Annotated in this window: 102 protein-coding genes (2 of these 102 running past the window's edge); 47 read left to right on the plus strand and 55 right to left on the minus strand. The window is 59.6% G+C overall.

Annotated elements, in window-relative coordinates; genetic code table 11:
- The 25 genes from mnxG to HU718_RS11520 form a co-directional block, all read left to right on the plus strand.
- Positions 1-5,796, plus strand: the 3' portion of a protein-coding gene (mnxG, locus tag HU718_RS11400; protein WP_186613489.1) for a manganese-oxidizing multicopper oxidase MnxG. 39 nt of this gene lie to the left of the window's left edge; the window shows 5,796 of its 5,835 coding nt (coding positions 40-5,835); its start codon lies off the left edge, out of view; it ends in the stop codon at positions 5,794-5,796.
- 342 nt (positions 5,797-6,138) lie between these two features.
- Positions 6,139-8,061 (plus strand): YncE family protein, encoded by a 1,923-nt coding sequence (locus HU718_RS11405; RefSeq protein ID WP_186613487.1) that lies wholly within the window; start codon positions 6,139-6,141, stop codon positions 8,059-8,061.
- A gap of 14 nt (positions 8,062-8,075) precedes the next feature.
- Complete coding sequence (locus HU718_RS11410; RefSeq protein WP_095120160.1) at positions 8,076-8,726, plus strand: SCO family protein; 651 nt, start codon at positions 8,076-8,078, stop codon at positions 8,724-8,726.
- Positions 8,723-9,343: an SCO family protein gene (locus HU718_RS11415; RefSeq protein WP_150731373.1), complete on the plus strand. Its 621-nt coding sequence runs from the start codon at positions 8,723-8,725 to the stop codon at positions 9,341-9,343. Before HU718_RS11410 ends, HU718_RS11415 begins: the two co-directional genes overlap by 4 nt.
- 9 nt (positions 9,344-9,352) lie before the next feature.
- Positions 9,353-10,903, plus strand: a complete 1,551-nt coding sequence (locus HU718_RS11420; protein ID WP_150731374.1) for an ABC transporter substrate-binding protein — start codon at positions 9,353-9,355, stop codon at positions 10,901-10,903.
- Positions 10,904-10,918: 15 nt separating this feature from the next.
- On the plus strand, positions 10,919-11,680 hold the full coding sequence (locus HU718_RS11425; protein ID WP_150731375.1) for a peptidylprolyl isomerase: 762 nt from the start codon (positions 10,919-10,921) through the stop codon (positions 11,678-11,680).
- 219 nt (positions 11,681-11,899) lie between these two features.
- A complete protein-coding gene (locus HU718_RS11430) occupies positions 11,900-12,430 on the plus strand; it encodes a response regulator (RefSeq protein ID WP_007919379.1) in 531 nt (176 codons plus the stop codon).
- A gap of 81 nt (positions 12,431-12,511) precedes the next feature.
- Positions 12,512-14,218, plus strand: coding sequence for a GspE/PulE family protein (locus HU718_RS11435; RefSeq protein ID WP_150731376.1), 1,707 nt, complete (start codon positions 12,512-12,514; stop codon positions 14,216-14,218).
- On the plus strand, positions 14,199-15,002 hold the full coding sequence (locus tag HU718_RS11440) for a hypothetical protein (RefSeq protein WP_186613485.1): 804 nt from the start codon (positions 14,199-14,201) through the stop codon (positions 15,000-15,002). Before HU718_RS11435 ends, HU718_RS11440 begins: the two co-directional genes overlap by 20 nt.
- Position 15,003: 1 nt before the next feature.
- Positions 15,004-15,549: a PilN domain-containing protein gene (locus HU718_RS11445; RefSeq protein WP_038364874.1), complete on the plus strand. Its 546-nt coding sequence runs from the start codon at positions 15,004-15,006 to the stop codon at positions 15,547-15,549.
- On the plus strand, positions 15,536-16,084 hold the full coding sequence (locus HU718_RS11450) for a GspMb/PilO family protein (protein ID WP_186613483.1): 549 nt from the start codon (positions 15,536-15,538) through the stop codon (positions 16,082-16,084). Before HU718_RS11445 ends, HU718_RS11450 begins: the two co-directional genes overlap by 14 nt.
- Positions 16,084-16,596 carry a hypothetical protein gene (locus tag HU718_RS11455; protein WP_186613481.1) on the plus strand — a complete coding sequence of 171 codons (513 nt, stop codon included), beginning with the start codon at positions 16,084-16,086 and terminating at the stop codon, positions 16,594-16,596. Before HU718_RS11450 ends, HU718_RS11455 begins: the two co-directional genes overlap by 1 nt.
- Complete coding sequence (locus HU718_RS11460; RefSeq protein WP_186613479.1) at positions 16,593-18,440, plus strand: secretin GspD/PilQ domain-containing protein; 1,848 nt, start codon at positions 16,593-16,595, stop codon at positions 18,438-18,440. Before HU718_RS11455 ends, HU718_RS11460 begins: the two co-directional genes overlap by 4 nt.
- A 2-nt stretch (positions 18,441-18,442) precedes the next feature.
- On the plus strand, positions 18,443-18,916 hold the full coding sequence (locus HU718_RS11465; RefSeq protein WP_150707378.1) for a type II secretion system protein: 474 nt from the start codon (positions 18,443-18,445) through the stop codon (positions 18,914-18,916).
- 5 nt (positions 18,917-18,921) lie between these two features.
- A complete protein-coding gene (locus HU718_RS11470) occupies positions 18,922-19,296 on the plus strand; it encodes a type II secretion system protein (RefSeq protein ID WP_095124774.1) in 375 nt (124 codons plus the stop codon).
- Positions 19,271-19,810: a type II secretion system protein gene (locus HU718_RS11475; RefSeq protein WP_122597819.1), complete on the plus strand. Its 540-nt coding sequence runs from the start codon at positions 19,271-19,273 to the stop codon at positions 19,808-19,810. The genes HU718_RS11470 and HU718_RS11475 overlap by 26 nt, the downstream gene beginning before the upstream one ends.
- Positions 19,807-20,199: a curli production assembly/transport protein CsgE gene (gene csgE / locus HU718_RS11480; protein WP_102902831.1), complete on the plus strand. Its 393-nt coding sequence runs from the start codon at positions 19,807-19,809 to the stop codon at positions 20,197-20,199. The genes HU718_RS11475 and csgE overlap by 4 nt, the downstream gene beginning before the upstream one ends.
- Complete coding sequence (locus HU718_RS11485) at positions 20,196-20,627, plus strand: curli assembly protein CsgF (protein WP_016987875.1); 432 nt, start codon at positions 20,196-20,198, stop codon at positions 20,625-20,627. Before csgE ends, HU718_RS11485 begins: the two co-directional genes overlap by 4 nt.
- Before the next feature lie 29 nt (positions 20,628-20,656).
- Positions 20,657-21,517 carry a CsgG/HfaB family protein gene (locus HU718_RS11490; RefSeq protein ID WP_007919403.1) on the plus strand — a complete coding sequence of 287 codons (861 nt, stop codon included), beginning with the start codon at positions 20,657-20,659 and terminating at the stop codon, positions 21,515-21,517.
- A gap of 1,207 nt (positions 21,518-22,724) precedes the next feature.
- Entirely contained in the window at positions 22,725-23,096 is a 372-nt protein-coding gene (locus HU718_RS11495; protein ID WP_186613477.1) for a DUF6124 family protein, read from the plus strand.
- A 155-nt stretch (positions 23,097-23,251) separates the two neighbouring features.
- Entirely contained in the window at positions 23,252-23,479 is a 228-nt protein-coding gene (gene relB, locus HU718_RS11500) for a type II toxin-antitoxin system RelB family antitoxin (protein ID WP_122610256.1), read from the plus strand.
- 152 nt (positions 23,480-23,631) lie between these two features.
- Positions 23,632-23,877 carry a type II toxin-antitoxin system RelB family antitoxin gene (relB, locus tag HU718_RS11505; protein ID WP_122610255.1) on the plus strand — a complete coding sequence of 82 codons (246 nt, stop codon included), beginning with the start codon at positions 23,632-23,634 and terminating at the stop codon, positions 23,875-23,877.
- A 35-nt stretch (positions 23,878-23,912) separates the two neighbouring features.
- Positions 23,913-24,419 (plus strand): PAAR domain-containing protein, encoded by a 507-nt coding sequence (locus HU718_RS11510; protein ID WP_186613475.1) that lies wholly within the window; start codon positions 23,913-23,915, stop codon positions 24,417-24,419.
- The gene (locus HU718_RS11515; RefSeq protein ID WP_134667717.1) at positions 24,419-25,117 is read left to right on the plus strand and encodes a hypothetical protein; all 699 of its coding nucleotides are present in this window, start codon (positions 24,419-24,421) and stop codon (positions 25,115-25,117) included. Before HU718_RS11510 ends, HU718_RS11515 begins: the two co-directional genes overlap by 1 nt.
- Positions 25,118-25,208: 91 nt before the next feature.
- Positions 25,209-25,568, plus strand: coding sequence for a hypothetical protein (locus HU718_RS11520; RefSeq protein ID WP_224795170.1), 360 nt, complete (start codon positions 25,209-25,211; stop codon positions 25,566-25,568).
- 142 nt (positions 25,569-25,710) lie between these two features.
- Here HU718_RS11520 and HU718_RS11525 read toward each other — a convergent pair whose 3' ends face one another.
- The 4 genes from HU718_RS11525 to HU718_RS11540 all read right to left on the minus strand — a co-directional run bounded on the left by HU718_RS11525 (position 25,711) and on the right by HU718_RS11540 (position 31,338).
- Entirely contained in the window at positions 25,711-27,162 is a 1,452-nt protein-coding gene (locus HU718_RS11525; protein ID WP_186613473.1) for a curlin, read from the minus strand.
- A gap of 27 nt (positions 27,163-27,189) precedes the next feature.
- The gene (locus HU718_RS11530) at positions 27,190-27,654 is read right to left on the minus strand and encodes a curlin (protein ID WP_053119098.1); all 465 of its coding nucleotides are present in this window, start codon (positions 27,652-27,654) and stop codon (positions 27,190-27,192) included.
- A gap of 73 nt (positions 27,655-27,727) precedes the next feature.
- Positions 27,728-29,956, minus strand: a complete 2,229-nt coding sequence (locus HU718_RS11535) for an Ig-like domain-containing protein (RefSeq protein ID WP_186613471.1) — start codon at positions 29,954-29,956, stop codon at positions 27,728-27,730.
- A gap of 35 nt (positions 29,957-29,991) precedes the next feature.
- Positions 29,992-31,338, minus strand: a complete 1,347-nt coding sequence (locus HU718_RS11540; protein ID WP_150794777.1) for a hypothetical protein — start codon at positions 31,336-31,338, stop codon at positions 29,992-29,994.
- Between the two features lie 680 nt (positions 31,339-32,018).
- Between HU718_RS11540 and HU718_RS11545 the strand changes: the two genes are divergently transcribed.
- The 5 genes from HU718_RS11545 (at position 32,019) to HU718_RS11565 (ending at position 40,726) form a co-directional block, all read left to right on the plus strand.
- A complete protein-coding gene (locus HU718_RS11545) occupies positions 32,019-33,467 on the plus strand; it encodes an ATP-binding protein (RefSeq protein WP_186613469.1) in 1,449 nt (482 codons plus the stop codon).
- 355 nt (positions 33,468-33,822) lie between these two features.
- On the plus strand, positions 33,823-36,630 hold the full coding sequence (locus tag HU718_RS11550) for a multicopper oxidase domain-containing protein (RefSeq protein ID WP_186613467.1): 2,808 nt from the start codon (positions 33,823-33,825) through the stop codon (positions 36,628-36,630).
- Complete coding sequence (locus HU718_RS11555) at positions 36,627-37,730, plus strand: SCO family protein (protein ID WP_186613465.1); 1,104 nt, start codon at positions 36,627-36,629, stop codon at positions 37,728-37,730. Before HU718_RS11550 ends, HU718_RS11555 begins: the two co-directional genes overlap by 4 nt.
- Before the next feature lie 94 nt (positions 37,731-37,824).
- Positions 37,825-39,315, plus strand: a complete 1,491-nt coding sequence (locus HU718_RS11560; protein WP_150707392.1) for a sensor histidine kinase — start codon at positions 37,825-37,827, stop codon at positions 39,313-39,315.
- On the plus strand, positions 39,284-40,726 hold the full coding sequence (locus HU718_RS11565) for a sigma-54-dependent transcriptional regulator (protein ID WP_150707393.1): 1,443 nt from the start codon (positions 39,284-39,286) through the stop codon (positions 40,724-40,726). The genes HU718_RS11560 and HU718_RS11565 overlap by 32 nt, the downstream gene beginning before the upstream one ends.
- Positions 40,727-40,870: 144 nt before the next feature.
- On the opposite strand, the gene HU718_RS11570 is transcribed toward HU718_RS11565, so the two are convergent.
- On the minus strand, positions 40,871-41,218 hold the full coding sequence (locus tag HU718_RS11570) for a hypothetical protein (protein WP_186613463.1): 348 nt from the start codon (positions 41,216-41,218) through the stop codon (positions 40,871-40,873).
- A gap of 56 nt (positions 41,219-41,274) precedes the next feature.
- Positions 41,275-41,454, minus strand: a complete 180-nt coding sequence (locus HU718_RS11575) for a helix-turn-helix domain-containing transcriptional regulator (protein WP_186613461.1) — start codon at positions 41,452-41,454, stop codon at positions 41,275-41,277.
- Between the two features lie 319 nt (positions 41,455-41,773).
- Here HU718_RS11575 and HU718_RS11580 point away from each other — a divergent pair, with 319 nt between their 5' ends.
- Positions 41,774-42,571, plus strand: a complete 798-nt coding sequence (locus HU718_RS11580; RefSeq protein WP_186613459.1) for a class I SAM-dependent methyltransferase — start codon at positions 41,774-41,776, stop codon at positions 42,569-42,571.
- 137 nt (positions 42,572-42,708) lie between these two features.
- Here the strand turns inward: HU718_RS11580 and HU718_RS11585 are convergent, their stop codons facing one another.
- The 16 genes from HU718_RS11585 to HU718_RS11660 form a co-directional block, all read right to left on the minus strand.
- Entirely contained in the window at positions 42,709-43,401 is a 693-nt protein-coding gene (locus HU718_RS11585) for a GNAT family N-acetyltransferase (protein WP_186613457.1), read from the minus strand.
- Complete coding sequence (locus HU718_RS11590) at positions 43,398-44,588, minus strand: GNAT family N-acetyltransferase (RefSeq protein WP_186613455.1); 1,191 nt, start codon at positions 44,586-44,588, stop codon at positions 43,398-43,400. The genes HU718_RS11585 and HU718_RS11590 overlap by 4 nt, the downstream gene beginning before the upstream one ends.
- A 4-nt stretch (positions 44,589-44,592) precedes the next feature.
- Positions 44,593-45,282: a GNAT family N-acetyltransferase gene (locus tag HU718_RS11595; RefSeq protein ID WP_186613453.1), complete on the minus strand. Its 690-nt coding sequence runs from the start codon at positions 45,280-45,282 to the stop codon at positions 44,593-44,595.
- A gap of 68 nt (positions 45,283-45,350) precedes the next feature.
- Positions 45,351-47,270, minus strand: a complete 1,920-nt coding sequence (locus HU718_RS11600) for a hypothetical protein (protein WP_186613451.1) — start codon at positions 47,268-47,270, stop codon at positions 45,351-45,353.
- Positions 47,267-48,574, minus strand: coding sequence for an oligosaccharide flippase family protein (locus tag HU718_RS11605; RefSeq protein ID WP_038369606.1), 1,308 nt, complete (start codon positions 48,572-48,574; stop codon positions 47,267-47,269). Before HU718_RS11605 ends, HU718_RS11600 begins: the two co-directional genes overlap by 4 nt.
- Positions 48,571-49,572: a polysaccharide deacetylase family protein gene (locus HU718_RS11610; RefSeq protein ID WP_038369605.1), complete on the minus strand. Its 1,002-nt coding sequence runs from the start codon at positions 49,570-49,572 to the stop codon at positions 48,571-48,573. The genes HU718_RS11605 and HU718_RS11610 overlap by 4 nt, the downstream gene beginning before the upstream one ends.
- Positions 49,573-49,585: 13 nt before the next feature.
- The gene (locus tag HU718_RS11615; protein ID WP_064392926.1) at positions 49,586-50,722 is read right to left on the minus strand and encodes a glycosyltransferase; all 1,137 of its coding nucleotides are present in this window, start codon (positions 50,720-50,722) and stop codon (positions 49,586-49,588) included.
- Entirely contained in the window at positions 50,715-51,683 is a 969-nt protein-coding gene (locus HU718_RS11620) for a glycosyltransferase (RefSeq protein ID WP_150730590.1), read from the minus strand. The genes HU718_RS11615 and HU718_RS11620 overlap by 8 nt, the downstream gene beginning before the upstream one ends.
- Positions 51,680-53,047, minus strand: a complete 1,368-nt coding sequence (locus tag HU718_RS11625) for an O-antigen ligase family protein (RefSeq protein ID WP_102902809.1) — start codon at positions 53,045-53,047, stop codon at positions 51,680-51,682. The genes HU718_RS11620 and HU718_RS11625 overlap by 4 nt, the downstream gene beginning before the upstream one ends.
- Positions 53,044-54,135 (minus strand): glycosyltransferase family 4 protein, encoded by a 1,092-nt coding sequence (locus HU718_RS11630; protein WP_186613449.1) that lies wholly within the window; start codon positions 54,133-54,135, stop codon positions 53,044-53,046. Before HU718_RS11630 ends, HU718_RS11625 begins: the two co-directional genes overlap by 4 nt.
- A complete protein-coding gene (locus HU718_RS11635) occupies positions 54,132-55,721 on the minus strand; it encodes a GumC family protein (RefSeq protein WP_186613447.1) in 1,590 nt (529 codons plus the stop codon). The genes HU718_RS11630 and HU718_RS11635 overlap by 4 nt, the downstream gene beginning before the upstream one ends.
- A gap of 16 nt (positions 55,722-55,737) precedes the next feature.
- The gene (locus HU718_RS11640; RefSeq protein WP_038369600.1) at positions 55,738-56,760 is read right to left on the minus strand and encodes a polysaccharide biosynthesis/export family protein; all 1,023 of its coding nucleotides are present in this window, start codon (positions 56,758-56,760) and stop codon (positions 55,738-55,740) included.
- Positions 56,761-56,781: 21 nt separating this feature from the next.
- Positions 56,782-57,429, minus strand: a complete 648-nt coding sequence (locus HU718_RS11645; RefSeq protein WP_038369597.1) for a CpsD/CapB family tyrosine-protein kinase — start codon at positions 57,427-57,429, stop codon at positions 56,782-56,784.
- Positions 57,429-58,175, minus strand: a complete 747-nt coding sequence (locus HU718_RS11650) for a sugar transferase (protein ID WP_186613445.1) — start codon at positions 58,173-58,175, stop codon at positions 57,429-57,431. Before HU718_RS11650 ends, HU718_RS11645 begins: the two co-directional genes overlap by 1 nt.
- A gap of 18 nt (positions 58,176-58,193) precedes the next feature.
- Positions 58,194-59,231, minus strand: a complete 1,038-nt coding sequence (locus HU718_RS11655; protein ID WP_150730586.1) for an NAD-dependent epimerase — start codon at positions 59,229-59,231, stop codon at positions 58,194-58,196.
- Positions 59,228-60,580, minus strand: a complete 1,353-nt coding sequence (locus tag HU718_RS11660) for a UDP-glucose dehydrogenase family protein (RefSeq protein WP_150707405.1) — start codon at positions 60,578-60,580, stop codon at positions 59,228-59,230. Before HU718_RS11660 ends, HU718_RS11655 begins: the two co-directional genes overlap by 4 nt.
- Before the next feature lie 387 nt (positions 60,581-60,967).
- On the opposite strand from HU718_RS11660, the gene HU718_RS11665 reads away from it, so the two are divergent.
- From HU718_RS11665 to HU718_RS11695, 7 genes are all read left to right on the plus strand, one after another.
- Positions 60,968-62,665 (plus strand): sulfatase-like hydrolase/transferase, encoded by a 1,698-nt coding sequence (locus HU718_RS11665; protein ID WP_186613443.1) that lies wholly within the window; start codon positions 60,968-60,970, stop codon positions 62,663-62,665.
- A 174-nt stretch (positions 62,666-62,839) separates the two neighbouring features.
- Positions 62,840-63,493 carry an ABC transporter ATP-binding protein gene (locus HU718_RS11670; protein WP_186613441.1) on the plus strand — a complete coding sequence of 218 codons (654 nt, stop codon included), beginning with the start codon at positions 62,840-62,842 and terminating at the stop codon, positions 63,491-63,493.
- On the plus strand, positions 63,490-65,961 hold the full coding sequence (locus tag HU718_RS11675) for an ABC transporter permease (RefSeq protein WP_186613439.1): 2,472 nt from the start codon (positions 63,490-63,492) through the stop codon (positions 65,959-65,961). Before HU718_RS11670 ends, HU718_RS11675 begins: the two co-directional genes overlap by 4 nt.
- Positions 65,951-67,018 carry a lipocalin-like domain-containing protein gene (locus HU718_RS11680; RefSeq protein WP_186613437.1) on the plus strand — a complete coding sequence of 356 codons (1,068 nt, stop codon included), beginning with the start codon at positions 65,951-65,953 and terminating at the stop codon, positions 67,016-67,018. The genes HU718_RS11675 and HU718_RS11680 overlap by 11 nt, the downstream gene beginning before the upstream one ends.
- Before the next feature lie 167 nt (positions 67,019-67,185).
- The gene (locus HU718_RS11685) at positions 67,186-67,428 is read left to right on the plus strand and encodes a hypothetical protein (protein WP_110721071.1); all 243 of its coding nucleotides are present in this window, start codon (positions 67,186-67,188) and stop codon (positions 67,426-67,428) included.
- Between the two features lie 10 nt (positions 67,429-67,438).
- On the plus strand, positions 67,439-67,621 hold the full coding sequence (locus HU718_RS11690; protein ID WP_186613435.1) for a hypothetical protein: 183 nt from the start codon (positions 67,439-67,441) through the stop codon (positions 67,619-67,621).
- 85 nt (positions 67,622-67,706) lie between these two features.
- Positions 67,707-68,291, plus strand: coding sequence for a hypothetical protein (locus HU718_RS11695; protein ID WP_016983329.1), 585 nt, complete (start codon positions 67,707-67,709; stop codon positions 68,289-68,291).
- Positions 68,292-68,632: 341 nt separating this feature from the next.
- Here the strand turns inward: HU718_RS11695 and HU718_RS11700 are convergent, their stop codons facing one another.
- On the minus strand, positions 68,633-69,436 hold the full coding sequence (locus HU718_RS11700; protein ID WP_186613433.1) for a glycosyltransferase family 2 protein: 804 nt from the start codon (positions 69,434-69,436) through the stop codon (positions 68,633-68,635).
- Positions 69,437-69,660: 224 nt separating this feature from the next.
- On the opposite strand from HU718_RS11700, the gene HU718_RS11705 reads away from it, so the two are divergent.
- Positions 69,661-70,452, plus strand: coding sequence for a VanW family protein (locus HU718_RS11705; protein ID WP_217868281.1), 792 nt, complete (start codon positions 69,661-69,663; stop codon positions 70,450-70,452).
- A gap of 14 nt (positions 70,453-70,466) precedes the next feature.
- Here the strand turns inward: HU718_RS11705 and HU718_RS11710 are convergent.
- From HU718_RS11710 to HU718_RS11790, 17 genes are all read right to left on the minus strand, one after another.
- A protein-coding gene (locus HU718_RS11710) for an IS3 family transposase (RefSeq protein ID WP_437180867.1) occupies positions 70,467-71,608 on the minus strand; the annotation gives its coding sequence in 2 pieces (ribosomal slippage) (positions 70,467-71,347 and positions 71,347-71,608; 1,143 coding nt in all).
- 188 nt (positions 71,609-71,796) lie between these two features.
- A complete protein-coding gene (locus HU718_RS11715; protein ID WP_186616731.1) occupies positions 71,797-72,129 on the minus strand; it encodes a hypothetical protein in 333 nt (110 codons plus the stop codon).
- Positions 72,130-72,615: 486 nt separating this feature from the next.
- Complete coding sequence (locus HU718_RS11720; protein WP_186616730.1) at positions 72,616-72,897, minus strand: hypothetical protein; 282 nt, start codon at positions 72,895-72,897, stop codon at positions 72,616-72,618.
- A gap of 313 nt (positions 72,898-73,210) precedes the next feature.
- The gene (locus HU718_RS11725; RefSeq protein ID WP_186616729.1) at positions 73,211-73,564 is read right to left on the minus strand and encodes a hypothetical protein; all 354 of its coding nucleotides are present in this window, start codon (positions 73,562-73,564) and stop codon (positions 73,211-73,213) included.
- A gap of 313 nt (positions 73,565-73,877) precedes the next feature.
- Positions 73,878-74,273 carry a hypothetical protein gene (locus HU718_RS11730; RefSeq protein ID WP_110721078.1) on the minus strand — a complete coding sequence of 132 codons (396 nt, stop codon included), beginning with the start codon at positions 74,271-74,273 and terminating at the stop codon, positions 73,878-73,880.
- A gap of 357 nt (positions 74,274-74,630) precedes the next feature.
- Positions 74,631-74,918, minus strand: coding sequence for a barstar family protein (locus tag HU718_RS11735; RefSeq protein WP_102902782.1), 288 nt, complete (start codon positions 74,916-74,918; stop codon positions 74,631-74,633).
- A gap of 700 nt (positions 74,919-75,618) precedes the next feature.
- A complete protein-coding gene (locus HU718_RS11740) occupies positions 75,619-75,909 on the minus strand; it encodes a hypothetical protein (protein WP_102902781.1) in 291 nt (96 codons plus the stop codon).
- The gene (locus HU718_RS11745; protein WP_186616728.1) at positions 75,909-80,567 is read right to left on the minus strand and encodes an RHS repeat-associated core domain-containing protein; all 4,659 of its coding nucleotides are present in this window, start codon (positions 80,565-80,567) and stop codon (positions 75,909-75,911) included. Before HU718_RS11745 ends, HU718_RS11740 begins: the two co-directional genes overlap by 1 nt.
- Positions 80,567-81,304, minus strand: coding sequence for a DUF4123 domain-containing protein (locus HU718_RS11750; RefSeq protein WP_186616727.1), 738 nt, complete (start codon positions 81,302-81,304; stop codon positions 80,567-80,569). The genes HU718_RS11745 and HU718_RS11750 overlap by 1 nt, the downstream gene beginning before the upstream one ends.
- Positions 81,294-83,336, minus strand: a complete 2,043-nt coding sequence (locus tag HU718_RS11755; protein ID WP_186616726.1) for a type VI secretion system Vgr family protein — start codon at positions 83,334-83,336, stop codon at positions 81,294-81,296. Before HU718_RS11755 ends, HU718_RS11750 begins: the two co-directional genes overlap by 11 nt.
- A gap of 130 nt (positions 83,337-83,466) precedes the next feature.
- The gene (locus tag HU718_RS11760; RefSeq protein ID WP_007919523.1) at positions 83,467-83,982 is read right to left on the minus strand and encodes an Hcp family type VI secretion system effector; all 516 of its coding nucleotides are present in this window, start codon (positions 83,980-83,982) and stop codon (positions 83,467-83,469) included.
- Positions 83,983-84,412: 430 nt separating this feature from the next.
- Complete coding sequence (gene hglS, locus HU718_RS11765; protein WP_186614171.1) at positions 84,413-85,792, minus strand: 2-oxoadipate dioxygenase/decarboxylase HglS; 1,380 nt, start codon at positions 85,790-85,792, stop codon at positions 84,413-84,415.
- Between the two features lie 88 nt (positions 85,793-85,880).
- Positions 85,881-87,101, minus strand: coding sequence for a glycolate oxidase subunit GlcF (gene glcF / locus HU718_RS11770; RefSeq protein WP_186614174.1), 1,221 nt, complete (start codon positions 87,099-87,101; stop codon positions 85,881-85,883).
- A gap of 2 nt (positions 87,102-87,103) precedes the next feature.
- Positions 87,104-88,153 (minus strand): glycolate oxidase subunit GlcE, encoded by a 1,050-nt coding sequence (glcE, locus tag HU718_RS11775; RefSeq protein WP_150730576.1) that lies wholly within the window; start codon positions 88,151-88,153, stop codon positions 87,104-87,106.
- Complete coding sequence (glcD, locus tag HU718_RS11780; RefSeq protein WP_186614176.1) at positions 88,153-89,652, minus strand: glycolate oxidase subunit GlcD; 1,500 nt, start codon at positions 89,650-89,652, stop codon at positions 88,153-88,155. Before glcD ends, glcE begins: the two co-directional genes overlap by 1 nt.
- A 138-nt stretch (positions 89,653-89,790) precedes the next feature.
- Complete coding sequence (locus tag HU718_RS11785; RefSeq protein ID WP_186614178.1) at positions 89,791-90,717, minus strand: alpha/beta fold hydrolase; 927 nt, start codon at positions 90,715-90,717, stop codon at positions 89,791-89,793.
- Positions 90,718-90,738: 21 nt separating this feature from the next.
- A complete protein-coding gene (locus HU718_RS11790; protein WP_186614180.1) occupies positions 90,739-92,193 on the minus strand; it encodes a flavin-containing monooxygenase in 1,455 nt (484 codons plus the stop codon).
- A 177-nt stretch (positions 92,194-92,370) separates the two neighbouring features.
- Here HU718_RS11790 and HU718_RS11795 point away from each other — a divergent pair, with 177 nt between their 5' ends.
- From HU718_RS11795 to HU718_RS11805, 3 genes are all read left to right on the plus strand, one after another.
- Positions 92,371-93,444: a diguanylate cyclase gene (locus HU718_RS11795; protein ID WP_186614182.1), complete on the plus strand. Its 1,074-nt coding sequence runs from the start codon at positions 92,371-92,373 to the stop codon at positions 93,442-93,444.
- Between the two features lie 213 nt (positions 93,445-93,657).
- Positions 93,658-94,896 carry a M20/M25/M40 family metallo-hydrolase gene (locus HU718_RS11800; RefSeq protein ID WP_186614184.1) on the plus strand — a complete coding sequence of 413 codons (1,239 nt, stop codon included), beginning with the start codon at positions 93,658-93,660 and terminating at the stop codon, positions 94,894-94,896.
- Positions 94,897-95,434: 538 nt separating this feature from the next.
- Entirely contained in the window at positions 95,435-95,737 is a 303-nt protein-coding gene (locus HU718_RS11805) for a hypothetical protein (protein WP_186614186.1), read from the plus strand.
- Positions 95,738-95,870: 133 nt separating this feature from the next.
- Here HU718_RS11805 and HU718_RS11810 read toward each other — a convergent pair whose 3' ends face one another.
- From HU718_RS11810 to HU718_RS11845, 8 genes are all read right to left on the minus strand, one after another.
- Positions 95,871-96,740, minus strand: a complete 870-nt coding sequence (locus HU718_RS11810; protein WP_007919546.1) for an isocitrate lyase/PEP mutase family protein — start codon at positions 96,738-96,740, stop codon at positions 95,871-95,873.
- A 167-nt stretch (positions 96,741-96,907) separates the two neighbouring features.
- Positions 96,908-97,942, minus strand: coding sequence for an arginine N-succinyltransferase (astA, locus tag HU718_RS11815; RefSeq protein ID WP_150707428.1), 1,035 nt, complete (start codon positions 97,940-97,942; stop codon positions 96,908-96,910).
- A 61-nt stretch (positions 97,943-98,003) separates the two neighbouring features.
- Positions 98,004-99,020: an arginine N-succinyltransferase gene (locus HU718_RS11820; protein WP_186614188.1), complete on the minus strand. Its 1,017-nt coding sequence runs from the start codon at positions 99,018-99,020 to the stop codon at positions 98,004-98,006.
- Positions 99,021-99,138: 118 nt separating this feature from the next.
- Positions 99,139-100,488 (minus strand): APC family permease, encoded by a 1,350-nt coding sequence (locus HU718_RS11825; protein ID WP_123593956.1) that lies wholly within the window; start codon positions 100,486-100,488, stop codon positions 99,139-99,141.
- Positions 100,489-100,569: 81 nt separating this feature from the next.
- On the minus strand, positions 100,570-101,322 hold the full coding sequence (locus HU718_RS11830) for an N-formylglutamate amidohydrolase (RefSeq protein ID WP_150811731.1): 753 nt from the start codon (positions 101,320-101,322) through the stop codon (positions 100,570-100,572).
- Complete coding sequence (locus HU718_RS11835; RefSeq protein ID WP_186614190.1) at positions 101,306-102,637, minus strand: type I glutamate--ammonia ligase; 1,332 nt, start codon at positions 102,635-102,637, stop codon at positions 101,306-101,308. The genes HU718_RS11830 and HU718_RS11835 overlap by 17 nt, the downstream gene beginning before the upstream one ends.
- Positions 102,634-103,278, minus strand: coding sequence for a cysteine hydrolase family protein (locus HU718_RS11840; RefSeq protein ID WP_102902766.1), 645 nt, complete (start codon positions 103,276-103,278; stop codon positions 102,634-102,636). Before HU718_RS11840 ends, HU718_RS11835 begins: the two co-directional genes overlap by 4 nt.
- Before the next feature lie 2 nt (positions 103,279-103,280).
- The gene (locus HU718_RS11845) at positions 103,281-104,135 is read right to left on the minus strand and encodes a MurR/RpiR family transcriptional regulator (RefSeq protein WP_016983252.1); all 855 of its coding nucleotides are present in this window, start codon (positions 104,133-104,135) and stop codon (positions 103,281-103,283) included.
- A gap of 331 nt (positions 104,136-104,466) precedes the next feature.
- Between HU718_RS11845 and HU718_RS11850 the strand changes: the two genes are divergently transcribed.
- Positions 104,467-105,021, plus strand: coding sequence for a histidine phosphatase family protein (locus HU718_RS11850; protein WP_186614192.1), 555 nt, complete (start codon positions 104,467-104,469; stop codon positions 105,019-105,021).
- On the plus strand, positions 105,021-105,776 hold the full coding sequence (cobF, locus tag HU718_RS11855; RefSeq protein WP_186614194.1) for a precorrin-6A synthase (deacetylating): 756 nt from the start codon (positions 105,021-105,023) through the stop codon (positions 105,774-105,776). The genes HU718_RS11850 and cobF overlap by 1 nt, the downstream gene beginning before the upstream one ends.
- 211 nt (positions 105,777-105,987) lie before the next feature.
- Here cobF and HU718_RS11860 read toward each other — a convergent pair whose 3' ends face one another.
- Genes HU718_RS11860 through HU718_RS11870 form a run of 3 tightly spaced genes read right to left on the minus strand, consistent with a single transcriptional unit; the run spans position 105,988 to position 108,569 of the window.
- Positions 105,988-107,169 (minus strand): acetyl-CoA C-acetyltransferase, encoded by a 1,182-nt coding sequence (locus HU718_RS11860; RefSeq protein ID WP_186614196.1) that lies wholly within the window; start codon positions 107,167-107,169, stop codon positions 105,988-105,990.
- Positions 107,170-107,180: 11 nt separating this feature from the next.
- The gene (locus HU718_RS11865; protein ID WP_122599988.1) at positions 107,181-107,846 is read right to left on the minus strand and encodes a CoA transferase subunit B; all 666 of its coding nucleotides are present in this window, start codon (positions 107,844-107,846) and stop codon (positions 107,181-107,183) included.
- A 24-nt stretch (positions 107,847-107,870) separates the two neighbouring features.
- The gene (locus HU718_RS11870) at positions 107,871-108,569 is read right to left on the minus strand and encodes a CoA transferase subunit A (RefSeq protein ID WP_007919568.1); all 699 of its coding nucleotides are present in this window, start codon (positions 108,567-108,569) and stop codon (positions 107,871-107,873) included.
- Between the two features lie 292 nt (positions 108,570-108,861).
- Here HU718_RS11870 and HU718_RS11875 point away from each other — a divergent pair, with 292 nt between their 5' ends.
- Positions 108,862-109,749 carry a LysR family transcriptional regulator gene (locus HU718_RS11875; protein ID WP_102902761.1) on the plus strand — a complete coding sequence of 296 codons (888 nt, stop codon included), beginning with the start codon at positions 108,862-108,864 and terminating at the stop codon, positions 109,747-109,749.
- Positions 109,750-109,948: 199 nt separating this feature from the next.
- Here HU718_RS11875 and HU718_RS11880 read toward each other — a convergent pair whose 3' ends face one another.
- The gene (locus tag HU718_RS11880) at positions 109,949-110,791 is read right to left on the minus strand and encodes an NAD-dependent protein deacetylase (protein ID WP_186614199.1); all 843 of its coding nucleotides are present in this window, start codon (positions 110,789-110,791) and stop codon (positions 109,949-109,951) included.
- A gap of 54 nt (positions 110,792-110,845) precedes the next feature.
- Complete coding sequence (locus HU718_RS11885; protein ID WP_186614476.1) at positions 110,846-111,892, minus strand: class I SAM-dependent methyltransferase; 1,047 nt, start codon at positions 111,890-111,892, stop codon at positions 110,846-110,848.
- A gap of 412 nt (positions 111,893-112,304) precedes the next feature.
- On the opposite strand from HU718_RS11885, the gene HU718_RS11890 reads away from it, so the two are divergent.
- Both HU718_RS11890 and HU718_RS11895 read left to right on the plus strand, forming a co-directional pair.
- Positions 112,305-113,144, plus strand: a complete 840-nt coding sequence (locus HU718_RS11890; protein ID WP_186614201.1) for an HvfB family MNIO-type RiPP peptide maturase — start codon at positions 112,305-112,307, stop codon at positions 113,142-113,144.
- The gene (locus tag HU718_RS11895) at positions 113,137-113,889 is read left to right on the plus strand and encodes an HvfC family RiPP maturation protein (protein ID WP_186614203.1); all 753 of its coding nucleotides are present in this window, start codon (positions 113,137-113,139) and stop codon (positions 113,887-113,889) included. The genes HU718_RS11890 and HU718_RS11895 overlap by 8 nt, the downstream gene beginning before the upstream one ends.
- Before the next feature lie 125 nt (positions 113,890-114,014).
- Here HU718_RS11895 and HU718_RS11900 read toward each other — a convergent pair whose 3' ends face one another.
- Entirely contained in the window at positions 114,015-115,325 is a 1,311-nt protein-coding gene (locus HU718_RS11900; RefSeq protein ID WP_186614205.1) for an ATP-binding protein, read from the minus strand.
- Positions 115,322-115,343 carry the end of a response regulator gene (locus HU718_RS11905; protein ID WP_102902756.1) on the minus strand. 719 nt of this gene lie beyond the right edge of the window, so 22 of the gene's 741 nt are visible here — the last part of the coding sequence; its start codon lies beyond the right edge, outside the window; its stop codon occupies positions 115,322-115,324. Before HU718_RS11905 ends, HU718_RS11900 begins: the two co-directional genes overlap by 4 nt.

The raw sequence follows: 115,343 nt of genomic DNA on the forward strand, positions 1-115,343 counted from the left end.
CTGCTGATTCTGGCCTCGATGCTCAGCGTCGAGCTGGCCGGCGCGGCCGTACGTTGCGAGCGCAATCTGGTGGCCAACGTCGTCGCCTTCGATCAACCGCTGATGTTCAACCGCCTCGGTGCACAGAATGCCAACGGCATGATGTACGCCCTGCGTCGCGACGTGGTCGATGAGCATGATGTGTCGCTGGCGTACGGCGGTTCAGCGGTGCCGGGCAAAGTATCGCTGCGCCCGGACAAGCGCCCACGGCCATTGGTGTTACGCGTGGCGGCCGGCGATTGCCTGACGATCAATCTGCAGAACCTGCTCGACTATCAGGCCAACCCGAACAAGCACTTTGAAAACGAGGGCGAAGAAGAGGGCGCGGAAAACGCCAACGGCGCCGAAGACTTCAAAGTCGATGAGCAGGTGGCGGATCGTCACGTCGGTTTCCAGGTCAATGGCCTGCAAGCGGTGAACAGCATCGATGACATTTCTTCGTTCACCGGGCGTAACGCCAACACCCTTGTGCCTCCCGGCGCGAGCCGTTCCTACACCTTGTTCGCCGAACGTGAAGGCGCGTTTGCCGTGAGCAGCCGTGGCGCAACGTTTGGCGGCGAGGGCGCGGCCGGCAACGTCGCCAATGGTTTGTTCGGCCAGGTCGTCGTCCTGCCCAAGGGTGGCCGCACTTATCGCAACACCCTCACCGAAGAAGAAATGCGCCTGGCCACGACTGGCCGCGCACCCACTGGCCAACCGATCGTTGATTACCAGGCGCGCTACCCACAGCGCGAACCGTGGTTGCGCGAAGGCAAGGCTGGCACGCCGATCATCGGCATGGTCGACGGCAATGAAATCATTTCCAGCGAAAGCGATGCGATTGTCATGGGCAGCAACGCCGACGGCAGCTTCCCGTCCAGCACCTACCCGCTGGAGTCGATGGGAAAACGCAACCCGGCGATCCCCAACCGCCTCGAAGCGTTCCGCGATTTTGCCTCGCAGTTCCAGGATGAAACCGCCGCCACCCAAGCATTCCCCGCCTATTGGGCCGACCCGGTGATGGCCCATGTGCTGGAGCCGACCCGCGACTCGTTCATGATCAACTACGGCTCCGGCGGCATGGGCGCCGAAGTGGTCGCCAACCGCTTGGGCGTGGGGCCGATGCACGACTGCCTGTCGTGTGCCTATGAAGAGTTTTTCCTCAGTTCCCACACCGTTGGCGATGTAGCGATGCTGGTGGATGTGCCGGCCAACACCGGGCTTGAGAACATCGCCCCCGGCCAGACACCGCGCGCCGATCAGATCGGTGTGAAAGCGACCATGGCCCTGTATCCGTCGGAGCCGTCGAACGTCAACCACAGCTACATCGGTGACTTCGTCAAATTCCGCAATACCCACAATGGCCACGAGCAACACATCTTCCACCTGCACGGCCATCAGTGGCTGTTCAACCCCAACGACGACAACTCCGATTACGTCGATGCCCAGGGCATCGGCCCGGGCGCCGGTTATACCTATGAAATCGCCAACGGTGGTTCGGGCAACCGCAACCGCGTGGCCGGCGATGCGATCTATCACTGCCATTTCTATCCGCACTTTGCCCAAGGCATGTGGGCCATGTGGCGGGTGCACGATGTCTTCGAAGAAGGCACTCGACTCGATGTTTCGCAGCAGGGCGCCGACGGTTACCACAGCGAACCGTTTGCCTTGCGCAGTGGCAAACCGGCGGCGGGTGCACGGGCCTTGCCCGATGGCGAAATCGTCGCCGGTACGCCAATTCCGGCCATCGTGCCGCTTCCGGGCAAAGCCATGGCGCCAATGCCGGGCAAAGTCGTGGTGGTGCCGAAAATCGGTGAAACCCTGATCGCCGGCAATGATGACGACGAGGATGAAGAAGAGGGCGATGACGACGGCGAGCACCATGGTGGCAACGCCGGCGGTCAAGCCATCGGCTCATTGGCGCTGGTCGATCGCAGCGAAGCCAACCGCAATGCCGACGGCAGCCTGAAAAACCCTGGCTATCCGTTCTGGATCGGCGGCATGGAAAGTTCGGTCGGCCAGCGTCCGCCAACCCCGCCGCTGGACATGCTCGACGCGGCCACCGCGCAATCGCTCAAGGCCAGCGGCAAAGCGCTGTGGGCCAACCTCGACCCGGCGCAGTCCGGTGGTTGGGATGGCGGCTTGCAACGGCACGCACTGGATGGCGTTGCGGCGGGTGGCGAAGCGCACACCGTGACCACCTCGCTGGATTTCTCCAAGGAAGTCACCCGCGCCAAACCGATTTACCTGCCGGAAGAAGGCACCGAAGTCGAACAGGCGGCGATGGCTTTCCACGCGAAAAAAGATCACCCAAGCTACGCCTTGCTGCCCGGCAATCAAGTGGTGGCCAAGGCGTTCCGCACCAACGGCGCCTTGCCGATGGCGGGTGCACCGTACTACGAACCGTGCATGGATGACCGGCAAAAACGCCTGACCGCCAGCGCCGGTAGCGGTGAATTCGCCAGCGGTGAACGCATCGACGGCATGTCCTTCGTCGGCGCCTCGACCTTCACTGCCGACCGCCCACGGATCTACAAAGCCGCCAACATCCAGTTCGACGCGGTGTACAACAAGGTCGGTTATCACTTTCCGCAGGCGCGCATTCTCGCGCTGTGGGAAGACGCCTGGCCGGTGATCACCAAGCAGCGTCCACCAGAACCGCTGGTGATGCGCATGAACACTTTCGATTGCGTGCAATACCAGCAAACCAACCTGGTGCCGGCCACCTATGAGATGGACGACTATCAGGTGCGCACGCCGACCGACGTGATCGGCCAGCACATTCACCTGCCGAAGTGGGATCTGACCTCGGCGGACGGCTCGTCCAACGGCTGGAACTACGAGGACGGCGTGCTCTCGCCCGGCGCCGTGCAGGAGCGCATTCACGCGATCCGCGAGTTCAACCAGTGCGCCGGCACCGATCCACGTGACGGCACTCAGGCCTGCCCGAAAGCCAAGAACCATCCGTTCTTCGGCCAATACGGGCGCGCCGATTGGCTCGGTGCGCGCACGGCGATGCAGCGCTGGTTCGTCGATCCGGTGGTCAATGCAAAAGGCGTCGATCGCGGCCTCGGCACGATCTTCACCCACGACCACTTAGGCCCATCGACGCACCAACAGATCGGTCTGTACGCGACTGTGCTCGCCGAGCCGGCCGGTTCCACCTGGTTCCACGCCGAAACCGGCGAGCCTCTCTATAGCGGCGCGCGTCAGGACGGTGGGCCGACGTCGTGGCAAGCGGTGATCAACACCGGTGACCTCGACGGCGATGGCAAGAACGACAGCTTCCGCGAGTTCTTCCTCGAGTACAGCGACTTCCAGCACGCCTATGAAGCTGGCGTCTATGTGGGGGCTGGTCCTAACGGCGTGCCGAATGCGCAAGCGTTCCCGGCCACCGCCGACAGCTTCCGCTACGCAATCAACCCGCCGGTGCGCAACAACGCCAGCAACCTGCTTGAGGGTGTGCTGGAAGTGCAGGGCGGTCAGGTCCCGGGCTGCCCGAGCCGGCCATGTCCGCAGGCGATTTCGGTGGATGACCCGGGCATGTTCGTCGTCAACTATCGCAACGAACCGCTGGCTCTGCGCGTGTACGACCCGAACAAGGTCGGCCCGGACGGCAAGCGCGGCATGCAGGCCGACGGCCTCGGTGGCGATCTGTCGTTCGCCATGCAAAGCCGTACCGACCGGGCGATCCCGGCGATGAACCTGGCGCCGAATCTGCTCACCTCCGCGACCGGCCCTACCGGCGGCACCACGTTGTTCCCGCCACACATCAACAAGGGCGGCGCCGAACCCGGTGACCCGTTCACGCCGATGCTGCGCACCTATACCGGCGACAACGTGCGGCTGCGGGTGCATGCCGGCGGCCATGAAGAAGAGCACAACGTCACCCTGCACGGTGTGAAATGGCTGCAGAGCGGTTCCGGTTTCGGCAACAGCTCCAACTCCGGCTGGCGCGCGTCGCAAATGATCGGCATCTCCGAGCAGATGGGCTTCATTGCGCCGGTGTCGATGCTGTCCAGTTCGGCGGCGACCACGGGCGACTATCTGTACTCGATGGACGCCTCGATCGAAGGCTACTGGAGCGGTATCTGGGGCGTGATGCGCAACTACACCGCCAAACGCAGCGACTTGTTCGCTATCCCGAACAACCCAAGCCCGGCGGGCATGCGCAACACTGTGGCGTTCGAGGGCAGTTGCCCGCGCTATGGCGCCAACCCTAATGGCATTGGCACTCGGCCGACTGTGCAGCGCAACTATGAAGTGGTCGCGGCGCTGGCCAACGACATTCTCGGCAATACGCTGGGCCTGACCATCGGCGATCCCGAAGGGCTTGGCCAGCATGTCGGCGGGCCGCTGAATCCAGCGGGCGGCACCCTGGTGCTGAACTCGCGCACGGTGAGCATTCCACAAGTCACCGTGACCGATCCGGAGGATGGCGAAACCATCACCATCGGCGGGCAGAGCGGGCCGCTGCATGACCCGACCGCGATTCTGTATGTGCGCAAATCCGATCTCGATCCGGTGAGTGGCAAGCTCAAACCCGGCATCCCGGTCGAACCGCTGGTGCTGCGCGCAGCGGCGGGAGATTGCATCAACATCACTCTGGAAAACCGCCTGCCGAGCGTCATGCCTGACCTGACCCAGACGGCTGTGATGCAGGGCATGGTCAAGCGTGATCGCAACAGCGGTCTGGGTTCGACCACCTTCAGCAACAACCTGATGCGGCCGTCCAGCCACGTCGGCCTGCACGCGCAGTTGCTGGCGTATGACATCACCAAATCCGACGGCGCCAACGTCGGCGCCAACCCGATCCAGACCGTGCCACCGCGTGTCGGCAGCAGCGGCGCGTACCCGACCCGTACTTATCAGTACTACGCCGGGCACCTGGAGCGTGAAGGCAAACCGGTGACTCAACTGGGGCGCAGCGTCGACAACATCAACGCCACGGCGGTGGAGTTCGGCGGCTTGAACATCACCCCGGCGGACGTGATCAAGCAGCCGCAAAAAGGCCTTGGCGGGGCGATGAGCATCCTGCCGATCGGCGCGACGTGGGTCGACGATGCGCGCAAGGTCAACGCCACGGTCACCGCGCCTGGACAAACCAGCTACCGCGACTTTGCGATGGTCTGGCACAAGGCGTTGAACACCCGTTGGGCCAATGGTCGGCCGGTGGAAGGGATTGCCGCTGAAGGCTTCGGCGTGCCGACCGATCCGCAGGACAACTCGAGCATGGCGATCAACTACAAGACCGAACCGCTGTGGTACCGCTTCGGCCTCGCCCCGGATGCACCGTTCGGTCATGCCGACGGCGCGGGTTACGGCGACATGAGCAATGCGCACATGGCCTACAGCAATGCGTTGGTGGGTGGCGATCCGCAGACACCGGTGCTTTACGCCAAACCGGGGCAGCCGTTGCGGACGCACATTCTGATGCCGAGCGGTGGCAGTCGTGGCACCACGTTCCAGCTCGACGGGCATGTCTGGTCGGTGAACCCGTTCCAGGCCGAGAAGAGCGACACCGGGGGTTATCCGATGGGCACGCCGGGCGTCGGTTCGGTGCGCTTCGGCTACAACCCGATGTCGATGTACATCGGCGCCCACGAAAGCATCCTGCCGGCCGCGCACTTCAGCTTCATGATCCCGAGTGCTGGCGGCAGCAATGCGATACCGGGGGATTACCTGTTCCGCGACTACGGCGCCTACGGCAATACCTCCGGGTTATGGGGACTGCTGCGGGTGACCAACGAACCGGAACCGGCACCGCAGGGGCAGTAGCAGAACGGCAATGTCCCGGTGGATGCAAATCCCTTGTGGGCAGTGGTGGCAGTGAGAGAGTGGGATGAATGCAAATCCCTTGTGGGAGCGAGCCTGCTCGCGAATGGGAGCAACCCGGTTTTCGAGGGTGTGGCGCAAGACGCCTTCGCGAGCAGGCTCGCTCCTACAGGGGCCGGTGGTGGGCAGTGAGGATGCGGTAGGAATGCAAATCCCTTGTGGGAGCGAGCCTGCTCGCGAATGGGGGCAACTCGGTTTCAAGGGTGCAGCTGAAGACGCCTTCGCGAGCAGGCTCGCTCCCACAGGGATCGCGTCGTTTGGTTTGAATGTGTAGGGGAGGATGATATGAACAGGATCATCAACATCATCGGTATTTGCACCCTGGCCGTGGCCGGGGCGTTGTTGACGCTGAGCGAGATTGCGCTGGCGCAAAACGGCAGTGGGCAGACGCTGAAGCGTGATGGCGTGGCGGTGGATTTCGATCTCAAGCCACTGGCCGCCGACGGCAAACTGCGTGAAGGCGAATTCGCCGATGTGCAGTTCCGCGTCACCGACAGCGCTTCCGGCCAGCCGTTGTCCGGGGTAGCGCCGGGCGCCTGGGTCGATCCGCAAACCCTCGCCGCCGATCAAGCCCAGGGCCGCGACCAGAGCTGCAAAGCGCGGGTCGGCGTGTTTCTCAAGTCCAACATCGGCGCGCGGCCGTTGCTCGACCTCAACAGCTATTTCCTGCTGGTGATGAACCGCGACGCGAGCATCGCCGTGGTCGATCCGTCGGTCTCGGTCGGCGGCATCACCAGCACCCTGGCGCGGATCGAACTCAAGCAACCACCGATGGATTGGGTCACCCCAAAAGACAACAAACGCGTGTTCGTCTCGATGCCAACGGCAGGCGAAGTGGCCGTCATCGACAGCGAACAATTCAAGGTTCTCGATTCGATCAAGGCCGGCAGCCAACCGGTGCGCGTGGCGCTGCAACCAGACGAATGCCTGCTGTGGATCGGCAACAACGCCAGCAAAGCCGAAGACTCCGGCGTGACGGTGATCGACAGCCAAAGCCTCAAACCTCTCAAACACTTGCAGACCGGGCGCGGCCACCACGAAATCAGCTTCAGCAAGGACAGCCGTTTTGCCTTCGTCAGCAACCGCGACGACGGCACCGTCAGCGTTATCGACATCGCCAGCCTGAACATCGTCCAGCAGATCAAAACCGGCTCGCATCCGCTGTCAGTCGCCTATTCAGCGCTGTCCGGCGCGGTGTACGTGGCCGATGGCAAGGACGGCACGGTGACCGTGATCGATGCCAGCAGCCACGCCGTCCGCCGGGTAATCAAACTGCAACAAGGCCTCGGCCCCATGGGCTTCAGCGCCGACGGCCGCTTCGGCGTGGTGCTCAACACAGTGGAAAACCGCGCCAGCGTCATCGACGCCGCGACCAACAGCGTCATCCATGATCTGGACGTCAGCGCCGAACCCTACCAAGTGGTGTTCACCCAGGCCTACGCCTACATCCGCGGACTCGCTTCACCGAAAGTCACCATGATCAACCTGTCCTCCCTCGGCGAAGGGCGTCAGCCGATCAGCCAGGGATTCGAAGCCGGCCCGCAACCACCGCGTATGGCCGGAGATTTACCGCTGGCTTCAAGCCTGGCGGTGTCACGCGATGACAACGCGGTGTTCGTGGTCAACCCGGTCGACAACACCACCTATTTCTACGCCGAAGGCATGAACGCGCCGATGTCCGGTTACCCCAACCGTGGCCAGATCGCCCGCGCCGCCATGGTTATCGATCGCAGCCTGCGCGAAGTCTCGCCGGGCCTCTACAGCGCGCGGGTGAAACTGCCGGCAGCAGGGCGTTTCGACGTGGCGTTCCTGCTCAACCAACCGAACATCATTCATTGCTTCACCGCGCAGATTGATCCTGACGGCAAACCGCAAAAACACCTCGGCCAGCCGAAAGTCGAGTTCCTCCTCGACAAGACTGCCGTGGCACTCAACGACCCTTACGTCGTGCGTTTCCGCATCGTCCAAGGCAAAGACAAAACCCAACGCAGCGGCGTCAAAGACGTGCAACTGCGCTACTACCTCGCGCCCACCTCGCACCCGCGTGAAGTGGCGGCGCGGGAAGTCGCCGACGGCGTGTACGAAGCGCCGATCACCCTCGACCGCAGCGGCGCCTGGTATCTGCATGTGCGTGCGGCCTCGTTGGGCGCCGGTTTCGATGACAAGACCTTTGCCAGTGTTCGGGTAGCCCCCGGCCAGGCCCGTTGAAGAGGAGTTTCGACATGAACCGATTTGCATCCACTGGCCTGCTGACCCTGTGCCTGTTGAGCCTCGGCATTCAACACGCCAACGCCCACTCGGCAGACGAACACGCCGGACACAAAGCCCCGGCCAGCAACACCCAGGAACATGCCCAGGTGAAATTCGCCAACGTGCCGCTGCTAGATCAAAACGGTAAAACCGTGCGCCTCGAACAAGACCTGGTGCAGGGCAAAATCGTCGTCATGAGTTTTATCTACACCAGTTGCACGACGGTGTGCCCGGTGGTCTCGTCGATCATGGGCAAGGTGCAGAAACAACTCGGTGCGCGGGTCGGCGAGGAAGTGCAACTGGTGTCGATCAGCATCGACCCACAGCGCGACGACCCGAAACGCCTGCAGGATTATGCGCGCACCTTCCAGCGCGGGCCGGGCTGGAGCTGGTTGACCGGTTCGCCGCAGTCGATCAATGAAACCCTCAAGGGCCTCGGCAGTTTTAGCGGCGACCTGAAGAGTCATCAACCGCTGATCCTCGTCGGCGACGGCGACAGCCGCCACTGGATGCGCTACTACGGCTTCACTGATCCGGCGCTGCTGGCCAAGGAAGTGGAAAAACTCAGCGGCCTGCGCACCCACGCCAAACACACCGCCATCGCCATGGAGCAACAGCCATGAGACTGCTCGACTGGATCTCCCTGACCGTGTGTTTCTGGATTCTCAGCAACGTCGCGTTCGCTCACGAAGGCCATGTCTCTGAGCCGCCAGCCGCCGTGGCTGCCGCGCCGGCCAAAGGCACCCACGACGCGAAAACCTGGTTCACCGACACGCCGTTGCAGGATCAGAACGGCGAGACCCTGCGCTTCTACAGCGATGCGCTGCAAAACCGCATCGTCCTGGTTAACGTGATCTTCACTAGCTGCAACGATGCCTGCCCGCTGATCACCCAAAAGCTCAAGGAAGTGCGCGAGCTGCTCGGTGACAAGGCACAGGACATCACCTTCATTTCCCTTACCAGTGACCCGCTGCGCGACACGCCAGCGGTGCTCAAGGCTTACACCTTGAAGCAGGGTTCCGATGACCCTCATTGGCTTTTTCTTACTGGCGACAAGGCGCAGATGGACCTGGTCTTGAGCCGCATCGGCCAGATCGTGCCGACCCCCGAGCAACACTCCACGCAGTTGATCGTCGGCGATGTCGCCAATAAACGCTGGAGCAAGATCCGCCCCGATGCCCCGGCCGCCGCCATTGCCCAGCGCTTGCAGTTGCTGACAATGCCCGTGGCTGGCCGCTGAGTTCGCGCCATGAACCTGAGCGGTGTACTCGCCCTGATCCTGCTCGCTGGCGTCAGCCTTGGCGCGAGCGCTGCGCCGCTGACTGCGGAGGAAGCGGCAGGCAAACGCCTGTACCGCCAAGGCCTGTCAGCTAGCGGCGAAGCGATCATGGCGCGGGTTGGTGCGGCGGATATGTTGCTGCCGGCAACCAGTCTGCCGTGCGCCAATTGCCACGGCGCCGATGGCCTCGGCCGACCCGAAGGCGGGGTGCGTCCGCCGCCGCTGAACTGGGCGCGGCTGACCAGCACGTATGGCCAGCAACAGGTCAACGGGCGCAGCTATCCGGCCTACAGCGAAAGCACTCTGGCCATTGCCATCGAGCAGGGTCGCGACCCCGGCCACAATCGTCTCGACCCGAGCATGCCGCGCTTTCTGCTGTCGATGAAGGATCAGCGCAACCTTACCGCCTATCTCAAACGCCTCGCCGATGAGCGTGACCCCGGCCTCGATGCCGAGACCTTGCACCTGGGCACCTTGCTGCCCAGCCAAGGCCCGTTGGCCGAGGAGGGCGCGACAGTGGCAGCGGTGCTCAATGGCAGCGTCGCGCGGATCAATCAGGCTGGCGGTATCCATGGCCGGCAACTGCGCCTGACGGTGATCGACCCCGGCCCGGATCGCGCCAGTGCCGGAAAGGCGTTGCAGCGTTTGATCGAGCAGGAGCAGGTGTTCGCCCTGATCGCGCCGCTGGCGCCGGCTCTCGACAGCGAACTGGCGAGTCGACTGGAGCAGTCTGGCGTACCGCTGATTGGCGCCTTGTCATTGCTCGGATCGGTGCAGGCCAGTCCGCAGATTTTCGAACCGTTGCCCGGCCTGCGCGAGCAACTGATCGCCCTGGCCGACTACGCCACGGCGAGTTTGCGCGTGCTGCAAGGGCCGACGCTGATTGCCTATCCCGATGACCCTGCACAAACGCTGGCCGCGCAAAACCTCGGCCAGTACTTGCAGGATCACGGCTGGCAAAAAGTCCATCTGCAAGCCTACGACCCGACGGCGGATGCGCTGCCGCTGGGTTCGCGCTCGGTGTTTTATCTGGGCACTGGCGGCGGCTTCAGTCGTCTGGCGACGCGGCTGCAAAGCGCCGGGCAAGTGCCGTATCTGTTCGCCGCTTCAAGCCAAGTGGCCGGCGATCTGCTGCAAGTGCCCGACGGCTTTACTCGACGGGTGTTTCTCGCCTATCCGTTCGTGCCCAGCGACTGGACCCAGACCGGGCGCATGGCCCTGACCCTGTTGCGCGAAGGCCAGGGCCTCGGCGCCCAGCATGCGGTGCTGCAAGTCGGCGCCTACGCCTCGATGCTGCTGCTCAGCGAAGGCATGAAACAGGCTGGCCGTGACGCCAGCCGGGAAAAACTGGTGGCGGCGCTGGAAGGCCTGCACGACTTCGACACCGGCCTGACCCCGCGCCTGAGTTTCGGCCCCGGCCGACGCCTGGGCTTGAGCGGCGCGCATGTGGTCACCGTGGACTTGCCGGATCAGCGCTTTTATCTGGTCGCACCCTATAAACCGATTGTTGCCAGCCCCTGAATGGAGGGCCCGATCATGAAGCTCACAACGCTGATAATGCTGCTGACCTGTTGGCTGCCGATGGCGTGGGCCAATAACGAACCGGCCGTGGCGCGGGTCAATGGCGAGGAGATTTCCGGATTTCGCTTCGAGCGCTTTTTCGCCGAATACCTCGAAGATCAGGGCCGCGCCGTGGCGAGCATTCGTAGCCCCAGGGCCTATAAAGAGCTGCGTCAGGCAGCGCTGCAAACGCTGATCGACAAAGAACTGCTGTGGCAGGAGTCGCAAAAGCGCGGTGTGCAGATTGACGATCAAGTGGTGCGCGAGCAAATCGAGCAAACCCGCATGGCCATCGGCGGCGCGGATAAATTCGTCCGGCGCTTGCAGGACGCCGGTTTCGATGAGGCATCCTTCACCGAGTACACCCGCCGCGAAATGGCGGCGCAGCAGATGTTCGCCGAACTGATCCGCGCCAACACCTTGCAACCCCGCCACCTGCTGATCCGTGTGCCCGCGCAAGCAGATACAGCCACTGTGGCTGAAGCGCGTCTACGCTTGTTGCAAATGCGCGCCTCGATTGTCAGCGGGGCGAGTTTTGCCAGCGATCCGGTGCGTTCACCGTTCGGCTGGCATGTGATTTATTTGCCGAACCACCTGGAGGCCGCCGATGTCCCAGATTTGCAGGGGCTGGATACAGTCAGGGCACAGCTCGCCCGACAGCAACAGACCCAGGCTCGTCGTCAGGTGCTCGCGCAATTACGAGTGCAGAACAGGATCGAACGAATTGACGACGACTGAAGGTTCCCCCCCAATAGTGGGGAATGGCTTCGATGCCCATTCAGGTGCTTCCCCGTTTCTGGGGAACGGGGTACCGGGACGAGCGGGCATTGTCATTAAATTCAAGGACATGAAGACGTAAAATCACCGGCACTCAGCCTGGCATGAAGTGTGCGTTACCCCTGGTAAGGCGCACTCTCAGGGCGGGGTCATCGGACCTGCTGTTTCAAGGAGTCGACCTTGGTTAACAAAGTACTGGTTGTCGAAGACGAACAGCTGCTTGCACAGAACCTTCAGGATTATCTGTCGGCGCAGGGGCTGGACGTCCGGATTGCACATGACGGAGCGACGGGTATCGGTTTGGCCGAAACGTTCGCCCCCGACGTGCTGGTGTTCGATTACCGCTTGCCCGATATGGAAGGCTTTGAGGTGCTCGACGCGGTCCGCCAGAACAGGACGTGTAATTTTGTGCTGATAACAGGTCACCCCACCGCTGAAGTCTGTGAGCGGGCGCGGCAACTGCAAGTCAGCCACATCCTGTTCAAACCGTTTCCATTGGCGGAACTGGCCCGAGCTGTCTGCGACCTTCTGGGCATCAAGCGCGAAGCGAAACCCGGTGCGAGCCCTTCCGAGGGCTTCGTCGAACGACGCCAGAGCAGGACCGAGAGCTTCCCGTTGCAGTTGTACGATGGCAGTTGGGTGTTGGCGGATCGGCGACGGCAGTCGCAATCCATGGCGCCGGACGACGATCAAATGCTCACCGGGGAGTAATGGCGCGATCAGACGTTCCGGCACTTGCCGCCAAGGTTTGCCGCGCCGACAGGGCACTAAGCCCCGGTTGGAGAGCAAGCCATGGAACGTCTGTCCGTTGTCGTCGAACCGCTGCTGGCCGAATGCGCCCCCGAGCGCTTTTCCAGTGAACAGCTTGCCCAGGCCCGGGCGCGGGCCGCCACCTCCGGCGAACGCGTGCTTGAAGCCCTTGGCGTACTCTGTGAACTGGCGCCGATGCCGTTCATTCACACCCTCGGCGCCACCCTGCATTACCCGGTGCTCGACACCGACAGCCTGTTTCAAGCGACGCCGGTGTTCGACCGGGTCACCCTCGCACAATGCCTCAAACGTGAATTCATCCTGCTGCGCCACAACGACGAAGTCATCGGCGTGTTTGCCGACCCCTTCGACCCGGCGCGGCTGGCCTGGATCGACGATTGTCTGCATGGCGCGCCGCTGCATCTGGTCCACGCCGATGACCTCAAGGCCTATCTGGCCCGCCACGAAGAAAGCTTCCACGCGGTCGAATCGCTGAACGCCCAGGGCGATACCCACCACGAAATCGACACCCTGCAAAGCCTGTCGCTGACCAGCATCAGCGAAGACGCCAGCAGCGTGGTGAAACTGGTCAACTCGACCCTCTACGACGCGCTGAAAATGCACGCCAGCGACATCCACCTCGGCACCACCGGCAACGGTCTGGTGATCAAGTACCGCATCGACGGTGTGCTCAACAACATCAGCAAAGTCCAGGGCAACGAGTTCGCCGAGCAGGTGATCTCGCGGGTCAAGGTCATGGCCGAGCTGGACATCGGCGAGAAACGCGTACCGCAGGACGGTCGTTTCAAGATCGGTATCAGCGGCCGCCAGATCGACTTTCGTGTATCGATCATGCCGAGCATCTTTGGCGAAGACGCGGTGCTGCGGGTGCTGGACAAACAGGATCTGGCCGACAAGGTCTGCGGCGTGCAATTGCAGGCGCTGGGCTTTGAAGATGAAACCCTGCGCCAGTTGCGCCGCCTCGCCGCCGAACCCTACGGCATGGTCCTGGTGACCGGCCCGACCGGCAGCGGCAAGACCACCACGCTGTACGCGATGATCACCGAGATCAACCACGGCGTGGACAAGATCATCACCATCGAAGACCCGGTCGAATATCAATTGCCGGGGGTACTGCAAATCCCGGTCAACGAGAAGAAAGGCCTGACCTTCGCCCGGGGCTTGCGCTCGATCCTGCGCCACGACCCGGACAAGATCATGGTTGGCGAAATCCGTGACCCGGACACCGCGCAGATCGCCGTGCAATCGGCGCTCACCGGCCACCTGGTGTTCACCACCATCCACGCCAACAACGTTTTCGACGTGATTGGCCGCTTCACCCAAATGGAAATCGACCCGTACAGCCTGGTCTCGGCGCTCAACGCAATTCTCGCCCAGCGCTTGATTCGTTTGGTGTGCGCCAGTTGCAGCGCGCCGGTCAACCCAAGCGATGAAGAACTGCGCGCCTCGGGCCTCGATCCACAGAAAGTCGACCATTACCACTTCGTCCACGGCAAGGGCTGCGGGCACTGCCGGGGCAGCGGTTATCGCGGGCGCACGGCGATTGCCGAGTTGCTGCACCTCGACGACGAGCTGCGCCAGATGATCGTCGAGCGCCAACCGATCAAACAAATCAAAGCCCTGGCCTGTGCCCGTGGTTTGCGCCTGCTGCGCGAATCGGCGCTGGAGCTGGTGGAACAAGGTCGCACCACGCTGGAGGAGATCAATCGTGTCACTTTTATCGCGTGAGCGTTTTGTCGCCGTGCTCGGCGCCAGCGGTGTTGGCCTCGGTCAGCGGCGCGGCAGCGACACCCTGTGGCTGGGCAGCGTCGGGTACATCGACGAAAGCTTCCAGAGCTACGCGGTGGCGCTGGATACCCTCGATCGCCTGCTCGGTGAACACGCCCGCGCCGGTGCCGAATTGAGCGTGGTCATCTCCGGGCACTTCAGCCGTTTCTGCCTGGTGCCATGGAGCGCGCAGATCAGCAGCCCTGAGGAACTGCGCGGCTTTGCCCAACTGTGTTTTGAAGACCTGTTTGGCGCGCCGACCCAGCCGTGGAGTCTGGTGCTGTCCGCCGAGCCTGCCGGTTACGACCGCATCGCCAGTGCCTTGCCTCAAGACTTGCTTGAACGCTTGCGCACGCTGGTCAGCGCTCGTGGGTTGCGTCTGCGCTCGGTGCAGCCGTACCTGATGGCGGCGTTCAACCGCTTCGATAAAAGCCTTGATGCCGGCGACTTCTTGTTCGTCGTCGCCGAGCCGCAACGCAGTGTGTTGTTGCTGGCGAGGGAAGGGCGCTGGGCCGGCGTGCGTTCGGTGGGCGGCAGCGACAGCGATGCCGCGTTGAATGCCCTGATCGGTCGCGAACGCCAGCTGCAAGCCTCGACCAGCGAACGCGCCTTCAACGTTTATCTGCATGCCCCGGCGCGCCTCGATGCGCATCCGGACGTGGCGGGTGTGCAACTGCGCACCCTTGAAGACGACTCGATGAACGTGCGTGACGGCTTGTACGTCATGTCCCGGGCGGTGGCCTGACATGCGTGCGCTCAATCTCGATTTTCAACCGCGCCCACGTTCCGGCCCGTTGGGTTGGAGCCTGCTCGGCGGCGGTGTGCTGCTGGCGCTACTGTGCTTCGGCGTGCAACAGCACCTCGACGCGCACACCGAACAGCAACAAGGCCACCTGCAAACCACCCAGCGTCAGCTCACCGGCGACAGCGCTGCCAAATCCACCCTGAGCCCGGCGGAAACCCGCGAGCAAGCGGCAAACCTCGCCGAGATGCGCAAGGTCTCACAGCAACTGCGCCGGCCGTGGGAACGCCTGTTCGCCATGCTCGAAGCGATGCCGCGCGATGACGTCGCGCTGCTGACCCTGACCCCGGATGCGCGCAAAGGCCAGGTCCGCATCAGCGCCGAAGCGCGGGATCTGCAAGCGATGCTCGATTTCCACAAACGTCTGGAAGCCAGCGACGAGCTGTCTGACGTCTCGCTGCTGAGCCACGAGATCGTCGTCAAATCGCCGGAGCAACCGGTGCAATTCAACCTGTCGGCGACTTGGGAGATTGGCGATGCGAATCCCTAGACTGATCGTCCACGAATACCTGCAAGGCCTCGGCGTTCCGGGCCTGGCCGGGCTGGCGCTGCTGCTGGTCACCGTGACCTGGGCACTCGGCGGTTTGCTGCCGGGTTGGCAATCATTGCAGCACCTGAGCCTGCAGACTCGGGAAGCGAGCGCGTATCTGGCCAAGGTTGAAGACGGCAGCATCGCGCCGCCCGTAGTGCCACAACGTCAGCTCGACGATTTCCGCAACAAACTGCCGGCGCAGCCGCAAGCCACCGTCGCCATCGACCGCATTTACGCCCTCGCAGCGCAAGAACACATCACTCTGGCACGCGGCGAATATGCACTCGGCGTCGATCCGAAAACCCATCTGGCGCGTTATCAGATCCTGTTGCCAGTGCGCGGCAGCTACCCGCAACTGCGCCGCTTTCTGCATGCCTTGCTTGGTCAGTTGCCGGCGGTGGTGGTGGAAGACCTCGAGTTGCAGCGCAAGAAGATTGGCGACACCGACCTCAATGGCCGGATCCGTATGACCCTTTACCTGTCGAGGTCGTGATGAATACCAAACGCGTGACAGGTTGGTTGGCGTTCTTCGGCGTAGCGGCCGCGCTGGCGTGGTTGCCGGAATATTTCTCGCCAAGCGAAGACGCCGATTCCAACGAAGTCGCCGTCGCCACGCCGGGGAAAACCCGGGGCGCGCTGCCGGCCAGCACCGCCAAGGTCAAGGATGCGTCGATCAAGGACTTGAGCCCGGCCGGCGACCTGTTCGCGGCCAAATCCTGGAAGGCCGCGCCAATTCTGGCCACGGTAACCGAAATGGCCATCAATCCAGCAACTGTGGTGCAAGCCCCGAGCCTGCCACCGGTGCCGTTTCAGTTCGTCGGCAGGCTGCATGACCGCAGCGACCTGCAAGTGTTTTTGCAGAACGGCGAAAAGATCTACGTCGTGCGCAACGGGGATGTGATCGACGACACCTGGAAGATCACCGGCATTTCCGATCTGGAACTGAGTCTGGTCTACCTGCCCTTGCATTTGTCGCAGACCCTGTCTGTGGGGAGTACGCAATGAACCGTTGCCGTTTGCTGATGAGCCTGGGCCTGTGTGCCGGGCTGGCCGCGTGCAGTTCTGCACAAGTGGCCAACAAGGAAGCCGCCGACCTGATTGAACAGGGTCAATACGAGGCGGGGCTGGCGCGGATTGAGGAAGGCCTGCGCGAAAATCCACGGGACACCGAGCTGCACTTGCTGCTCAACAGCGGTCGGGCCAAGGCCATCACCGCGTTGCTGACGACCGGCGACACTGACCGCTCGCGCCGCGACTTCGCTTCGGCGCGGGTGGCCTACAACCGCGTGCTGACCATCGAACCGAACAACCGCCGCGCTCAGGATGCCCTGAAGCAGATGGATTACCTGCGCAGCATGGACGAGAAACTGGAACTGGCCCGTGGCGACCTGCGTCGCGGCGACATCTACGGCGCTGATCGGCAGGTCAAACAGATCCTCGAACTCGACCCCAACAACGAGGGTGCGCTGGAGCTGCAAGGCAACATTCGTCTGGTGCAGAGCCGCAACGTGATTGCCTATCCGCAACTGCGCACCAAGCTTGACCGCCCGGTGACTCTGGAATTTCGCGACGCCAACCTCAAGACCATTTTCGAAGTGCTGTCGCAGGTCGCCGGGCTCAATTTCATCTTCGACAAAGACCTGCGCCCGGACATGAAAGCGACGATCTTCGTGCGTGACGTGCGCATTGAAGACGCCGTGACCCTGCTGCTGCAACAGAACCAGTTGCACCAGAAAGTGGTGAACGAAAACACCTTGCTGATCTACCCGGATTCGCCGCAGAAAGTGAAGGATTACCAGGAACTGGTGATGCGCACCTTCTACCTGACCAGCATCGACGCCAACACCGCGCTGAACATGGTGAAAACCATGCTCAAGACCCGCGATGTGTTCGTCGACGAACGCCTCAACACCCTGACCATGCGCGACACCGAAGACGCTGTGCGCATGGCCGAGAAACTGCTGCAGTCGCAAGACCAGTCCAACCCGGAAGTGGTGCTTGAAGTGGAAGTGATGGAAGTCGCCACTCAACGCATCCTCGACCTCGGCCTGCAATGGCCGAACACCTTCGGCGTGGTCAACAGCGACGGTTCGGCGGTGACCCTGCTTGATCAACTGAAAGGCATCAACTCCAGCCGGATTTCGATCTCGCCGTCGCCGCAAGCCAAAATCAACGCCCAGGACAACGACATCAACACCCTCGCCAGTCCGGTGATTCGTGTGAGCAACCGTGAGCAGGCGCGCATCCACATCGGTCAGCGTGTGCCGATCATCAGCGCCACCTCGGTGCCGTCGACGCAAGGCCCGGTGATCACTGAGAGCGTCACTTACCTGGATGTCGGTCTGAAACTCGAAGTGCAACCGACCGTGCACCTGAACAACGAAGTGGCGATCAAGATCGCCCTGGAAGTGAGTAATGCGACGCCGCTGGAGCCGACCCGGCAGGGCACGATCCCGGTGCAGGTCGACACCCGCAACGCGCAAACTTCGCTGCGTTTGCATGACGGCGAAACGCAGATCCTCGCCGGCCTGATGCGCAACGACCACGGCGCCACCGGCAACAAGATTCCGGGCCTCGGCGATATCCCAGGGATTGGCCGGCTGTTCGGCAGCAACAAGGACACCGTCGGCAAATCGGAACTGGTGCTGTCGATCACCCCACGGATCGTGCGCAACCTGCCGTATCAGAGCCCGTCGGACATGGAGTTCTCCACCGGCACCGAAACCAGCATGCACATCCAGGCCCCGGATCGTTCGCAGAGTTACGTGATGCCGTCGCCGGCCGCGCAGCCGCGTGCCGTCGGTGAGTCGGCCGTGGCCACCACCCGTGTCACCGTCGAGAAGCCTTGATCATGAACGCCTCCCAGCGCGGTTTCAGCCTGATCGAAGTCGTGGTGACGCTGGCCCTGATCGGCCTGTTGGCGAGCATGGCCGCGCCACTGACCGAGACTCTGGTGCGGCGTGGCAAGGAGCAGGAATTGCGCAACGCGCTGTACCAGATTCGCGATGGCATCGACGCCTACAAGCGTGCCTTCGATGCCGGCTACATCGAGAAGTCGCTGAACAGCAGCGGTTACCCGCCGAATCTGCAAGTACTGGTCGAAGGCGTGCGCGATGTGCGCAGTGCCAAAGGCGCCAAGTTCTACTTTTTACGCCGCATCCCGCGCGATCCGCTGGTGCCGGCCAAACGTGATGACGAAGGGGGTTGGGGCGTGCGCGCCTACAACAGTTCGGCTCAGAACCCGCGCGATGGTGAAGACGTGTTCGACGTCTACTCCACGGCGCGCGGCAAGGGCCTCAACGGCATCGCCTACCGCGAGTGGTGAACCTCATGCGCCGGGAAAAAGGTTTTACCTTGCTGGAGCTGATGGTGGTGATGGCGATCATCGCCACGCTGATGACCATTGCGCTGCCGCGCTACTTCAACAGTCTCGAGGCATCGAAGGAAACCACCTTGCGCCAGAGCCTGTCGGCGATGCGCGAAGCGCTGGATCACTACTACGGCGACACCGGGCGCTATCCCGACTCCATCGAGCAATTGATCGAACAGCGTTACCTGCGCAATGCGCCACTGGACCCGATCACCGAACGCAAAGACCAGTGGGTGCTGATCGCACCACCGGACGGCGTCGCGGGCGGTGTGGCCGACATCAAGAGCGGTGCTACCGGGAGGGCGCGTGATGGCAGCCAGTATTCCGAGTGGTAACCGTGCGCAGCAGGGTGGTTTCACCTATCTGGGCGTGCTGTTCCTGATTGTGGTGATGGGCATGGGCCTGGCCAGTGCTGGCGAGTTGTGGTCGACCGCTTCACGTCGCGACCGTGAACGCCAGTTGCTCTGGGTCGGCACTCAGTACGCACAGGCGCTGCGCAGCTACTACCGCAGTTCGCCGGGGCTGGCGCAGTACCCGAAAGAACTGGCGGATCTGCTTGAAGATCAGCGTTTTCCCGAGGCCAAGCATCACCTGCGTCAGCTCTATCCGGACCCGATCGGTCAGGGTGAATGGGCGCTGCAACGTGGTTTTGATGGGCGCATCACCGGCCTCAACAGTCCTTCGACCGAGCTGCCTTTGAAGCAATCGGGCTTCCCGACGCAGTGGTCGGATTTCGAAGGCATGCAGCGTTATTCGGACTGGCAGTTCGTCGCCGAAAAGGCCTTCCTCGACGGCACCAATGGCCCGGCGAAAGGCCAGTCGAATCTGCCACAGGCGTTGCAGCCATGACTCGTCAGTGGTGGTGCGCTCTGATTCTCACCGTGGCGGCGTGCTGCGCCCAGGCCGGTGAAGAAGACGAAATGATGGGCTTTATCGTCGACGACACGATCTCGCACATCGGCCACGACTTTTACTACTCGTTCAGTGAACGCCTGCGCGACACCAGCCCGATGGATTTCAACCTGGTGGTGCGCGAGCGGCCCGACGCGCGCTGGGGCAGCCTGGTGACCGTGGAATATCAGCAACGCTTGGTTTATCGGCGCTTCCTGCCGCCGAACACCGTGGAACTGAAGGACGAGGCCTACGCGGCCGCCGACTGGGTTCGACGCCAGGTTGTCCAGCGCAAGCTGGAGGCTCTGTTGCAGGACACCACCGACCTTGAGAAGGACGAACTATGAACAGCACAACGTTCTCACGGCGCAGCGGATTCTGGATCTCGGGGTTGTTGATCGGGCTCGCCAGCGCCGCTGCCGTCCAGGCCACCGAACTGGTCTACACACCGGTCAATCCGTCGTTCGGCGGCAACCCGCTCAACGGCACCTGGTTGCTCAACAACGCCCAGGCGCAAAACGATCACGACGATCCGGACCTGAAAAGCCGTTCGAGCGTGGCCGGCACCTCGGCGCTGGAGCGCTTCACCAGTCAATTGCAATCGCGGCTGCTAGGGCAGTTGCTGGACAACATCTCCACTGGCAACACGGGGAGCCTGTCCACCGACTCTTTTATCGTCAACGTCATCGACGACTCCGGGGCACTGAGCATTGAAGTGACCGATCGAGCGACCGGTGAGGTTTCGGAAATTCAGGTGAACGGCCTCAACCCATGACGGGCTGACGGTTCCGGGGAGTGACGGACATGAAAAAGATCATCGCGTTAGGGCTGCTGTTGGCGACATTACAAGGGTGCAGTCTGCGTGAGCCGATGTCGGCCGAGCAGGACACCGAAACCCCGACCCTGACCCCCAGGGCCTCGACTTATTACGACTTGCTGAAGATGCCGCGACCCAAGGGCCGGTTGATGGCGGTGGTGTACGGCTTCCGTGACCAGACCGGGCAGTACAAGCCGACGCCGGCGAGTTCGTTTTCCACCAGCGTGACCCAGGGTGCGGCGTCGATGTTGATGGACGCGATGCAGGCCAGTGGCTGGTTTGTCGTGCTGGAGCGGGAAGGGCTGCAGAATCTGTTGACTGAACGCAAGATTATTCGCGCGTCGCAGAAGAAGCCGAATACGCCGGTGAATATTCAGGGTGAGCTGCCACCGTTGCAGGCGGCGAACATGATGCTTGAAGGCGGGATCATCGCCTATGACACGAATGTGCGTAGCGGTGGGGAAGGGGCGCGGTATCTGGGGATTGATTTGCAGCGCGAATATCGGGTGGATCAGGTGACCGTGAATTTGCGTGCGGTGGATGTGCGCAGTGGGCAGGTGTTGGCGAATGTGATGACCAGCAAGACGATTTATTCGGTGGCGCGCAGTGCGGGGATTTTCAAGTTTATCGAGTTCAAGAAGTTGCTTGAGGCTGAGGTTGGGTATACGACGAATGAGCCGGCGCAGTTGTGTGTGTTGTCGGCGATTGAGGCGGCGGTGGGGCATATGGTGGCGCAGGGGATTGAGCGGCGGTTGTGGCAGGTGGCGGGGGACGCTTCTGTGCCTGGGCAGGATGATGTGTTGAATCGGTATTTGAGCCAGAACAAGGTGGATCCGGAGGCGGAGTGAACGTGGCGGCCTTCGGGCCGACCAGGTTTTTTTGGCTGAACCCGGTTTAAACCTGTAGGAGTGAGCCTGCTCGCGAAGGCTTTTTGTCAGGCGGCGGGGTTCTTTTTGACTGAGTACATATCCGTTTCTGCGGTAATGGCTGCTTAGGGTTCCGCCCTTACGGCGGGTCACCTTTTCCAAACGCCGAAAAAGTAACCAAAAAGGCTTGCTCCTACGTGCGGCCCGCTCGCTGGGGCTCGGGGTTCCTTCGCTACGGGACCGATCCGGGCGCAGCGCCTACGGTTTGCTTCGCTGCACCTCCTCTCGCTGTGTTTGGCTGCGCCAAACGGTCGCTGCGCTCCCACGCCCGGATCAATCCCTCCACTCAGCCTTCCGACGTCGCCCGTGGGTCAAGATCAAGAGCAGGCGAGCTGACACTCGGCCTATTGAGTGGTGAGGAGCACAGCGTGGTCGGCTTTGGATTTGTGGTGGATTCGCCCCTCATCGGAACGCCGCCCGCCCAGCCCTCTCCCGAGGGAGAGGGAGCCGATTTTTGGGCCTTTCAAAATCTGAGTTCAACGGGGTATCGCACGTCGGCGTACCTCTACCAAACCACTCGGTCAGTCCCCTCTCCCTCTGGGAGAGGGCTAGGGTGAGGGGCTCTTGCTTCAACGCTTCAAAACCTGAATTCAGCTTGGTATTTCACGTCGGCGTACCTCACCCAAACACCTCGGTCAGTCCCCTCTCCCTCTGGGAGAGGGCTAGGGTGAGGGGGCTCTTGCTTCAACGCTTAAAAATCTGAATTCAGCTCGGTATTTCACGTCGGCGTACATCTCCCAAACACCTCGGTCAGTTCCCTCTCCCTCCGGGAGAGGGCTAGGGTGAGGGGCTGCGATCTGAAGTGTGTTTAAAGAAGTGTCTGAATCGACGGAACCTTCCCACAAGGTTTTCAGGTTGTCCGTCGGACGTCCGGTCTCTAGCCTGTGTTCGTCGCTGCCAATTCAGCGACCGGGCATGGAAACCCGAAGACACGAGAGAGCAGATACGCCTTTCATAACGTATGCTTGCGCACTTTCATTGTGTGCACTCTGTTATGGCGGTTGTGCGCGGGAGACATTCGTGTCTGCCGGGTTGCTCTCTCCCGGATTTCCAGCCTGCGTACAGCTGCCACCCATTTTTCCTGGAAGTCGAATGGGCCAGCTGCAACTATCAATGAGAGAGAATCACCATGAAAAAACCAACACCCAACCCCCCAGAGTCAGACACCAACACCACATCCCCCTACGCCTCAGTCGACAGCAAAAAACTCCACGAAGCCGCCGACCGCGCCCTCGATTTCTACCTCAACCCAACCGCCCACATCATGTCCAGCGTCAACGAGCCGGAACCCATGTACTTCGCCAACCCCAGGTACAACACCGAATCCCTGCTCGCCAACGCCAGCGAAACCCTCGGCTCGGCCAGCGAAATGCTCATCAACTTCGCCGCCTCGCTGGAAACCTCACAGCGCAAAACCGCACTGGGCATCGCACAAGTCGTCATGCTGGGCGAACTGGCGGTGAATCAAGCGCTGGATCACGTCGAGCTGAAGGATGGCTGATTGATCATTCCCACGCTCTGCGTGGGAATGCAGCCCTTGGCGCTCTGCGTCAAATTCGCAATTTGGAACGCGGAGCGTCCCGAGAGGCATTCCCACGCAGAGCGTGGGAACGATCAAGAACAGAGACAGGGTTTTACCCTCGGTCCGGAGGCACCATGGATCCACTGTTTTCCACAACCGTTCAATATTTCGAAAGCGAAGAACAGGCCGCCAGCTACGACCGTTGGCTCTGTGCCAAAGTCCAGAAATCGCTCGAAGATCCGCGCCCCTGCATTCCGAATGAGCAGGTAATGGCAGATATGAAGGCATTGATGACGGAACGGCGAATCAAGCATGAAACTCAAGAGACGTTGCGCAAAGTAGACCCGGCGCTCCCACGTTGATCATTCCCACGCTCTGCGTGGGAATGCAGCCCCTGACGCTCTGCGTCAAATTCGTAATTTGGAACGCGGAGCGTCCCGAGAGGTATTCCCGCGCAGAGCGTGGGAACGATCAAGAACAGAGACCGCGTTTTCACCCTCAGTCCGGAGGCACCATGGATCCCCTGTTTTCCACAACCATTGCAGATTTCGAAAACGAAGAGCAGGCGGCCAGCTACGACCGCTGGTTCCGTGCCGAAGTCCAGAAGTCACTCGATGACCCGCGTCCGAACATTCCGCATGAGCAGGTAATGGCAGAGATCGAGGCATTGATGGAAAGGGTGCGGCGCAAGCAGGAGGCACTTGAGGCGTCTGACAACGATGAATCCTTGACCGTTCAGGAGTCATCAAAGATCAGGTAACATCGGTTGATTGTAATATTCAAAGGAGAGAAACGATGGCAGGAAAGCCAGTCGCAAGGCTCGGAGACCCAGGGAGTCACGGCGGAAACATTTCCACTGGATCAAGTCCTATTTTTGTTAATTCAATGCCCGTGGCATTGGTAGGAGATATCTATTCCTGTCCTCTTCACGGCAGCAACCCCATAACGACGGGCGCTCCCCATGTTTTCGGTTTGGGGAAAGACGTTGGCCATGTTGGCTCCCAAACAGCATGCGGAGCGACGATTACTGCCGGATCACCCGACACCTTCGTCGGTGAGTCTGGTGGTGGCGCTTCCACTAGCTTCTTCTCGCAGTTTCTGAAAGAAAAGACTTTTGTCGAGTTTCAGTTGCTTAACGAAAAAGATGAGCCCATCGCCAATGAGGCGTATGAACTGACGCTGCCGGATGGAACCTTGATGACTGGCGTCCTTGACGAAAATGGCTTTGTGCATGTTGCAAATATTCCTAGAGGGAGTTGCAGCATAAAGTTTCCGAAACTTGAAGATACGGAACATCTTTAATGGTTCAGCCTACTAAAACTAACAGCACCACACAGGCAGCAAAAAATACAGGCGCATCAGGAAAAACTACAAAGACTAATCAGGTAGTCGTGTCAGGTGCCTATATGGAAATACTGGTTGGTGGTCCCTATACCCGCGATAAAGAAGAGCATCCTTTCGGGCACGCAGCTTTACACGTGGTGGTTGGTAGCAAAGACATCACCTACGATTTTGGTCGTTATGGCAAAACATGGGGAACCTTCGATAGCGAGGGGGAGGGTGTGTTGAATGTTTGGACGTCCTTCAAAACGTATATCTCTGGTGAGAATAGTTTGGGGCGTACAACAACTGGTTTTGTTTATTTTTTGGATAATGCTAAGGCTGAGGCTGTTATCGCCCATTTCGACGGTATTGTCGCTCAACAAAAAGAACAGAGAAGAAAGACAGCGTCGTCAGCACGTTACGTCCTGCCTTCAAACTATCATCCAACTACGAATAACTGCACAACCGTAACAATTGCAGGAGCAAAAGTTTCGGGTAAGCCAATTGTGCATAATCCGGCGAAATATAATGAGATGCGCGGTCTTTCTTTCATTGAAAGACAGGCAGCGCGTACGCAAAGTAGTCCGCAGGACGGAATTTTTATGCCAGCGGATTTGCAAGCCATGCTCGAAGCGAATACCGAGGCACCTTATGATAAGAAAAATGTTTACAAATAGGCGACTTGGCCTTTGGCTGGTGGCAGTTTTATCCGTAAATGCGATTTTTTTGGCTTTTCTGATTTCTGATGATATTGCGAAGGGGCACGATATGAAAATGATCAAAACTAAAGAACCGTTGCTTATCGAAGGTCCAAATGGCGACGATAATTTCTATGTCCTGCCTCTGGGCACTACGCTCTACCACGATAAAAGCTTTCCTGAAGGTCACGATCGTTATGTGGTGTATCTGAATCATAAAGGCGCGATTGCTCACGAAGAAGTGCCCATGAAGCCTGAGTATGGTGGTTCTTTTATTGATCCGCTCTGGCTGGCAAATGTGGATGCAGATACTTTGAAAGAAATTTTCAAGCGTTTTCCGCTTTCCAAAAAAGATATCGCTGCCGCCATTAAGGCCAATGAATTAACCAAGGATGATCTGGCCGACATTATTCGTTCAATGCCAGATTGATCGACTATGAGCTGCCGAAGGCTGCGATCTTCTGATCTTCAATAGCAAAATCAAAAGATCGTAGCCTTTGACAGCTCCTGCATAGGCCAAAAAAAACCGCGACCCCCCTCACCAGAGAATCGCGGCCCATCAACACCCAACCCTACTGCTGCAACACCGTCGCCTGGTTAGCCGACCCGAACTGCTGAATATTCGCCGTCTGCGTAACCCCACTCTGATCGACATTGGCAATGTTCCCCGTGCCGCCCTGGGTCACATACGCCACGTTCATCGTATCCGCCTGTTTAACAGTGATCATGTTGTCGCTGCCATACAACTGCGCGGTATACGCCTGGTTGCCAGTCCCGGATTGATCGAACTCAGCACTGTTACCCGTGCCATTCGAAGAACCCTGAATCAGGTTGCCCGTCCCGCGCTGATCCGAGATCAGAATGTTGTCGCTACCATTCTGATCAAAGTACAGCTCGTTATACGACTCAGCCTGACTGACCGTGGTCTTGTTGCCCGTCCCGGTCTGATGCGTGGTCATGACTTGCCCAACGCCATCCTGAGTGAAGCTGGCGATGTTGCCATTGCCCGCCTGAGTAACGGTCGCACGCTGGCCGCTGCCGAACTGGCCGCCGGATTGCGGGCCTTTCCAGTTGCTGGCGTAGACCTTGTTGTCGTTGCCCACGGACGTGGCGTTGAGCACGTGGCTGTCGCCGTTCTGGTAGGTGAAGTGCACGTTGCCATTACCCACCTGATAGAGCGCCAGTGTCGAGTTGACCGCTTCGAACTGGTCGGCGTAGATCGCGTTGCTGTTGCCGACCTGGGTGACGGCGGCGGTGTTGTTTTCGCCGAAGCTTTGGTCGACCACGGTTTCGTTGCTGTCGCCGTACTGGTTGACGGTGGCTTGGCTGGCCAGTTGCGCGTCCTGCCAGATTTCCGTGCCGTTGAGGTTGCCGAACTGGTTGATGCTGATGTTGCCGCCGGTGCCGTTGCGCTGGTCACCGTAGGCGTAGTTGCCTTCGCCGGCCTGGTTGATGCCGATCTGGCCGCCGTTGTGCAGCACTTGTTCGGCGGTGCCGTAGTTGGCGGTACCGTATTGGGTAATCACTGAACTGTTGCCGCTGCCTTCATAAAGTTGCTCGATGTTGGCTTCGTTACTGTCGCCGAACTGGAAGGTTTTGCCTTCGCTGCCGTTCTGCGAGTCCTGATAGATGAACGAGAAGTTGCCGGTGCCTTGCTGCTGTTGCAGCGCGTTGTTCGGTGAGCCGAAGCCCAGCGACTGGCTGGCGTGGGCGGTGTTGAAGGCGCCGACTTGTTGCTGGGTGATGGTGGCGTTGTCTTCGTAAAGCTGTTCCGCGTAACCGGCGTTGTAGTCGCCGACCGCGTCCTGGGTGATCACGCTGGTGGCGTGGTCTTGCACGGCGGCGGCGTCGTTGCCCTGGCCCAGTTGAGTCTGGGTGGCGGTGCTGAACGGCGCCTGGGTCTGTTTCACGTCGGCGATGTTGGCGGTGCCGACCTGGCTTTGGTTGGACAGGCTGTCGTCGGCCATCGCCTGGGCACTGATCATGACCAGGATGGCGGCGGTGAGGGGCGTCAGTTTGAACATGATGAACTCTCCGATGATTGGCAGTGCTTAGCGATATTGCTTGACCGAAACGCTCATGCCGTTGCCCGACTGGGTCACGGCGCTTTGCAGCCCCGCGCCGGCCTGCTCGATGCTGGCGTCGTTGTTGTTGCCGTTTTGCGAAATCTGCGCGCGGTTATGGCTGCCGTTCTGGGTGATGGAGGCGGCGTTGCCGGAACCGTTCTGGTTGATCAGCGCCATCAGGTCGCTGCCCTGTTGCAGGATGTACGCTTCCTGATTGCTGCCCGACTGCACGATCTGCCCGAGCAGCGACTGACCGTTCTGTTGCAGCAGGGCGACGTTGGCCTGGCCGAGCTGGTCGATCAGGGCTTGCTGACCCACCGGTGGGGGCAGTTCGCCGAGGTCGCTGCTGGTTGGGGCCAGGTCGTCGTTGTCCATCAGGTCGTCGGCACGCACGCCTGCACTGCTGCACAGCAGGAGCAGGCAAAGCAGGGCGGCGGTCGGCGTGTTCATGGCGAAAATCCTGTGTGGCGTTATCCGGTTGAGAACCGTGCCCCAGCCACCCGAAAGTGGCTGGGGATCTGGCCTACAGCGTGGTCACCGAGACCGTGCGCACGGTGCCCTGAGACGAGCGGATCGTCGCGGTCGGGTTGGCCGATGGCACCACCAGCGTGTTGTTTAGCGTCAGCCGCCAGCGTCCGGTCAACGGCACCGTGGTGGTGCCAAGGGTGACCAGCCCGGAAGGGGTGGTGACCTGCACGGTGATGGTGTTGCCGGTGGTCACTGACGAGGTGCCGGTGAAGTCCCAGTTGAAGCGTCCGCCGGAGCGTGCCTGCACCGTCGACGCGGTGACGGCGAACGTTTCTGCTGCTGGCCGTGGCGAGACTTGCACCGTGACCGTGGCCGGCGTCGACAGGGCACCGAAGGCGTCCCGGGCGATGTAGGTGAAGGTCGTGGTGAACGCCGTGGTGACGGTGGCCGGTGGGGTGTAGGTGATCACCGTGCCGTCAGTGCTGACCGTGCCGCGTCCGGCGGCGGGTTGGGTCAGACTGTTGACGGCCAGCGGCACGTTGCCTTCCGGATCGGTGTCGTTGGCCAGCACGTTGATCGGGATCGCTACGCCCAGAGTGGCGACGCTGTCGGCGACGGCGGTCGGTGCCTGGTTGGGCGCGACGGTGATGGTTACGGTCGCCGGGTTGGCCGAGGCCAGGCCTTTGGCGTCCTGCGCTTTGTAGGTGAAGGTGGTGGTCAGTGGCGCGTTGACTACCGCTGGCGGCGTGTAGACCACCGATGTGGTGCCGTTGAGCGCGACGGTGCCTTGACCAGCGGCCGGTTGAGTCAACGCGGTGATGCCCAGTGGGTTGTTGCCATCGGGATCGCTGTCGTTGGTCAACAGACTGAGGGTGATCGGCACGCCGAAGCTGGTGCTGCCGCTGTCGGCGTTGGTCATCGGCGCCTGGTTTTCACCCGTGTCCGGCGCGCTGCCGACCACCACGACCGCTTCGGTGTCACCACCGCCAGCGGCAGATTTCACCGTCACGGTGGCCGGTGGCTGAGTCAGGTCGGCGACGGTGATGCGCTGCAGAGTGCCGGTTTTCGACAGACGCCCGTAGCCCTGGGCAACCATGTCGGGGATCGCCACTTCATCGCTCGATGTCGCTTCGATCAGCAGGCTGTGGTTGGCCCAGTTGTAGCGCGCGGTCTGCACTTTCACCACGTCGGTGAGCTTGGCCGATACGGCCGTCGGACGCGTGGTGCCGGCGGGGTTGGTGGCGGTCACGACGACTACCGGAGGTACCGCGCCAGTGCCCAAGCGGTGGCCGAAGAACAGACCATTGTTGTCACCCAGCAGACTGGTCTGGCACGGCGTTGGCGGTGGGCCGGGCAGCAGCGCCACGGTTTCGCGGAAGCACAGGGTCGAGCTGTTGCTTGCCTTGGCAAACACTTCGGCACGCACGCCAGCGGCGGTGCGGCGATAGGTGGCGCGGTCGATTTCCACCTGGGTCTGCTGACGGTTGTCGAGCACTTTGCCGGACAGGCTGAACACGCTTGACTGGATCGTCCCGGCAGGCCCGGTGATGCGCAGGAAGTTGGTGTTGAACGGGCTGCCGGTCACCGCTTCGTTGAGGTTGGGGTCACCAACGAAAGTTTCCGTGGCGCCGGTGTCCGGGTTTACTTCGGTGTACGGGCCGTTGACGCTGCGCAGGAACGGTCCGATGGCGCCATTGACGGCACCGGTGAAATTGCCCGGTGCGCCGATGCCGATGTCGCGGGTGATATTGATCGCGCGGCGTCCGGGTGCGGTGACATTGACCGTCTCGACGCCATACGGGTGAGTGATCGTATAGGTGCCGGCAACGGGTACGTTCACCCGGATGCGAATCCGCGCAAAGCTTTGCTGATCACCATCGGCCGGATTTTCCGAGGCGAATGCCGCTTCGATCCCGGCGACATAGGCGTCCACACCATAACCGGCAGCGTTGTCGGCAATCGTGGTTTCAGCCAGGAACCAGAAGGCTTCCGGCGGCCAGTTGTCTGGGAAAATCATCGGCTGGGCATCATCGTAGATACCCGGCTCGGCGAGCAGAATGCACATGTAGGCCGGTGGCACGCTGGCCGCCACTCGCGAGCTGGCGGCGCGCGACTGACAGAGCTCCATCGATAGCTGATTTTCGTCCTGATACCACATCGGGAATTTCCCGGTGGCGAAGGTGTAGGGGCCGGGGTCGACGGCGGCGAGTTGCGCATAGGCACTGCCGGTCAGCGAGAGAGCGAGCCCGAGCGCGTTGAGCGCAAAGCGTGGCCACTTGTTCATGATGCCTCCTGATGCGGATCTGGGCATGTGAGCGTTCATTGCACGATGACCACTTCTTCGGTATCGCTGCCGCCGTTGGACGACGTCACCCGAACCTTGGCCGGTGGGATCGGCGAGATCCCGGTGGCCAGGGTTTTCACCGCGCCGTCGCCGCCCAGCGCACCAATGGCGGCGCCGCTGCCGGAGGTGGCGGTGAGTACCGGCGGCGAGGTTTCGTCACTGGTCGAGGCGACCACGGTGAGTTGTCCGGAGCTGAGGCTGTATTGCGCGCTCTGGATCACCACCAGGTCGGTCAGGGTCATGGGCAGGGTGGTCGGCGTGCTGCTGGCGATGGCCAGGTGGTTGTCGGCAGTCACTTGCAGGGTGGTCGGCAAGGTCGGGTTGGCCGACGATTGCGCGTACCAACTGCCGGTGGAGTTGGCCTCGGTCATGTTCAGCACCGGGGTGCTGCTGGTCACGGCGACAGTGCCTGGCGCTGGCGGCGCGAGGACGAACACATCTTGTTGGGCGACCGGCGCACTGGTTCCCGCTTTACGCGAGTAAGTGCTGCGCTGGGTGATCATTGGCGTTGGCCGGACCACCGTCGACAACTTGCCGGAGACGGCGAACACGTTCGTCCGCAGATCGAGGCCGTTAGGGCCTTCGATGCGCACGTAGTTAGTGTTGAACGGGCTGCCGGTGACTGCTTCGTTGAGGTTCGGGTCGCCAACGAATTGTTCGGCGGCACCGGTCAGCGGGTTGGTCTCGGTGTACGGGCCGTTGACACTGCGCAGGAACGGTCCGATGTCACCCTTGAGCGCGCCGTCATAGGTTTTCGGCGTGCCGATACCAATGTCGCGAGTCATGTTGATCGCGCGCCGCCCGGGGGTATCGATGTTGAACACGTCGACGCCATACGGGTGGGTGATGACATAGGTGCCGGCGGTGGGCACGTCGACGCGAATACGGATTCGGGCGAAGCTGACTTGATCGCCCTCGACCGGTTCTTCAGCGGCGAATGCGGCTTCGATGGCGCTGACGTAGCCCAGATCAATCCCCCGTGCGGCGTCGACGAGGGCCGTTTCGCCGGTGAACCAGAACGCTTCATCGGGAAAGTTTGTCGGGAAGACAATCGGCTGAGCGTCATCGAACACGCCGGGGGTCGGCAGCAGCGAGCACATGTACGACGGCGCGCCGGGGGCGCTGGGTACTCGGGAGCTGAGCGCTTTGGACAGGCACAGATCCAGGGTGCGACCGTGGGAGTCCTGATACCAACTGGCGAAACCACCGTTGGCCGGCGTGTACGGACCCGGATCAACAGCAAACAAAGCAGCCTGGGCGATGCCCTGGGCCAATGCGCTCACGACCAGGACAGTCGCGGTTTTGGACAGTAAAGGGTGCATGAGTTAATCCCTCTATCAAAGTACCTGCCCCTTGGGGATGGGTCAGTTGCACAGGGCCTGTACACCTTCCATGCCAAGGTGTGGTGGATGGGCGGGAGAGGGCCGGAATAGAGGGCTTGACGCGCAGAAGGGTCAGGTTTTTGGCCAGCGGGGAAAGGGCGTCATTCCCCAGAATCGGGGACGGTGGGGATGACATTGAACGTCTGTCAGATGAAGAACCTGTGGGAGCGAGCCTGCTCGCGAAAGCGGACGTCCTGTGACGAAAATGTCGACTGACCTGCCGCCTTCGCGAGCAGGCTCGCTCCCACAAGTTTCTTCGGTGAACACAAAACAGGTGAGCGAAACAAGCCACTGTGGGAGCGAGCTTGCTCGCGAAAGCGGATTTTCTGTGACGAAAATGTCGACTGACCTGCCGCCTTCGCGAGCAGGCTCGCTCCCACAAGTTTCTTCGGTGAACACAAAACAGGTGAGCGAAACAAGCCACTGTGGGAGCGAGCCTGCTCGCGAAAGCGGACTTCCTGTGAAGAAATGTCGACTGACCTGCCGCCTTCGCGAGCAAGCTCGCTCCTACAGGGATTTGTGGTGGTTTGGGCGGTCTTATCGGGTCGATATCCCCGCAACCGGGCAAACCCCCACCCGTGGGCTATAACCCTATAGGGATGTATCGGGAAGTCGCCGCCATGAACATGCAGTCGAAATCGCTACCGGTCGAGGAGGGCAATCTGCGCTTGAGCTCGCGCAAGCAGTCGTTCAACCTGCTGCGCTGGTTTTCGCTGATCAGCATGGCGGTGATTGGTACCGTGGCCATCGCGCTTGGCGCGGTGTCGACGCGTTTTGTCATTGATGAAAGCGTGCAGCGCGATGCCTTGCTCACCGCGCAGTTCATTCAGGCGATCGCCTCGGCCGAGGTGCGCCATGTGTCGATTCCCAATGTGCGGACCATGGGCGAATTGCTCGATCCGCGTCAGGACATGCACTTTCCCGACGTCAGTCCGCAAGCCCGGGCCGATGCACGGGGCGAGTTTCTCGATCACATCGAACACTTGCCGGACGTGATCCTCGCCAACATTTATGCGCCCGACCGCCAAGTAATCTGGTCGACCAACCCGGTGCTGATCGGTACCAGCATTCATGCCGATGAAGACCTCGATCGCGCCTTCAACGAAAAGATTCCGGTATCCGCCAGCTACCACGACGTCGACAAGGCCCGTGAAGAGCAGAAGTTCATCACGCCGCCGGACTACATCTTCATCGAGAACTACATTCCGCTGTTCGACGCCGAGGGCAAGAACGTCACGGCGATGGTCGAGATCTACAAGGAACCCAAGGATCTGATCGCCCGCATGGAGCGCGGATTGGTTCTGATCTGGCTGGCCACCGCACTGGGCGGCGGGCTGATTTATCTGGGCCTGTACTGGATCGTCCGGCGCGCGGCGATTCTGCTCGCGGCCCAGCAAAAACAACTGATCGCCAATGAGACCTTTGTCGCGCTGGGTGAGATGTCCTCGGCAGTGGCGCATAGTTTGCGCAATCCGCTGGCGACCATTCGCTCCAGTGCCGAACTGGCGCTTGAGTTCGACGCCGGCCCGGCGCAGAAGAACATCAACGACATCATCGGTCAGGTCGACCGCATGTCGAAGTGGGTGCGCGAGCTGCTGCAATCGCTGCGACCACTCAACGATGACCCGGAACCGGTGAACCTGGTGGCGACGTTGCACGAAAGCCTGGTGGCGTTCGAACAACAGATCGCCAGGGCCGGGGTGAGGGTGGTGTTTCATCCGCAACATACGCCGATGGTGCTCAGCCAACCGGTGCAACTGACACAAATCCTCAACAGCCTTTTGGCCAATGCACTCGAAGCGATGGACAAGGGCGGCACGCTGACCGTCAGCCTGGAACCGAGCGACGACCGTGGCGTCTGCGTGGTGCTCAGCGATACCGGTAAAGGCATGAACGAAGAGCAACGGACCATGGCGTTCCGGCCGTTTTTCACCACCAAATCGGGTGGTTTGGGTGTCGGCCTGGTGCTGGTCAAACGCATCATGGAACGCTTCGGCGGCGGCGTGACCCTCGACAGCCGCGAAGGCGAGGGCACCTCGGTTCGATTGGCATTCCAATTAGTCCAATGACGGGTCTTTTCCATTTCGCGGACTGCCGAAGACTGCGATCTATCGACTGATCGTTCCCTCGCTCTGCGTGGGAATGCAGCCGGGGACGCTCTGCGTCCCATGGAACGCGGAGCGTCCCTTGAGGCATTCCCACGCAGAGCGTGGGAACGATCAACCACCGTTCGTCTGGCGTTTCAGCTAGTGCCGTAAACCGGCAAAATTTCTCTGAACTTCCCCCACCAGTGGGTGTCAAGCCCCGGTCACCGGGGGGTGGGGAAACCCACAGCACCCTCAACTCCCTGTAACAACTGGAAATAATTTCTTGGCGCACTAGTTGCAAAACACCATCACCCCTTCCTTGATGAGGCGGCTGGTGATGGACAGAACAACGCGTGACCCAAGCAACACCTTTTTGCTGACGCCGTTGAGCGTCTTTCTGATGTTGACCATCGGCACCATGACCGGCGTCCGCGCCAGTCCCATCGATGATGAGCGACAGCCAGAAGTCTCCGACCCGTCGGCGTACTACGATGAACCGGCCGACCGCGCCGGGGCGCTCAACAACATCCTGACCCTGCCCGAGGCCAACGAAGATTCCTTCGATTTGCCGGACGGGGTCAAAGGCGATCGCGCTGAAACGCGTATCGAAAACGTCCTGCCACCCTCCGTGCAAACCAGTTTCAACTACCCCACCAACGGCAAGCCGAGCCCGCTCTATGGCGCGCAGCCTTTCACCCAGCAGTTGACCCTGTTCGAAGAATTCGGCCCGGAAAAGCTCGACCCGACCACCCCGGCCGCGCCGCTGCCATTTCCGCCGGCCGCGATTGGCCCGGCACCGGCTCAGGACCCGACCAACATCGCCCGCAGCGCGCCACCCGGCACCGCCCTCGATGCGTTCCTGCGGCAACCCGGTCTGACGCCATTCCCCAGCCAGTTCGCCAACGTCGTCGACCGCAATCCGTGGCAGGCGCAGATCGAGGTGTACCTCAACCGCCATATCGGCTCATCCGCCGAAGGCCGGCCGCCAGGAAAGGGCTGGGCGCACCAGCGCTGGAACGAGTTCTACCCGCAAGTCGCCTATAAAACCGCGCAGACCGGTGCACGCCTCAATGGTGGCCTGCGTGACAGTGTGCAAATGCACCATTACGCCGTCGGCGAATTCGGCCCCGGCGGCCTGTATCACAACGTCGCTGGCGTACCGGCGACCGATGGCACCGCCAAAGGCGTCGACCCACGTTTCCACCCGGCCATGCCGGCGCAAAACCACAATTCGGTGTGGACCTTCGACGGCACATTGCCGCCGAAACTGTTGATGGTGCGCTACGGCCAACCGGTGATGATGCGCCACTACAACGGCTTGCCGATCGATCCGTCGGCCAACCACGGTTTCGGCCTGCACACCATCAGCACCCACGAACACAACGGTCACGCGCCGGCGGAAAGCGACGGCTACGCCAACGCGTTCTTCTTCCCGGGGCAGTTCTACGACTATCGCTGGCCGATACAGCTCGCCGGTTACGACAGCATCAACACCAAGGCCGAAGACCCGCGCGCCGCGTTCCCGTGCGCACCGGGAGAAACCCTGTGGGTCAACGACATGGCGCCCGCGAAGAAAACCTGCGACCACGGCACCATCAAGATTCGTGGCGACTGGCGCGAGACCATGAGCACCCACTGGTTCCACGATCACATGCTCGATTTCACCGCGCAGAACGTCTACAAGGGCAACGCGGCGATGATGAACTACTACAGCGCGCTGGATCGCGGCAACGAGTCGGTGAACGACGGCGTCAACCTGCGTCTGCCCAGCGGCAGTGCCTTGCCTTGGGGCAACCGCGACTATGACGTCAATCTGGTGTTCGCCGACAAGGCCTGGGATCAGGAAGGCCAATTGTGGTTCAACCCGTTCAACACCGACGGCTTCCTCGGTGACCAGTTGCTGGTCAACTGGCAGTGGAAACCGACCCTCGACGTGCGCGCACGCAGCTATCGCTTCCGCATCCTCAACGGCTCGGTGTCGCGCTACTTCAAACTGGCGCTGGTGCGGGAAATCAAAGGTAGCGGCGGTGAGTTCCAAGGGCCGAAAAATTCCGGCCTGACGTACAGCCGCGTGCCGTTCCACATGATCGCCAACGACGGCAACATCATGGAACACAGCGTACCGTTCGACGGCAGCATGGATCTGGACGCCGATGGCGATAAACAGAACCACAACGCGATCCTGCCGACTCAGGGCATCGCCGAGCGCTTCGACATCATCGTCAACTTCTCGAAAAACGGCATCAAACCGGGGGACAAGCTGTTCTTCGTCAACCTGCAGGCTCACGACGACGGCAAGGGACCCAAAGATGTCATCTCGCTGGGTGACATCCTCTCGGAGAAATACCTGGCGGTGATCAAGCAGACCAGCAAGGGCCCGCAGTGGGACAGAGGCGATCCGGCGGTGGGCAAGGTCTTGCAACTCAACGTCAAGGCCTACACCGGTCAGGATCTGGCGATGAACCCGGCAGCCTACGAACCGGCCAAACCCGGCAAGGCTGAAGGGCTGGTGATGATCCCGCTGAAGCTTCACCGCGACAATGCTGGCGACAAAGCCGTGCTGGCCAAGGCCCGCCACCGCACCTTCACCTTCGGCCGCTCCGACGGCACCGATGAAGCGCCGTGGACGGTCAAGACCGACGGCGGCTTCGGTTTCCACATGGACCCGCGTCGCCTGAACGCTTCGACGCAACTGTCGAGCGGCCCGACCGATGCCGGTATCACCGGGTTCGGCACCCTCGAAGTGTGGAACATCAAGGCCGGCGGCAAGGGCTGGAGCCATCCGGTGCATGTGCACTTCGAGGAGGGGATCATCCTCAGTCGCGGCGGCAAGACCCCACCGGAATGGGAAAAATGGGCACGCAAGGACGTCTACCGCATCGGTTCCGAAGCCGATGGTCTGGACAGCGTCGAGATGGCGATCAACTTCCGCGAGTTTGCCGGGACGTACATGGAGCACTGTCACAACACCCAGCATGAAGACAACTCGATGCTGCTGCGTTGGGACCTGGAGAAACCCGGGCAACTGCAACTGATGCCAACCCCACTGCCAAGCTGGGACGGTGTGCGCTACGTCAACTCGGCCGCGCTGCCTACCTTCCGCAACGGTGACGGTGTTGGCCCACAAGTGGTGGTCAAGCCATGAACCGCCGCCACGGCGACAGCCAACCGCTGCATACCCCGCGCTCCCGGGCGCTGGGCATGCACCTGGTGCTGATGCTGGTGGCCTGTGTGCTCGGCAGCCGCGTGCTGCTGGCGCACCAGGCCAGCGTTGGCGAACAGCCAGCGGCCAGTGAATCCGCCACCCCGTGGGGTGGCGACTATTTCCCCAATACCCTGCTGACCGATCAGGACGGTCGGCAGGTACATTTCTTCGATGACCTGATCAAAGACAAAGTGGTGGTGATCAACTTTATCTTCACTTCGTGCAGCGATTCCTGCCCACTGGAAACCGCGCGCTTGCGCCAGGTGCAGAAACTGCTCGGCGATCGGGTCGGCCAGGACATCTTTTTCTACTCGATCAGCATTGACCCGCTCAGCGACACCCCCGAAGTGCTCAAGGCTTACGCGCAACGTTTCAAGGTCGGCCCCGGCTGGAAGTTTCTCACCGGCGAATTCGAAGACGTCACCGACCTGCGCAAGAAACTCGGGCTGTTCATCGACGGCGTCGACAACGGACGCAGCAAGGATCACAACCTCAGCCTGATCGTCGGCAACCAGAGCACCGGGCGCTGGATGAAGGCCTCGCCGTTCGAGAACCCGTGGATCCTCGCCGATCAACTGGCCAACACCTTGCAGAACTGGAAACAGCCGAGCATCGAGGAAAGCTACGCCAACGCTCCGGACATTCGCCCGCCGAGCAATGGCGAAGAATTGTTCCGCACCCGTTGCGCCTCGTGCCACAGCCTTGGCCCTATGGATGGCCAGGGCATTGGCATGCGCAGCATCGGCCCCGATCTGATCGGCGTGACCCGCAACCGCGACGCCAAATGGCTGAACCGCTGGATTCGTGAGCCGGATCGCCTGCTCGCCGAAAAAGATCCAATTGCCGTGCAGCTGTACGAACAGTTCGAGCGAATCCCGATGCCCAACCTGCGCCTCGACGAGCAGTCCGTGCAGTCGATCATCGACTTCCTCAGCGATGAAACCGAGCGTCAGCACCCGTCCGCGAAAGCCCTGGCCGACAGCGCTTTGACGCCAGTAAAACCGGGCGATAGCGCCGCGACGTTGAGTCGTATGCAGTAGCGGCGAAATAGCATCATTGAACCGTGTGTCGCGGTCAGAGCCACCTACACTGATGGCTGTAAGCAGCGCGATATAAAACTCCAGGGCCACTCCCATGCAGCGACTGGAAGCACAAAAAACCTCTGCACCGAACCCATCGGTCGCATGCAAGGGCTGGCGCGAGCAGTTCAATCTGCTGCGCTGGTTCTCGCTCGCGAGTTTTTTCATCATCGCCGCCGTGGCGTTGGGGCTGGGTTATATCTCCACACGCTTCGTGGTCACCGAAAGTGTCGAGCGCGATGCGCTGCTGACCGCGCAATTCGTTGAGGCCATTGGCGCAGCGGAAATGCGCCACGCCAAAATCAATCCGAACCGGACGATGGGCGAAATGCTCGACCCGCGCCAGGACGGCAACTTCCCAGATGTCGACCCTGTGTTACAGGCTTCTGCACGTATCGAATTTCTCGACCATGTCGAACACCTGCCGGACATTCTCCTGGCCACGGTGTACGCCTTGGATCGCACGGTGATCTGGTCGACCAACGCTGAGCTTATCGGTGTGCACATCAAGGATGACGATGAACTCGACGAATCATTCGAGATGAAAGTGCCGGTGTCTTCCAGCTACCACAAGATCGACGATGAGAAACCCGAGCAGCAAATGTTGCGCGAACCGAAATACCTGTTCATCGAGAACTACATCCCGATGTTCAACGCCGACAAAAGCAAAGTTGTCGCCATGGTTGAGGTCTACAAGGAACCGGCGGATCTGGTCGATCGCATCGACCGTGGGTTCGCCTCAATCTGGGCAGCGACGTGTTTCGGCGGTGCGGCGATCTTTCTAGCCTTGTTCTGGATCGTCCGCCGTGCGGCGAAATTGCTGCAGAGCCAGCAGCAACAGCTGATCAGCAACGAAACCTTCGTCGCCCTCGGCGAGATGTCCTCGGCAGTGGCGCACAGCTTGCGCAATCCGCTGGCGACCATACGCTCCAGTGCCGAACTGGCCCAGGAAGTCGCCAGCCCCGGTGCGCAACGCAATATTGGCGACATCATCAGCCAGGTCGATCGCATGTCACGCTGGGTGCGCGAGTTGCTGGTGTCGCTGCGGCCGATGAATGACGACGGCGAGGCGGTGGATCTGGTGTTGGCGGTTGAAGATACCTTTGGCGCATTTGATGCATTGATCAAACGCAGTGGCGTCGAAGTGCGATTCAGTCCGCAAAACTGCGCGCCGGTCGTCAGTCAAAAGGTGCTGCTCACGCAAATACTCAATAGCCTGTTTGCCAATGCCCTGGAAGCCATGCCCAAGGGCGGTGTGCTCAGCGTCGAATTCGAATCGCCGCAGCCGGACAGCGTGCGTCTGACCGTGAGCGACACCGGCAAGGGCATGAGCGCGCAGCAGCAACTGTTGGTGTTCAAACCGTTTTTTACCACCAAACAGGGCGGCCTCGGGGTTGGCCTGGCGTTGGTCAAAAGAATCATGGAGCGTTTTCAGGGCTCGGTCGTTTTGACCAGCAAAGAGCAGGAGGGAACCCGCGTCAGTCTCAACTTCAAAGTGGCATCGGGAGGGGAATATGGAACACAGCATTCTGCTGGTCGAGGATGACGAACTGTTGGCCGAGAATATTCAGACCTACCTGGAGCGCAAAGACTTCGAGGTGACCGTCTGCCATTCGGCCGAAGACGCGTTAGGGCAACTGGAAACGTTCATGCCCGACATTGTGCTGACCGACAACTCGCTGCCGGGCATGAGCGGTCACGAGCTGATCCAGAAGCTGCGCATCAGCGCACCGGATCTGAAAGTGATCATGATGACCGGTTACGGCAACGTTGAAGATGCGGTGGTGGCGATGAAGGAGGGCGCCTTTCATTACGTCACCAAACCGGTCGCGCTGACGGAGCTCAAACTGCTGCTCGACAAGGCCCTGGCCACCGAACGGATGGAGCGCACGCTGTCGTTCTATCAGGAGCGTGAGGCGCAGAAATCCGGGGTGCAGGCGCTGATCGGCGACTCGGCGCCGATGCAGTATCTGAAGAACACCATCGGCCAGTTGCTCGATGCCGAGCGGCGCATGGCCAACACCGATCTGCCGCCGGTTCTGGTCGAAGGCGAGACCGGCACCGGCAAGGAATTGGTGGCGCGGGCGCTGCACTTCGACGGGCCGCGCAGCAAAGGTCCGTTTATTGAATTCAACTGTGCGTCGATCCCGTCGAATCTGGTGGAATCTGAGCTGTTCGGGCATGAGAAGGGTGCGTTCACTGACGCCAAGGATCGCCGCGTCGGGCTGGTGGAAGCGGCGGATGGCGGCACGCTGTTTCTTGATGAGATTGGCGAGATGGACCTGCTGTTGCAGGCGAAGATTTTGAAGTTGCTGGAGGACCGCACCATTCGCCGGGTTGGCTCGGTGAAGGAGCGCAAGGTCAATCTGCGGGTGATCAGCGCGACCAACTGCAACCTTGAGCAGATGGTTCAGCAGGGCAAATTCCGTCGTGATCTGTTTTTCCGTCTGCGGATCATTTCGATCAAAGTGCCGCGGCTTTATGCCCGGGGCGATGACATTCTGTTGCTGGCGCGGCACTTCCTCGCCAGCCACGGCAAGCGCTATGGCAAACCGAATCTGCATTTCAGCCAGCAGGCCGAGGAGTTGCTGCTCAGTTACACCTGGCCGGGCAATGTGCGCGAGCTGCGCAACATGCTCGAGCAGACCGTGTTGCTGGCGCCGAGCGACACGATTGCTGCGCATCAGTTAAACGTGTGCATGAGCCTGTGTGACGAGCTGCCGCCGCAGCATCAGCATCAACACCACGAACCTGTGTCGCCCTACGAACCGCGTCCGGCGAGCAATATGGAGTCGATGAACCTGCCGGAAGTCGAACGCGACATGGTGCGCAAGATGCTCGACAAGACCGACTGGAACGTCACCAAGTCCGCGCGCCTGCTGGGCCTGAGCCGCGACATGTTGCGCTACCGCATCGAAAAACTCGGCCTCGCCCGGCCGGATAAACGGCAGTGGTAGCCCCACCGCAAATCCCCTGTAGGAGTGAGCCTGCTCGCGAATGCGGTGTGTCAGCCAACATCAAAGTGACTGATCCACCGCATTCGCGAGCAGGCTCGCTCCCACAGGGTTTTGTGGTGTCTGGTTAATACTTGGTCGTCAGAATCAATGCTGCTGCCGACTCAAACACTCCAGCACACAACCCGGATCCAACACCTCGTCATTCACATAAATCCCACGCTCGGCATCGTACGTGCGGATAAACACCCGCACCGTCGCATCCGCCACGGTCGGCAACTGCGAATCGTAAAACACGTGGTCATCCGGGATCACCACAAAATCCTGCGGCGCCGTATCGTCGTAAGGCTTGGGCGGTGTGGAACTCAGTGAATACGGAGCAGGGTGAGCGAAGGGCTGGTTAGGCCCGTAATAATTGAAATTGCTGTCCAGCGCTTGCGCCTGAGTGGCAGCGAGCAGACAGCCGGTCAACAACAGCCGAGCGAGCATATGCATGGCGGCACCTGCGAGTGCGGTTTTCCCCAAGGCTATTAACTATAGCTGCCCGACATTCAAACAACCGGGTGATTGATCACGTGCCCCGGCTGTGCGCAGGCCTTGAGCACATAGCCGATTGCGCGAAGAAACTCTTCGTTATCCCCATCTACAAGAACCTGGGACAGGTATTCGTTGATGGCTTCGTCACTGTCCAGCAGTGCTATCACGTCGAAATTTGTCAACGTCTGGCTCATGGTTAAAGCTCCTTAGCCATTTTTTGTGCGCGTCGGATGTTTGCGCTTTGTGAGGATATCCATATGAGTCGAGTTGAATAGTCAGCCGTGTCCGTTATCTGTTTTGATAATTCGCCGACACTTGTAGGCATGAACACTCAGATATGTAGGAGCTGCCGCAGGCTGCGATCTTTTGATCTTGACCTTTAAAAACCAGATCAAAAGATCGCAGCCTGCGGCAGCTCCTACACGAATTGGCTTACAAGTTTGCAACAACCGCAATTGAAGAGCTGATCTAGACTCGGATCCGCTCAATCACGAGCATCGTCCGGAGTGCGCCATGGAAGTGCCCAACAATAAAACCGCCATCGACAGCAATCGAAAGGCGTGGAACGATTCCGCCCGCCATCACCAGGATTCGCCTGACTGGCAGGCTTTGCTCAGTGAGGTTGGACAGGTGGATTTCTCCTGCCTTGATGAGACCCTGAGCGGGTTGCTGGAGGTCGACGGCAAAGATGTGATTCAACTGGGTTGCAACAATGGCCGCGAGAGTCTGTCGTTGTTTGCCCTCGGTGCACGCAGCGTGGTCGGTGTCGATCAATCGGCGGCGTTTCTCGAACAGGCGCGTCAGCTGAACAAGCGTTCACCGCACAACGCCGAGTTCATCGAAACCGATATCCATCATTTGCCAGCGTCATTGCAGAACCGCTTCGATGTGGCGCTGATCACCATCGGTGTTCTCAACTGGATGCCGGACATCGGCGAGTTCTTCCGCCACGTCGCTTCAACGCTGAAGCCGGGTGGCAAACTGGTGATCTATGAAACCCATCCATTTCTGGAGATGGTCGATCCCGACGCAGAGGATCCTTACCGCCTCGCCAGTTCCTACTTCCGCGCCGAGCCGTTTGTGCAGGAAGAACCGATTGTCTACGTCGGCAAGGTTGAGCAGCAGTCGGCAAAGTCGTATTGGTTTGTGCACACGCTGGGGGCGATTTTCAGTGGTGCCATTGCGGCGGGGCTGAACATTGCGCACTTCAAGGAGTATGCGCATTCGAATCGGGAAGAGGTCTATGACCGGTATCTGAATCGAGAGGCGCAGATGCCGATGTGTTTTACCCTGATCGCTACCAAGACCTGAAGTTTTCCATTGTGACAAATGGCCTCTTCGCGAGCAGGCTCGCTCCCACATTGGTTTTGTGTACTGCACAGATCCAGTGTGGGAGCGAGCCTGCTCGCGAAGGCGGCCTCGCCACCGCTACAAATCCTGAGATTGAATCAAGCCTGCGCCGCCACCGTCACTGCCGGTCTTTCCGGCTTGCGCAGCGCCTCCAGTCTCGAGTTGCTGTAGTTCGATTCGCGGAAGAAACGCCAGTGCCCGAGCAGGTCGTAAACATGGGTGATATGCCCTTGTTCCTGATAGCCCAGGCGAATATGCATCTTCAGCGCCTGTACATTGGCGTTGTCGCAGATATCCACCACTTTTTTAAAGCCTCGGGCAGACATGACTTGCCAGAGTGCGGTCTGTGCATCGACGGTCAAGCTACTGCCGAAATACTGCCGGGTAATTTCGGCACCGAACTGAAAGTATTCACCGGGCTTGACCGGGAACGTGCAGCGGTAGAAGTGGCGGTCGTAATAGTCGCGAGTGCTGGCCCAGACAAACCCGACGGTGTGACCGTCCTGGTCCAAGTGCATATGCCCCGTATGCCCTTCAGCGGCCAATTCGGCCATGGTCTCCACGCGGTCACCAAAGTACTTGCCGAACGCCTTGGCGTTGTCCTCGGTGATGTCGACTCTGCGCAAGCCTTCACAGGGGCGCAGTTTGTTCGGGGCAATCGGTGTGACCAGGTCGCGCTCCATCCACAGCAGTTCACGGTGAGCGAACACGTAACGTTTCCACAGCGCGCCAAGGGTGCGGCGCAGGCCTTTTTGTTTGATGCGCAGAAGCAGATTTTCGATGACGCTCATGATGCCCTCCGAGGCGATAGCCCAGGTGTGTTGGATGGTGTTGCCGGTTGAATTTCGGATGTGTTCGCCGCCGTCGAGTGGCCGGCACGCGGTGCGCGCCATTTTTGCAGGGCCGGTTTGACGTGGTGCCAAAGGCGTAACCCCAGGCCCAGCAGCAGACCGCTCGGGCGCCATGAGTAGAAACTCCAGCGCCAGTGTTCCAGTTGCCCGGTCATGCGTTCGTGCAGTTGATGGCTGGAGTTTTCCAGGCTGACCCGAGACGCATCGATCCAGCGCCAGTGCTCATCCAGCCCCCAACGAATCCATTCCTCCAGCAACACCCGGCCGCTACCGAGGTCGGCGTATTGCGGCAAAAATGCCAGGTTGTAATCGTAGAGCCGGCCCTGTTCGAGCAGGCCGAGGCGATAGCTGATGCAGCGGCCGTTCAGCTCCAGCGTCACCACCCGCACCAGGCCTTGGTCGGCGAGGGCGGTGAAGGCGCTTTGCATCCACCGACAACTGCGTTCGGTGGCGAAAATCCCGACGCCTTCGTCACCTTTCCAACTGACCGCCTCGACTTCCTGCAGCGCTTCCAAAATCGTAGGCATCGACAGCGCATCGGGGGTGATTCGTCGCACTTGCGCATCGCATGCGGCAATCCGTTTGCGCGCCCGACGCAGCTTGTAGCGCGGGTCGCCGGAGATCTCCTGATGATCGGCGTCGCTGATCAGATGCACCGGCACTCGGCAACTCAGGCGCCGTTCAGCCGTGGAACTGCGCGCCATCCATTCGGTGAGCGCACTTTCTTCACCGGCAGGTTCCGACAGTTCATTGAGTTGCAGCAGCGCATGGGGCAGATGTTTGCGGATCAGCACCAGCGCCTTGTGCATGTCTTCGCTGCCGAGCAACGACAGCAGGGCCAGGCGATCGGCCATTGGATAACCCAAGTGATGCAGAACGCGAAACGGTACGCCAGCGAAGCGTTCACGGCTGGCCACCAGTGGCAGGCACAGCAGCAATTGCTCGGCTTCCCAGCCGAACAGAATGTGCAGGCGCTGATCCTCGTCCAAGGCCTGCTCTGCCGCGCACAACCAGCCAAGATTGTTGAACGGCGTGTGGTCGGCCACGCGCAGGCGCAGTGCTTCGTAGGCTGTCGCCGGGAAGTCGGCAGCGCACAGGGACGTGCGCCATTCGAATCGCATCACCATGGGGTCAGGCCGCCGTTGCTGTGACAGATGGACGGGAAGTTTTACCCAGCGCCGCCAGACGCGAGCCGCTGTAGCGGGTTTCGCGATAGAAGCGCCAGCGGCCGAACAGCGTGTAGATATTCATGATCCGCTGTTGTTCGGTATAGCCCATGCGCAGGTGCAGCTTGAGCGCCGGGACGTTGCTCGAGTCACAGACATCGACCACTTTGCGGCAGCCTTTCAAGGCCATGGCTTCCCACAGGCGCAGTTGCAGATCTACCGACAATTCGGTGCCCCAGTAGGCACGGGTCAGTTCGCCGCCGAACTCGAAAAACTCTCCGGGTTTAACCGGGAACCGGCAACGGTAGTAATGCCGATCGAAATAGTCGCGTGGTGTGCCCCAGATAAACGCCACGGCATCGCCGTTGTCGTCGATATGCATATGCCCGGTGTGACCGTCACTGGCCAGCTCGGCCATGACGCCGACGCGGTTGCCGAAGTAGCGAGTAAAGGCGCTGGCGTTGCTTTCGGTGATCTTCAGCATGCGCAGTGGCGGGTAGGGTTTGAGGCTGTGTGGCGGCACTGGGCTGACCAGATCGCGCTCCATCCACAGCAGTTCCTGATGGGCAAAAATGTACATTCTGCGGATCTTCGCCAAGGTCGCTCGCAGGCCTTTACGACGGATATGTCCGCACAGTCTTCGCAATACATCCATGGTCTCTTCTCCTGTTAAGGGTCCCACGCACAGCAAGAGGCTCGCGGGGCAGAACATCGAAGGGCGGTTCATGAAGCGCTCCAGGTCAGGGCAAACAGGGTTTGCCCCGGTAAATCGAAACGTACGCGGCCGTTTTCGCAGGCAAACGGTATGTCGCGGCTGCGATTGTCAGCGCCGAAGAAACGCAAGGCGCTTTGGTTCAGCGGGCATTTGGCACCGCTCAGATCAACGCGTTGCAGGCGCGTGCCCTTGTTCACCCCGAGCAGTGCGCGTTGCTCGTCGCCGGCCATCGCCAGGACATCCACCTCAAAAGCGTCGTTATCCAGTTGCAGCACTTGCGGCAGCCAATGCCGGGCGATGAATTGCTGGGCAAGGCCCACCGGTTTCAGCTCGAAGCGACCATCGTCATGTATGCGCACCATGCCTTTGCCGTAGGGCGGTTCGTCGGCGGCCTGAAACCAGTTGAGCATGCTCAGCAGTCCATCCTGAGAAGCGTTGATGACCACCGAGGCCCACCACAGCGCGGTGTAATGGGTTTCCTGATCGTAGGGGCTCAGGGCTGAGCCACTGGACAGATTGGTCTGATCCAGCAGCAACGCTTTGCGTGGCTGACCTTTAGCGTCCAGCCCCACCAGGTCTGCTGCGCGGCGCACGCTGTCGCGGTAGACCCGGGTCGCCAGCAAGTCGCGAATCATCCATTCATGCCAGGCCAATGCATCGACCTGATCGGCGGATTCACTGAGTAGACGCCGCGCCCAATCGATGCCGCGCTTGTCCGCTGCGTTTTCGGTGAACGGCCCGTTGACCAGCCGCGAGCTGGCCGGCATTGCGATGCGCACGCCGGCCTTGGCGTTGGCTGGGTCGCTGCGCACCTGCCGCGCCATGCTGCTGAAGATCGCCCGGTATTGTTCGTAGCTTGAATAGTTGAGATTAGGCTCGTCGGCGAAACCGATGTAATGCGTGCCTTTGCCACCCAGGGCGCGAGTGCCGGCGAGCCAGGCGTCGAGGCCGCTGTTGCTTTGTCCATCGGCGCGCAGATCGGCCTGACGCCCGGTGCCGGCGAGCAGGGTGATGTCCTGGCGAATGCCGAAGCGATTTTGATAAAGCTGACGGAACGCGTCTTCGAAATGTGGATTCTTCGCGGTGACGTCAACAAAGCTGTAGTAGCTCGCAGCGGTGGGTTTCAAGGCATCGAGTACGGCGTGACTGGCCGGCGGCGGTACGAGGTAAGGCAGTGCGATTCCCAGATCCGGCGTGCGTCCGAGAATTTTTTCGTGCAGGGTCAGACGCATCTGCCCCGGTTCTGACTGTAAGGGTTTGAGCTGCTGCGGATTCTGCGCAAACAGATTCGCCGTGCCATCGAGCCAGAATGCGGCTTTGCCCCTACCTTGCAGAAGCAGGCGCCAGACCTGCGGTTGTTCGCTGACGGGCAGCGCGACTTGATCGAACTGCCAATAGGCACGATAGGGTTTCAGTGCCAATGACAGTTGCTGTCCATCGCCAACCCGCTGTGCCTGCAAACCGCTGACGCCGCCATGGAACTTGCCGGCCAGCACCGCGTGTTCGCCGGGTGCGACTCTGAAATACAGCTCAGTGGCGTTACGTACTTCCGCGCTGAAATGCACCTTGGCCGGGGCAAACAGCGCCACGGTTTTTTCGTCATGTTCGATCCGGTACCCGCGGAAACTGTAGCCGGGAATCTCCAGTTGATAACTCGCAGCACCAGGTGCCAGCGGCCAGCTCTGGCTGCCACGGGTTTCATTGGCCTTGATCAACCGTTCGCCCTGCAACTTGCCCTGACCGTCGAGCAGGTAAAGATGCTCTTCGTTAGCCTCTGCCTGCCACGCGGGCACCCAGCTGACGGTCACGGTGTCCGCGCGATCGGCCTGCAGATACAAACTGCCGTCGCGGATATCGCCCCAGCGCATCGACGCCGCGTAGGCGTCCAGCGACAGGACGAGTCCGAACAGCAGGGCCAGGCGTTTCATGCTGTCTTCCGACGTTGCAGCATCAACCACATCGGGGTGATGTCGCTGGGCAGGATGATCAAGGTTTGCCAGAACGGCACGTTGCTCAAGCGGCAATAAAGCACCAGCATCGCCACCGTCACCGCCAGATAGGCGATTGATGAAGCCGCCGCTGCTCCGACAATGCCGTAGGCAGGAATCAACAGCAGATTCAGCGCCAGGTTGAGCAGCGCGCCGATGCCCATCAGCAACGACACCGTGCCGGGGCGATCCTTGCCAATCAGATCCAGGCGCAGAATGCTCGCATAGCACAGGCCCAGCAGGCCGGGCAGCAACGCGAGCAGCGCCGGATACGCCGGTTGATACGCCGCGCCGAACAGGGTGACGATCAGCCATTCGCCGATCACTGCCATGGTCAGGCAGGCGCCGAGCATCACCGTGGCGGTCAGGCGTAGGGCCAGCGGAGTGACCTTGTCCATGCCTTTGTCCTGTTGCAGCAGTCGCTTCATCAGCGGCGTGGTCACCGCTTCGGGAACGATCAACAGCAGTTCGGCGGCGGCGCTGGCCATGGCGTAGTGGCCGAGCGCGGTACTGCCCAGCAGGGCGCCGATAAACAAGTAGTCGGAGCGCAGAATGATCTGTTGAAACAGCAGATCCGGATGGCTGCGCGCACTGAAGCGCAGCAGCTCGTTCTGGCTCGCACGGTCCCATTGCAGTTGCAGCGGTTGTGCGCGTTTGAGCCACATCCAGCCGACCAGCACCACCAGGCTGATGCCGGCCAGCCAACTGATCAGCGCGGCTTCGAGTGCTGCCTCTTTCCACATCCAGAACAGCGCAACAAACAACAGCAGCGGCGCGAGGGATTCGATCAGCCGCAGAACATTGAAGGCAACCACGCCACCCGATGCGTTGTGCAAGGTCAGCAGACCGCTTTTGAGCACGGTCAACGGCACCGCCAGCAGCAACAGCCACGCCAGCAGACCCAGTTGCATCGTCACATCGAGTTCGCTGCCGAACTCACGGGCCAGCGCGACCACCAGCAAGGTCAGCAGCCCGGCCAGAAGACAGCCGAACACCAACACCTGAGCAAGCAACAAGCCCATCGGCCGCTGATTGGCCGCTTGATAACCGACTGCCGAATTCAAACCGCCGCTGGTCGCCGCGCTGATCAGATCCGGCAGAGTGCTGAGCAGGGCGAACAAACCGCGTTCACTCGGGCCGAGAATCCGCGCCAGCAACACATTGCGCAGCAGGCGCAAGGCAATCATCGCCAGTTTGGTGCCCATGCTCAGGGCCAGGTGCTTGAGGTAGCTGCCGCGACTCATGGCCGTGCCCCGCGATAAATGCGCCACGACAACAACGCCGGATTGCACGCGATGCGCTGACTGACGCCGAAGCGCGGCAGGTTCAGCGGGTCGCCTTCGCCGCGATAAATGCCGGTGCCGGTGCCGAGGGCAAACGGATAATCGTGATTGGCGATCTGCTCGCGCACGCGTTCATCGTTGTCGCCGTTGGGGTAGCAATATACCGGCAGTGGGCGGTTGCAGCCGTTGTACAAGGCATCACGGCTGCGGCTGATTTCTTCGTTCAGGCGCTGATCATCCAGGCCGGTGAGGATGGCGTGGCTGGCACCGTGCGGGCCAAAGCGCACCAGACCGGAAGCCTCCAGCGCGCGCACTTGATGCCAGTCCAGCGCTTGCGGCTGTGATTCGGCTGGGCACTCATCGGTGAGTTTTTCCAGTTCCTGCGGGTCAAGCGTCTTCAACCCTTGGAGGAAATGCAGCAGCGCCAGGCTGCGGCGGTCGACATCGATGTCATCGAGCAGTACCGGCAATGGGTGATGCATGAACTGCAGGCACTCGATCAAGTGCATCCGCGCTTTTTCCCCGTGGCTGCCCCACAGGGTTTCGCCAAGGCTTTCCCACCAGAAACGCTGACGGCTGCCGATGAAATCGGTGGAGAGGAAAATGCTCGCCGGTACCTGATGTTTCTGCAGCAGCGGGAAGGCGTTGACGGCGTTGTCGCGCCAGCCGTCATCAAAGGTCAGCGCCACCCGTGGGCGCTCGCTGCGCAGCGAATTGGGCTGGAGGATTTCCATCAGCGGCACGCAATCGAAATGCCGACGCAGCCACAGCAGTAAATGCTCGAAGGCCTTGGGCCCGACGCACAGTTCATTGCGGTGCGGCAGGTTGGCGGCACGGTCGTTGGCCAACACCCGATGCAGCATCAGAATGACCCCGGCACCGTGCAACTGGTTGCGCCCCACAGACGAGTTGAGATAGAGCCAGCCGCTGGTGCGTTTTAGCAGTTGTTTGATCGCCATGGCATGAGTCCTCTCAACGATTCTGGTCAGGATTCCACTGTGCGTAACGTTGCCCGCGCAGGAACTGCCACAGACCGACGCTCATGCCGGCCAGCGTCACCAGCAGGAACGCCGCGAGGCGGAACGGCTTCGGCAAACGGTGTTGCGAATCCAGCAGGCCGGCGATGGCCACTGCGTAACCGAGCAATTGCGCAACCAGACTCAGGCGATAAAAACCGTGTTCGTTCCACAGCCAGAAATTGCTCAGCAGCAGCGGCAGCAAGAGAATCGGCGCGAGGCGGCGGATCAGTTTGTGGCTGATCAAGGCGATGGAATACAGGCCGTACTTGAACGGATTCAGCAGGGCGCTGCGTTGCGCCAGGCTTTGCAAACCACCGACGGTGACCCGCTGGCGGCGGCGCCATTGCTTGCCCGCTTCGTCGACGCCCTGGTCGATCACTTGCGCCTGGGGGACGTAAACGATGCGTTTGTGCGCGACCGGCGCGCAGGTACTGATGAAGAAGTCGTCGTTGACCTCGGCCGGTACGTTCTGGAACAGCTCGCGGCGCAAGGCGAGCAGGGCGCCGTCGGCGGAGACCATGCAGCCGGTGCGATTCTCGACCCGGCGCAACCAGCCTTCGTAATGCCGATAGAGGCTGTCGCCAATACTCAGGCCGCCACCGGTGACTGGGATCACCATATGCCCGGCGCAGGCACCGACCTGCGGATCGCTCAACGGTGCGAGCAAATGGCCGAGGGTGTCGCGCGACCATTGGTTGTCGGCGTCGGTGAACACCAGAATGTCGCCGCTGCTCACGGCGACGCCGGCATTCAGTGTGGCGGCTTTGCCCTGGCGCGGCAGGTCGAGGACGGTGATGCGCGGATCGATCACTTTGTGCGCGCAGGCCACGGTGTCATCGCTCGAGCCGTCGCTGGCGAGAATGATCTGCAGCGTGGCGGGCTGATAATCCTGGGCCAGCAGGGTGCGCAACTTGTGCTCGATGTGTCGCGCCTCGTTGTGCGCGGCGATGACGATGCTGACGTTCAGCGGCGGTGCCGGCGCGTGCCGCCAGGCCGGGAACAGTGGCGCCAGCAAGGTCAGCAGCAGCGGATAGCCGATGTAGGCGTACGCCGGCAGCAGCAGGCACAGGCAAAAAATGAATTCAGCCACGGGCGGGCCTCCTGGCGTTCCAATGACACAGACTGAGAACAAGTGCCGCGCTGGGCAGGTGCAGGCGTAACCAGTGCAGACCCCAAAGCTGCAAGGTGAGGCGAGCATTGTGGTGCTTGATACTCTGCCGCACGCTGAGCGCCAGACTCGGCAGCAGGGTCAGCACCAGCAGGATCACCGCGAGCTGCGCGAGGCCGGCGAGCAAGGCAACGATCAGTAGAAAATCCGTCATCCAGACCAGCAACGACAGCAGCGGAAAACGCAGCAGGCGCAGGCTCATGCCATGGGTGCGCAACAACTGCAGGTGGCTGCCCTGGCGCCAAAGCTCTTTGCCCATCCACTCGCGCCAGTTCATTTCGTAGCCCCAATGCAGGGCGATGCTGTTACTGGTCGACAGCAGCCGAGCGCCCTGTGTGCTCAGACGCAAGGTGTATTCCTTGTCTTCGCCGGTGCGCAGGGTTTCGTTGAATCCGCCGACGACGTCAAACCACCGTTTGCGCATCAACAGGTTGGCGCTGGGCAGCCAGTCCACGGTGCGACTGGCGTGCGTTGATGGACGCAACATGCGCCGTTGCCAGGCGGTCGCGTACCACGGCGCGGCGGCGGGGGTGTGCAGATCCAGGCCAAAAATGTCGCCCTGATTCTGCGCTTCGAGAGCGAACAGTTCGCTCAGCCAGTCTTCGGGCATTTCGATATCGGCATCAATGAACGCCAGCCATTCACCGCTGGCAACGGTTGCGCCACGATTGCGCAAAGCGCCGATCAGCAGGCCGGGCAGCACCAGCACCTGTGCACCGAATGCGCGGGCGATCTGTGGCCCGTCATCAGTGGAACCGTTGTCGACGACGATCAGTTCACAGTCGATGTCGGCGGCGTTCGCGGCTTTGCGAGCGGCCAGGAGGGTGCGGCCGATGTGCCGTGCCTCGTTGTACATCGGAATGACGATGCTTATCCGGCTCATGCTCTGGCCTCCGTCAGCGGCGCTTGTTCAGCTTTCAGGCGCAACACCCAGGTCAGTGCAAGCATGATCCACAGGTACTTCAGGTTCGGCGCGCTGAGAAACATCAGAAACAACGTCAACGACAGGAAACTCATGCCCAGATGGGTCATCAGGTCGGCGTGCTGCCACTCGCGCCGTTGCAGCCATTCGCGTCGTGCGCGGATCAGGTTGTAGAAACCCTGCACGAGCATGCCGACAAACAGCAGGCCGGCGGGAATCCCCAATTCGCTGAAGATCTCCAGATAAGTGTTGTGCGCCCGGCGATACAGGTCGCCGATCTTGCGGTTGGCCGAGAATGCCTTGGCATAACCGGTGGTCGCATAGTGCAACGGGAAGGTCCCGGGGCCGGAGCCGAGCAGCGGATGCTCGCGGATGATCTGGCTGCCGACGACAATGTACGAGGCGCGACGGCCGAGGGATTCATCCTGAGCCTTGGCCCCGGCGCTCAAGATACTCAGCGACTGGATGCGCGCCAGGTAACCGGCAGGCATCGCATAAATCGCCAATGGCAGCACGATGGCGGCACCGAGCATGGCAAAGCCGAAATGCCGGGGACGGATGCGGTTGAGGTGCTGGCGGTAATGCCAGACCCCGATCGCCAGACTCAAGGCCAGTACCACCAGCCCTGAGCGCGACTCCGTTTTGGTCATGCCGCCGAGCAGCAAAAGGCAGCAGCCCGCCCAGAACAGACGGTGCAGCAGGTTCGGGCTGCGAATCACCAGCAGCAGGCCCAGCGGCACGGCGAAGGCGATCAGCAGAGCAAAGGCATTCGGGTCTTCGAGCAGGCCGGCGGCGCGGCCCTTGTCCTGGAATCGGCTGGAAAACATCGCCATTGCGCAGGTCGCGCTGACGCTGAGCGTGACCAGCCGGGCGAACAGATCGAGGTTCAGCTCGCGGCCGACCAACAAGGTGATCACGAAAAGAATCAGGCCCACGCTCAGTTCACGCAGATGACTCTGTGACATGCCCATGTTGTCGGTGGCGAGCAGGCTCAGCAGGTACAGCGCCATGAAACCGATCAGGTAGCGCCACAGATTGCTGCGCAGGCGCTGCGATGGAATCTGATGCAATGCCAGTTGCAACGCCAGGATCAGCGCCAGCGAAGCACCGATCAATTTGCTCCCGGATAACGCGCTGTCCTTGAAGAACCCTTCAAACGGTACCAGCGCGGCAATGCCCAGCAGGCCCCACGACGGTTTGCGGTACAGCACCGTGAAACCCAGCAGCCCCAACACCGCCCCCGGCGCCAGATACGGATAAGGACTGACCAGCAAAGCCATGCAGACCAGTGCCAGCAGGCTGACGATCGAGAGCGGGAAAATCATGCGCGTGCCTCCCGTGCCGTGTGGATGTACAGCTGCGACCAGCGTTCAGCCAAAGCCTTGAGGTCGTAGCGTTCCTGTTGTGTGCGTCTGGCGTTGTCGCGTAGTTGGGCGGCCAGCTGCGGTTCGGCCAGCAACGTGTCGAGCTGACGGGCGAGGGCGGCGGTGTCGGTCGGTGCGGCGAGCAGGCCGTTGTGACGGTCCTGCAAGACATCGGGAATGCCACCGACCGCGAACGCCACCACCGGCACACCGGCCTGCATCGCTTCGAGCAGAATCATCGGCGTACCCTCGGTGCGCGAGCTGATCACCAGCGCATCGAGTTGCTGCCACCAGCCTTGCATTGCCGTCTGATAGCCCGGCAAGCGAATCCGCTGTGGTAAACCGGCAGCGTCGATACGCGCCTGCAAGGCCTCACGTTCCGGACCGTCACCGAGCATCACGGCGTCCAGTTGCGGATGCTGGTGACACAACGCAATCAGCGCATCGAGAAACAGATCCGGGCCTTTCTCGCTGCTCAACCGGCCGACGTAACCGACCAGCCAGCGTTGTCGTTCCAGCGCCGGTGGCAGCGCTGGCGCCGCTGGCAAACCGTTGGCAATCACCTGCAACTTCTCGGCACGGACGCCAGCCTGACGGTGCAGCACAGCGATGCTTTGCGCGACGCAGACCACCCGCTTCACCGAGGCCGTGCGGCACAATTGCAGGCTTAGCCAGGTGTAGAACTTCTGCTTGCGACTGCGCGGGGTGAAACCGTGCTGAGTGACCACCAGCGGCAGGCTCGACATAGTGGCGCCGACCCAGCCGAACAGTAGCCCTTTGAAGTTGTGCGTGTTGAGCAACGGCTTGTCACCACGGCGCTGATGCAAGTGCCGCAGCAGTCCGCCGAGCCCGGCACAGCTGCGAGCGTCCACCCCGGCCTGGCGAAAGCGCTCGATCAGCTCTGGTGGCGCGTCAAGGAACAGCACTTGATGCTGTCCCGGCGTCGCCAGGCAATGATCGAGCAACATCCGCTCGGCGCCGTAGAAGCCGCCGCTGCTGAGCAAATGAATGATCGGCAGGGCGACGCACGGGGTGGACGCCGCGTTCAATTGCGCACCCAGTGAACCAGGCTCGGCACGGTCCAGTTCTTGTGCGGATTACCCGGCTGCGACGTTTCTTCGTTGAGCACCAACAGCACCGGCAGGCCCAGTTCATGGCTGATTTGCGCCGGATGCTTGAAGCGGTGATCGAAGAACTCACGTACGTAGACGAAGGCAATGGCCAGCAGCAGTCCGGTGAGCAGGCCGAACGGAATGATCAGCATCGGTTTCGGAAACGCTGCCTCGGTCGGTTCATACGGCGGGCTCAAGACACGGGCGTTGGACAAGTCGTTATCCAGCGCGCGCGTCGTGCTGCTTTCGGCAAAGCGTTGCGCATAGGTTGAGAACGCTGCGTGCAATGCGCCGATCTCGGTGTCCATCTGGCGCAGCTTGCTTTGGGTTTGCTGCAATTGATGGATGCGATTCTTGAACTCGGCAATGCGCGCGGTTTTCTGCTCGATGACCTGGCTGACCACCGACAGGTCGATCGTGCGTTCCTGGATGCGGTTGTTGACCACTTTGAGGAACTGCTGGCGTGTGCGGGCAATCTGCTCGCGGGCCAGCAACATCGGTTCGCTGCTGGGCTGAAAGATCGCCAGGTCGTTCATATAGCGGCTGACCTGAGTGGTCAGCGCCTCGCCCATCTGCCGGATCTCGCGATCCTCGAACGCGATGTTGTCCACCGTCGTCGTGAAGGTGAACGGGAAGGTGTAGTCATTGAGTTTGTTGGTGTTGGCGCTGGCCAGGCTGGTTTTCAGGTAATCGAGCCAGCGCTGGCTTTGCAGCAAGCGATCGCGATACAGGTTGAGTGCCTGCTCTTCGGTGTTGATCGCGTTGAGGCGGAAGGTGATTTCCTCTTTCGGATCGGACGAACCGACGCTTTCCAGCAGGCTCAGCCGCTCGCCTTCCAGACCGTCGAGGCGGACCTGATACTGATGCTTCTTGGTCTCGTAGAACGAGTGCGGCAGCTCGATCGATTGCAAGGCCTGACGATCGACCAGATAGTTGCGCAACAGCGTGGCAACGAACGTCGTGCCCTGGGCGGGATCAGGAAAGCTGTAGACGATCGAGATGACATTGGAACCCGGCAGGGTTTCAATCTTCAGATTGTCGATGGCCTCCTGGGTCAAGCCATCCAGTGCCGTGTCGCGCACCGGATCGGTTTCCATGCCCAGTGCATCACGCAGCGGATTGATCACGTATTCGCGCAGCGGCGTGCTGACATAACGCTTGAACGGTTCGGCCAGTTTGCTGAGCATCCCCGGCGGCGGGTTGTACTGACCCTGATCGCGCAGTTCGCTGATGGTCTGACGAATCAGCGCCGGCGAACGGAGGATATTGCTTTCGGTTTCCATGTCCGCCAGCGATGGCGGAATGAAAGTGGCGTTGTCCTGGGTCAGCGAGGTGGTCGCATCGCCCTGGGAGAGTTTTTTCGACTGCACGATCACCTGCGCGGTGATATCGAAGCTCTGTTTGAGCAACAGAGGCAGCAACAGCGCGATCACTGCAAAGATCAGGAAGATGCGCTTCACCGTTTGCTTGTTGGCGAAGAAAATCCTGAAGAACTCGTGCAGGTAATTTTCTTTTGGGTTCATGTCGTTCACCTGAGAGTCAGTTGTCACTGCCTTTGTTGTCGACGCGGTAGCCGAAGCTGAACCCCACGCCCTGGAACAGCACCACATCGGCCAGTTGGCGGGCGAGTTCGCCGGCGCTGGCCAGTTTGGTTTTCGGTACGTAGAGCATGTCGTCCGGTTGCAGGTAGGCGATCTGTGGCGCATCGCCCGACAGTGCTTTCTCGACGTCGTAGTTCATGGCCTGCACCTGATTGCCGTTGCGCCGCATGATCACTACCGAATCGAGACGCGCCTTGACATTGGTACCGCGCGCCAGAGTCAGCGCCTCAAGCACCGACACCGGCCGGCGGATCGGGTACGAGCCCGGTTGAGCGACTTCGCCGAGCACGTAGATCTCGTTGCCAGCGGTGGATTTCAGCAGCACATCCACAGTCATCCGCCCCGGCAATTGCGCGTACTTGCTGTTGAGGAAGGTTTCCAGTTGATTGACGGTCATGCCTTGCAGCGGCACAGCGCCGATTTCCGGAAAACTCGCATAGCCATCGGTGCCGACGGTGATTTCGCGGCTCATGCCGGTGGCCGGGTGGTTCAGCGCGCTTTTAAGGTTTTGCTCGTTGCTCAGCGGGCTCAGAATCTGCACCGAGAGCTGATTGCGGTTGGGCTGGAACAGCTGCTTGCGTTGATAGGCGCGCTGGATTTCCTGCCGCGCCTCGTCGCTGGTCAAACCGGCAATTTTCACCGAGGTGTTGGCGCCCGGCAGTTCGATGGTGCCGTCAGGCAGCACCAGTTGCGTGCCGTTGAGCTGACTGGCGGCGGTGAAGTTCAGGCCGATCTGGTCACCCGACTGCACGCGGTAAGCGTCCGAGCCGCTGGTGCTGATGTGGAAAATCACATCCAGCACGTCTTTCGGGCGCAGGGTCTGCTCGACCCTCGGCATGTCGGTGGCTTGCGCATTGGCCGGTGTGGCGGTGAGGATATTCACCGGCATGTTGCGGGTGTCGGAATTGCTGGAGCAGCCTGCAAGCGGCAGCAACAGCAGGACAAGCATTTTGGCGTTCATGGCGTCATCCTTTGCGTTCGCTTACAGGTTTTTGTAAAGCCATTTGGGCATGTAGTACTTGCGCCGGTTGAACACGCTACCGACCACTTTTGCACCGGCCTGAGTCAGGCGTTGCACGGCGGCCTGGGCGACTTCCCAGCGGGTGTCTTCGGCGCGTACGACAAGCACCACGCCATCGACTTGCGTGCTGATGACCAGCGTGTCGGCATCGGAGTACACCGCGTCGCCATCGATCACCACAAAGCGGTACTGGCTGCCCAATTGATCAAGCAACGGGCTCAGACGCTCGGCGGTCAGGTGCTCCAGGGTGCGGATCGGCCGGCCGTTGGGCAGCACGTGGAACGGCAGGCTTGAGACCTGTACCACGCAGTCCTGCAACAGCGGCGGTTTGTCGGGGTTGAACAGCAAGTCGCGCAGACCGCGCTCCTTGCTCAGGTTCAACTGCTGGGTGAGATTGCTCGCCGACTGACTGGCATCGACCAGCAGCACTTGGCCGCTGCTCATTTGCGCCAGTTGGCTGGCCAGCGCCAGCGCACTGGTGGTGGTGCCTGAGCCGGGGTTGGCGGCGGTCAGGAACAGGATCCGCAGATCGAGATCCAGCACGGTCGAGGTCAGGTTCGATTCGCTGGGGGTGGCGATGCTCAGGCTTTTGTTGGTTGAACCGTCCATTAGCTTGCTCCGTGGCCGCTGAATACTTTGAAGGGGGTTTTCAACAGAATCTTCAGATCAAGCAGAAGGCTCTGCTCGGCGATGTAGCTGAGGTCCAACTCAACGCGCTGGTCGAAGTCGATATTGCTGCGTCCGGAGATCTGCCACAGGCCGGTCATGCCGGGGTAGATCGCCAGACGCGCGAGGTGGTTGTCCTTGTAGCGGTAGGCGTTGAACGAGGTCGGACGCGGGCCGACCAGGCGCATGTCGCCGGTCACTACATTGATCAGATTGGGCAGTTCATCGAGGCTGGTGCGCCGCAGGAAACCGCCGATGCGGGTGATGCGCGGGTCGTGGTCGATCTTGAAATCGATCGCGTCGGCACCGTGCTTGTTGAGGTGACGCAGTGACTCTTTCAACTCTTCGGCGTTGGCCACCATGGTGCGGAATTTGTACATGCCGAATTTGCGCCCGCGATAACCGGTGCGTTTCTGCACGAACATCACCGGACCTGGGCTGCTGAACTTGATGACCAGCGCCAGACCCAGCAACAGCGGGGAAATCAGCACCAGGATCAGCAGCGCCCCAAGGCAGGCGACCACGCGATTGGTGCGTGACAGTTGCCATGGCCGACCGCCGTCGCGGCCCGTGAACCAGCCGCGACCCTGGCGATGAATCGCCGCGTCGAGACGCATTCGGTGCTCGGGATCCACGCGCTTGTCGCGGCGCATTTCTAGGATCGGTACACCTTTCTCATGTCCAGTCATGGAGTCCTCCACATGAATTCAGCCGCGAACGGCGCGTGGGCGATAGGCAGTGGGGTAGTAGTCGCGGAACCAGGCGATAAAGCGTCCGAGTCCCTCATCCAGCTCTATCCGGGGCTGAAATCCGGTGGCCTGGGCCAGATCGCTGGCCTCGGCGCAAGTGTTGAGCACGTCGCCCGGTTGCAGCGGCAGCAACTCGACAATGGCGGTCTGACCGAGGTGCTTTTCCAGCAGTGCCAGATAGGTTTTCAGCTCGACCGGGTGCTGCCCGCCGATATTGAACAGCCGCCACGGCGCCATGCTGCTGGCCGGGTCGGGCTGCTCGCGATCCCACTGCGGATTGACCTGCGGTGGCTGCTCGATGAGGCGGGCGATGCTTTCGATGATGTCGTCGATGTAGGTGAAGTCGCGCTGGTGCTCGCCGTAGTTGAACAGCTTCAGCGGCGTGCCTTCGCTGATCGCCCGGGCGAACTGGATCGGTGACATGTCTGGCCGGCCCCAAGGCCCGTACACGGTGAAAAAGCGCAGGCCGGTGCAGGGAATTCCGAACAGATGGCTGTAGCTGTGCGCCATCAGCTCGTTGGCTTTTTTAGTGGCGGCGTACAGCGACAGCGGGTGATTGACGCCGTCCTTCACCGAATAGGGCGTGTGCTGGTTGGCGCCGTAGACCGAACTCGACGAGGCGTAGATCAGGTGTTCGACCGGGTGATGCCGGCAGCTCTCCAGAATGTTCAGGAAACCGTCGAGGTTGCTGTCCAGATAGGCCCGTGGATTGTCCAGCGAGTAACGCACTCCAGCCTGCGCGGCGAGGTGGATTACCACTTGCGGACGTTCGCGGACAAACAGTGCTTCGATGGCCGAGGCATCGGCCAGGTCAACCGTAGCGAGCTGGAAATCGCCGGCCTGCTCGCGCACCCATTGCACGCGGTCGTGCTTGAGTTGCGGGTCGTAGTAGCTGTTGAAGTTATCCAGCCCGACCACCGAGTGCCCGTCGCGCATCAGCCGCAATACGCAATGAGCACCAATGAAACCGGCCGCACCGGTGACCAGCACCTTCATGGCCGTAGCCCTTCAGGGGCAATGTGGCGCAGACCGATGCCGCTGTAATGCAGGCCGGCGGCCGCCACTTGTTCCGGGTTGTACAGGTTGCGGCCGTCGATGATCACCTTTGAGCGCAGCTTTTCGGCGAGCAAATCGAAATCGACCACGCGGAAGTTTTTCCACTCGGTGCAGATCACCAGCGCATCGGCGTCTTCCAGAGTGTCGTCGCGGGTGGCGCACAGGTGCAGATCGTTGCGGTAGCCGTAGAGGCGCCGGCATTCGGACATGGCTTCCGGGTCGTAGGCCTGCACACTGGCGCCTTCAGCCCACAGCGCATCCATCAGATAACGGCTTGGTGCTTCGCGCATGTCATCGGTGTTCGGTTTGAACGCCAGGCCCCAGATCGCGATGGACTTACCGGCCAGCCCTTGCGGGAACTGTGCTTTGAGTTTGCTGAACAGGATGTGCCGCTGCAGGTCGTTGACGTCGGTGACGCTGCGCAGCAGTTTCAGCGGCATGCCGTTGTGTTCGGCGGTGTGCAGCAGGGCGCGCAGGTCCTTGGGAAAGCACGAGCCACCGAAGCCGCAGCCCGGATAGATGAAGTGGTAGCCGATGCGCGGATCAGAGCCGATGCCTTTGCGCACCGCTTCGATGTCGGCGCCAAGCAATTCGGTAAGGTTGGCCAACTCGTTCATGAAGCTGATGCGCGTCGCGAGCATGGCGTTGGCCGCGTACTTGGTCAGCTCGGCGCTGCGGTTGTCCATGAACATCAGTTTTTCGCGGTTGCGGCAAAAGGGTGCGTACAGCTCGCTCATCTGCTCGCGGGCCGCGTCGTCGTGGGTGCCGACGATGATCCGGTCCGGGCGCATGCAGTCGGCGAGGGCGCTGCCTTCCTTGAGGAATTCCGGGTTGGACACCACGCGCACCGTGAGACTGCTCTTGTCGCGGCGTTGCAGTTCGCTATTGGCGGCGGCGAGCACCTGATCGGCCGTGCCCACTGGCACCGTGGATTTGATGATCAGGGTGCGGTCAGCTTCCATGTACGAAGCGATTTGCCGAGCAACGTTGATCACGTGGCTGAGGTCGGCGGAGCCATCCTCATCGGCCGGGGTGCCGACGGCGATGAAAATCAACTCGGCATGCTCGACCGCGTCACTGGCCTGAGTACTGAACAACAGACGACCAGCCTTGATGTTCTCCTCAAGCGTGCTGGACAAACCTGGCTCGCTAATGGGCGGAACTGCTTGTTGCAGTTGTTTGATTTTATTTGGGTCAATGTCCACGCATAAAACGCGATGACCGACATCTGCAAGTGCGGCGGCTTGTATAAGTCCGACATAGCCAGTGCCAAATACGCTCACGTCCATCTGCGCACCTCAATAACACCAAAAGTTAACTACGGAATGAGATAGTTAAAGGGGTATAGCGCAGCGTTTGAAAAGCGTGTCAGCAAAATGACATGTTGCATCTGTATAACACTTGAGCATTTTTTGGCGATTGGCCATCAAGTCATTGCTGCGATTGAATTTGTTGCTTTTGTGCAGATTTGTTCAGATTTAAAATATGCGATAAACGGTCGTAAGCCGCTAATTTAAAGGCTTGTAGCGTTTTGGCTGTGTCAGATTTGAGTCACCGTTTTTTTGACGCTTTCTACAAAAAACAGTCAATTCTTGCGCTTTTATGGCCGGGTGCTAGTGTCAGGTTTTGACTGACAAACCTTTGACTCCCTGCCGTTTTGCCCGATCGGTATCGCCATGTTCAGATATGCCAAAGAAATGTTCTTAATTGTTTATTTGTTGATGTATTCCGAATATTACATTGATCGGTTAAATGCTATCGGCCTCGGTTTTGCTGTACTTCTTTTTGGCGCGATGTTTTTGGCGCTTACTTTTGCGTTATATCTAATGGCGTATATAAGGCAGGCTCTCATTCGCCACGTGTTCGCATTGGCAATGTTTGCCTCGGCAGTGTTTTTCGATGTTTATACCCGGGTCACGGCGGATTACCTGACCTACAGCGGTTTCGTCTCATTGGTTTACTCCGGCGGTTTCATCCAGGAAGCGGCGTACCAGTACCGGGACGCACTCCTGCGTGGCGTGCTCAGTGGTTTGCTGTTGCTGTTCGGCATCGGCCTGAAACCCCGCCATGGGTTGGCAATTCCCAACGCGTTGCGTGTGGCGGCGCCGGTGTGCGGCGTGTTGCTGCTCAGTGCCGTGCTGTTTTTGCGTGCGGGTGAGGGCGCCCGTGGCTTGCCGATCATGTACACGCCGCTGGCCTATCTGAATCTGTTTGCCTACGAAGCGCTGCATAACACGGTCGGCCCGCGCGAACCGGTGACACTGGCGCGCACCTCGCAAGCGGTCGGCCATGACATCGTGCTGATCATCGACGAAAGCATTTCCGGCAATTATCTGGACATCAACGCGCCGTTTGGTGTGCACAGCAACCTCAAACAAGCGCGTCCTGGCGTCGACATCTTCAATTACGGCTACGCCGCGTCCATTGCCAATTGCAGCGCCGACACCAACGTGACCCTGCGCTACGGCGGTACCCGCGCCGATTACATGCGCATCAACACAACGTTGCCATCGATCTGGCAGTACGCCAAAAAGGCCGGGCTGCGCACCGTCTACATCGACGCCCAGCGCACCGCCGGCAATCTGCAGAATCTGATGACCGATACCGAAAAGAAGGACATCGACCAGTTCGTGCAATTCGACCAGACCAGCGTGCGCGATCGCGACATGGCGGCAGCGGCGAAACTCATCGAATTGCTCAACGACGACAAGTCAGAGCTGGTGGTGATCAACAAGGTCGGCGCGCACTTCCCGGTGCATGACAAATACCCGGATGCGTTCATGGCCTACCGTCCGACCTTACCGCGCGGGCAGTTCACCGAGGTGGCCGATACCGGTGAACGCAACGGTTTCAATGGCCAGCCGGATGACTGGGTGCTGTATCGCAATGCCTACAAGAACACCGTGTTGTGGAACGTCGGCGAGTTCTTTGCGCGGGTGTTCGCCGAGGGCAATCTGAACAATGCGCTGCTGATCTATACCTCTGATCATGGCCAGGATTTGCACGAACGCGGTAATCCGGGTTTGAACACTCACTGCGGTGGCGACCCGGTGGAGGAGGAAGGATTGGTGCCGCTGGTGGTGATTCAAGGCAGCGAGCTGAAGACGCTGGACTGGTCGGCGCAATTGGCGGCGAACAAGGATCGTTCCAGCCACTACAACATTTTTCCGACCCTGCTGCAGTTGATGGGCTATGACCTGGCGGGGATCGAGGCGGTTTATGGCAAGCCACTGAGTGTCGCGACGGCGGATGAGTTCACCTTCAACTACCGCTTCAATGCGCGGTTGGGGGCCAAGCCTGAGTGGAAGCACATTGATCTGGGCAGCATTGTCACGCCGTCGCAGGCACCGGCGAGTGTCGCGGCGGGGCAGTAAGTTTTGAGTTGGCTGGGCCGACGCTTTCGCGAGCAGGCTCGCTCCCACATTTGGAACGCGCTCTACCTGTGGGAGCGAGCCTGCTCGCGAAGGGGCCATTTGCTTCAACGCAAGATTCAGGTCTGTCACCGGCATCCGCTATCCTTGCCCCACACTGACCGATCAGGTGGCGGCATGCTTCGTGTTGAAAACGTCTTCAAAAGCTATCTCACCCCGCAAGGCCCATTGCCGGTGCTGCAAGGTGTCGACCTGACGCTGGAATCCGGCAGCAGCCTGGCACTGATGGGCGAATCTGGCAGCGGCAAAAGCACATTGCTGCACCTAGTGGCCGGGCTCGACAAGGTCGACAGCGGCAGCATCCGCAGTGGCGAGCATCGACTTGAAGGCATGAATGAAGCGCAACTGGCCAACTGGCGGCGCACGGAAATCGGTCTGGTGTTCCAGCAGTTCAACCTGATCGGCAGTTTGCGTGTCGAGGACAATCTGGCCTTTCAGGCGCGTCTGGCCGGGCGCCATGAGCCGCGTTGGCAGGCGCATTTGGTGCAGCGTCTGGGCTTGGGTGATTTGCTCAAGCGTTATCCCGAGCAACTTTCCGGAGGCCAACAGCAGCGGGTCGCGTTGGGTCGGGCGCTGGCCTCGCAGCCGAAATTGCTGTTGGCCGATGAGCCCACCGGTAGCCTCGACGAAGCCACCAGCGACGAAGTCCTGCGGTTGTTGCTGGAATTGCTCGATGACACGCCAACCACTTTGTTGATGGTCACCCACAGCCCGCGAGTCGCGGCCCGATTGGCGCAGCGAGTGGTGTTGTCCAGTGGACGGCTGACGTGATCGTCTTTGCGCAAACGCTACGCGCGCTGCTCAGCCATTGGCGGCGCCATCCGGTGCAGTTTTTCAGTGTGCTGACCGGGCTGTGGCTGGCGACCAGTCTGCTCACCGGCGTCGAGGCGCTGAACAGTCAGGCGCGCGACAGTTACGCACGGGCCAGCCAATTGATCGGCGGCGAACCGCAGGCCAGTCTCAACACGCCAAACGGTGCGACTTTTGCGCAGCAATGGTTCGTTGATCTGCGTCGACAGGGCTGGCCGGTGTCGCCGCTGTTGCAGGGCCGGTTGCAGCTCAAGGGCATTGAGAATCAGCGGCTGCAATTGATGGGTATCGAACCGGTGTCGTTGCCGGCCGATTCGGCGGTGGCCGGGCAGGCGTTGCCGATTGAGCGTGTTGTCGAGTTTTTCACGCCACCGGGCAGTACGTGGATTTCACCGGAAACCTTGCAAGCGCTGGATCTGCGTGAAGGCGACACACCGCAAACGGCTAATGGTCTGCGATTGCCGCCGTTGCTCGCGCAAAAGGACATGGCGCCCGGTCTGTTGCTGGTGGACATCGGCGTCGCGCAAACCCTGCTGGAACAACCCGGACAATTGTCGCGGCTATTGCTGCCCAAGGATTTTCACGCCGAGCTGCCCGCCGTGTTCAAGGGACAGTTGCAGCTCAAAAGCAGCGTCGAGGAAAACAATCTGGCGCGACTGACCGAGAGCTTTCACCTGAATCTCGATGCGTTGGGTTTTTTGTCGTTCATGGTTGGCTTGTTCATCGTCCACGCCGCGATTGGCCTCGCTCTGGAGCAGCGGCGCGGCTTGTTGCGTACGCTGCGCGCCTGCGGGGTCAGCGCGCGGCTGTTGATCTTGTGCTTGATCGTTGAGCTGAGTGTGCTGGCGCTGATCGGCGGGCTGTTCGGCGTGATCAGCGGTTATTGGTTGGCCAGTGCGTTGCTGCCGGATGTCGCCGCCAGCCTGCGCGGATTGTATGGCGCGGAAGTGGCGGGGCAGTTGCGCCTCAGTCCTTGGTGGTGGTTCAGCGGCATCGGCTTGAGCCTGCTCGGCGCCCTGCTCGCCGGGGCTAACAGTCTGCTGCGCGCCGCCCGTTTGCCGTTGTTGGCCGTGGCGGATCCGCAAGCCTGGCATCAGCAATATGCGCGCTGGTTGCGCCGACAAGGTTGGCTGGCAGCGGTATTGGGCTTGATCGCGTTGGCGGCGTTGATCTGGGGCGACAGTCTGGCCAGCGGTTTTGTCCTGATGGCCGGATTGCTGATCGGCGCCGCATTAGCGCTGCCGGTGTTGCTCAGCGCGCTGTTGAATCAATTGCTCGGGCGCAGTCGCTCGGTGCTCGGCCAGTGGTTTCTCGCCGACTGCCGTCAGCAATTACCGGCGCTGAGCCTGGCATTGATGGCGTTGCTCCTGGCGCTCGCCGCCAACATCGGCGCCGGCAGCATGACCGCCGGTTTTCGCCAGACCTTCAACGATTGGCTCGAGCAACGCCTGAGCGCCGAGTTGTATATCAACCCGAGCAATCCGGCACAGTCGCGGGAAATGTACAGTTGGCTCAAACAGCAGCCGAATGTTGCAGCAGTGCTGCCCAACTGGCAGGTTGCGGTGACGTTGCAAGGCTGGCCGGCGGAGGTGTTCGGCATTATCGATCATGCGTATTACCGCCAGCACTGGCCGTTGCTCGATGTCAGTGGCAGCGACCCGTGGGCGCATCTGGCCACCGACGATGCGGTGATGCTCAGCGAACAACTGGCGCGTCGGCTGAAGGTGCGGGCGGGTGATCGACTGACGATTCCTGCGCCGAATGGCGCGTGGTCGCCACGCATCGTCGGCATCTACGCCGACTACGGCAATCCCAAGGGACACTTGCTGGTCAACATCAATCACTTGCTGCGCGGCTGGCCACAACTGACGCCGAACCGTTTCAATCTGCGCATCGAGCCGCAGAACATCCCGGGATTTTTAGCTGCATTGCAGGCGCGCTTTCAACTGGATGACAGCCGCATCGTCGATCAGGCGCGGCTCAAGGGCTGGTCGGTGCAGGTTTTCGAACGCACCTTTGCGGCGACGGCGGCTTTGAACAGTTTGACGCTGGCGGTGGCGGGTGTGGCGCTGTTCATCAGCCTGCTGACCCAGAGTCAAAGTCGCCTCGGCCAACTTGCACCGCTGTGGGCGTTGGGCGTAACGCGGCGGCAATTGATGCTGCTCAATCTCGGTCAGACCTGGCTACTGGCGGTGCTGACGCTGGTGCTGGCGTTGCCGCTGGGGATCGCGCTGGCGTGGTGTCTGGACGCGGTGATCAACGTGCAAGCGTTTGGCTGGCGGCTGCCGTTGCGGGTGTTTCCGTGGCAATTGCTGCAACTGATGGGGTTGGCGTTGCTGGCGACGTTGCTGGCGTCGGCATGGCCGCTGTACTCGCTGTACCGCACGCAACCGGCGGATCTGTTGAGGACGTTTGCCCATGAGGATTAACTTCGTTGTGCTCATGGTTTTGTTGCTGCTCGGTGGTTGCGATCAATCAGCGCCGGAGCAAAAAGGCTTTGCCGGCATGGGCGATCAGGCGTTGGCGTTTACGCCGGTGGTGCCGGGGCGGGTGTTCAGTTTTCCGGCGGATCATGGCGCGCATGACGGGTTTCGTATCGAGTGGTGGTACGTCACCGCCAATCTCAAGGATCAGCAGGGCAATGAGTTCGGTGTGCAGTGGACGCTGTTTCGCAGTGCGCTGAAACCGCTGGCGGAGCAGGCCGGGTGGGCTGATCAGACGATCTGGCTGGGGCATGCGGCAGTAACCTCCAGCACGGTGCATCACGCCGCCGAACGTTACGCCCGAGGTGGAGTAGGGCAGGCCGGTGTGCGGCTGGCGCCGTTCGAGGCGTGGATTGATGATTGGCGGTTCGCCAGTCAGGCGCAGGATCCCTTGAGTGACCTGCAACTCAGCGCTCGCGACAAGGACTTCGCCTATCAACTGCACCTGACTTCCAGCCGCCCGCTGGTGTTGCAGGGCGACAAGGGTTTCAGTCAGAAATCCGAAGAGGGGCAGGCGTCGTATTACTACAGTCAGCCGTTTTTCCAGGCCAGCGGCACATTGCAGATTGACGGCCAGAGCTACACCGTCAGCGGCCCGGCGTGGCTTGATCGCGAATGGAGCAGCCAGCCACTGACCGCCAATCAAACCGGTTGGGACTGGTTTTCCCTGCATCTGGACAGCGGCGAACACGTGATGCTTTACCGCATGCGCCAGAAGGACGGCGCGCCGTATCTCACCGGCACGTGGATAGCCGCCGATGGCCAGACGCAAACCCTGCGCCGTTCGCAGATCCAGCTCACTCCGCAGGACACCGCCAAAGTCGCCGGCCGCGCGATGCCGGTGAAATGGTCGATCAGCATCCCCGACAAAAAACTCGACATCAGCCTCGACGCGCTCAACCCGAATGCCTGGATGAACCTGCGCATCCCTTATTGGGAAGGCCCGGTGCACATCCGCGGCAGCCATCCCGGCCAGGGCTATCTGGAAATGACCGGGTACTGAAAGGTACCCACGAATCCCTGTAGGAGCTGCCGAAGGCTGCGATCTTTTGATCTTGTTTTTTAAAAGCAAAATCAAAAGATCGCAGCCTTCGGCAGCTCCTACAAAGGATCGGTTTGAACTTGGCTTGGTGTGTTGTCCTCTACAGAAAAATCTGCCGAGGATTAGCCATGAGCGACGACCTGCAACCCCCAGACATGACCACCTGGCAACGCCTGTTCGACGACGAAACCTACTGGCAACAATCCCCCGACGCGCATTATTTCGACCTGCAGCGCATCGCCGACGACATGCTCGGCCAGGGCGCCATCGACCTGGAGCAATGGCAGATCCTGCGCGCCAAAGCCGACGACCTGCACAAGGATTCCCCCGCCATCAACGTCACCCGTGAACTCGACGACCCCGAAGCCTGAGGACCACCCCATGAAACCCATCACCCAAGGCGAACACCCCGACGAACCCCGTCCACCGGGCGAAACCGAACGCGACAACGACGCCCTGCGCCCCACCGACCCGAAACAGCGTGAAAACTCCGGGAAAGGCACGCCCAGCGGCGAATCCACCGCGCAGGACACCGCAAAACAACAAACACCAGCCAAGCCCTGAACAGCGTCTATGCTCAGTGGCACGTTCGTCGCCGAAGCCAATTCGGCGCCGGGCGCTGCCATTCATCACAGGGAAAGTATTGCTTATGAAGCTCGACGCATTGGCCAAGGCCATCACCCTCGCAACCGTACTGTCCGCCACCAGCTTCGGCGCCATGGCTGCCGATATTCCGCTGTCTGCCACTGTTGAAGCAGATCAGGTCATCACCAAAGTGATCTCCGTCGATGCCGCCAACCATCAGGTTGTGCTCGAAGGTGCCGAAGGCAAGCCGGTTCACGTTCAGCTCACTGATAAGGCGAAAAACCTCGCCAATCTCAAGCCCGGCGATCAGGTCAACATTCAGGTACAGCGTTCTGTCGCCGCTTACCTCGACACCGATGTGGATAAAGGTCTGCCTGGCACCACCGAACGTACCGGTGAGTTGCGTAAGGCCCCGGGCAGCGATAACCCCGGTGGCGAGGCGTATCGTCAGGTTCAGGTGCAATTGAAAATCACCAAAATTGATTTGAAGACAAATCAGGTGACCCTGCAAAACCCGGCGGGCGTGTCGAAAGTTCTCGACGTGAAAAAGCCTGAAATCCAAGCCAAACTGAAAGATCTGAAAGAAGGGCAGAGCGTCATCGTCACTTACACCGATATCTTGAAAGTGACCAGCCAACACGAAAGTTGAGCATTAACTCTACAGAATGATTGTTCTTGTACAGCTTTAAGTATGAGAGCAATCATATAAAAGAACCTGTAGGAAGTTTCCCGGTAAATATCGGTGGGAAACACTTTTTAACTTTCCAGTACAAAAATTTCATGTTTAAGCATGAGGACATATCTGCCAACTTCAATTAAAATCCTCCCCGTTCGCCCAGTGTCAGGGCTCTTTACCGGTGCATGGATTGCCAGGCCATTACACTGGGCGAACACCTCTTCGGAGTAGTTGTATACAATTTCTGCAAGCAAAAAGGGCGACTTTAAAAGTCGCCCTTTTTGTTTGCGGTGGATTAAACCGAGATTTGCACGTCAGGCTTGCTGCTCTTGAAAGCGCTTCAGCGTGGCCTGATACATTTTTGTCCTGCGGTGATTTTTCCCGTAGGTGCCCGCCGCCGCGACGGTGCCTGCCTGGATGTGATCCAGATAGCTGAAAATCTTGCGCGGTGACAGGAACTTGATGCCATAGCCCAGGCTGCTCATTCGATCTTGCAACGTGTAGCCGGGCACGAGGTCATCCATGCAGAAGTGCAGGCCTTGGGACTTCATCAAGCGCGCATTCCACAATGTGCAGAAACTTTTCAGATGCGTTTCTTTGTACGGCCTTGGCATTTTCGAACGCATACCCAGACGCACTTTCGCTTTACGAACATAGTGCTTGCAGAAGCGCGAAGTTAGACGCCAAGTGTCACGAACAATCCCGCGATTGAGTTGTTCGACACAACCGACTGCAGCCATGTCCGGCGTTTTCGTGCACTCGCGCATCATCATGGCAAACACTTCCTTGTCATAGACAAAGGTGTCGGTGTGCAACAGAAACAGATAATCGGTGTCGACTTTTTCCAGTGCCAGATCCAGTGCTTTACCGTGCGCAATATGGCCAGCTTCCTTGCCCGGCGAAGGCCGTTCGATCAAGTTGATCCAGTCGAGCGTGCGCAAGTAATCGAGACTGGCATCCGCCGAATCGTTATCCACCACCCACACCGGAATGCGTTGCTCCTGGACGTGCTCGCGCAAAAGTTCGAGGCACATTCGGGTGATGTCCGGGGTTTTGTAATTTACCAAGACAAGGCTGAAATTCGACGATGGCTGGGTTGGTAAATCAAACGCTTTCATGTCGGAAGGACTCATCTGCGATTCAAGGGCGACTGGGTTTCGTGGCTGCGATCGTAGCGAGGCAACCTTAGGCGAACCTTAATTTGCGGATGTGACGGTAGATGTATGCCGAAGAGAGGCGGCTGGTCTCATGAAATGCATGGGGTGCTGCCGGTCATTACCGGATAAAATGCGCGTCCCTCTCACGGTTCAAGGAAGAAACGGCGCACGCCGTTGTGTCACGGATGAAACCACTTTCCCTCTACCACCCGGCCTTGTACTGGCTGCGCGTGTGGCAAAAAAGACTGTTCCGCCAAATTGCCTGGCGCTGTTCCAGCAAACGCTACGCACGCCCCGTCGCCACGGCCGAGCGCATGCCATATCGCTATCTCAAACACACCTCGAAACTCATCCGCAAACTCGGCGACTCCGACCTCGCCCTGCAACACAACAAAGTCATCAACCTCAAACTCGCCGTCGCCGCCATCGACGGCGTCATCATCGCCCCCGGCGAACACTTCTCCTTCTGCCGCTTGGTCGGCCGCCCGACCTCGAAGCGCGGCTACGTTGAAGGCATGGAACTGTCCTTTGGCGAGGCTCGACGCGGGGTAGGCGGTGGCATCTGCCAACTGAGCAACCTGATTCACTGGATGGCCATTCATTCACCGCTGGTAGTGGTCGAGCGCTCCAACCACAGCTTCGACCCGTTTCCGGATGAAGGGCGGGTGCTGCCGTTCGGATCCGGGGCGGCGATTTTCTATAACTACGTTGATCTGGTTCTGCATAACCCGACGGATCGGAGCTTTCAGTTGAAGTTGAACGTCGGCGAGACACAACTCGAAGGGGAGTTGTTGTGTGATCGGGTGAGGGGATATCGCTATCACGTGTTTCAAGAGGCGCATCGGTTTGTAAGGGAGGGTGCGCGGGTGTATCGGGAGAATGAGATTTGGCGAGAGGTGAGGGAGAAGGGGCAGGTTGGGGAGTTGGTGGAGCGGGTGAGGTTTGATCTGGTCAAACGATACTGGACACGGTTATAGGGTTTTACCCTTTTTCATGCCGCCAGGGCCTCCATGTCCACCGGAGTTCGGTAGCCATTGTGACTGTGCAGCCTGATCCGATTGTAATAATGGGTCAGGTAGCGCAACACATCGGTACTGGCCTCGTCTTCGTTTCGGTAGCCTGTCTTGGGTATCCATTCAGATTTCAAACTGCCAAAGAAACGCTCCATCGGCGCGTTATCCCAGCAGTTTCCTCGTCGACTCATGCTTTGTTTTATGCGCATGTCCGCCAGCGTTTCACGAAACACTTTACTACTGTAATGACAGCCCTGATCCGAATGGAACATTAGGTTTTCAGGGCGTCCTCGCGACTCGAAAGCCATCTTTAACGCTCGACAGGTCAGAGCTGAATCCGGACTTCTGGACATCGCCCAGCCGACGATGCGGCGGGCATGCAGATCAAGTACAGCAGCCAGATAAACCCAGTAAGTACCGGCCCAAATGTAAGTCACGTCGCCACACCACACTCGATTGGGGGCCTCGACATTGAATTTACGCTCCAAATGATTGGGGGCGTATTGCGCCTCCGCACCGCTGGGTTTGTACCGATGCCTGCGCCGTTGCTGGCTCTTCAAACCGAGCTCGCGCATCAGGCTACGAGCCATGTAACGACCTACCGACTCTTTTTCGTTACACAGCGCTTTTGACAGGCTGCGCGCGCCCATTGAGCCGCGACTTTGCTCATGTAATTCGGCAGCCTTGATCTTTAGGCGATCGCGCCCGACATGCACTTTCGCCCGCTGTTTCAGACGCTCGTAATAACTGCTGCGGTTGATACCAAACACGCCACACAACTCGGATCTTGGATATTGCTCGCTTAACTCCTCGACCAGCCTTACCGATCGAGGGAATCCGACATCAAGAGAGCTGTAGCCTTTTTTAAAATTTCCTTCTCGCGCTCAATCCGTCGAATTGTTGCTTCCAGTTCTTGGATGCGTTGTTGGTCAACGGTCATGGCCTTGGACTTCTCAGGCGTCTTGCCGCTGCGCTCCGCACGCAGTTGCTCAACCCAGCGGCGCAGAGCTGTAGGGCCCACGCCCATTGCTTCGCAGGCTTCACTAACCGAATAGTCTTTATCCAAAACCAGGCAAGCCGCATCCCGTTTGAAATCTGTCGAAAAATATCGTCTGGTCAAATCACACCTCGTCGTTGGGCGTAGATTAACGCCCTTTGGGGGTGTCCAGAATCATTAAGCCAGATCAGTTGTATCGGAATCGGGTGGTGGTTAAGTATGAGGTGGCAGAGAACCTCATTGAGGCGGAATGCTGAAGTGAAAATTTGACAGCGCCTTCTATTGTTCTATACGTGATGATCGTCTGACCATCATGAGTCAAACATGAAGGACTCGATTTTCTCAATAAATGCTATTTTGCTCTGGGTTCTAAATTCACCAAGATATTTTTCCGAACCTTTTATAGGAGCACCTTTTCTGTCGTATTTGATCAACAGAAAGTCGATAACAAACTCTCCGTCAGGGTCACCTTCGGGCTCAACTCTCGAATCGAAACAGTGACCAGTCGAACGGCGTGTGCCGCCTAACAAAACGGAGCTACAGAACCAAGCTGATGTCTCAGGGGTAAGGTCAACCTCGAACAGATTGTTGATTGTGATTGTCCAGCCACTTGGAACTCGGATGGATTGTAATTTGTACTCCAATTGTTTTCTCATTTTTGGATGTTGAAGAGCCATATTTTTTAGTGGGATTGAGGTCGAAAATGTAAAAAGGGTTCAGTTTGACCTTGATTCTAGGTCAGAAAAATTTAACTGGTGTCCATCTGTTTCTTAGAGTTTGCTTATAATTTCGGAAAGATTGTCTTTGTTAACCTTTATAGCCCTAATTTTATTAAGAGTGAACATGATTTTTTCCGATTGCTCCGCAGGGCCTATCAGTTGTGTGGATGAATGGGTGTCGCTCTCGATGAAGCGCACTATTATGGTTTCTAGATTTTTCGTTAAGAAATTATAAATGCCTTGTGATGTGACGCCCTTATCGATTTTTCTGAGGCCGGACCATAGTTCTAAAAGGTCAGCTTCTGTTTTTCTCAATAACAGGAAAGTATTTCGATGCTGAGTTAGCTCGTTTGGTGAAAAATCGAAACTCTTCGTTTTTTCAGATGAAATGTATGAATATATTTTTGATTGTTAATTTTTCCTTAAAAAGCCATTCGCTTTCAAGGTTTTTTCTATATCTTTTCGAAGAAAGATCTCTTGAATTTTTTGATCCTCTAAGGAATAGCCAACAGTTCGCCACTTGAGAATCACCGGCCAGTCTGTTGCCAGGTATTCACTCATCTCTTTCCAAACTGACCATAATTCTTGAGTTGACGCACAAAAAATAGTAAAACTCATAAAGTCCAGAGTCAGTGAGTTTGTTGGCTGTTCACACAGTTGAATGCCTGGTTCGTAAGTGTAAAGTTTGTTCATGTTTGTTGTTTTCAATTTTATTCGGTTTTAATAAGTTTTTCTATATCTGTTGAATATAGTAGGGCGGGAATTGTCATGGTTAACTGGGTTTTCGTAAAAAATTTCATCTTCAGCCCACTCATGAAAAAAAACTGAGTTTTATTTTTGTTGATGTGGGTTTTCCTGAGTTTTATTAATCAGGGGCAGATCACGTTAAATAACGAGAAAACGAATGCCTTCCAGGGGCAGATTGTAGATGCAAAAAAAAACTGTGGAACTGTCCTCGTTTTATTTCATTTTATCGCCCGATTACAATGATTTGAAGTGGAGCGTATTATTTGTATTTGTCTTGCAGCTTTTTCAATATGGGCTCGATATCCGTACTTTTTGTCAGTTTTTCCAACTGACACCACTCTGTTATGCACTCAATGGCCTCATTGAAAGGCAGAGAAATATGGCTCTCCATGAATTCGAATGCAATACCTTCTATTAGGTATTCGGGAATGTTATCTGGGTCAGTGTCAGTGCTGATATAAATCCCTGACATTTCAATTCCGAACCCTTGTGAGTCGAGAAGGCTTTCCAACACTTTTGGAAGAAAGCTGGAATTATGCAGCGACGAGGACTCCAAAAGATCTAATAAGCAATTATGGATTGTGTTTTTTTTGCTTGTAGTCAGCGTAGTCATATTCTTGTCATCAATTCATAGGGTGTTGTTCAGGCACAGATCACGTTAAATGGCAAGAAAGAGGAGAGTTTCCAAAGGGCAAGTTGTAGGCACAAAAAAGAAATCATATCTGCCTTCGTGTTATTTCAAGTAAATAGAATTTTCGTCAAGCATGGCGTAAGAAGTATGCATTCAAGCAGGAGAGTGGTCCTCACCAAAAATAAAGGTCCATATTTTGTTTGAGATTTAAGATGTCAATATTTTTAGTTCTACGTCAAAGACGTAAAAAACGTGGTCTGTCCTCGATCACACCCATTTTTGGCGAATTTTTATTTTAATCTAGTGGGTAGTCACAAGTCCATGGAGGGGTGAAAAGTTTGGGGTTTATATTGTGTTCATGAAGGAAGGAGTTTATCTCTTCTTCTGTCTCTAAGATTTTCCATGTTGTGATTGTTGTGTCGTTGGCGCCAACACTATCTCTTGTTTCAAGAATGTGAGTTGGAAGGGTAAACTCTACAATAACGTACTTAGAGTGCCTTGCATCTTCTAGGAATTTATAGTAAAGCTCTCCAGGGTGCCTATCTTCGAAATTTAAATGATAAACAGCGTAGATTGCGACCCACTTTCGAAGTGACTCATCCTGCGTCGGAAGCTCTTGAGCAATTTCTGTATATGATTTTGCCTCTAGGCCCCACCACACTTTTCTAGGGATTGTTTTGGGAGTGTTCATTTTTGTCCTTCAAATGGGTTTGGCCAATAGATTCGAATTACTTTTCCATCTTTCGGGTGCAGTTGCAAGTGTGGCATGGCCGCATCTGGGTCAGTAGGGCTATGATTTGCCATATGAACTTTTCGAGTCTCCAAATTTGATGCTGGCGTATCATCCCAATGTAATAGTTTTATTTAGGGGCGGACCACGTTAAATAGCGAGAAAGAAGAGAGTTTCCATGCGGCAGTTTATACATGTAAAAAACTGTGGTCTGCCTCGTTTTAAAATAAGGAATGGTGGTCTGCCCCCGTTTTACCTTCAGGGACATACCTCCTTCAGACAAAATAAAACGTGGTCTGCTCCCCGTTTACAGCGTTACTATTTCAGTTGGTAGCTAAATTTCTCATCCAGTCCAAAGCTTTCATCTTGGGTTTTGACTCGTTCAAGAATAATTAATACTTTTCTATATGAGTCGCCCATTAGTTCTTCTGAATGTTTTGAGTTTGTCCAAATTAATTCAATTGGGCGCTCTACATCGGTGCTGAGCAGATCCCAAAGCGCATTAAGATTATTTCCATAGTATTGAGTAACAGAAAAAGCAGACGCTATCCGCTTATGGAATTCTTGCTCAGATGAGATGGATAATCCGTCAAGCTCAACTATCATTTTGATTTACTTCCACTTTCCGATAGAGTTAACAGTTTCGTAATGATCACTAATTATGTAAAGAAGTCCGTCGTCTGAGTAGAGTAGCCTAGTCCCCGGCTGATTGCTCCGCGATATCGTGTTATTGAGATCGACGTCAGCTTCATACTAGGTTCGGCCGGGGGCTGAAGGAAGTACATTTGTATCGTTGTAACAAACCTCACCGCCTAGCTGCCCGCCAGGAACGCTATTGTTGACTGCTTTACCCTTTTTCCATCCGCTTTGTGTTACCTGATCCTTTGTAACGTGGTCTGGGGGAAGATCACCAGTGGCCCGCAAACTTTCGACTAAAGCATAAAAGGGGACAGATTTATTTTCAGTTAGTACAAAATAAACCTGTCCCCTTTTTGTCTTTTTATTCGTTTGGTTCGCTCCTTTTTTAAAGATTTTTAATGGTGTGAGGTTTAATATGTTGTTAAGGGGCAGACCACTATAAATAGCGAGAAAGAGGAGAGTTTCCAGAGGGCAGATTATAGATACAAAAAAGAAACCGTGATCTGTCCCCGTTTTCTCGTGGTCTGTCCCCGTCTTACGGAGGCAGCGAAGACTAGGAAAGATTGAAGAAAGCTTTGCGCGATGATGTGAATCATCAGCCGCAGAACCTGTAGTGGATTTGTGGGGAACCCACAGGTTTTTTCCCCGATTGCGACCGATTATGGCTTTAGGGTTTCCAGAATTTAATTTTTTCCAGGTGGCGCTCTATATCATCCATGTCATCATCTCCAAGTGTTGAGTCAAAGTTCTTGCTGATGATTTTTCTTACTTTGGCAAGGCGCTGAGTAACCTTTTCATTATCAATAAAGTCGGTGGTGGCCTTCCGGTAATCTTCGACGGGTTTATCCGCGTAGTAGCTTCCCATTTTGTGTAGTGAAATTAGGATGAACTCGATGTCTGCTAGAACTTCGAGTGCATCCTTTCCATTAAGAACTATCTGTTTGTTTTTTTCTAGCATCATTTCCGCCGGTTGAATGTTGGATTCTCTAGCTTCACATTTCCTTTAATCGTAAGCTCCATTGTGCCGTATCTAGGGTTTTTTACCCATTCAAGTTGAGAGTCCGGCACGTCTGTTTCAATGTAGTCTCTGCCGCGTCCTCTGCCAATTTGATACTTATCTTCAGCATCTAGTTGACTCAATGGCTTTTTGTTGGCAGGTTCCACGTAGACACGATTGTTATCCTGAGCTTGGATTGCTCCATCACGTTCGATGCCAGTGGATCCCTTTCTGTTGGTGTAATGCCGGACGCGAGTCGTACTTTCTCCGCGTGGTGCGGGAGCAGGTACTGCAGGTGCGCCTTCATTGACTCTCGCTTTTTCTGTAGGGTTTCCGACATTACCCGTAGATTTGGATTTTTTCTTTGGGCACTCACTATTCAACCCCAGCGGATCCACCCACCCCGTAGGGTTGGGCACGTACTGGTAGCTATTTAACCCACCCGCAAGCTTGATCGGATCCGGCGTCAAAAACCGTCCAGTCCCCGGATTGTAGTAGCGGTGCCGGTTGTAATGTAACCCTGTCTCGGCATCGAAATACTGACCCTGGAATCGCAACGGGTTATCGATCTCGCTGACGTCCAGCGCGGCGAGATTACCGTAGGCTCGGTACTTCGCCGACCACATGATTTCACCGCTGTAGTCGGTGAGCTCCTGCGGTGTGCCGAGGTGGTCGAGTTGGTAATAGAACGGCGTCGCTTTACGTGGGCCTTCGCCATCGAGCATCGCCAATGGGCGGAAGCTGCCCGGTTCGTAGATGTAGCTGCGGTAACGGTTTTCGGCGCTTTCGGCAATCAGGCGTTCGCCTTGCCACAGGAATTCGGTGATGTGGCCATCGACGGTTTTTTCTATACGTCGACCGAAGGCATCGTACTTGTAGGTTGCTGTGCTGCCACCCGGCAGGCTAACGCCGATCAAGCGGTGCTGGCAGTCGTAACGATACTCGGTGACGAGTTTCTGTCCTGTGCCACGGCGTTCGCGACTCAGGTTGCCGTACGCGTCGTACTCGTAGTGACGATCACCCTGCATCAGCAGGCGGTTGCCTTTGACGTTGGCGAGGTTTGCTGTGCCTTCATTGCTTTGGCCCAGCAGGTTGCCCGCCGGGTCATGGGCGAAGCTTTCCGGAGTAGCACCGCGCACGCTGATGAGTCGATCGAGCGGGTCGTAGTGGTAGCTGCGATTGCCTTTGCGGCTGTCATCAATGCCAGCGAGGTTGCCGTTGGCATCGTAATTATAACGACGCTGGAACAGGTTCTTGTCTCGCTGGCCAACAGTGTGGGCTTGCAGGCGGCCTTGTTCGTCGTACTGGTATTGGCTGAGCAGCAAACCTTGCTGACGTTTTTGTTCGCGCCCAGCACTGAACTGGTGAGAGGTCAGGCGCGAGCCATTGAGGTCGATGTTGCTCAGTTGCCCGCCCGGTTGGTGACGGTAATCGAGTTTGCTGCCGTCAGGGAGGCGGCAGTGTTTGAGCTGACCAACGCTATCGTACTCGTAGCGCAGGGTGCCCCAACCTTGATGTTCTTCGATGAGGCGGTCTTGCAGGTCGTATTTATAGGCGAGCGGCCAATGACCGTCGTCGACGTTTACGAGGCGACCGAGGGCGTCGTAGCTGTAGTGGATTTCTTCGCCATCGGCCAGGGTTTTCACCAGCAGCCGGCCAGCCGCATCGCGCTGGTACTCGGTGACCAGTTCGCTGCCATCGTCGCCGAACTCGGTTTTCTTCAGCAGTTGGCCGTTGAGGTCATACTCGTAAGCCGTACGACGACCGTCGAAACCGGTTTCCTGCTGGATCAGGCCGTTGGTGTAGTAATCGAGGTGGTATTGCTCGCCGCGCTCGTTTTCGATTTCAGTCAGCAGCAGACGTGAGTTGTCATAGCGATAGCGAAGTTGGCTGCCGTCGGGATTGATGCGGCGGCTGACCAGATGCAGGTTGTCGGCGTATTCGTACCGAGTGATGCGGCCGAGTTCATCGCGTTCAGCGGTGACATTACCGTAGGCGTTACAGGTAAACGCACGGGTTGCGCCGCCCGGCAGCGTGACCTGAGCGAGGCGATTAGCTGCGTCCCACTGGTATTGGGTAATGGCGCCGGACTCTTCTTGGCGGGTGATCTGCCGACCCAGCGCGTCGTAGCGATACTTGCGCTGGCCGCCATCGGGCAGGCGTTCTTCCAGCAACTGGCCGAGGTTGTTCCAACCGAGTTGATGGCGACTGCCGTCCGGGTGGCGAATCTCCAGCAGACGCCCCTGGCCGTCGTAGCTGTATAGCGTGGCATTGCCGTCCGGATCGATTTGCTGGGTGATATCGCCCTGTCGGTTGCGTTGGTACTTCCAACTGGCTTTGCCGCGATGAACATCACTCACGAAGCCGTTGATGTATTCGTACGTTGTGGCTTCGTGTTCCGGCGGGATAACGGCAGTCATCAAGCCGTTGTCGTCGTAGCGGTACTCGGTGACGGCACCCAGCGGATCCTTTTCCGCGATCAATTGGCCTTTGTCGTTGTAGGCCTTGAGATGCTCGGCACCGTCCGGGTCGATCTTGCTGATCAGTCGCGCCTGATCATCGTGGGTGTACACCTCTTCGCTGCCGTCGGCGTTGGTGACAGTCACGCTGCCTTTGTCATCCCAGGCGTAGTGCGCTTCCATCTGCGAGAAGTTGGCCCAGTGATGTGTGCAACGAGACAGTTTGCCTTCGTTCTCCCACTCCCAGTAAAAGGCCGCGCCGCCTGCGAGTTGCCGCTCGAGAATGACGTGCTGTTCGTTGTAGCGATAGCGCTCGGCTTCGCCAGCTGCGTTCTTCGCCTCGATCAAACGATGCTGGGTGTCATAGCTGTAGGTGACCAGCGTCTGCACCGTATTCCAGGCGTCTTCCAGATTGTCAGCAGGCAGAAACTGCTGATAGTCGACCGCGACGATGTGTTTTCGGTCGTAGCGCAGAAGCAAGGCGCGACCGGCGCCATTGTCGAGGCGTTTGATACGACCATGGATATCGCGAGTGACGTGCAGTCGATTGCCATAGCTGTCGCTGATGGCGATCAGGGTGGCGCCTTTGCTGTTAAAGCGGAAGTGGTAGAACGATGGACGCTTGCCGGCTTGGGCCAGAATCAGTTCCGATGGATCGTCACCGAGGAAAATCGCAGCTTTTGAAAGGCTGTTGGTGATCGCGGGACGTTGTTCACTCGGGAGCGGGAAGGGCGTTGCGCGATTTTCGTGGTCGGTCCAGATGACTTCATCGCCATTGATGTCAATGCGATGAGCCAATGCATGGCTCCAGCCATAACCCAGACCGCAATCAACTTCCACAGCACTGGTTCTGTAGAGACGCGTCCACTCAAACGGCAGTATCCCGTCGAGTTGACCGTCGGTCAGCGTCAACAGCTCTTCACCGGTCACCATCGAAACCGGGCACCCGTTAGTGCAAGTCTCGGCGGCAGGTTCTGCACTTTTGTCGGCAGGTGTCTTCGCTTGCTTGGAAGCATCGTCAGCTATTTTACCGTCCGCGAGTTTCGCGTTTTTCTTCCCATCAAAACGCAACTCGGAAATTCCGTTTCTCACCTTGGCCGTCACACCCCGCGCCGCAACAGCGGTGTATTTCGCGACGTATTCCATAAATCCATTGATGATCTTGAACAGCGACTTAACGAAACCGACCACGGCGTTGATGACAAGCTCACCGTATTTCTTCAGTCGGGCAGCGAGGTAGAGAACCCCGGTACCTTCAGCCGCAATGGTTAGAACCACGCCAATGACGATGTCGATGGCGATGCCGACGACCATGGCCGTGGTCATCTTCGCGATGTCGCCCGCCATCTTCATTGGCGGCAACCCTGCGAGCCAGATCACGGCGCTTCGAACCAGCAGGAACAATGCTGCTTCATCGCTGGCCAGTAACATGGCCTTTTTCATAACGTCCGGTGTGCTTTGGGCGATATCGATTAGCTTTTGTGCGCCAGCACCGAGATCATCTTTGAATTTTCCCGGGTCTTGCAGGATGTCGAGCACCTGATTGATGCCATCCCACACACCCTTGATGGCCTCCCAGCCACCTTCAAGAATGCCGGTACCAATCGCCATTGCAGTGCCCGAGGTGGAAAGGTTCGACCATTGCGGTTTGAAACCTGCCCACTCCTTACGCAGAAAACCTTCCAGGTCAGCTGTCACGCCGCTGTAGGAGCTGAACAGCGCATCGATCTGCGCCGGTGTCACTTCGTGATGAACGCGGATCTCGTAGAACTTGCCCGGGATGCCACCGGTCCAGGCGGCTTTGCCTTGTGCGTCGAGTTTGACCTTGCTGACTGCACCACCTTCCACGGCGACAATTTCGACTTCGATATCGCCTACCGGAATGTCATAAACCGACTCGAATTTACTTTCGATCAGCAACGGTCCCTTGAGCGGGCACTGAGCCACGTTCGAAGTGAAATTACCGTCGGTCATGCTCACCGCTTTGCTGGTGTTGCCAACCTTGATCACTCGCTCCATACCCAGCAAGGAGGGCAAGTCAGCGGCTCGACTGGCCTTGTCGGCAGCCCGCGCATACCAGGTTTTGGTTTGTTCCTGATACAGCTTCAGACTGTCCTTGAAGGTGTTCAGTTGGTTGTCAACAAAGGCAACGCGATCCATCAGCCTTGCTCCAGAATCAGGTGGTTTAACAGTGCTTCTTTAAGGTTTTTTGGTGCGTCCGGACGACGCACGAAACGGCTGACTTTCAGCTTCAGGTTGTTCTCGGGCCAAGCGGTATAAATGTCTGGTCGGTCTTCTTCCAGCCACTGCATCAAGTTGCTGATCAGCGTCGTCGGATTTTCCTTGGCCAAGCCGTCCAGTAACGGCTTCGGCACCTCCCACCACGGCCAATCTTTCACCTTCGGCACAACCCGCGTCCCAACCTCCAGCGACTGCCCATTAATCAGATACCGCTCAAACATCGGCAGCACTTCCCCAGCCTTCTCCCCCAGTCCATGCAGAATCGGGTAGATATGCCGTCCATCCCAAAACCGGAAAAACACCTCGGTCCCGTCCGGCATCTTCACCTGCGTCAGACTGCGCAGATGCTCGAACACTTCGTTCGGTTCCGAACGCGACACCGCCAGCCAGCCCCAATCAAGGGCATCGGTTTCAGCGATCCACGGCAGGAACGCGGAGTTGGCTTTGAGTTCGGTGACGTAGGGCATCACCGGTTGCCAGGTGGAGTAGGGCGTGCCGCCCCAGATTGGGATGAGCTGGGCGGTGGGTTCGGTGAGATACAGGTTTTTCAGCGCGTCGGAATCACTCGCCGCGCTGATGACCAAGTACAGGCGCTCGCCAGTCTGCAACGGCTGTTGCGCCAGCCAGTCCTTGGGCGTAATTCGATCAGATGGCACAGGCACCTGCCTTGCATTTTTCGCATTCTTCGCAGAATGGCGCGTTGCGTTTGAGGGTGTTGATCTGGGCCGGGGTCAGGACCTGGCCGGCCTTGTCGGCGTCGGCCTGTTTCAGGATTCCGGGGATCAGCGGGGCGGCGCCGGTGCCACTCCCCGGACTTCCGCCGGAGTTCATATTGATCACCGGCCCACTCATGGTCACGCCACCAGCATCAATCTTGATGAAGCTGCCGCCGCCGATCAGGGTCAACTCGGCGCCGGCTTCCATCACCACTTTCATGCCGCTGCTGAGGTGGATTTCCTGGCCGGCGTCGATGAACTGGCCAGTACCGATCTTGATGTGCTGATTGACGCCCACGGCGAGGTGGTCGTTGGCGCGGGTTTCGACTTTGCGGTCGGCGTAGACGGTGTGGTGTTCTTCGGCTTTGAATTCGCTGTAGCTGTTCTTTTCGACGGTGTCGTGGCGTTCGTTGCCGACGCGGATTTTCTGGTCGTGCTCGACGTTTTCATCCCAGTCGCGCTGGGCGTGCAGGTAGATCTGCTCCTGACCTTTTTTGTCTTCGATGCGCAGTTCGTTGTAGCCGCCACCGCCCATGGAACTGAGGGTCTTGAAGGTGCTGCGGGTCTTGTTTGCCGGCAGTGGATAGGGGACGGTGTTTTCCTTGTGGTACAGGCAGCCGCTGATCAGCGGTTGATCGGGGTCGCCTTCAAGGAAGGTGACCAGCACTTCCATGCCAATCCGCGGGATGGCGATGCCGCCGTACTGGGCGCCGGCCCAGGCGCTGGAGACGCGCAGCCAGCAGCTGGTTTTGTCGTCGGCCTGGCCTTCGCGGTCCCAGTGGAACTGGACTTTGACGCGGCCGTATTCGTCGCAATGGATCTCTTCGCCTTTCGGGCCGGTGACCACGGCGCTCTGGCTACCGAGGATGCGCGGTTTCGGGTGGCGCAGGGGCGGGCGATTCGGCACGTCCCACGGCGTGGCCTGAAAGCGGTTGCGGTAGCCCTGATGGAAATCGTCTTTCAGCGCAGTGGTGTCGCTGGTCACCGATTCTTCGAGGACTTGCGGCTGCTTGCCTTCGTGGAGGACTTCGGTCAGCAACCAGAGGTCATTCCATTTGGCTTTCGGGTGCGCGGTCAGGGCGAGGAAGTGGCCGCTGACCAGCAACGGTTGATCACTCTTGCCTTCAGCCAACTGGAAGTCGCTGCGATGACGTTCGAGGGCGCGTTTGGCCAGGTGTTTGCCGCGCTCGCGGTCGACGAAGCGGCCCGGGTAGTCGTAATCTTCAAGGTCGGGCAGGGCGTCGCCACGGTTCTCGCTTTCGAGGGTGAGGCGCGGTTTTTCGAAGTCGTAATCGCGGCGGGTGGTGCGGCTGGTGCGGGTTTCCAGGCGCAGGTCGAAACGCTTGATCACCGGGTCGCTGGCGACCATGCCGGAGTCTTGCTGATAGGCCACAGGCTTGAGTTTCGGGAATACCGTCTGGTCATCGCCGAACACCAGTTTGTGCGCCGTCGCCGTGTGCTGGAAGTGGTAGTGAATACCTTCTTCCTCGCACAGGCGCTGGATGAAATGCAGGTCCGATTCATCGTACTGCACGCAGTAGATGCGCTCGGGATAGATCGAACCAGTCTTGAATTCGTAGGCGTTGCTTTGGATACCGTGCTCTTCGAGAACCATGCCGATGATTTTCGGCACCGTGAGGTTCTGGAAGATGCGTTGATTGACGCGATGCGCCAGGTACGCCAGTTGCGGGCGCAGGGTCACTGAATAACGGGTCAGGCGTTTGCCCGAGTCACCTTGCGCGGCGCGATAGATCTGGCCGTGGATGCCGCTGCCGTCGGGCGACAGTTGCAGGAAGGCCGGTTTGTGCAGCAGGGTTTCGAGGTCCAGCGACGGCTGCTCACTGACCAGCTCCACCTCGAAGACAAAAGGCTGGCTGATGGCTTCCCGACCGGTGAGGGTAAACACCTGGAAATCGGCGGAAAGGCCTTCGATGGTCAGGGCAAAGTGGGTTTCATTGGCCGGCGCGAACATCCCTTGTTCCTCGTGCTGTACAGCGGCGTATGTCGACGACCGCAAAGCGGCTCAACTTACGCGAAATTCTGGAGGGCGAAAACAACATCGACCAGCAGAGCTGGCCGATGCTTGTAACGATCAGCCGTAATTAAACGACTGGAGCACGCCAGTCATCGGAACCCGAAGTACCGGATACTTCGTGGGTCCAGGTGATTTTGCGGTAGGTGAACTGCACTTCTTCCAGGTGGGTGAAGTGCGAGTTGCCTGGATCCTGGCAGTTGTGCATTTTGTTGTTGATGGCGACGATGATCGCGTCTTCCAGTTTGGTGGTGTAGTAGTGCTCTTGGGTGCCTTGAGCAGAAGTACGGAACCACTGGATAACGATTTCGCTCATGCGCTCGCCGGAGGTCAGAGCGGCTTGCAGCAGAGGCGAAGCTTTGTCGTAGACCTTGGTGATCACAACTGGCTTGTGAACGCGCTGACCGGTTGGCTGACCGGATTGCGGGTCACGCGGGATGATTACGTCGTGGCTGAAAGCCTGAACCATAACCTGGTCTTCGTGGCCTTCCTGGTAGGTGTTGCCTACGGAGTCAGCGGTGAAAGCGCCTGCAGTGATCAGGCCTTGTTTTTCGCCGGTAACCGACATGTACGCTGGTGTTGCCATGGGGTGCTCTCCTTGCGGAATAATTTAAGGTGCCCGGGAGGCGAAATCGCCCGGTGGGTGCCTGACTGTTATCAAGGAGCGTGCCAACAATTGTCGCAGCCATGCGGGCCGGGGTGTTTGCCCGGTTTTTCCGGTGAGCGTGCGAAATAGAGCGGCCATCCAAGGCAAAAGTGCGCAAGAAGTTGCGCAGTACTGCGCAACTTCTTGCGCACTTGGCTGCAGGCCTTGTACGACGTGGCTCTCAGCGGTTTTATTAGGCTTTTTTACAAAACAAGTGCGCAACTTCTTGCGCACAATGGCCACAAGCCATCATTTGGTCGAGGCGGCTGCTTAAAACTTTTAGATCAAAAGATCGCAGCCTTCGGCAGCTCCTACTTTTGGCATGCATTTCCCCTGTAGGAGCTGCCGAAGGCTGCGATCTTTTGATTTTTCAACGCGCAAATCGGGACAGACACTCATCAATCGAACGCTGCTGCGTCGCCGCATACAACCCCAACTCATCAATGGTCGCGCGCTCCAGCGCCAGCTCAAAAGCCTGCCGATTGGAATGCTCGCCGTAATGCGCCTGCGCCGCATCGCCAAGGTTCGACTGAAAAATCCCCGCCGCACTCACCGGCAGGAAATCTTCGTACACCAACGGTTCCGCTTTCACATAACCATCGCGCAACAAGTCCTCCAGAGACGACTGCCCAAGTCCTCCAGCAGCCAGACCTTTTTCCGTGGCGAAATAGCGAAAGTACGCCAACCCTTGTTCACGTATGCCTTCGACACTGTCAGGAAATTCGCCAAAGTGCTGAGCCATCAGCGCGTTGTAGCGTGCGGCGTTGGCTTCGTTGGGGAAGTCGCCGAGTTCATCGCGCGCGGCATTCAGCAAGCGGTCATACAGCGCCCGGCCTTTGGGGGTGAGTGCCGCGCCGCGCTGTTCGATTTCGCCGAAACGCGCGCTGTGACTGCCACGGGTCTGGTTCTGATCGGTGAAGGCGATCGGCTCGTCCAGCGCTTTGAAACTGGTTTGGCGCAAGAGGATCGGGCACTGCCGGCGCGGTGGGCCTTCGATCACGGCTTTCGGGGTGATGCCATGGGCTGGCATCTGTTCCTGGACGCGGTCGATGTCCAGCGTGCGCGGCGTCAGGTGATTGATGTGCGGGCCTTTGAACGCCACCACATCGGCGATCAAACGGTGTTGGGCGCTCAAAGTTTGATATTGCGCAGCGGTAACCGTGGCGCTGTGATGCCAGCGAAAGGTTTCCAGTGCTTGTAGGACGAATGCCTCGGCCTCGCTTTCATTCAGTCCGCCCGCGGTTTCAGCCTGCGCGATCAGGCGTAATGCTTCAGCGGTAAAGATCGAACGCTGGGCCAGCACGGATTCGGCAAAGTCGCGCAGTTCGGGATCTTCAATCAACTCCAGGCGCAACAGCGACGTAAACACCCGAAACGGGCTGACTTGCAGCGCCTCTTCATGCACCGCGCGAAACGCCGTGGAATGCACCGGTACGCCCGCCGGGGTCAGGTCGTAATAACCCACCGGCTGCATGCCCATCACCGCAAACAAGCGGGCGAGGGTGGCCAGTTCCGTCGCGGTGCCGACGCGAATGGCGCCATGGCGCTCCATGTCCAGCCGCTGGATTTCACCGGTGCTGTCGAGTTGCCGCGCGATATCCGGTTGACGTGCAAGCACTTCGCGGTTGGTCTGTTCCACCAACTCCATCAGCGCGCCGTACAGCGGCACTTCTTCGCGGTACATGTCGGACATCGCTTTGGAGAAGCGTTGGCGGATCAGGTCGGGGCTGACGAACGGCTGCACGGTCATGAAAAAAATTCCTGCCACGGTCACGGAATGGATGAGGGAAAAGATCGCAGCCTTCTCGCACGCGGGCAAACGAAGAATCCTACGAACTTCATTCTGCCAACGACTGATCCACCAGCTCGATCCAGTGCATCACCCGCGTGCGTCCGGCACTGCCCAGATGGCTCTGGCAGCCAACGTTGGAAGTGACGATCAGCTCAGGGCGGCCACTCTCCAGCGCATTGAGGCGATTGTCGCGCAGTTGCCGGGCCAGCACCGGTTGCGTCAGCGAATAGGTGCCCGCCGAGCCGCAGCACAAATGGCCGTCGGGCACGGCGGTGAGATTGAAACCCAGGCGCGCCAGCACAGCTTCCACCGCGCCGCCCAGTTTCAACGCGTGCTGCAAGGTGCACGGGCAATGCACGGCAATCCGCCGTTCAGTGGCGGCGCAGATCTGTTCCAGCGGCTCCTGCGCGAGTACCTGCATCAGATCCAGCGTGCGCTCGCTGATTTCCCTGGCCTTGGCCGCATACACCGGATCGTCTGCCAGCAAATGCCCGTAATCCTTGATGAATGCGCCGCAACCGCTGGCGGTCTGCACAATCGCTTCGGCGCCGTTTTGCAGTTGCGGCCACCAGGCATCGATGTTTTGTCGGGCGCGGCTGAGACCTTTGGCTTGCGCGTCGAGGTGATAGTCCAGCGCGCCGCAACACCCGGCCTCGGCCACCGGGGTGACACTGATGCCCAAGCGATCCAGCACCCGCGCCGTAGCGTCATTGGTGTTTGGCGACAACCCCGGTTGCACGCAGCCTTCAAGCAACAACACCCGCCGGGCGTGGCGAGGGGCGGGGCGCAAACCGGAAAACGGCAGATGCTGCGGCAGTTTGCTTTCGAGCACTCGCGGCAACAGCGGCCGAAACGTCGTGCCCATGCGCAGCAAGCCTTTGAACAATCCCGGATTCGGCGCTAATGCGCGCAACCCTTCGCGCAACAGGCGCTGGGACGCCGGACGCGGCACTGCTTGATCGACCACCGCGCGGCCAATGTCGAGCAGGTTGTGATAGTCGACGCCGGACGGGCAGGTGGTTTCGCAGTTACGGCACGACAGGCAGCGGTCCAGATGCAGTTGCGTCTGCGCCGTCGCGGGTGCGCCTTCGAGCACTTGCTTGATCAGGTAGATGCGCCCGCGCGGGCCATCGAGTTCATCGCCGAGCAATTGATAGGTCGGGCAGGTCGCGTTGCAAAAGCCGCAATGCACGCAGGTGCGCAGAATCTTTTCTGCCTCGGCGGCGCGGGGCAGTTGTCGCGATTGTTCGCTGAGGGTGGTTTGCATGGCTAGAACTCCGCGTACATGCGCCCGGGGTTGAAGAGCCCTTGCGGGTCGAGTTGCGCTTTGAGTTGCCGGTGATAGCGCAGCAGTGTCCAGGCCAGCGGCTGGAATGGCGAAGAGCAGGCGCCGTGGGTAAAGCAGGTGGCATGGCCGCCGAGTTCCTGAGCGAGGATATGAATGTGCGCCGCGTCGGATTTCAGCCAGCGTTGTGCACCGGCCCAGTCGATCAGTTGCTCGCCGGGCAGATCCAGTGGTCCGAGATTGTTCGGCAACGACAAGCGCCACAGCGGCAGACCTTCGTTGAAAAACCCTAGACGCTGCTCATTCAGATCGCGCCAGAACCCTGAATCCAGCGGTTCACCACCGAGGCGTTGATGCGCCGCCGCCACCGAACCTTCGCCGCCCTCGAGACGCAAATACAGGCTCTGGCCATCGTGGCAGGCGGCACTGATCGGCAGCGGCTGCTGGCCCCACTCGGCAAGCTTGGCCAGCGCCCGCGCGCATTCCATGTCGAGGCGAATGCTCAGGCACTGGCGCGGTTTCGGCAGGACTTTCAGCGAGACCTCGGTGAGCACGCCGAGGCAGCCATAACTGCCGGCCATCAGCCGCGACAGGTCATAACCGGCGACGTTCTTCATCACTTCGCCGCCGAAGCGCAGGTGCTGACCGAGGCCGGTGATCACCCGCGTGCCGAGGACGAAGTCGCGCACCGAGCCAGACCACGGTCGTCGTGGACCGGACAACCCCGTGGCGATCATGCCGCCGACGGTGGCGCCGTCGGCGAATGACGGCGGCTCGCACGGCAACATTTGTCCGGCAGCATCCAGCGCCGCCAGCAGTTCGGACAACGGTGTACCGGCGCGCGCCGTGACCACCAGTTCGGTCGGCTCGTAACGGACGATGCCGCAGTGGGCGCGGGTGTCGAGCACTTCGCCGGCCACCTCACGGCCGAGGAACGCTTTGCTGTTGCCACCCTGAATTTTCAGCGGCGTGGCGTTGGCCCGGGCCTCGTTGACCTGATCGAGCAGGGCGCTGGCGGCATCGACATCGGCCATCAGAAACGCTCCAGTTCGGGGAAGGGCAATTGCCCTGCGTGAATGTGCATCGCGCCGAATTCGGCGCAGCGGTGCAGGGTCGGAATGTTCTTGCCGGGGTTGAGCAGGCCTTGTGGGTCGAACGCGGCTTTTACTGCATGGAACAGGCTCAGTTCGTCACTGTTGAACTGCGCGCACATCTGGTTGATTTTCTCGCGGCCGACGCCGTGTTCGCCGGTGATGCTGCCGCCGACCTGCACGCACAGTTCAAGGATCTTGCCGCCCAAGGCTTCGGCGCGGTGCAATTCGCCGGGTTGATTGGCGTCGAACAGAATCAACGGGTGCATGTTGCCGTCGCCGGCATGGAACACGTTGGCCACGCGCAAACCGTATTCTTCGCTGAGTCGGGCGATGCTTTGCAGTACACCGGGCAATTCGCGGCGCGGGATGGTGCCGTCCATGCAGTAATAGTCAGGTGATAGACGGCCGATGGCCGGGAAAGCATTTTTGCGCCCGGCCCAGAAGCGCACGCGCTCGGCTTCGTCGCGGGCCTGACGCACTTCGGTGGCGCCGGCCGCGGTCATGACCTCGCGCACCCGTTGGCAGTCGTCGTGGACATCGGCCTCGACGCCATCGAGTTCGCACAACAGAATCGCCTCGGCATCGACCGGGTAACCGGCGTGAATGAAATCTTCGGCGGCGCGAATGGCGAGGTTGTCCATCATCTCCAGCCCGCCGGGAATGATCCCCGCCGCGATGATTTCGGCGACCGCGCTGCCAGCCTTTTCCACGGAATCGAAGCTGGCCAGCAGCACTTTCGCGACCTGCGGTTTGGGCAGCAGTTTGACCGTGACTTCGGTGATGATCCCCAGCAATCCTTCGGAGCCGGTGAACAAGGCGAGCAGATCGAAACCCGCTGAGTCGAGGGCATCCGAACCGAGGGTCAGGCGTTCGCCTTCGATGGTCAGCACTTCGATTTTCAGCAGGTTGTGCACGGTCAATCCGTATTTGAGGCAATGCACGCCGCCAGCGTTTTCGGCGACGTTGCCGCCGATCGAGCAGGCGATCTGCGACGATGGATCCGGCGCGTAATACAGTCCGAAGGGCGCCGCTGCCTGAGAGATCGCCAGATTGCGCACCCCCGGCTGAATCCGCGCGGTGCGGGCGGCGGGGTCGATGTGCAGAATATTATTGAAGCGCGCCATCACCAGCAGCAGGCCTTGCTCCAGCGGCAAGGCACCGCCGGACAACCCGGTGCCGGCGCCACGGGCAACCACCGGGACGTTCTTCTGATGGCAGAGTTTGAGCAGGCTTTGCACTTGCTCGAGTCGACGCGGCAGGGCAACCAGCATCGGCGTGGTGCGGTAGGCGGAGAGGCCATCGCATTCGTAGGGTTTGAGTTCGTCCTCGCGCCATAAAATGTCGAGGTCAGGCAGCGCTTGCTGCAATGCCTTGAGGAATTCGGCCTTGTTCACCTGCGGCAGCGGGCCGTCGAGGCGTTCGTCATAAAGAATGTTCATCTCAGGCTTACCCCTTGCTGATCGTTCCCACGTTCTGCGTGGGAATGCAGCCCGTGACGCTCCGCGTCACTGGACGCGGAGCGTCCCTTGAGGCATTACCACGCAGAGCGTGGGAACGATCAGGGGCTGGGTGCATTGTCATCTTTGGCTTCCCAGAAACTCGCGATAAAGCTCTGCAGTATTCCCCGGCTGTTCAACCATCGGCATGTGCCCGACATGATCCCAGACATCCACGCGCAAATTGGCGATGCCCTTGCTCCACACCGGCACGCTGCTGACGTCGATCAGCCGATCCTTGCGCCCCCAGAGCAACAGCGCCGGGCATTTGATATCGGGTAGTTTCGGCTCCATCGGCGGGCTGGCGCGAAAATCGCGGAAGATCTCTTCCAGTTCATCGCGTTGTTGTTCGTAGCGCTGGGCGATGGCGTCCAACACTAGATTCGGTACCCACGGCGGCGATTCCATGGTCATTGCATAAAACTGGCGAAACTCTTCCCGCGAGTTGATCAGAAACGGGTTATGCCCGCGCGCCAGATGCCGCTCCATGTCGCTGACCTCCGGTGCCGTGACGCCCGCCGGGTCGATCAGCGCCACCGAAGCAATGCGATCCGGGTAAGTTGCCGCCAGCCACGCCGCGATGTAGCCCCCCATCGAGTTGCCGATCACATGGACTTTTTCCACGCCGCAGACGTCGAGCAACTGGATCATGCGTTTGGCTTGCAGCGGAATGTCATAACCACCGCCCGCCTTGAACCCGGTTTCACCATGGCCGGCGAGGTCCGGGATGATCACCCGATACTCGCGCACGAAGTGCCGGGAAAAGCGCAACCACAGGTTCTTCTCGGCGCTGTAGCCATGCAGCATCAGAATCGCGCTGGCCGCTTCGTACGGCCCGCCCTGCCAGGTCGAGACGCTCATCTCGGCGATTGGCACTTCGATCTTGTGCAATTTGTACAACTTGGCCTCGATGGCCATGTTCAGGTCGTACAGCCAATGACCGACCGCCGGATAACTCAACCAGCTCCAGGCCACGAAAACCGCGAGGGCGACAAACAGCAAAAGCATCGACGTCTTCCTTTTACGTGTTCAGGACAGAATGTGGTCGGCCGGTTTCAGCGCTTGGGTCAAGCGGTGATAGCTGAAACTGAAGCCGGGAAACATCGCGATCACATGACCGCTCTTGCTTTGATACCAACTGTGGCAGCCGCCGGACTTCCAGACCGTGCGCTGCATTTCCCGATGAATCATCTCAGTGTAGGTACGTTCCGCTTCGGGGCGCACTTCGATGCTGCGCAGGCCTTTGGCCTGCACGGTGCGGATGCAGTCGAGGATGTAGTTCATCTGCGACTCGATGATGAACAGCGCCGAGGTGTGGCCAATGCCGGTGTTAGGGCCGGTGACGATAAACAGGTTGGGGAAGTCCGGCAGGCTGGTGCCCAGATAGGCGCGCGGGTATTGCGCCCAGACCTCTCTGAGTTGCACGGCGTTTTTTCCGCTGACCGGATAGGAAATCACCCCGTCGGTGGCGTCGTAACCGGTCGACCAGACGATCAGATCAACGTCGATGTGCTGACCGTCCTGAGTGTTGATGCCGGTTTCGTCGATGGACGCAATGCCTTGCTCGCGGGTATGCAAGGTGACGTTGGCGCGACTCAGCGCCGGGTAATAGGTACTGGAAACCAGTACCCGTTTGCAGCCGATGGTGAAGTCCGGGGTGAGTTTTTCTCGCAGCACCGGGTCCGGCACCTGGCGTTTGAGAAAACGCAGGGCGTGCTGCTGGACCATGTGAATCGCTGCTTTCGAATATTTGAACGCGATGACCCGGGTTTCGAATTGCCAGTAAATCAGCCAGCGCAACAGTTTGTAGGCGGGTTTGCGGCCAAGCAGCCAGCGTTGCAACGGCCCGAACTGACGATCGGCGCGGGGCAGCACCCAATGGGGCGCGCGTTGAAACACGTGCAATTGCTCGACCTGCGCCGCAATCGCTGGAATCACCTGCACCGCACTGGCGCCGCTGCCGACGATGGCCACGCGTTTACCGCGGTAGTCGTAGCTGTGATCCCAATTGTTTGTATGAAAAGTCTTGCCTTGAAAGCGATCCCGGCCGGGAAAGTGCGGAATGACCGGTTGGCTCAATGGCCCGGTGGCATTGATCAGGAACTGCGCATAAAAGGTGCCTTTGCTGGCGGTATACACGGCCCAGCGTTTTTCCGTGTCGTCCCATTCGACGCGCTCGACATTGGCCTCCAGCTCAACGCGTTCGCGCAAACCGAATTCCTCGATGACATGTTCGGTGTAGCGCTGCAGTTCGGCCTGCCCGGCGAACATCTGCGACCAGCGGTACGGTGCGAACGACAGCGAATACAGCGGCGACGGCACGTCCACTGCTGCGCCAGGGTAGGTGTTCTGGCACCAGGTGCCGCCAAAAAAGTCCCTTCGCTCCAGCAGGCGAAAATCGTCGATCCCGGCTTTGAGCAGGTTGACCGCAGCACATTGACCGCCAAAACCGCTACCGATGATCAACACGTGATAGGTGTGCATGGGCCTCCTTCTTATAGTTGTTTTTCCATTTTGCTCCTTTCATGTATAGCCAAATATTTGCACTGTGTGCGGCCCTGATGTCGCTCTATTCAGCCCGCTGGCCGGTGATGGCTATTTAACGTCGCCCTGTTAGACTTCCAGCACATCCGTCCTGCGGTGTGCGTGAGCGAGGTCCTTATGGGAAATACCGGAGGAAAGGGACTTTCATTGGCCAGGAGGCTTTATACATCGCGCATCCTCGGGTTGATTCTGGGGCTCGTGTGCGTGAGCGTGGCGATGTACTCGCTCGATCCGCCGCTGTGGGTCTGGGCACTGATGTTCTTCAACGGCCTGGTCTGGCCGCATCTGGCGTTTCAATGGGCGCGCCGCGCCCGGGTTCCTTACCACGCTGAACACCGCAATCTGTTGATCGACGCCTTTTTCGGCGGCTTTTGGCTTGCCGCCATGCATTTCAATCCGCTGCCCACGGCCACGACCATTTCGATGATGGCGATGAACAACGTCGCTATCGGTGGTTCACGCTTTCTATTGGCAGGCTCTGCGGCGCAGTTGCTCGGGGTCGGCGTCGGGCTGGTGGTCTTTGCCCCGGCATTCGTTCCGCAGACCTCGCCTGCGCAAATGTACGCCTGTTTCCCGTTACTGCTGCTGTACCCGTTGGCGCTGGGCTGGATCTGCTTTCGCCAGGCCTACACCCTCGGTCGGCATAAACGCGAATTGCTTGCCCTGAGCCGCACCGACAGCTTGACCGGGCTGCTTAACCACGGCGCCTGGAAGGATCAACTGGAGATCGCTTTTCAGCGCTGTAAACGGCAGAAACAGGGCGCGGCGATTGCGCTGATCGACATCGATCACTTCAAGGCAATCAACGACACTTACGGCCATGTTGCGGGCGACATCGTGTTGCGCCAGTTGAGCAAATTACTTAAACAAAACCTGCGGGCGACTGACGTTGCCGGGCGCTATGGCGGTGATGAGTTCTGTGTGATTTTGCCGGATCTGCCGCTGTTCAACGCCGCGCAGGCGATGGAAGCGTTGCGTGAGCGCTTCGCGATTCTGGGTTATGAGCAGAACCCGGCGTTGAAGGTCAGTTTGAGCATTGGCTTGGCGGCGTACGACCCGGCGCATGCTGACGCGACGCGCTGGCTCAATGATGCCGATCAGGCGTTGTATGAAGCCAAGGCAGGCGGGCGTAATCGGGTGATCTGCAATTGTGATGGCAAGCCCCGGCGGACGTTGCTGGATTCGGTTTGATCCGCATCACCACAAATCCCTTGTGGGAGCGAGCCTGCTCGCGAAAGCGCTGGGTCAGCCAAGACTGATATCGCCTGACACGACGCCTTCGCGAGCAGGCTCGCTCCCACAGGGTTTTGTGTTGTCGGTTAGATCAGTGTCGCATTCGGTGTAGAGCCTCGCGCCGATGTCGGGTACGGTTAAATCCCCCCGACGCGAAACAAGGATCGCTTCATGACGTTCTCATTTTCTCGCTCCCTGCTGGCCGCCAGCCTCGGCCTGTCTCTCGCTTTCTCGGCTGCCCACGCCTTCGCCGAACCGCACAAACAAGTGCTCGCCGATGCCGAGCAATACCAGCCAGAAGCGCTGAAATTGCTCGAGCGGCTGGTCAATATCGACTCCGGTTCCGGCTATGAACCGGGCCTCAAGCAAGTCAGCGACATCGCTATCGATGAGCTGAAAAAACTCGGCGCCACCATCGAATTGGTGCCGAACACGCCGGAAAAATCCAACCATGTACTGGCGACGCTGAAAGGCACCGGCAAGGCGAAAATCCTGCTGATGGCGCACATGGACACGGTATTCAAGGAAGGTTCGGCGGCCGAGCGGCCGTTCCATATCAAGGACGGCCGTGCTTACGGGCCGGGGGTGATGGATGACAAGGGCGGCATCGTCGCCGGGATCTATGCGCTGAAAATCCTGAAAAACCTCGACTTCAAGGACTACGCGCAAATCACCTTCCTGCTCGACGCCAGTGAAGAAACCGGCTCGGACGTCGCCACCGACCTGATCAAGAAAACCGCCAAACAGCACGACGTGACCCTCAACCTTGAGCCGGGCCGCCCGGCCGATGGCCTGGTGGTGTGGCGCAAGGGCAGCGCGACGGCGCTGGTCGAGGTTAAGGGCAAAGCCGCGCACGCCGGTGTCGCGCCGGAACTGGGGCGCAATGCCGCAATGGAAGCGGCGCACCAGATTCTTCAGTTGGGCAAACTTGGCGATGAGGCGAAGAAAACCACCATCAACTTCACCGTGCTCAAGGCCGGCGATCGCACCAACGTGATTCCCGATCAAGCCACGGCCAAGGCTGACGTGCGCGCAGCGGTGCCGGAGGAGTTCGACCGGATCGAGAAGGATCTGGCGCGGGTGTCGCAGGACAAATTGATTCCTGAAACCGAAGTGAAGACTTCATTGCAACGCGGCTTGCCACCGATGCCGCAGACTCCCGAGTCGGATCGTCTAATGGCCATGGCTCAGGGGATTTACGGCGAGATTGGCCGCAAGTTGACGGAGGAGGGCAGTGGCGGTGCGGCGGATGCGAGTTTGTCGGCCGGGGTTGGCACGCCGACGCTGGATGGTTTCGGGATTGTTGGCGGCAATATTCATACGCCGGAGGAATACGCCGAAGTGGCGAGTGTGGCGCCGCGGATTTATCTGTTGTCGCGGATGATTATGGAGTTGGCCAAGCCGCGGTGAGTGGGTTTGTGGTGTGACTGATACGGGTGGGGTGTCAGGTGCATTTGCCCTCACCCTAACCCTCTCCCGGAGGGAGAGGGGACTGACCGTGTTGTTTGTGATGAATACGGCGACCTGAAAGATTAGCTTTGAATTCAAAATCGGATTCAGCGCGGTGTCACAAGTCGGCGTAACTCCCAAGCATCCCCCAATCAGTTCCCTCTCCCGAGGGAGAGGACTGACCGTGTTGTTTGTGATTAACACGGCGACCTGAAAGATTAACTTTGAATTCAAAATCGGATTCAGCGCGGTATCACAAGTCGGCGTAGCTCCCGAGCATCCCCCAATCAGTTCCCTCTCCCTTTGGGAGAGGGCTAGGGTGAGGGGCTTTTGTGGGAAAAGTGGAAGTCGAGGACAGCGTACAAAAAATACCGAAAATTCTGACAGAAGCTCTTGTTGTGGCCGTTGAGCGCGGCTCTTATAGTCTCGGTTCGCAGAAAATCTGCGACGATCTTGGCCGGTCGAATACAGCACCTGACCCCTATTTGGAGTGAACTCTATGACCGACCAAGTAATGCCCCGCTTCCTCCCCATCGACACCTACGACGCCGAATCCCCGGTGCTCTTCCTCAATACCCACTTAGAACTCAGCGACATGGCCGCCTGTGCGATGCACCGGTTTGTGGTTGTGCGCGATCTGGCCGACACCTTTGCCAGTCTTAATCTCAAGGGCATTTCCGATTGTGATCTGACGCGGGTGACCAGTGCGGTGCATCTGTTGATGCGCGAGGGCTGTGCGATTCTGAATGTGATTCAGGCGCGGGCGGTGCAGCGGGAGGAGGCTTACAAGACGCCGGTGTAGCGGTGTAGCGGCGGACGCCTTCGCGAGCAGGCTCGCTCCCACATTTGATCGGTGTCGAACACGAATGTTGTGTTCAACCAAGATCCACTGTGGGAGCGAGCCTGCTCGCGAAAGGGCCGGTGAAGCGTGTGCATCACTCCTTGACGCTCATGTATTCCTTGGCCCAGAGAATGTATTCCTCCGGCTGGGTATAGGTGTGCGTCAACTCAGTAGCGCTCAGATCGGACGCCTGGGTAAAGATCTGCCGCTGTTCACGCAGGCTGTCGTACGTCGCTTTGATCGCCGCAAAGTAAGCGCCATGGCCATCGATGGTCACGCGCACACCGAGTTCGGCCAGACGCTTGTCGTCGCGCAGCGCCGGGTTGCCGTAGGTCACCAGCATCAGCGGTACGGTCAGGTGTTCGGCGATTTGCTCAAGCTGATCGAAATCCTGAATGCCGACCATGCAGATGCCGTCAGCCCCGGCCGCCTGATATTGGCGGGTACGGCTGATGATTTCCTGATTCGGCAGAATGCCGGCGTTGGTACGGGCGATGATCGCCATTTCCGTATCAACCCGGGCTTCCAGCGCCGCGCGGATCTTGCCGACGCCTTCGGCCACGGTGATCAGGTCGGTGGATTTGCGGCCGAATTGTGCCGGCAGCAAGGTGTCTTCGATGGTCAGGGCGGCGACGCCGGCGCGTTCCAGTTCGACGATGGTGCGCATCACGTTGAGGGCGTTGCCGTAGCCGTGGTCGGCGTCGGCGATCACCGGCAATTGGGCGACGCGGCCGATGCGGGTGGCCTGTTCGGCGAACTCGCTGAGGGTGATCAGGGCAAAGTCCGGGGCACCGAGTACCTGCAAAGAGGCCACGGAACCGCCGAGGATCCCCACTTCAAAACCCAGGTCAGCGGCAATCCGCGCGGACATCGGATCGAACACCGAAGCCGTGTGGTAGCAGGTGTCGGAAGCCAGCAGTTGACGGAAGTTACGGCGCAAATCTTGATGGGAAAGCCTGGTCATACGAGTTCCACCAATACAAAGGAATGGAAAGGCTTGAACAAAGGTGTCAACGCCGAAGAATGAAAAGGCTATCACGCGAATGGGTCAATGATCATGACGAATTTGCAAGGGACAGGTTGTCGCGGACGCTTTTGCTGAAAGGATTTACCTTTTTGCGGTGATGACCGTCAGGCCGCCACCGCCTGTTGCTGTTGATTGGGCAGCATTGCCGCGCGCACCGAATTGCCCGGTTGCAGTTGCAGGCGCTTGGCGGTGAGGCGGTCGATCACCAGGCTGCTGCCGACCCGACGGGCGCGGGCGACGGTGATGCGGCAGTTTTCCAGACGGCGGTTGTGAATCAGCCACAGCGGTGCCTGTTCATCCGGGCTGCCGAGGCTCAGGGTCAGCTCAACGCTCTCGCGCACGGTGCGGATCGAGCGCACCGGCGCTTCTATCACCGGGCCGCCGTCAAAGATGTCGATGTAGCCTTTGTGGGTAAAACCTTCGGCCTGAAGGATTTTCAGCGCCGGCTCGGTATTCGGGTGTGCCTGGCCGATCGCCGCTTGGGCCTGTTCGGTGAGCATGCAGGTGTACAACGGCTGGCGCGGCATCAGTTCGGCGATGAACGATTTGTTGCCAAGGCCTGACAAGTGATCGGCATGGCTGAAGTCCATTTGAAAGAAATGCCGGCCCAGACTGTCCCAGAACGGCGAACAACCGTGTTCATCGGCACTGCCGCGCAGTTCGGCAATCATCTTCTCACCGAACAGATGCGGGAACTCGGCAACGAACAGCAAACGCCCCAGTGACAGCAGGCGACCGTTGCTGCCGTGGCGCTGGTCATGGCCAAGAAACAGCGAGCACAGCTCCGATTGGCCGGTCAGTTCGTTGTTGAGAAACAGCGTCGGTATCTGCCGCTGAATACCCAGATCCGGCGCCGAACTCACCGTTAACCCGAGCCGATAGTTGTACCAGGGCTCGCGCAGGCCGACCGCCCCGGCCAGTGCGCTGACGCCGACCACGCGCATGTCGTCGTCTTCGAGCACAAACAGATAGTCCGCGTCGGCCCGCTCCACCTGCTCGGCAAACGCCCGTTGCGCCCAGCGGACCCGGTGGGACAGGCGATCTTCGTTGGCCGGCAGGGTGGTGAACCCCGGGCCGGCCTGTTGCACCAGCGCCATCAAGGCTGGCAGGTCGCTGACTTTGACCGGGCGGACAATCATGCTGTAACTCCTTTTGCGCGCCTGTTCGGGCACTGTCGTTGACTGCGCAACCGCGCGGGTTTCACAGGGCAATCAGCCGAATCGGGCTGCCATCGGTCACGTTCAGCGCCGCACACATTGCAGGGGTGAGGGACAGCGGTTGATCGGGTTGGAAATCGAGTTCGGCCATGATCGCCCGGAAGCCGTGCAGCGCGTCATTGCTCAGCAGGTAACGGCCACGGGCATCGATCTGTGGTCGTTGCTGCACCGATGCCGTCTGGCTGCGGGCAATCGAACGGATATTCGAGGTACGCGCATACAGGGTCGGGCCAGCGTCGAACAGGTCGATGTAGCTGTTGGTTTCGAAGCCTTCACGCTCAAGGATGTCGAACGCTTCCTGACCGTCCGGGTGGATGCGACCGATACAGTCTTGCGCCGCTTGCGGCAGCATCGGCACGTAAATCGGGTATTGCGGCATCAGTTCGGCGAGAAAGGTGCGGCTTTGCAACCCGCACAGGCGTTCGGCCTCCGCGTAGGGCAGGTCGAAGAAATGTTTGCCCAGCGCATCCCAGAACGGTGAATTGCCGGCCTCGTCGCTGTAGCCGACGATTTCGGTAATCACCGCCTCGGCAAAGCGCGGCGCATGGGCGGCGATGAACAACAGGCGCGCCCGTGACAGCAACTCGGAGAACGGCGTGCGCACCAGCGCGGCGTCGATATGAAAGCCGCGCAGCAGCGTGTGATCGTTGAGGTCGTGGCACAGCGACAGCGCCGGCACGCCGTGTTCAATGTTCAGCTCGCGGGACGCACTGGTGAAATGGCGATTACGCAGGCTGTAGAACGGCTCGTCGAAACCCGCTGTGGCGAGAATTTCCGAGCAGCCAACCAGACGCTGTTCGTCGAGGTCTTCCAGCACGAAGAAGTAGTTCTCCGGGCCGTTAGCCTCTGCCGCGCTGGCGAACGAAGCGCAGGAACCGGTGATTTTCGCGCGCAGGCGCTCTCTGTCGTCCGGCAGGGAGGTCACGCCCACCAGACTGTCGCGGGCCAATTGTTGGAGCTGGGGCAGGTCAGTCTGCTCGACTGGGCGTAAGACCAGCATGGATGTACTCCTGTATCAAAAGGTTCGGCAAAGTCGCCGAACCTGACTATCACTGTCGGTTTCCACGCGATAAATCGGCGGTCGCCTGATTTGTTGTCAGACGCCGCTCTTTTTCTTGTCAGCCGTTGCTCGGGTCAGGCAGTGCGGTGCTGGCGCCGAGTTTGTTGAGGAAGAACAGGTACACCAGACCCAGAGCAATCCAGATCAGACCGAGTTTCTGCGCATCGACGCCCATGTTGTACATGATGGCCGCGACGATGATGAAGCCGACCACCGGGCAGATCAGGTGACGCACGACCTGACCGGACTTTTGCCGACGCCAGTAGTAGTTGATCACTGTCAGGTGCAGCAGCATGAAACCGCTGAGTGCGCCGAAGTTGACCAGCGAGGTCAGGGTGTCGACCGAGTTGATGAACAGGTAGCAGATCACCAGCGACAGCACCGCCACCAGATAAATGCTCAGGTACGGCGTGTTGTGTTTCGGGTGAACCTTGGCCAGCACTTTTGGCAGTTTGCCGTCGCGCGCCATGCCGAACAGCAAGCGCGAAACCGCGGCTTGCGAGGTGATGGCCACGGCCACGCCCCAGGCCAGCGCCGTCGCGACAGCGGTCAGGGTCGCCAGCCAGCTGCCGGCGGCGATTTCGGCGATTTCATAGAACGCGGTGTCGGCGGATTTGAAGCCCATGCCTGCCGCCAGGTCGGTAGCAATCCAGGTTTGCGCAACGAAGATCACGCCCATCACTACCAGAGTGATCAACGCCGCTTTGCCGACGCTCTTGCCCGGATCACCCTTGATTTCTTCAGCGAGCGTCGAGATCGCATCGAAGCCGAGGAACGACAGCACCGCAATCGATACCGCTTGCATCAGCAGGGCGAAGTTGAAGGTTTCCGCGTGATACAGCGGCGCCAGGGTCAGCTCGCCGTTACCGCCACCGTTGTGCAGGGCATTCCAGGCGTAGAACAGGAAGATGCCGAGTACCACCAGTTGCGCCAGCAGGAAGATGATGTTCATCCGTGCGGTGAAGGTGATGCCGCGCAGGTTGACGAAGGTCGCGCTGACCAGAAACGCCAGAATGAAGCCGACTTTCGGAATGTCCGGGTACAAATGGTTGAGCGCCATCGCCGCGTAGACGTAGAGCAGCGGCGGGATCAGCAGGTAATCGAGGAGCATCAGCCAACCGGCGATGAAGCCGACGTGTTGATTGAGGCCGCGTTGCGCGTAGGAATACACCGAGCCGGCAATCGGAAACGCCTTGGCCATGCTGCCGTAACTCAGCGCGGTGAACAGCATCGCCACCATGCCGATGATGTACGCCAGCGGCACCATCCCCGGGGCCTCGGCGTTAACGTAGCCATACACACCGAACGGGGCGATGGGGATCATGAAGATCATCCCGTACACCACCAGGTCGGTCAGCGTCAGGCTACGTTTCAACTCTTGCTTGTAGCCGAATTCTTCAATTTCCATGAAGCGCAACTCCTTGTCAGCCAGTCGATCGTTTTAGTTGTTATCGGTCCATCGTTTACAGCGTCAGCAGTCTTTCATTCACTACAGCAATGGCGCGAGGTATCCGGCCCAGCGTGATACGGCTTCGGGGCTGCGCAGCAAGTCATTGCGTACCTCGATCAGCACCGAGTCGAGGCCACGGGCATCGCCGTGCACCGGCACGGTCATGTCGCCCAGCGGATCGATCCTGTACGGCTGATTGCCGGCCACTTTCAGCGGATGCTCGCCGAGACCGTCGAGCAGGCGTTGCGCGTAAGCCTTGGCCTGACCGAACAGCACGCCGGCTTCCAGCGGTCGCGGCTGGCCGTAATACACCGGAGTGAAACTGTGAATCCCCACCACACGAACGGCTTGGCCCTGAGCAACACGCTCGTCGATCAAGGTTTGCAAGCGCGCGTGAAACGGTTTGAACAAGGTCTGGCGGCGGTATTCGCGGGTGGCTTCGTCCAGTTCACGGTTGCCCGGCACCTGATAGATTTCGCTCTGCGCCGGAATGCTGTCCGGGGCGTGGCGGGGCCGGTTCAGGTCGATCAGCAGGCGCGAATAATTGGCGCTCAACAGGGTTGCGCCGAGCCTCTCCGATAGCTGTTCAGCCAGTTGCAACGCGCCAATGTCCCAGGCGATGTGTTCAGCGGCGGCGGCAGCGTCCAGGCCCAGATTGTTCAGGGCCTCGGGGATGTAGCGGCTGGCGTGTTCGCACACCAGAATCAACGGGTGCGTCGAGTCGGCGCGGCTCAGGTTGTAGGCCGGTCGGGTGTACAACCCCAACTCGGTGGATTCAGTACAGGCGTGCATAGTGCTCACACAAGTCAGCGGGCGAGAGCTGTTCCGTCAGCGCCAGTTCCTCGGTTTTCAGGGCGTAATAGGTGTCGAGCAACGGCTTGGGCAGCCATGCAGTGAAGGCGCCACTGTTGCGCAGGCAATCCAGCGCCTGGGCCAGCGAGGCGGGCAGGGCGACGATGCCCCGGGCCTGGCGTTGCTCGTCGTTGAGTGAATCGGGAATTTCGTCGGTGATCGCGTTCAGTGCCAAGCGTTGTTCAATGCCCAGACGCCCGGCGATCAGCAGCGCCGCCATGGCCAGATGCGGTGAGGCGGTGGCGTCCATGGCGCGGAATTCGAGGTTGAACTGGTTGGCCACGGGCTTGCCGCCAAGGGTTACGGTCGGGCAGATGCGCAGCGCCGCCTCGCGGTTCTGTTGACCCAGACAAGCGTAAGACGCGCTCCAGTGATGCGGCTGCAAACGCTCGTACGACACCGGCGTCGGCGCGGTGAAGGCACAGAGGGCCGGCAGGTAGTGCAGGATCCCCGCCGCCCAATGCTGGCCGAGGCTCGACAGTCCATTGCCGGTGCCAGCGTCGTAAAGCATCGGCTGGCCGGCCAGATCGAGCAGGCTGACGTGCAGATGCACGCCGTTGCACACCGCGTCGGCGGCGGTCTTCGGCGCGAAGCTCAGGTCGAGGCCCATTTGCCGGGCAATCTCGCGGCTGATCTCGCGCACATTGACGGCGCGATCCGCCGCCGCCACGCCGAGCGTCGGGCGGCAGGTGATTTCGTATTGGTGCTTGCCGTATTCGGGCAGAAACATTTCCGGCTCGACACCGCCGGCGCGCAAGGCGCTGAGCAGCCAGCCACCGAACTCGGCACCTTGGCGCTGGGCTTCGAGGGAGAACGCCAGATGCTCGGCAAAACCGGCGTGCAGGTTGAATTCGTGTTCGAACGCGGCGTTGACCTGCAAGCCCAACTCATCGCGATAACGCTCGATTTCGTCGCGCAACAGCGTGCGCGGGCAGGCGCCCCATGGGCGGCCATCGGTTTCGCGGATATCGCCGTGAATGAAATCCAGCGCCGGTGCGTCGGCGTCCGGGCCGTTGCCGACAGTGACGCGGCTGCTCAGATCGGGAATCAACCGCAGGTCGCCGTAAGCGCCCCACGGATTGGTCGAAGCAATGATGTCCTGCGGCGTCAACGCACTGTTGGCCGGCACCCAGCCGCAACCGGCGGCTTGATAATGCTCAAGCTCATCGGTGGGAAACGAGCGGCCACGGGTGATGCCGATCAAGTCAGTGGTGACCAGCGTGGTCATCGGCAGTGGTGTCAGACGGGCGCTCATGGCCGCATCTCCTGCAAGCGGGCGAGCACGGTGTCGGTGTCGGTGATCCAGCAGTAACCCTTGATCGCATTCAGGCAGGCGTGATGGCGTTCGGCGCTGTAGGTGGCGCAGGCATCTTCGACCAGCGTGACCAGATAGCCGCGATCGGCGGCGTCGCGCACGGCCATGTCCACGCATTGGTCAGTGACGATGCCGGCGATGATCAGGTGACGGGTTTGCAGGTTGCGCAGCACGTAGTCGATGTTGGTCGAGTTGAAGACGCCCGATGACGTCTTCGGCAGGACGATCTCGTTTTCCACCGGGCTCAGGTCTTCAATGATCCTGGCCTGCACGCTGCCTTTGGGCAGATGCATGTCCGAGAGCTTGTGATCGAGTGAGCGGTCGCGACCATCAGCCGTAAGGCTTTCGATAATGGTATGCAGCACGTTCTGCCGCGCCTCGCGAAAAGCGCTGAGCAGGCGACGTTGGTTGGGCACCACCTGCATGTGCGCGCGGGTCAGGAAGTACTCGGCGTCAGGCCCATTGAGGTGCGCGTCGAACTGCGGTTCGAGCCAGGCACGCTGCATGTCCACCAGCAACAGCGCGGTGTGATCGGTGACAAACGGCAAGTCCCGCGGCGAGCGGTGGGGAAGGCTGAACATCCTTATTTATCCTCCAGCAGGTGGGTGTTGAAGTCGTTGCGCAGGGCATCGATGCCTTCCAGGCGATCGGCGAGGTTTTCGGTGCGCAAGGTCAGGCAGGCGATCAGTGCTTCGACCTGCGCCAGCGCCGGCACCATGGTGTCGAACGGCGAGGCCGATTCCACCGGGGCGCTGATGATCAGGTCGGCAAGTTCGCGCAGCGGCGAGGCATAGATATCGGTGAACAACACCACACGGGCGTTGTTGTTCTTCGCCGCACTGGCGACCCGCAGGGCCTGAGTCTGGTAGCGGCGGTAGTCGAACACCAGCACGACGTCCTGGCGTTGCAGATCGAACAGGCGATCGGGCAGTTGCGCGTTGTCTTCCAAAGCGAAGCAACCGGGGCGCAGCAGACGCAGGTGGTTGAGTAGATAAGTCGCCATCAGACTGCTGAAGCGCCCGCCGAAGCAGTACACCTGATGCCGGGCATCAAGCAGCCAGTCGGTGAGAATGCGCACGTCTTCGGGTTGGGTCAGCGATTGGGTTTCGACCAGCAGGCGATGGCTGTCGCCCAGATAGTGGCTCCAGGCGTCGTCCTTGTGCTGATGGGCGCGCGGTTGTAACAGCGTGCGCGGCGAGCGCAGACGATGATCCATGTCGCTGAGCAGGGCATCCTGGAATTCGGCATAACCACCGAAACCAAGTTTTTTCACCAGCCGCACAATGGTCGGATCGCTGACGCCGGCATGTTCGGCCAGCCGCGCCATCGGCCCCAGACCGTTGCGTGGGTACTGATCAAGCAAGGCGCGAACGACTTTGCGCTCCGACGGCGTAAGATCCAGGCCGGGATCGGTGATCAGGTCTCTGAGAGGGGGCATCCGGGCTCCTGCTGGATGGAGGGTGTTGAATTCGCTTCATAATCCGTTAAAACAGTATTTATGTAACTGACGTTACATGTCTAGTGAATTTTTTAGCGTGTTGAAACAGCGCCAAAATGGAGCGAGGTGCCCGTGTAACAAGGGCTACACGGAATTCGACAGGGCTTGTAGTCCATTGCCCACAACGCTGTCAGATATTGCCGTATTCCTGCCGTCGTCAGTTTTTGCCGGTGGTTATCCTGCCGCCCCGCAACCCTCGGTTTACGGCACAATTGCCCACAGAACGGCTTCGCGTCGTTGATTTTCATGAAGGCCTACCGGAGCGATCCCTGTGCAGACCACTCGTTTGACATTGATTTGCCATGCGCGAACCGTCGCACAAAAATTGGCGTGTTTTCCTACGAATGAGCCTGTTGAAAATAGTGGGTTGGCGACGGGCGAATTGGCCGAGCGTTTCGACGCCGCGCGACGCTTGATTTGCGCGCCGGAATTGCGCACGCAACAGACGGCGGCATGCTTTGGTGCGGATGTGCAAGTGGATGACGCGCTGCGCGATTGTGACTGGGGCCGTTGGCACGGGATGTCGATCAAGGATCTGCAACGCTCGGAAGACGCCGCGCTGCAGGCCTGGCTGGAAGACCTCCACGCCACGCCCCATGGTGGTGAGTCGGTGGCGCAGTTGTGTGAACGCGTGGCGCAGTGGCTGACTGGCCTGCAAGCCACGTCGGGGCATGTGGTGGCGGTGACGCATCCGTTTGTTATCCGCGCCGCGCTGATCCACGTGATGCGCGGTTCGGCATTTCATGACATTGATGTCGAACCGCTGTCGATGCTCGAACTACGCTTCACCGGGCGCTGGCGCCTGTGTCTTAAAGGAGCTTTGTGATGAAACAACTGCTGGTGATCGGCATCGGTGCCGGCAATCCCGACTACATCACGATGCAGGCCGTAAAGGCGCTGAACCGGGTCGATGTGTTCTTTCTGATGGATAAAGGCCAGAGCAAGGACAAGCTGATCGACTTGCGCCGCGAGATCTGTGAACGCTACATCGACGAGCCCGACTATCGCTTCTTCGAAGCCCACAGCCCGGAGCGCGAACGCGGCGATGTCGACTACACGGCCAGTGTCTATGACCTGAACCGTGCCAAGCAGCAGACCTTCGAGCGGCTGATCAATGACCAATTGTCTGACGACCAGTGTGGCGGGTTCCTGGTGTGGGGCGACCCGGCGTTGTACGACAGCACCGTGCGCATCCTTCAGGCGATTCTGGCCTCGGGCACGTGTGCCTTCGAGTTTGAGGTGATTCCCGGAATTACCAGCGTTCAGGCGTTGGCGGCGCAGCATAAGGTGCCGTTGAATACGATCGGCCGTTCCATTGAAATCACCACCGGGCGGCGTTTGGCAGCGGGGCAGGTGAGTGATGCGGACAGTCTGGTGGTGATGCTTGATGCTGAAGATTCGTATCAGCGGGTCGCCGATCAGCAGACCGAGATTTATTGGGGCGCTTACTTGGGCACGCCGGACGAGATTCTGATCAGTGGCAGGCTGGCGGATGTCGCGGAGGAAATCGAGCGGGTGCGCAAGGCGGCGCGGGCGGAGCATGGGTGGATCATGGATACCTATTTGCTGCGCAAGCCTTAGATTTTCGCTGGCCGGGCTGGCCTCTTCGCGAGCAGGCTCGCTCCCACAGTGGAACGCATTTCAAAATGTGGGAGCGAGCCTGCTCGCGAAGGGGCCGCAACGCACATTTCGAACAGGCAAAAAAACACCCGGTGCAACGCAAGTCGCACCGGGTTTTTGTTGCCAGCAAGCGGCGGATGTCGTGGATCCGCCATTCACTGTTGAACTCTGGTTATGCGCGTTCCAGCGCCAGCGCCACACCCTGGCCGCCGCCAATGCACAGGGTCGCCAGACCCTTTTTCGCATCACGCTTGATCATTTCATGCAGCAGGGTCACCAACACGCGGCAACCCGAGGCTCCGATCGGGTGACCGAGGGCGATGGCGCCGCCGTTGACGTTGACCTTGTCCAGATCCCATTGCAGATCCTTGGCCACGGCCAGCGATTGCGCGGCGAAGGCTTCGTTGGCTTCGATCAGGTCGAGCTGGTCGATGTTCCAGCCAGCCTTGTCGAGGCAGCGGCGGGTGGCCGACACCGGTCCGATGCCCATGATTGCCGGATCAACGCCGGCGTTGGCGTAGGCGGCGATTTTTGCCAGAACCGGCAGGCCGAGGGATTTGGCTTTTTCCGCGCTCATCAGAATCACGGCGGCGGCGCCGTCGTTCAGCGACGAGGCGTTGCCCGCAGTAACGCTGCCGTCCTTTTTAAACGCCGGACGCAGTTTCGCCAGGGATTCGGCGGTGGTATCGCCGCGTGGTTGTTCGTCGACCTTGAAGGCTACCGGATCGCCTTTGCGCTGCGGGATCAGGATCGGGGTGATCTCATCGACAAAGCGACCGGCCTCAATCGCTGCAGCGGCTTTCTGCTGCGACGCGGCAGCGAAGGCGTCCTGCTGCTCACGGCTGATTTCGTACTTGTCGACCAGATTCTCGGCGGTGATGCCCATGTGGTAATCGTTGAACGCATCCCACAGACCATCGCTGATCATGGTGTCAACGATTTGCGCGTGGCCCATGCGCAGACCGGTGCGTGCGCCCGGCATCACGTAGTTGGACAGGCTCATGTTTTCCTGACCGCCGGCGATGATCACCTCAGCGTCGCCGCAACGGATCGCTTGCGCGCCCAAGTGCAGAGCTTTGAGGCCCGAACCACAGACCTTGTTCAGGGTCAGCGCTGGCACAGCGTGAGGCAAGCCAGCCTTGATCGCCGACTGCCGTGCCGGGTTCTGGCCGGCGCCGGCGGTCAACACCTGGCCCATGATCACTTCATCAACCTGTGCACCGTCCAGCCCGGTCTGCTCGAGCAACTGGCGGATCACCGCCGCGCCCAGATCCACCGCGGACACGCTGGCCAGCGAACCCTGAAAACTGCCGATCGCGGTACGCGTGGCGGCAACAATTACGACGTCTTGCATTTTCGAATTCCTCACTGGGCAGCGAACTGCATTTCCGGTACGTGATCCGGGACGATCAGTTTACCAGCGGTTTTGGCGACGATTTCCTCGACGCTGACGCCAGGTGCGCGTTCCTTGAGGACAAAAGCGCCATTTTCGATTTCCAGGTAGGCGAGGTCGGTCAGCACGCGCTTGATGCAACCGGCGCCAGTCAGCGGCAGGCTGCATTTGGCCAACAGTTTCGACTCACCATCCTTCGATGCGTGGGTCATGATCACGATGATGTTGTCGGCGCCGGCCACCAGATCCATCGCGCCGCCCATGCCCTTGACCAGTTTGCCGGGGATCATCCACGAGGCGATGTTGCCTTCGACGTCGACTTCGAACGCGCCGAGCACGGTCAGATCGACATGGCCGCCGCGAATCATCGCAAAGGACTCGGCGGAGTTGAAAATCGACGCGCCGATGCGTGCGGTCACGGTCTGTTTGCCGGCGTTGATCATGTCGGCATCAATGGTGTCTTCGGTCGGAAACGGGCCCATGCCGAGCAGGCCGTTTTCCGATTGCAGCATGACTTCCATGCCTTCGGGAATGTAGTTGGCGACCAGGGTCGGAATGCCGATGCCGAGGTTTACGTAAAAGCCATCCTGCATTTCGCGGGCGACGCGCTGAGCCATTTGTTCGCGGGTAAGTGCCATGTTTTTATTCTCCGTCAGCCTGAATTATTTGCGGATGGTGCGCTGTTCGATGCGTTTTTCGAACGTGCCGCAAATGACCCGATCGACGTAGATGCCCGGGGTGTGGATCTGCGAGGGGTCGAGTTCGCCGGGTTCGACGATTTCTTCGACTTCAACCACGGTGATCTTGCCGGCGGTGGCGGCGAGCGGGTTGAAGTTCTGCGCGGTGTGACGGTAGACGACGTTGCCGAAGTGGTCGGCTTTCCAGCCTTTGACGATGGCGAAGTCGCCGGTGATGGATTCTTCCATCAGGTACTTGCGACCCTTGAATTCACGCACTTCCTTGCCTTCGGCAACCGGAGTGCCGACGCCGGTGGCGGTGAAGAAAGCCGGAATGCCGGCGCCGCCTGCGCGCATCTTCTCGGCGAGGGTGCCTTGTGGGGTCAGGATGACTTCGATGTCGCCCTTGAGCAGTTGCTCTTCGAACAGCTTGTTCTCGCCGACATAAGAGGCGATGACTTTGCTGATCTGACGGTCGGTGAGCAGCACGCCGAGGCCGAAACCGTCGACGCCGCAGTTGTTGGAGACGACGGTGAGGTCGCGGGTGCCTTTGCGCTTGATCTCGGCGATCAGGTTTTCCGGAATGCCGCACAGACCGAAGCCGCCGGCGATGACGGTCATGCCGTCCTCAAGCCCGGCCAGGGCTTCCTCGTAGGAACTCACGCGCTTGTCGAAACCTGCCATATGCACCTCTTTTATTATTTGCGGGCGGCTGGCTAGCCGAATGGTTGGAGTGTCGCGCTGGTGGATATATTTGTTAAGTTGATTTTTAAGGTCGATTGATTGATAAAGCTCAATAGTCGCGTTATGGCGTGCTGCTTTGATCGTTCCCACGCTCCGCGTGGTAATGCCTCTAGGGACGCTCCGCGTCCAGTGACGCGGAGCGTCACGTGCTGCGTTCCCACGCAGGAGCGTGGGAACGATCATCATGGCTTGCCGCTTAACGCTTGTAGCTTACAACTGGAGCGAAGCGAGCATGACCATCAAACAGATCCGCGCCTTCCTCGCCGTGGCCCAGAGCCTCAGCTTCGCCGTGGCCTGCGAGCGCCTGCACCTGTCGCAATCAGCCTTGAGCCTGACCATCAAAGCGCTGGAAGAGGGCCTCGGCGGGCGCCTGTTCAGCCGCAATACACGCAACGTCGCGCTGACGGCCGAAGGCGAATCCTTGCTGCCACTGGCGCGACGGCTGATCGCCGACTGGGACAACGCCGAAGACGAAATGCGCCAGCGCTTCAGCTTGCAGCGCGGGCGGGTGACGCTGGCGGCGATGCCGTCGTTTGCCGGCAACCTGCTGCCGCCGATCCTCAAGACCTTTCGTGCGCGTTATCCGAACGTCAATGTCACGGTCAATGACGTGATCAACGAGCAAGTGCTGGAGATGGTTCGTGATCGCCAGGTTGAACTGGGCGTGGCGTTCGAGCCGATGCAGAACACTTCAATGACGTTTACGCCGTTATACATGGATCGCTTCGTCGCAGTGGTGTCGAAGGATTCGCCACTGGCGCAGCGCGGCGAGATCGACTGGCAGACGTTGTTGCAGGAGCCGTTCATCACGTTGCAGCGGCCCTCGACGGTGCGGGTGATGCTCGAAGAGCACTTGCAGGCGCGGGGCATGAAGTTGCCGGTGGAGTTTGAGAGCCATCAATTGGCGACCGTCGGGCGGATGGTCGCCAGTGGTCTGGGCGTCAGCGCCGTGCCAGCGTTGTGCGCCGAGCAGATGCAGGAGCTGGGCGCCCACTGTCTGACCCTGGATGACTCGGTGGAGCGGGCGATTGGTGTGCTGACCGAGCCGGGCAATGAACTGTCGGCAGCGGCGCAGGCGTTGTTCGATATTCTCAAGGCTGAAGATCTCGGGCGACTGTGAGATCTACCCCCTCACCCCAACCCTCTCCCCCAGGGGCGAGGGGGAAAGGGAGCCAATCGAGGATTTCTCAAATCCTGAGTTCGACTCGAAATTTTCAGGTTGATGTATCGCGTGAGAACAACTCGGTCAGTTCCCTCTCCCTTGGGAGAGGGCTAGGGTGAGGGGCTTGGCTCCTGAGTCGAGCACAGAGTGCAGCAACTCACCGGTCCAGCTCCCTGACCAACAGGGGCAACAGCTGTTCACACGACGCTTCAATTTTCAAATCCAGCAAATCATCCGCCCGGGTCTTGCCCAGATTGATCGCAATCAGCGGCTTGCCGCGATCGGCAATCACCCGGCACAAACGAAACGCCGAATACGCCATCAACGAAGAGCCCACCACCAACATCCCCGCCGCACTTTCTGCCGCCGCCATCGCCTGAGCCGCCGTCTGCTGCGCGACGTTCTCGCCGAAAAACACTACGTCCGGTTTCATCCGTTCACCGGCGCAATGCGGACACTGCGGCACCTGAAAACGCGCCTCGAACGCCGGGTCGAGCAGGGTGTCGCCATCCGGTGCCTGCACGGCATCGACCCCGGCCAGATACGGATTTTGCTGTTCCATCAATTTTTGAATCGAGTCGCGCTCGCTGCGCTGACCGCAATCCAGACACAGGACGCGATGCAGGCTGCCGTGCAGTTCGATTACATCGTGGCTGCCAGCCTGATCGTGCAGGGTGTCGACGTTCTGGGTGATCAAGTTGCTGATCAGGCCATGGCGCTGCAAACCGGCCAATGCCTCATGAGCCGCATTCGGCTGCGCCTGACGCACCCTCGGCCAACCGAGCATGGCCCGCGCCCAATAGCGGCGGCGCGATTCGGGGGCTGCGAGGAATTCCTGGTACATCATCGGCTGCCGGCCACGACGCACACCGTCGCTGTCGCGGTAATCCGGAATGCCCGACGGCGTGCTGATGCCGGCTCCGGTCAACACGATGAAATCGCCATCTGCCATCAACTTGTGCAGTGTGTCGAGGTGGTCGCGGGTCGGGCTGTCGAGCATGGTCAGCGCTCCGAAGTGGGCAGTGCCAGCAGGTTAGCACGCGACCCGCGCGGGTTACTTGCGCGCCTCCAGAATCAGGTTGAACGGTGTTTGCGTGGCGCGGCGGAAGTGCTTGAACCCGGCCTCGACAAACACTTTGCGCAAACGCATTTCCCCCGCCTGCGCGCCCAGGCCGAGGCCAACTTCCTGCGACAGCGAGTTCGGTGTGCAGATAAACGTCGAGGCCGCGTAGAACAGTCGTCCGACCGGGTTGATGTTGTCGTCCAGCGTGTCGTTGGCGAACGGCTCGACCAGCAACACCGTGCCGTCGTCCTTCAACGAGTCATAAGCGTGACGCGCGGCGCCGACCGGGTCGCCCATGTCGTGCAGGCAGTCGAAATAGCAGATCAGGTCGTAGTCGTTGCCGGGGTAGCTCTTCGCCGAACCCTGGAAGAACTTCGCCCGGCTGCTGACCCCGCCTTCTTCGGCGCGTTGGGTGGCGACAGTGATCGAAGGGGCGTGATAGTCGTAGCCGACGAAACGCGAGTTGGGGAACGCCTGGGCCATGATCACCGTCGAGGCGCCGTGACCGCAGCCGATGTCGGCGACTTTGGCGCCTCCCTCGAGTTTCGCCACCACACCGTCCAGCGCCGGCAGCCATTCGGCGATCAGATGGCCTTTGTAGCCGGGCCGGAAGAATCGCTCGGTGCCGGTGAACATGCACGGGTGGTGGTCGCCCCAAGGCAGGGCGCCGTTGCCGCGCATGGCTTTGACCAGTTTGTCCTTGTCATGGAAAAACGATGCCACCACGCCGAGACCGCCAGCGACGTACACCGGCGAGTCCTCGACGGCTAAGGCCAGCGCCTGTTCTTCCGGTAAACGAAACTGGCCGTCGTGATGCTCCATGTAACCCGATGCCGCGTGAGCGCTGAGCCATTCGCGCACCAGACGCGGGTTGCAGGTGGTTTTCGCCGCGAGGGCATCGGCACTGATCGGCTGACTGTCGGCCATGGCCCGGTACAAGCCGAGTTCTTCGCCGACGATGACATTGGCCAGCATCGCCGCGCCGCCCATGTCGTTGACCAGTTTGCCCATGAATTGGTTGAGCTTCGCCTCGTCCATCATGTGTGCTCCTGAAACAGGATCACGGTCCGGCGGCGTCGAGGGTCGAGGCGTGCGCCACCGGGCGGTGGTCACGGAGTTGGGCAGGGCACGGCTGACGTCCTGCGGCCCCCTCGACTGGGTAATGAATGAGTCTAGCCCCGGTCCGGGGCTGGCGCTGTATTTGTGAACAACGAAAACCTGTGGGAGCGAGCCTGCTCGCGAAGGTGGCATTTCAGGCAATTCTTATATTGGCAGTGCCGACGCTTTCGCGAGCAGGCTCGCTCCCACAATATTGATCGGCAGTGAGTCTGTATCACCGTGTATCGCCGTCATCGCGGGATACACAGTGCTGCAAATGCCCGGTCATTTGCACACAGCGGTGATACAGCCGGCGGTTCAACTCGGCAAAATCACTGCTGAGGTACATCCCATGCAAACGCTTCCCTTATTAGCGCAACCCAGCGTCGGCCTCGGCCTGCGCCGTGGCCTGCTGAAAGATCTGCAAGCGGCTAACACCGGCGATTTCGACTTTCTCGAAGTCGCTCCGGAAAACTGGATCGGCGTTGGCGGTGCCCATGGTGCGGCATTGCGTGAACTGGCCGAACGCTATCCGTTGTCCTGCCACGGTCTGTCGCTGTCACTTGGCGGGTCGGCACCGCTGGATCTCGGCTTCTTGCAGGAGGTCCGGGTGTTTCTCGACCATTACAACGTGCCGCTGTACAGCGAACACCTGAGTTATTGCAGCGATGACGGGCATCTTTATGACCTGTTGCCATTGCCGTTCACCGAAGAGGCAGTGCACCACGTCGCCGCGCGAATCCGTCAGGCTCAGGACATTCTTGGTCGGCGTCTGGCCGTGGAAAACGTCTCCTACTACGCCGCCCCCCGTCAGGACATGGACGAAGTGACCTTCACCAATGCCGTGCTGCGCGAGGCCGATTGCGACCTGCTACTGGACGTCAACAATGTCTACGTCAATGCGATCAACCACGGCTTCGATCCGCAATCGTTTCTCGCCGCTATCGAGCCGGGCCGGGTGGTCGGCATGCATGTGGCCGGGCATTTCGATGAGTCCGACACGTTGAAAATCGACACCCACGGTGCCTCGGTTAAACCGCAGGTCTGGTCACTGCTGGCCGAGGCTTACGCACGATTTGGCGCAAAGCCAACGCTGCTTGAGCGAGATTTCAATTTTCCGGCTTTCTCCGAACTGGTCACCGAGTTGCAAACCATTCGCCACTTGCAGTCGGGGGGCAACCATCGTGGATAACCTGATACTGCAACAACAGGCGCTGACCCGATATTTGCGCGACCCCGAGCATCAATCGCCGCCGGCCGACATGAATGCGGCGCGGGTCAACGTCTATCGCGATCTGGTGTTCAACAACGTATCGCAACTGTTGAGCGGCACGTTTCCGGTGCTGATCCAGATCATCGGTGAGCAACGCTGGGGTCTGCTGGTGCGCGGCTTTTTGCGCGACTGGCGGGCGCAGACCCCAAAGTTTGGCGAGATTGCCGAGACTTTTCTCGACTATCTGGCCACGCAACCGCAGGTAATGCGCGAAGGTGAGTGGCCGGCGTTTCTGCTGGAGCTGGCGCATTACGAATGGGTCGAGATGGTTTTGCAGCAGTCCGATGCTCAGGCGCTGCCGGCGACCGATCCGGCGTTATTGCTGGAACGCCCGTTGCTGATCTCGGCACTGGCCTGGCCGTTGGCGTATGTCTGGCCGGTGCATGAACTTGATCCCCACAATCAGCCCGTCACGCCACCGGCTCAACCGACGCTGTTGCTGGTGTGGCGTGTGGCGGACTGGAGTGTGAAGTTTTCCGAGCTCAGTCCACTGGCCTGGCGCTTGCTGCAGCGCGTCACTGTGTTTGCGTCGTTGACCGGGCGCGAGCAGTTGGAAGGTCTGGCGCAAGAGGCCGGACAGTCGGCGAGCGCTTCGTTTATGGACAATGGCCTGGCGTTGTTGCAGAAGATGCATGAGGACCAGGTGATCGGTCTGGCATCTTGAACACTTAAACCACGCCGCACACTGTGGGAGCGAGCCTGCTCGCGAAAGCGATCTGTCAGTCAACTTGAACATCCACTGACAGGACGCCTTCGCGAGCAGGCTCGCTCCCACAGGGATTTTCGCTGTTATCGGGAGTGCAGGGGGAGTTTCAGTTCCGCGCACAACCCGCCGCCCTCGCGGTTGCTCAAGGTCAACGAGCCGCCCAACGCCATGGCCAGTTGCTGGGCGATGGCCAAGCCCAGTCCGGTGCCGCCGGTATCGCGATTGCGCGAGTTTTCCACGCGATAGAACGGTTGCAGCACCTGCGCCAGTTCGGCATCGGCGATGCCCGGGCCGCGATCCATGACGGTAATCGCCAGACTGCCCTTGTTGGCTTCGACCCAGACTTCGGCAGCGCCGGCGAACTTCAGCGCGTTGTCGGTCAGATTCACCAGCACCCGGCGCAAGGCATGGGGGCGGGTGTCGATGACCGCCGCACTCTTGCCGACCAGTTGCACCTGCTTGCCCATGTCCTGATAGTCGAACACCAGGCTTTCGAGGAAGGAATCCATGTTGGTGCGGCGGCTTTCCTCGGTCGAGCCATGGATGCTGCGCGCATAGGCCACGCCTTCGCGCACCAGATGTTCCATCTCGCTGAGGTCATTCCACAGCTTGTCTTTCTCGACGCAATCGTCCATCAGTTCGGCGCGCAGTTTCATCCGCGTGATCGGCGTTTGCAGGTCATGAGAAATCGCCGCCAGCAATTGCATACGCTCTTTGAGGTAAGCGGCGATGCGCGCCTGCATCGCGTTGAATGCACGGGCGGCGTAGATCACTTCGGTCGGGCCGCTTTCGTCGAGGTTGATCGGGTGGGCGTTGGGGTCGAGGGTTTCCACGGCGTTGGCGAGGCGCGTCAATGGACGCACCGCGATGCGCACCGCCAGCCAGGTGCAGGCGATCATCAACGCCAGTTGGCCGAGCAAGACCGCCGGCAACCAGGGTGACAACGGCACCATGGCGGGGCGCACGTCGATGGTCACCGGGCTGCCGTCGCTCAGACGCAGATGGCCCTGAAAGTGTTTCTTCGGCCCTGGGATGTCGGTGAAAGTCAGCGGATAGCGTTCACCAATGGCTTCGGTGATCGAGGTGACGGCCACCGGCACATCACCGGCCTCGATTGGCATGCCCGGTTCGCCTTCGCTCAACAGGTAGCCATAATTTCTTCGCGCCAGACGCTCGAGCCAGTCAGGACGCTCTTCGGCAGGCAAGCGATCGAGGATCGCAATCGAGGTCGACACGTCGGTTTCCAGATTGCCGAGCATGGTGTTCTTGGCGCTTTGGTAACGTTCGTAATACTGCGCGCCGAACGAGAGCGCCTGGGCCAGCAGCAGGCCGATCAGAAAAATCAGCGACAGGCGCGAGGCGAGGGTGCGTGGCCAGTGCAGACCGACGCTCATGCCGGGGCACCGAGAAGC

This window comes from Pseudomonas tensinigenes (genome assembly GCF_014268445.2).
In the GTDB taxonomy this organism is placed as follows: Bacteria; Pseudomonadota; Gammaproteobacteria; order Pseudomonadales; family Pseudomonadaceae; genus Aquipseudomonas; species Aquipseudomonas tensinigenes.

Bases quoted from the DNA above. Each gene is read 5' to 3' on its own strand.
- HU718_RS11405 (WP_186613487.1), top strand. From the start codon at position 6,139: ATGAACAGGATCATCAACATCATCGGTATTTGCACCCTGGCCGTGGCC.
- HU718_RS11410 (WP_095120160.1), top strand. From the start codon at position 8,076: ATGAACCGATTTGCATCCACTGGCCTGCTGACCCTGTGCCTGTTGAGC.
- HU718_RS11415 (WP_150731373.1), top strand. From the start codon at position 8,723: ATGAGACTGCTCGACTGGATCTCCCTGACCGTGTGTTTCTGGATTCTC.
- HU718_RS11420 (WP_150731374.1), top strand. From the start codon at position 9,353: ATGAACCTGAGCGGTGTACTCGCCCTGATCCTGCTCGCTGGCGTCAGC.
- HU718_RS11425 (WP_150731375.1), top strand. From the start codon at position 10,919: ATGAAGCTCACAACGCTGATAATGCTGCTGACCTGTTGGCTGCCGATG.
- HU718_RS11435 (WP_150731376.1), top strand. From the start codon at position 12,512: ATGGAACGTCTGTCCGTTGTCGTCGAACCGCTGCTGGCCGAATGCGCC.
- HU718_RS11445 (WP_038364874.1), top strand. From the start codon at position 15,004: ATGCGTGCGCTCAATCTCGATTTTCAACCGCGCCCACGTTCCGGCCCG.
- HU718_RS11450 (WP_186613483.1), top strand. From the start codon at position 15,536: ATGCGAATCCCTAGACTGATCGTCCACGAATACCTGCAAGGCCTCGGC.
- HU718_RS11455 (WP_186613481.1), top strand. From the start codon at position 16,084: ATGAATACCAAACGCGTGACAGGTTGGTTGGCGTTCTTCGGCGTAGCG.
- HU718_RS11460 (WP_186613479.1), top strand. From the start codon at position 16,593: ATGAACCGTTGCCGTTTGCTGATGAGCCTGGGCCTGTGTGCCGGGCTG.
- HU718_RS11465 (WP_150707378.1), top strand. From the start codon at position 18,443: ATGAACGCCTCCCAGCGCGGTTTCAGCCTGATCGAAGTCGTGGTGACG.
- HU718_RS11470 (WP_095124774.1), top strand. From the start codon at position 18,922: ATGCGCCGGGAAAAAGGTTTTACCTTGCTGGAGCTGATGGTGGTGATG.
- HU718_RS11475 (WP_122597819.1), top strand. From the start codon at position 19,271: ATGGCAGCCAGTATTCCGAGTGGTAACCGTGCGCAGCAGGGTGGTTTC.
- csgE (WP_102902831.1), top strand. From the start codon at position 19,807: ATGACTCGTCAGTGGTGGTGCGCTCTGATTCTCACCGTGGCGGCGTGC.
- HU718_RS11485 (WP_016987875.1), top strand. From the start codon at position 20,196: ATGAACAGCACAACGTTCTCACGGCGCAGCGGATTCTGGATCTCGGGG.
- HU718_RS11490 (WP_007919403.1), top strand. From the start codon at position 20,657: ATGAAAAAGATCATCGCGTTAGGGCTGCTGTTGGCGACATTACAAGGG.
- HU718_RS11495 (WP_186613477.1), top strand. From the start codon at position 22,725: ATGAAAAAACCAACACCCAACCCCCCAGAGTCAGACACCAACACCACA.
- relB (WP_122610256.1), top strand. From the start codon at position 23,252: ATGGATCCACTGTTTTCCACAACCGTTCAATATTTCGAAAGCGAAGAA.
- relB (WP_122610255.1), top strand. From the start codon at position 23,632: ATGGATCCCCTGTTTTCCACAACCATTGCAGATTTCGAAAACGAAGAG.
- HU718_RS11510 (WP_186613475.1), top strand. From the start codon at position 23,913: ATGGCAGGAAAGCCAGTCGCAAGGCTCGGAGACCCAGGGAGTCACGGC.
- HU718_RS11515 (WP_134667717.1), top strand. From the start codon at position 24,419: ATGGTTCAGCCTACTAAAACTAACAGCACCACACAGGCAGCAAAAAAT.
- HU718_RS11520 (WP_224795170.1), top strand. From the start codon at position 25,209: ATGAAAATGATCAAAACTAAAGAACCGTTGCTTATCGAAGGTCCAAAT.
- HU718_RS11525 (WP_186613473.1), bottom strand. From the start codon at position 27,162: ATGTTCAAACTGACGCCCCTCACCGCCGCCATCCTGGTCATGATCAGT.
- HU718_RS11530 (WP_053119098.1), bottom strand. From the start codon at position 27,654: ATGAACACGCCGACCGCCGCCCTGCTTTGCCTGCTCCTGCTGTGCAGC.
- HU718_RS11535 (WP_186613471.1), bottom strand. From the start codon at position 29,956: ATGAACAAGTGGCCACGCTTTGCGCTCAACGCGCTCGGGCTCGCTCTC.
- HU718_RS11540 (WP_150794777.1), bottom strand. From the start codon at position 31,338: ATGCACCCTTTACTGTCCAAAACCGCGACTGTCCTGGTCGTGAGCGCA.
- HU718_RS11545 (WP_186613469.1), top strand. From the start codon at position 32,019: ATGAACATGCAGTCGAAATCGCTACCGGTCGAGGAGGGCAATCTGCGC.
- HU718_RS11550 (WP_186613467.1), top strand. From the start codon at position 33,823: ATGGACAGAACAACGCGTGACCCAAGCAACACCTTTTTGCTGACGCCG.
- HU718_RS11555 (WP_186613465.1), top strand. From the start codon at position 36,627: ATGAACCGCCGCCACGGCGACAGCCAACCGCTGCATACCCCGCGCTCC.
- HU718_RS11560 (WP_150707392.1), top strand. From the start codon at position 37,825: ATGCAGCGACTGGAAGCACAAAAAACCTCTGCACCGAACCCATCGGTC.
- HU718_RS11565 (WP_150707393.1), top strand. From the start codon at position 39,284: ATGGAACACAGCATTCTGCTGGTCGAGGATGACGAACTGTTGGCCGAG.
- HU718_RS11570 (WP_186613463.1), bottom strand. From the start codon at position 41,218: ATGCATATGCTCGCTCGGCTGTTGTTGACCGGCTGTCTGCTCGCTGCC.
- HU718_RS11575 (WP_186613461.1), bottom strand. From the start codon at position 41,454: ATGAGCCAGACGTTGACAAATTTCGACGTGATAGCACTGCTGGACAGT.
- HU718_RS11580 (WP_186613459.1), top strand. From the start codon at position 41,774: ATGGAAGTGCCCAACAATAAAACCGCCATCGACAGCAATCGAAAGGCG.
- HU718_RS11585 (WP_186613457.1), bottom strand. From the start codon at position 43,401: ATGAGCGTCATCGAAAATCTGCTTCTGCGCATCAAACAAAAAGGCCTG.
- HU718_RS11590 (WP_186613455.1), bottom strand. From the start codon at position 44,588: ATGGTGATGCGATTCGAATGGCGCACGTCCCTGTGCGCTGCCGACTTC.
- HU718_RS11595 (WP_186613453.1), bottom strand. From the start codon at position 45,282: ATGGATGTATTGCGAAGACTGTGCGGACATATCCGTCGTAAAGGCCTG.
- HU718_RS11600 (WP_186613451.1), bottom strand. From the start codon at position 47,270: ATGAAACGCCTGGCCCTGCTGTTCGGACTCGTCCTGTCGCTGGACGCC.
- HU718_RS11605 (WP_038369606.1), bottom strand. From the start codon at position 48,574: ATGAGTCGCGGCAGCTACCTCAAGCACCTGGCCCTGAGCATGGGCACC.
- HU718_RS11610 (WP_038369605.1), bottom strand. From the start codon at position 49,572: ATGGCGATCAAACAACTGCTAAAACGCACCAGCGGCTGGCTCTATCTC.
- HU718_RS11620 (WP_150730590.1), bottom strand. From the start codon at position 51,683: ATGAGCCGGATAAGCATCGTCATTCCGATGTACAACGAGGCACGGCAC.
- HU718_RS11625 (WP_102902809.1), bottom strand. From the start codon at position 53,047: ATGATTTTCCCGCTCTCGATCGTCAGCCTGCTGGCACTGGTCTGCATG.
- HU718_RS11635 (WP_186613447.1), bottom strand. From the start codon at position 55,721: ATGAACCCAAAAGAAAATTACCTGCACGAGTTCTTCAGGATTTTCTTC.
- HU718_RS11640 (WP_038369600.1), bottom strand. From the start codon at position 56,760: ATGAACGCCAAAATGCTTGTCCTGCTGTTGCTGCCGCTTGCAGGCTGC.
- HU718_RS11645 (WP_038369597.1), bottom strand. From the start codon at position 57,429: ATGGACGGTTCAACCAACAAAAGCCTGAGCATCGCCACCCCCAGCGAA.
- HU718_RS11650 (WP_186613445.1), bottom strand. From the start codon at position 58,175: ATGACTGGACATGAGAAAGGTGTACCGATCCTAGAAATGCGCCGCGAC.
- HU718_RS11655 (WP_150730586.1), bottom strand. From the start codon at position 59,231: ATGAAGGTGCTGGTCACCGGTGCGGCCGGTTTCATTGGTGCTCATTGC.
- HU718_RS11660 (WP_150707405.1), bottom strand. From the start codon at position 60,580: ATGGACGTGAGCGTATTTGGCACTGGCTATGTCGGACTTATACAAGCC.
- HU718_RS11665 (WP_186613443.1), top strand. From the start codon at position 60,968: ATGTTCAGATATGCCAAAGAAATGTTCTTAATTGTTTATTTGTTGATG.
- HU718_RS11670 (WP_186613441.1), top strand. From the start codon at position 62,840: ATGCTTCGTGTTGAAAACGTCTTCAAAAGCTATCTCACCCCGCAAGGC.
- HU718_RS11680 (WP_186613437.1), top strand. From the start codon at position 65,951: ATGAGGATTAACTTCGTTGTGCTCATGGTTTTGTTGCTGCTCGGTGGT.
- HU718_RS11685 (WP_110721071.1), top strand. From the start codon at position 67,186: ATGAGCGACGACCTGCAACCCCCAGACATGACCACCTGGCAACGCCTG.
- HU718_RS11690 (WP_186613435.1), top strand. From the start codon at position 67,439: ATGAAACCCATCACCCAAGGCGAACACCCCGACGAACCCCGTCCACCG.
- HU718_RS11695 (WP_016983329.1), top strand. From the start codon at position 67,707: ATGAAGCTCGACGCATTGGCCAAGGCCATCACCCTCGCAACCGTACTG.
- HU718_RS11700 (WP_186613433.1), bottom strand. From the start codon at position 69,436: ATGAAAGCGTTTGATTTACCAACCCAGCCATCGTCGAATTTCAGCCTT.
- HU718_RS11705 (WP_217868281.1), top strand. From the start codon at position 69,661: ATGAAACCACTTTCCCTCTACCACCCGGCCTTGTACTGGCTGCGCGTG.
- HU718_RS11720 (WP_186616730.1), bottom strand. From the start codon at position 72,897: ATGAACAAACTTTACACTTACGAACCAGGCATTCAACTGTGTGAACAG.
- HU718_RS11725 (WP_186616729.1), bottom strand. From the start codon at position 73,564: ATGACTACGCTGACTACAAGCAAAAAAAACACAATCCATAATTGCTTA.
- HU718_RS11730 (WP_110721078.1), bottom strand. From the start codon at position 74,273: ATGAACACTCCCAAAACAATCCCTAGAAAAGTGTGGTGGGGCCTAGAG.
- HU718_RS11735 (WP_102902782.1), bottom strand. From the start codon at position 74,918: ATGATAGTTGAGCTTGACGGATTATCCATCTCATCTGAGCAAGAATTC.
- HU718_RS11740 (WP_102902781.1), bottom strand. From the start codon at position 75,909: ATGCTAGAAAAAAACAAACAGATAGTTCTTAATGGAAAGGATGCACTC.
- HU718_RS11745 (WP_186616728.1), bottom strand. From the start codon at position 80,567: ATGGATCGCGTTGCCTTTGTTGACAACCAACTGAACACCTTCAAGGAC.
- HU718_RS11755 (WP_186616726.1), bottom strand. From the start codon at position 83,336: ATGTTCGCGCCGGCCAATGAAACCCACTTTGCCCTGACCATCGAAGGC.
- HU718_RS11760 (WP_007919523.1), bottom strand. From the start codon at position 83,982: ATGGCAACACCAGCGTACATGTCGGTTACCGGCGAAAAACAAGGCCTG.
- hglS (WP_186614171.1), bottom strand. From the start codon at position 85,792: ATGACCGTGCAGCCGTTCGTCAGCCCCGACCTGATCCGCCAACGCTTC.
- glcF (WP_186614174.1), bottom strand. From the start codon at position 87,101: ATGCAAACCACCCTCAGCGAACAATCGCGACAACTGCCCCGCGCCGCC.
- glcE (WP_150730576.1), bottom strand. From the start codon at position 88,153: ATGGCCGATGTCGATGCCGCCAGCGCCCTGCTCGATCAGGTCAACGAG.
- glcD (WP_186614176.1), bottom strand. From the start codon at position 89,652: ATGAACATTCTTTATGACGAACGCCTCGACGGCCCGCTGCCGCAGGTG.
- HU718_RS11785 (WP_186614178.1), bottom strand. From the start codon at position 90,717: ATGCTTTTGCTGTTTGTCGCCCTCGCGGTTTTCGTGGCCTGGAGCTGG.
- HU718_RS11790 (WP_186614180.1), bottom strand. From the start codon at position 92,193: ATGCACACCTATCACGTGTTGATCATCGGTAGCGGTTTTGGCGGTCAA.
- HU718_RS11795 (WP_186614182.1), top strand. From the start codon at position 92,371: ATGGGAAATACCGGAGGAAAGGGACTTTCATTGGCCAGGAGGCTTTAT.
- HU718_RS11800 (WP_186614184.1), top strand. From the start codon at position 93,658: ATGACGTTCTCATTTTCTCGCTCCCTGCTGGCCGCCAGCCTCGGCCTG.
- HU718_RS11805 (WP_186614186.1), top strand. From the start codon at position 95,435: ATGACCGACCAAGTAATGCCCCGCTTCCTCCCCATCGACACCTACGAC.
- HU718_RS11810 (WP_007919546.1), bottom strand. From the start codon at position 96,740: ATGACCAGGCTTTCCCATCAAGATTTGCGCCGTAACTTCCGTCAACTG.
- astA (WP_150707428.1), bottom strand. From the start codon at position 97,942: ATGATTGTCCGCCCGGTCAAAGTCAGCGACCTGCCAGCCTTGATGGCG.
- HU718_RS11820 (WP_186614188.1), bottom strand. From the start codon at position 99,020: ATGCTGGTCTTACGCCCAGTCGAGCAGACTGACCTGCCCCAGCTCCAA.
- HU718_RS11825 (WP_123593956.1), bottom strand. From the start codon at position 100,488: ATGGAAATTGAAGAATTCGGCTACAAGCAAGAGTTGAAACGTAGCCTG.
- HU718_RS11830 (WP_150811731.1), bottom strand. From the start codon at position 101,322: ATGCACGCCTGTACTGAATCCACCGAGTTGGGGTTGTACACCCGACCG.
- HU718_RS11835 (WP_186614190.1), bottom strand. From the start codon at position 102,637: ATGAGCGCCCGTCTGACACCACTGCCGATGACCACGCTGGTCACCACT.
- HU718_RS11840 (WP_102902766.1), bottom strand. From the start codon at position 103,278: ATGTTCAGCCTTCCCCACCGCTCGCCGCGGGACTTGCCGTTTGTCACC.
- HU718_RS11845 (WP_016983252.1), bottom strand. From the start codon at position 104,135: ATGCCCCCTCTCAGAGACCTGATCACCGATCCCGGCCTGGATCTTACG.
- cobF (WP_186614194.1), top strand. From the start codon at position 105,021: ATGAAACAACTGCTGGTGATCGGCATCGGTGCCGGCAATCCCGACTAC.
- HU718_RS11860 (WP_186614196.1), bottom strand. From the start codon at position 107,169: ATGCAAGACGTCGTAATTGTTGCCGCCACGCGTACCGCGATCGGCAGT.
- HU718_RS11865 (WP_122599988.1), bottom strand. From the start codon at position 107,846: ATGGCACTTACCCGCGAACAAATGGCTCAGCGCGTCGCCCGCGAAATG.
- HU718_RS11870 (WP_007919568.1), bottom strand. From the start codon at position 108,569: ATGGCAGGTTTCGACAAGCGCGTGAGTTCCTACGAGGAAGCCCTGGCC.
- HU718_RS11875 (WP_102902761.1), top strand. From the start codon at position 108,862: ATGACCATCAAACAGATCCGCGCCTTCCTCGCCGTGGCCCAGAGCCTC.
- HU718_RS11880 (WP_186614199.1), bottom strand. From the start codon at position 110,791: ATGCTCGACAGCCCGACCCGCGACCACCTCGACACACTGCACAAGTTG.
- HU718_RS11885 (WP_186614476.1), bottom strand. From the start codon at position 111,892: ATGGACGAGGCGAAGCTCAACCAATTCATGGGCAAACTGGTCAACGAC.
- HU718_RS11890 (WP_186614201.1), top strand. From the start codon at position 112,305: ATGCAAACGCTTCCCTTATTAGCGCAACCCAGCGTCGGCCTCGGCCTG.
- HU718_RS11900 (WP_186614205.1), bottom strand. From the start codon at position 115,325: ATGAGCGTCGGTCTGCACTGGCCACGCACCCTCGCCTCGCGCCTGTCG.